Annotated in this window: 108 protein-coding genes and 5 pseudogenes (1 of these 113 only partly in view); 52 read left to right on the top strand and 61 right to left on the bottom strand. The window is 59.4% G+C overall.

Features of this window, described 5'->3' with window-relative positions; all coding sequences use genetic code 11:
* Positions 1-111: 111 nt before the first annotated feature.
* The 3 genes from E9677_RS16550 to E9677_RS16560 are packed head-to-tail and all read right to left on the bottom strand — an operon-like array spanning position 112 to position 3,187.
* A complete protein-coding gene (locus tag E9677_RS16550; RefSeq protein WP_136559187.1) occupies positions 112-483 on the bottom strand; it encodes a c-type cytochrome in 372 nt (123 codons plus the stop codon).
* Positions 483-2,726 carry a xanthine dehydrogenase family protein molybdopterin-binding subunit gene (locus E9677_RS16555; RefSeq protein ID WP_136559188.1) on the bottom strand — a complete coding sequence of 748 codons (2,244 nt, stop codon included), beginning with the start codon at positions 2,724-2,726 and terminating at the stop codon, positions 483-485. Before E9677_RS16555 ends, E9677_RS16550 begins: the two co-directional genes overlap by 1 nt.
* A 14-nt stretch (positions 2,727-2,740) precedes the next feature.
* Positions 2,741-3,187, bottom strand: a complete 447-nt coding sequence (locus E9677_RS16560) for a (2Fe-2S)-binding protein (RefSeq protein WP_136559189.1) — start codon at positions 3,185-3,187, stop codon at positions 2,741-2,743.
* A 159-nt stretch (positions 3,188-3,346) separates the two neighbouring features.
* Between E9677_RS16560 and E9677_RS16565 the strand changes: the two genes are divergently transcribed.
* Entirely contained in the window at positions 3,347-4,237 is an 891-nt protein-coding gene (locus tag E9677_RS16565; protein ID WP_136559190.1) for a LysR family transcriptional regulator, read from the top strand.
* 148 nt (positions 4,238-4,385) lie between these two features.
* Here E9677_RS16565 and E9677_RS25585 read toward each other — a convergent pair whose 3' ends face one another.
* Together E9677_RS25585 and E9677_RS16575 are read right to left on the bottom strand one after the other, a co-directional pair.
* Complete coding sequence (locus E9677_RS25585) at positions 4,386-4,694, bottom strand: hypothetical protein (RefSeq protein WP_235882997.1); 309 nt, start codon at positions 4,692-4,694, stop codon at positions 4,386-4,388.
* 205 nt (positions 4,695-4,899) lie between these two features.
* Positions 4,900-5,457: a hypothetical protein gene (locus E9677_RS16575; RefSeq protein WP_136559191.1), complete on the bottom strand. Its 558-nt coding sequence runs from the start codon at positions 5,455-5,457 to the stop codon at positions 4,900-4,902.
* 502 nt (positions 5,458-5,959) lie between these two features.
* Here E9677_RS16575 and E9677_RS16580 point away from each other — a divergent pair.
* Entirely contained in the window at positions 5,960-6,664 is a 705-nt protein-coding gene (locus E9677_RS16580) for a GAD-like domain-containing protein (protein WP_235882998.1), read from the top strand.
* A 265-nt stretch (positions 6,665-6,929) separates the two neighbouring features.
* Positions 6,930-7,688 (top strand): SDR family oxidoreductase, encoded by a 759-nt coding sequence (locus tag E9677_RS16585; protein WP_136559193.1) that lies wholly within the window; start codon positions 6,930-6,932, stop codon positions 7,686-7,688.
* Between the two features lie 142 nt (positions 7,689-7,830).
* Here the strand turns inward: E9677_RS16585 and E9677_RS16590 are convergent, their stop codons facing one another.
* The 3 genes from E9677_RS16590 to E9677_RS16600 all read right to left on the bottom strand — a co-directional run bounded on the left by E9677_RS16590 (position 7,831) and on the right by E9677_RS16600 (position 11,342).
* Positions 7,831-9,039, bottom strand: a complete 1,209-nt coding sequence (locus E9677_RS16590) for a mandelate racemase/muconate lactonizing enzyme family protein (protein WP_136559194.1) — start codon at positions 9,037-9,039, stop codon at positions 7,831-7,833.
* A 10-nt stretch (positions 9,040-9,049) separates the two neighbouring features.
* A complete protein-coding gene (locus tag E9677_RS16595; protein WP_235882999.1) occupies positions 9,050-9,757 on the bottom strand; it encodes a FadR/GntR family transcriptional regulator in 708 nt (235 codons plus the stop codon).
* A 694-nt stretch (positions 9,758-10,451) separates the two neighbouring features.
* Entirely contained in the window at positions 10,452-11,342 is an 891-nt protein-coding gene (locus tag E9677_RS16600; RefSeq protein ID WP_136559195.1) for a LysR family transcriptional regulator, read from the bottom strand.
* A 94-nt stretch (positions 11,343-11,436) separates the two neighbouring features.
* Between E9677_RS16600 and E9677_RS16605 the strand changes: the two genes are divergently transcribed.
* The 3 genes from E9677_RS16605 to E9677_RS16615 all read left to right on the top strand — a co-directional run bounded on the left by E9677_RS16605 (position 11,437) and on the right by E9677_RS16615 (position 15,067).
* Positions 11,437-11,700, top strand: coding sequence for a helix-turn-helix domain-containing protein (locus E9677_RS16605; protein WP_136559196.1), 264 nt, complete (start codon positions 11,437-11,439; stop codon positions 11,698-11,700).
* Between the two features lie 551 nt (positions 11,701-12,251).
* A complete protein-coding gene (locus E9677_RS16610) occupies positions 12,252-14,312 on the top strand; it encodes an ATP-dependent helicase (protein WP_136559197.1) in 2,061 nt (686 codons plus the stop codon).
* Positions 14,313-14,716: 404 nt separating this feature from the next.
* Positions 14,717-15,067: an antitoxin Xre/MbcA/ParS toxin-binding domain-containing protein gene (locus tag E9677_RS16615; protein ID WP_136559198.1), complete on the top strand. Its 351-nt coding sequence runs from the start codon at positions 14,717-14,719 to the stop codon at positions 15,065-15,067.
* Here E9677_RS16615 and E9677_RS16620 read toward each other — a convergent pair.
* Complete coding sequence (locus E9677_RS16620) at positions 15,064-15,351, bottom strand: type II toxin-antitoxin system RelE/ParE family toxin (RefSeq protein ID WP_235883000.1); 288 nt, start codon at positions 15,349-15,351, stop codon at positions 15,064-15,066. The genes E9677_RS16615 and E9677_RS16620 overlap by 4 nt on opposite strands.
* Positions 15,352-16,081: 730 nt before the next feature.
* Between E9677_RS16620 and E9677_RS16625 the strand changes: the two genes are divergently transcribed.
* A complete protein-coding gene (locus E9677_RS16625; RefSeq protein WP_235883001.1) occupies positions 16,082-16,387 on the top strand; it encodes an RES family NAD+ phosphorylase in 306 nt (101 codons plus the stop codon).
* 346 nt (positions 16,388-16,733) lie between these two features.
* Here E9677_RS16625 and E9677_RS16630 read toward each other — a convergent pair whose 3' ends face one another.
* Complete coding sequence (locus E9677_RS16630; RefSeq protein ID WP_136559200.1) at positions 16,734-18,671, bottom strand: HAMP domain-containing methyl-accepting chemotaxis protein; 1,938 nt, start codon at positions 18,669-18,671, stop codon at positions 16,734-16,736.
* Positions 18,672-19,125: 454 nt separating this feature from the next.
* Between E9677_RS16630 and E9677_RS16635 the strand changes: the two genes are divergently transcribed.
* Positions 19,126-19,596, top strand: a complete 471-nt coding sequence (locus E9677_RS16635; protein WP_136559201.1) for an MgtC/SapB family protein — start codon at positions 19,126-19,128, stop codon at positions 19,594-19,596.
* Positions 19,597-19,857: 261 nt separating this feature from the next.
* On the top strand, positions 19,858-20,076 hold the full coding sequence (locus E9677_RS25235; RefSeq protein ID WP_168801243.1) for a hypothetical protein: 219 nt from the start codon (positions 19,858-19,860) through the stop codon (positions 20,074-20,076).
* A gap of 234 nt (positions 20,077-20,310) precedes the next feature.
* Here E9677_RS25235 and E9677_RS16640 read toward each other — a convergent pair whose 3' ends face one another.
* Positions 20,311-22,437, bottom strand: coding sequence for a putative bifunctional diguanylate cyclase/phosphodiesterase (locus E9677_RS16640; protein WP_136559202.1), 2,127 nt, complete (start codon positions 22,435-22,437; stop codon positions 20,311-20,313).
* 470 nt (positions 22,438-22,907) lie between these two features.
* On the opposite strand from E9677_RS16640, the gene E9677_RS16645 reads away from it, so the two are divergent.
* Positions 22,908-23,147: a hypothetical protein gene (locus E9677_RS16645; protein ID WP_136559203.1), complete on the top strand. Its 240-nt coding sequence runs from the start codon at positions 22,908-22,910 to the stop codon at positions 23,145-23,147.
* Positions 23,148-23,213: 66 nt separating this feature from the next.
* Here the strand turns inward: E9677_RS16645 and E9677_RS25240 are convergent, their stop codons facing one another.
* The gene (locus tag E9677_RS25240) at positions 23,214-23,381 is read right to left on the bottom strand and encodes a hypothetical protein (protein WP_168801244.1); all 168 of its coding nucleotides are present in this window, start codon (positions 23,379-23,381) and stop codon (positions 23,214-23,216) included.
* Positions 23,382-23,711: 330 nt separating this feature from the next.
* On the opposite strand from E9677_RS25240, the gene E9677_RS16650 reads away from it, so the two are divergent.
* The gene (locus tag E9677_RS16650) at positions 23,712-25,250 is read left to right on the top strand and encodes a sensor histidine kinase (RefSeq protein ID WP_168801245.1); all 1,539 of its coding nucleotides are present in this window, start codon (positions 23,712-23,714) and stop codon (positions 25,248-25,250) included.
* Between the two features lie 172 nt (positions 25,251-25,422).
* On the opposite strand, the gene E9677_RS16655 is transcribed toward E9677_RS16650, so the two are convergent.
* The 8 genes from E9677_RS16655 to E9677_RS16690 all read right to left on the bottom strand — a co-directional run bounded on the left by E9677_RS16655 (position 25,423) and on the right by E9677_RS16690 (position 31,908).
* Complete coding sequence (locus tag E9677_RS16655; protein WP_136559205.1) at positions 25,423-25,905, bottom strand: sigma factor-like helix-turn-helix DNA-binding protein; 483 nt, start codon at positions 25,903-25,905, stop codon at positions 25,423-25,425.
* A 189-nt stretch (positions 25,906-26,094) separates the two neighbouring features.
* Positions 26,095-26,445, bottom strand: a complete 351-nt coding sequence (locus E9677_RS16660; RefSeq protein ID WP_136559206.1) for a hypothetical protein — start codon at positions 26,443-26,445, stop codon at positions 26,095-26,097.
* Positions 26,446-26,448: 3 nt separating this feature from the next.
* A complete protein-coding gene (gene xth / locus E9677_RS16665) occupies positions 26,449-27,219 on the bottom strand; it encodes an exodeoxyribonuclease III (RefSeq protein ID WP_136559207.1) in 771 nt (256 codons plus the stop codon).
* 6 nt (positions 27,220-27,225) lie between these two features.
* On the bottom strand, positions 27,226-27,408 hold the full coding sequence (locus tag E9677_RS16670) for a hypothetical protein (protein WP_136559208.1): 183 nt from the start codon (positions 27,406-27,408) through the stop codon (positions 27,226-27,228).
* A gap of 81 nt (positions 27,409-27,489) precedes the next feature.
* Positions 27,490-28,029, bottom strand: a complete 540-nt coding sequence (locus E9677_RS16675) for a GXWXG domain-containing protein (protein WP_235883002.1) — start codon at positions 28,027-28,029, stop codon at positions 27,490-27,492.
* A gap of 4 nt (positions 28,030-28,033) precedes the next feature.
* Positions 28,034-28,843, bottom strand: coding sequence for a hypothetical protein (locus E9677_RS16680; RefSeq protein ID WP_235883033.1), 810 nt, complete (start codon positions 28,841-28,843; stop codon positions 28,034-28,036).
* 83 nt (positions 28,844-28,926) lie between these two features.
* Positions 28,927-31,584, bottom strand: coding sequence for a DNA ligase D (ligD, locus tag E9677_RS16685; protein WP_136559209.1), 2,658 nt, complete (start codon positions 31,582-31,584; stop codon positions 28,927-28,929).
* A 15-nt stretch (positions 31,585-31,599) separates the two neighbouring features.
* Positions 31,600-31,908, bottom strand: a complete 309-nt coding sequence (locus E9677_RS16690; RefSeq protein WP_136559210.1) for a hypothetical protein — start codon at positions 31,906-31,908, stop codon at positions 31,600-31,602.
* Between the two features lie 151 nt (positions 31,909-32,059).
* Between E9677_RS16690 and dinB the strand changes: the two genes are divergently transcribed.
* The 3 genes from dinB (at position 32,060) to E9677_RS16705 (ending at position 35,908) form a co-directional block, all read left to right on the top strand.
* A complete protein-coding gene (gene dinB, locus E9677_RS16695) occupies positions 32,060-33,157 on the top strand; it encodes a DNA polymerase IV (RefSeq protein ID WP_168801246.1) in 1,098 nt (365 codons plus the stop codon).
* Between the two features lie 314 nt (positions 33,158-33,471).
* Positions 33,472-35,142 (top strand): sensor histidine kinase, encoded by a 1,671-nt coding sequence (locus E9677_RS16700; RefSeq protein ID WP_168801247.1) that lies wholly within the window; start codon positions 33,472-33,474, stop codon positions 35,140-35,142.
* A 463-nt stretch (positions 35,143-35,605) separates the two neighbouring features.
* Positions 35,606-35,908 carry a hypothetical protein gene (locus E9677_RS16705; RefSeq protein ID WP_136559212.1) on the top strand — a complete coding sequence of 101 codons (303 nt, stop codon included), beginning with the start codon at positions 35,606-35,608 and terminating at the stop codon, positions 35,906-35,908.
* A gap of 472 nt (positions 35,909-36,380) precedes the next feature.
* Here E9677_RS16705 and E9677_RS16710 read toward each other — a convergent pair whose 3' ends face one another.
* From E9677_RS16710 to E9677_RS16720, 3 genes are all read right to left on the bottom strand, one after another.
* Complete coding sequence (locus tag E9677_RS16710; RefSeq protein WP_136559213.1) at positions 36,381-36,800, bottom strand: type II TA system antitoxin MqsA family protein; 420 nt, start codon at positions 36,798-36,800, stop codon at positions 36,381-36,383.
* Positions 36,801-36,802: 2 nt separating this feature from the next.
* The gene (locus E9677_RS16715) at positions 36,803-37,108 is read right to left on the bottom strand and encodes a type II toxin-antitoxin system MqsR family toxin (RefSeq protein ID WP_136559214.1); all 306 of its coding nucleotides are present in this window, start codon (positions 37,106-37,108) and stop codon (positions 36,803-36,805) included.
* Between the two features lie 120 nt (positions 37,109-37,228).
* Positions 37,229-37,408: an ArdC-like ssDNA-binding domain-containing protein gene (locus E9677_RS16720; protein ID WP_136559608.1), complete on the bottom strand. Its 180-nt coding sequence runs from the start codon at positions 37,406-37,408 to the stop codon at positions 37,229-37,231.
* 489 nt (positions 37,409-37,897) lie between these two features.
* On the opposite strand from E9677_RS16720, the gene E9677_RS16725 reads away from it, so the two are divergent.
* From E9677_RS16725 to E9677_RS16745, 5 genes are read left to right on the top strand one after another with little or no spacing between them, the layout of a single operon-like run.
* On the top strand, positions 37,898-38,734 hold the full coding sequence (locus E9677_RS16725) for a metallophosphoesterase family protein (RefSeq protein WP_136559215.1): 837 nt from the start codon (positions 37,898-37,900) through the stop codon (positions 38,732-38,734).
* Complete coding sequence (locus E9677_RS16730) at positions 38,731-39,900, top strand: ABC transporter ATP-binding protein (RefSeq protein WP_136559216.1); 1,170 nt, start codon at positions 38,731-38,733, stop codon at positions 39,898-39,900. The genes E9677_RS16725 and E9677_RS16730 overlap by 4 nt, the downstream gene beginning before the upstream one ends.
* The gene (locus E9677_RS16735; protein WP_136559217.1) at positions 39,893-40,828 is read left to right on the top strand and encodes a carbohydrate ABC transporter permease; all 936 of its coding nucleotides are present in this window, start codon (positions 39,893-39,895) and stop codon (positions 40,826-40,828) included. Before E9677_RS16730 ends, E9677_RS16735 begins: the two co-directional genes overlap by 8 nt.
* On the top strand, positions 40,825-41,661 hold the full coding sequence (locus E9677_RS16740; RefSeq protein WP_136559218.1) for a carbohydrate ABC transporter permease: 837 nt from the start codon (positions 40,825-40,827) through the stop codon (positions 41,659-41,661). Before E9677_RS16735 ends, E9677_RS16740 begins: the two co-directional genes overlap by 4 nt.
* 25 nt (positions 41,662-41,686) lie before the next feature.
* Positions 41,687-42,952, top strand: coding sequence for an ABC transporter substrate-binding protein (locus E9677_RS16745; RefSeq protein WP_136559219.1), 1,266 nt, complete (start codon positions 41,687-41,689; stop codon positions 42,950-42,952).
* Between the two features lie 79 nt (positions 42,953-43,031).
* Here the strand turns inward: E9677_RS16745 and E9677_RS16750 are convergent, their stop codons facing one another.
* Together E9677_RS16750 and E9677_RS16755 are read right to left on the bottom strand one after the other, a co-directional pair.
* Positions 43,032-44,048, bottom strand: coding sequence for a substrate-binding domain-containing protein (locus tag E9677_RS16750; protein ID WP_136559609.1), 1,017 nt, complete (start codon positions 44,046-44,048; stop codon positions 43,032-43,034).
* Positions 44,049-44,478: 430 nt separating this feature from the next.
* Positions 44,479-44,916, bottom strand: coding sequence for a hypothetical protein (locus E9677_RS16755; protein WP_136559220.1), 438 nt, complete (start codon positions 44,914-44,916; stop codon positions 44,479-44,481).
* Between the two features lie 326 nt (positions 44,917-45,242).
* On the opposite strand from E9677_RS16755, the gene E9677_RS16760 reads away from it, so the two are divergent.
* The 3 genes from E9677_RS16760 to E9677_RS16770 all read left to right on the top strand — a co-directional run bounded on the left by E9677_RS16760 (position 45,243) and on the right by E9677_RS16770 (position 47,078).
* Positions 45,243-46,016 (top strand): AAA family ATPase, encoded by a 774-nt coding sequence (locus E9677_RS16760; protein ID WP_136559221.1) that lies wholly within the window; start codon positions 45,243-45,245, stop codon positions 46,014-46,016.
* 318 nt (positions 46,017-46,334) lie between these two features.
* On the top strand, positions 46,335-46,535 hold the full coding sequence (locus E9677_RS16765; protein ID WP_136559222.1) for a hypothetical protein: 201 nt from the start codon (positions 46,335-46,337) through the stop codon (positions 46,533-46,535).
* 366 nt (positions 46,536-46,901) lie between these two features.
* Positions 46,902-47,078, top strand: coding sequence for a type IV secretory system conjugative DNA transfer family protein (locus tag E9677_RS16770; protein ID WP_136559223.1), 177 nt, complete (start codon positions 46,902-46,904; stop codon positions 47,076-47,078).
* Between the two features lie 209 nt (positions 47,079-47,287).
* Here the strand turns inward: E9677_RS16770 and E9677_RS16775 are convergent, their stop codons facing one another.
* Complete coding sequence (locus tag E9677_RS16775; RefSeq protein ID WP_136559224.1) at positions 47,288-47,932, bottom strand: RES family NAD+ phosphorylase; 645 nt, start codon at positions 47,930-47,932, stop codon at positions 47,288-47,290.
* A complete protein-coding gene (locus E9677_RS16780) occupies positions 47,929-48,747 on the bottom strand; it encodes a hypothetical protein (RefSeq protein WP_136559225.1) in 819 nt (272 codons plus the stop codon). Before E9677_RS16780 ends, E9677_RS16775 begins: the two co-directional genes overlap by 4 nt.
* A gap of 548 nt (positions 48,748-49,295) precedes the next feature.
* Here E9677_RS16780 and E9677_RS16785 point away from each other — a divergent pair.
* The 3 genes from E9677_RS16785 to E9677_RS16795 all read left to right on the top strand — a co-directional run bounded on the left by E9677_RS16785 (position 49,296) and on the right by E9677_RS16795 (position 51,612).
* Positions 49,296-50,234, top strand: a complete 939-nt coding sequence (locus tag E9677_RS16785) for a PAS domain-containing sensor histidine kinase (protein WP_136559226.1) — start codon at positions 49,296-49,298, stop codon at positions 50,232-50,234.
* Between the two features lie 2 nt (positions 50,235-50,236).
* Positions 50,237-50,602, top strand: coding sequence for a response regulator (locus E9677_RS16790; protein WP_136559227.1), 366 nt, complete (start codon positions 50,237-50,239; stop codon positions 50,600-50,602).
* A 164-nt stretch (positions 50,603-50,766) separates the two neighbouring features.
* Positions 50,767-51,612 (top strand): PA3715 family protein, encoded by an 846-nt coding sequence (locus E9677_RS16795; protein ID WP_136559228.1) that lies wholly within the window; start codon positions 50,767-50,769, stop codon positions 51,610-51,612.
* A 418-nt stretch (positions 51,613-52,030) separates the two neighbouring features.
* Here E9677_RS16795 and E9677_RS16805 read toward each other — a convergent pair whose 3' ends face one another.
* The 3 genes from E9677_RS16805 to E9677_RS16815 form a co-directional block, all read right to left on the bottom strand.
* On the bottom strand, positions 52,031-52,651 hold the full coding sequence (locus E9677_RS16805; RefSeq protein WP_136559229.1) for a hypothetical protein: 621 nt from the start codon (positions 52,649-52,651) through the stop codon (positions 52,031-52,033).
* A 41-nt stretch (positions 52,652-52,692) separates the two neighbouring features.
* Complete coding sequence (locus E9677_RS16810) at positions 52,693-52,821, bottom strand: ArdC-like ssDNA-binding domain-containing protein (protein WP_136559230.1); 129 nt, start codon at positions 52,819-52,821, stop codon at positions 52,693-52,695.
* 411 nt (positions 52,822-53,232) lie between these two features.
* On the bottom strand, positions 53,233-53,685 hold the full coding sequence (locus E9677_RS16815) for a type II toxin-antitoxin system RelE/ParE family toxin (RefSeq protein WP_205910154.1): 453 nt from the start codon (positions 53,683-53,685) through the stop codon (positions 53,233-53,235).
* Positions 53,686-54,065: 380 nt separating this feature from the next.
* On the opposite strand from E9677_RS16815, the gene proV reads away from it, so the two are divergent.
* The 4 genes from proV to E9677_RS16835 all read left to right on the top strand — a co-directional run bounded on the left by proV (position 54,066) and on the right by E9677_RS16835 (position 57,536).
* Positions 54,066-55,298, top strand: a complete 1,233-nt coding sequence (proV, locus tag E9677_RS16820; RefSeq protein ID WP_136559231.1) for a glycine betaine/L-proline ABC transporter ATP-binding protein ProV — start codon at positions 54,066-54,068, stop codon at positions 55,296-55,298.
* Between the two features lie 22 nt (positions 55,299-55,320).
* A complete protein-coding gene (locus tag E9677_RS16825; protein ID WP_136559232.1) occupies positions 55,321-56,205 on the top strand; it encodes an ABC transporter permease in 885 nt (294 codons plus the stop codon).
* A 69-nt stretch (positions 56,206-56,274) separates the two neighbouring features.
* Positions 56,275-57,150 (top strand): glycine betaine ABC transporter substrate-binding protein, encoded by an 876-nt coding sequence (locus E9677_RS16830; protein ID WP_136559233.1) that lies wholly within the window; start codon positions 56,275-56,277, stop codon positions 57,148-57,150.
* Between the two features lie 80 nt (positions 57,151-57,230).
* Complete coding sequence (locus E9677_RS16835) at positions 57,231-57,536, top strand: helix-turn-helix domain-containing protein (RefSeq protein ID WP_235883004.1); 306 nt, start codon at positions 57,231-57,233, stop codon at positions 57,534-57,536.
* 1,071 nt (positions 57,537-58,607) lie between these two features.
* Here the strand turns inward: E9677_RS16835 and E9677_RS16850 are convergent.
* Both E9677_RS16850 and E9677_RS16855 read right to left on the bottom strand, forming a co-directional pair.
* Positions 58,608-59,846 carry a glycosyltransferase gene (locus E9677_RS16850; protein WP_136559235.1) on the bottom strand — a complete coding sequence of 413 codons (1,239 nt, stop codon included), beginning with the start codon at positions 59,844-59,846 and terminating at the stop codon, positions 58,608-58,610.
* 421 nt (positions 59,847-60,267) lie between these two features.
* A complete protein-coding gene (locus E9677_RS16855) occupies positions 60,268-61,056 on the bottom strand; it encodes a MauE/DoxX family redox-associated membrane protein (RefSeq protein ID WP_136559236.1) in 789 nt (262 codons plus the stop codon).
* A gap of 73 nt (positions 61,057-61,129) precedes the next feature.
* On the opposite strand from E9677_RS16855, the gene E9677_RS16860 reads away from it, so the two are divergent.
* Positions 61,130-61,513 (top strand): MerR family transcriptional regulator, encoded by a 384-nt coding sequence (locus tag E9677_RS16860; RefSeq protein ID WP_136559237.1) that lies wholly within the window; start codon positions 61,130-61,132, stop codon positions 61,511-61,513.
* A 22-nt stretch (positions 61,514-61,535) separates the two neighbouring features.
* Here E9677_RS16860 and E9677_RS16865 read toward each other — a convergent pair whose 3' ends face one another.
* From E9677_RS16865 to E9677_RS16890, 6 genes are all read right to left on the bottom strand, one after another.
* Positions 61,536-61,982, bottom strand: a complete 447-nt coding sequence (locus E9677_RS16865; protein ID WP_136559238.1) for a DUF411 domain-containing protein — start codon at positions 61,980-61,982, stop codon at positions 61,536-61,538.
* Between the two features lie 156 nt (positions 61,983-62,138).
* On the bottom strand, positions 62,139-62,513 hold the full coding sequence (locus E9677_RS16870; RefSeq protein ID WP_136559239.1) for a hypothetical protein: 375 nt from the start codon (positions 62,511-62,513) through the stop codon (positions 62,139-62,141).
* A gap of 19 nt (positions 62,514-62,532) precedes the next feature.
* Entirely contained in the window at positions 62,533-65,685 is a 3,153-nt protein-coding gene (locus tag E9677_RS16875) for an efflux RND transporter permease subunit (protein WP_136559240.1), read from the bottom strand.
* 7 nt (positions 65,686-65,692) lie between these two features.
* Positions 65,693-67,324 (bottom strand): efflux RND transporter periplasmic adaptor subunit, encoded by a 1,632-nt coding sequence (locus E9677_RS16880; RefSeq protein ID WP_235883005.1) that lies wholly within the window; start codon positions 67,322-67,324, stop codon positions 65,693-65,695.
* Between the two features lie 129 nt (positions 67,325-67,453).
* The gene (locus tag E9677_RS16885; protein ID WP_168801248.1) at positions 67,454-68,824 is read right to left on the bottom strand and encodes an ATP-binding protein; all 1,371 of its coding nucleotides are present in this window, start codon (positions 68,822-68,824) and stop codon (positions 67,454-67,456) included.
* Positions 68,817-69,527 carry a response regulator gene (locus E9677_RS16890; protein WP_136559243.1) on the bottom strand — a complete coding sequence of 237 codons (711 nt, stop codon included), beginning with the start codon at positions 69,525-69,527 and terminating at the stop codon, positions 68,817-68,819. Before E9677_RS16890 ends, E9677_RS16885 begins: the two co-directional genes overlap by 8 nt.
* 610 nt (positions 69,528-70,137) lie before the next feature.
* Here E9677_RS16890 and E9677_RS16895 point away from each other — a divergent pair.
* The 4 genes from E9677_RS16895 (at position 70,138) to E9677_RS16910 (ending at position 72,103) form a co-directional block, all read left to right on the top strand.
* On the top strand, positions 70,138-70,590 hold the full coding sequence (locus tag E9677_RS16895; RefSeq protein ID WP_136559244.1) for a hypothetical protein: 453 nt from the start codon (positions 70,138-70,140) through the stop codon (positions 70,588-70,590).
* 46 nt (positions 70,591-70,636) lie between these two features.
* Positions 70,637-71,035: a hypothetical protein gene (locus tag E9677_RS16900; RefSeq protein WP_136559245.1), complete on the top strand. Its 399-nt coding sequence runs from the start codon at positions 70,637-70,639 to the stop codon at positions 71,033-71,035.
* Between the two features lie 12 nt (positions 71,036-71,047).
* Positions 71,048-71,227 (top strand): hypothetical protein, encoded by a 180-nt coding sequence (locus tag E9677_RS16905; RefSeq protein ID WP_136559246.1) that lies wholly within the window; start codon positions 71,048-71,050, stop codon positions 71,225-71,227.
* A gap of 132 nt (positions 71,228-71,359) precedes the next feature.
* The gene (locus E9677_RS16910) at positions 71,360-72,103 is read left to right on the top strand and encodes a hypothetical protein (RefSeq protein ID WP_136559247.1); all 744 of its coding nucleotides are present in this window, start codon (positions 71,360-71,362) and stop codon (positions 72,101-72,103) included.
* Between the two features lie 9 nt (positions 72,104-72,112).
* Here the strand turns inward: E9677_RS16910 and E9677_RS16915 are convergent, their stop codons facing one another.
* The 3 genes and pseudogenes from E9677_RS16915 to E9677_RS16925 all read right to left on the bottom strand — a co-directional run bounded on the left by E9677_RS16915 (position 72,113) and on the right by E9677_RS16925 (position 74,667).
* A complete protein-coding gene (locus tag E9677_RS16915) occupies positions 72,113-72,880 on the bottom strand; it encodes a hypothetical protein (RefSeq protein ID WP_136559248.1) in 768 nt (255 codons plus the stop codon).
* A gap of 116 nt (positions 72,881-72,996) precedes the next feature.
* Positions 72,997-73,278 (bottom strand): annotated as a pseudogene (locus E9677_RS16920) (recombinase family protein); the annotation flags it as partial.
* Between the two features lie 288 nt (positions 73,279-73,566).
* Positions 73,567-74,667 (bottom strand): HPP family protein, encoded by a 1,101-nt coding sequence (locus E9677_RS16925; protein WP_205910155.1) that lies wholly within the window; start codon positions 74,665-74,667, stop codon positions 73,567-73,569.
* A gap of 194 nt (positions 74,668-74,861) precedes the next feature.
* Between E9677_RS16925 and E9677_RS25245 the strand changes: the two genes are divergently transcribed.
* Both E9677_RS25245 and E9677_RS16930 read left to right on the top strand, forming a co-directional pair.
* The gene (locus tag E9677_RS25245; protein WP_168801249.1) at positions 74,862-75,008 is read left to right on the top strand and encodes a hypothetical protein; all 147 of its coding nucleotides are present in this window, start codon (positions 74,862-74,864) and stop codon (positions 75,006-75,008) included.
* Between the two features lie 310 nt (positions 75,009-75,318).
* Positions 75,319-76,719, top strand: coding sequence for a c-type cytochrome (locus E9677_RS16930; RefSeq protein WP_168801250.1), 1,401 nt, complete (start codon positions 75,319-75,321; stop codon positions 76,717-76,719).
* Here the strand turns inward: E9677_RS16930 and E9677_RS16935 are convergent.
* The 5 genes from E9677_RS16935 to E9677_RS16955 are packed head-to-tail and all read right to left on the bottom strand — an operon-like array spanning position 76,716 to position 81,736.
* Entirely contained in the window at positions 76,716-77,693 is a 978-nt protein-coding gene (locus tag E9677_RS16935) for a nitroreductase family protein (protein ID WP_136559251.1), read from the bottom strand. The genes E9677_RS16930 and E9677_RS16935 overlap by 4 nt on opposite strands.
* The gene (locus E9677_RS16940; RefSeq protein WP_136559252.1) at positions 77,690-78,781 is read right to left on the bottom strand and encodes a GNAT family N-acetyltransferase; all 1,092 of its coding nucleotides are present in this window, start codon (positions 78,779-78,781) and stop codon (positions 77,690-77,692) included. Before E9677_RS16940 ends, E9677_RS16935 begins: the two co-directional genes overlap by 4 nt.
* On the bottom strand, positions 78,778-79,917 hold the full coding sequence (locus tag E9677_RS16945; RefSeq protein ID WP_136559253.1) for a hypothetical protein: 1,140 nt from the start codon (positions 79,915-79,917) through the stop codon (positions 78,778-78,780). Before E9677_RS16945 ends, E9677_RS16940 begins: the two co-directional genes overlap by 4 nt.
* Positions 79,914-80,798, bottom strand: coding sequence for a HesA/MoeB/ThiF family protein (locus E9677_RS16950; protein WP_136559254.1), 885 nt, complete (start codon positions 80,796-80,798; stop codon positions 79,914-79,916). The genes E9677_RS16945 and E9677_RS16950 overlap by 4 nt, the downstream gene beginning before the upstream one ends.
* Positions 80,795-81,736, bottom strand: a complete 942-nt coding sequence (locus E9677_RS16955; RefSeq protein WP_235883007.1) for a hypothetical protein — start codon at positions 81,734-81,736, stop codon at positions 80,795-80,797. Before E9677_RS16955 ends, E9677_RS16950 begins: the two co-directional genes overlap by 4 nt.
* A gap of 238 nt (positions 81,737-81,974) precedes the next feature.
* Between E9677_RS16955 and E9677_RS25250 the strand changes: the two genes are divergently transcribed.
* Positions 81,975-82,124 (top strand): hypothetical protein, encoded by a 150-nt coding sequence (locus tag E9677_RS25250; protein ID WP_168801251.1) that lies wholly within the window; start codon positions 81,975-81,977, stop codon positions 82,122-82,124.
* Positions 82,121-82,639 carry a 2'-5' RNA ligase family protein gene (locus tag E9677_RS16960; RefSeq protein ID WP_136559255.1) on the top strand — a complete coding sequence of 173 codons (519 nt, stop codon included), beginning with the start codon at positions 82,121-82,123 and terminating at the stop codon, positions 82,637-82,639. Before E9677_RS25250 ends, E9677_RS16960 begins: the two co-directional genes overlap by 4 nt.
* 287 nt (positions 82,640-82,926) lie before the next feature.
* Here the strand turns inward: E9677_RS16960 and E9677_RS16965 are convergent, their stop codons facing one another.
* The 4 genes and pseudogenes from E9677_RS16965 to E9677_RS25590 all read right to left on the bottom strand — a co-directional run bounded on the left by E9677_RS16965 (position 82,927) and on the right by E9677_RS25590 (position 85,413).
* Positions 82,927-83,073: a DUF1127 domain-containing protein gene (locus tag E9677_RS16965; protein ID WP_136559256.1), complete on the bottom strand. Its 147-nt coding sequence runs from the start codon at positions 83,071-83,073 to the stop codon at positions 82,927-82,929.
* 155 nt (positions 83,074-83,228) lie between these two features.
* Positions 83,229-84,209 carry a 3'-5' exonuclease gene (locus tag E9677_RS16970; protein WP_136559257.1) on the bottom strand — a complete coding sequence of 327 codons (981 nt, stop codon included), beginning with the start codon at positions 84,207-84,209 and terminating at the stop codon, positions 83,229-83,231.
* Between the two features lie 399 nt (positions 84,210-84,608).
* Positions 84,609-84,887 (bottom strand): annotated as a pseudogene (locus E9677_RS25815) (VapC toxin family PIN domain ribonuclease); the annotation flags it as partial.
* Between the two features lie 283 nt (positions 84,888-85,170).
* Positions 85,171-85,413 carry a helix-turn-helix domain-containing protein gene (locus E9677_RS25590; RefSeq protein ID WP_235883008.1) on the bottom strand — a complete coding sequence of 81 codons (243 nt, stop codon included), beginning with the start codon at positions 85,411-85,413 and terminating at the stop codon, positions 85,171-85,173.
* Between the two features lie 558 nt (positions 85,414-85,971).
* Here E9677_RS25590 and E9677_RS16985 point away from each other — a divergent pair.
* The 3 genes from E9677_RS16985 to E9677_RS16995 all read left to right on the top strand — a co-directional run bounded on the left by E9677_RS16985 (position 85,972) and on the right by E9677_RS16995 (position 89,954).
* Positions 85,972-87,066: an ABC transporter ATP-binding protein gene (locus tag E9677_RS16985; protein WP_136559259.1), complete on the top strand. Its 1,095-nt coding sequence runs from the start codon at positions 85,972-85,974 to the stop codon at positions 87,064-87,066.
* 217 nt (positions 87,067-87,283) lie between these two features.
* The gene (locus tag E9677_RS16990) at positions 87,284-88,261 is read left to right on the top strand and encodes an ABC transporter substrate-binding protein (RefSeq protein WP_136559260.1); all 978 of its coding nucleotides are present in this window, start codon (positions 87,284-87,286) and stop codon (positions 88,259-88,261) included.
* Between the two features lie 7 nt (positions 88,262-88,268).
* Positions 88,269-89,954, top strand: coding sequence for an ABC transporter permease (locus E9677_RS16995; protein WP_136559261.1), 1,686 nt, complete (start codon positions 88,269-88,271; stop codon positions 89,952-89,954).
* Between the two features lie 73 nt (positions 89,955-90,027).
* On the opposite strand, the pseudogene E9677_RS25595 reads toward E9677_RS16995, so the two are convergent.
* Positions 90,028-90,165 (bottom strand): annotated as a pseudogene (locus E9677_RS25595) (type II toxin-antitoxin system RelE/ParE family toxin); the annotation flags it as partial.
* Between the two features lie 136 nt (positions 90,166-90,301).
* Here E9677_RS25595 and E9677_RS17005 point away from each other — a divergent pair.
* Entirely contained in the window at positions 90,302-92,077 is a 1,776-nt protein-coding gene (locus E9677_RS17005; RefSeq protein WP_168801252.1) for a sensor domain-containing diguanylate cyclase, read from the top strand.
* 420 nt (positions 92,078-92,497) lie between these two features.
* Here the strand turns inward: E9677_RS17005 and E9677_RS25440 are convergent, their stop codons facing one another.
* From E9677_RS25440 to E9677_RS17025, 4 genes are all read right to left on the bottom strand, one after another.
* Positions 92,498-92,647, bottom strand: a complete 150-nt coding sequence (locus tag E9677_RS25440; protein ID WP_205910157.1) for a hypothetical protein — start codon at positions 92,645-92,647, stop codon at positions 92,498-92,500.
* A gap of 33 nt (positions 92,648-92,680) precedes the next feature.
* On the bottom strand, positions 92,681-93,439 hold the full coding sequence (locus tag E9677_RS17015; RefSeq protein ID WP_408014750.1) for an ATP-binding cassette domain-containing protein: 759 nt from the start codon (positions 93,437-93,439) through the stop codon (positions 92,681-92,683).
* Between the two features lie 43 nt (positions 93,440-93,482).
* Positions 93,483-94,595: an ABC transporter permease gene (locus tag E9677_RS17020; RefSeq protein ID WP_136559263.1), complete on the bottom strand. Its 1,113-nt coding sequence runs from the start codon at positions 94,593-94,595 to the stop codon at positions 93,483-93,485.
* A 99-nt stretch (positions 94,596-94,694) separates the two neighbouring features.
* Positions 94,695-95,645: a sugar ABC transporter substrate-binding protein gene (locus E9677_RS17025; protein ID WP_112243146.1), complete on the bottom strand. Its 951-nt coding sequence runs from the start codon at positions 95,643-95,645 to the stop codon at positions 94,695-94,697.
* A gap of 168 nt (positions 95,646-95,813) precedes the next feature.
* On the opposite strand from E9677_RS17025, the gene E9677_RS17030 reads away from it, so the two are divergent.
* A complete protein-coding gene (locus tag E9677_RS17030; RefSeq protein ID WP_136559264.1) occupies positions 95,814-96,812 on the top strand; it encodes a LacI family DNA-binding transcriptional regulator in 999 nt (332 codons plus the stop codon).
* 75 nt (positions 96,813-96,887) lie between these two features.
* On the opposite strand, the gene E9677_RS17035 is transcribed toward E9677_RS17030, so the two are convergent.
* From E9677_RS17035 to E9677_RS17045, 3 genes are read right to left on the bottom strand one after another with little or no spacing between them, the layout of a single operon-like run.
* Positions 96,888-98,045, bottom strand: a complete 1,158-nt coding sequence (locus tag E9677_RS17035) for a Gfo/Idh/MocA family protein (RefSeq protein ID WP_136559265.1) — start codon at positions 98,043-98,045, stop codon at positions 96,888-96,890.
* Positions 98,046-98,056: 11 nt separating this feature from the next.
* Positions 98,057-98,950 (bottom strand): TIM barrel protein, encoded by an 894-nt coding sequence (locus E9677_RS17040; protein WP_136559266.1) that lies wholly within the window; start codon positions 98,948-98,950, stop codon positions 98,057-98,059.
* 23 nt (positions 98,951-98,973) lie between these two features.
* Complete coding sequence (locus tag E9677_RS17045) at positions 98,974-100,077, bottom strand: Gfo/Idh/MocA family protein (RefSeq protein ID WP_136559267.1); 1,104 nt, start codon at positions 100,075-100,077, stop codon at positions 98,974-98,976.
* A gap of 127 nt (positions 100,078-100,204) precedes the next feature.
* Between E9677_RS17045 and iolD the strand changes: the two genes are divergently transcribed.
* The 7 genes from iolD to E9677_RS17080 all read left to right on the top strand — a co-directional run bounded on the left by iolD (position 100,205) and on the right by E9677_RS17080 (position 108,711).
* Complete coding sequence (iolD, locus tag E9677_RS17050) at positions 100,205-102,070, top strand: 3D-(3,5/4)-trihydroxycyclohexane-1,2-dione acylhydrolase (decyclizing) (protein WP_136559268.1); 1,866 nt, start codon at positions 100,205-100,207, stop codon at positions 102,068-102,070.
* Position 102,071: 1 nt separating this feature from the next.
* On the top strand, positions 102,072-103,040 hold the full coding sequence (gene iolC / locus E9677_RS17055) for a 5-dehydro-2-deoxygluconokinase (RefSeq protein WP_136559269.1): 969 nt from the start codon (positions 102,072-102,074) through the stop codon (positions 103,038-103,040).
* 12 nt (positions 103,041-103,052) lie between these two features.
* Positions 103,053-103,895, top strand: coding sequence for a 5-deoxy-glucuronate isomerase (locus E9677_RS17060; protein WP_136559270.1), 843 nt, complete (start codon positions 103,053-103,055; stop codon positions 103,893-103,895).
* The gene (locus E9677_RS17065) at positions 103,892-104,731 is read left to right on the top strand and encodes a class II fructose-bisphosphate aldolase (protein ID WP_136559271.1); all 840 of its coding nucleotides are present in this window, start codon (positions 103,892-103,894) and stop codon (positions 104,729-104,731) included. The genes E9677_RS17060 and E9677_RS17065 overlap by 4 nt, the downstream gene beginning before the upstream one ends.
* 213 nt (positions 104,732-104,944) lie before the next feature.
* Positions 104,945-105,121, top strand: a complete 177-nt coding sequence (locus E9677_RS17070) for a hypothetical protein (protein WP_168801253.1) — start codon at positions 104,945-104,947, stop codon at positions 105,119-105,121.
* Between the two features lie 459 nt (positions 105,122-105,580).
* Positions 105,581-106,738, top strand: coding sequence for an HlyD family efflux transporter periplasmic adaptor subunit (locus E9677_RS17075; RefSeq protein ID WP_235883009.1), 1,158 nt, complete (start codon positions 105,581-105,583; stop codon positions 106,736-106,738).
* A 122-nt stretch (positions 106,739-106,860) separates the two neighbouring features.
* On the top strand, positions 106,861-108,711 hold the full coding sequence (locus E9677_RS17080) for a glycosyltransferase (protein ID WP_235883010.1): 1,851 nt from the start codon (positions 106,861-106,863) through the stop codon (positions 108,709-108,711).
* Here the strand turns inward: E9677_RS17080 and E9677_RS17085 are convergent, their stop codons facing one another.
* Together E9677_RS17085 and E9677_RS17090 are read right to left on the bottom strand one after the other, a co-directional pair.
* Complete coding sequence (locus tag E9677_RS17085) at positions 108,712-109,818, bottom strand: cache domain-containing protein (RefSeq protein ID WP_168801254.1); 1,107 nt, start codon at positions 109,816-109,818, stop codon at positions 108,712-108,714.
* A 251-nt stretch (positions 109,819-110,069) separates the two neighbouring features.
* Positions 110,070-111,119, bottom strand: a complete 1,050-nt coding sequence (locus tag E9677_RS17090; protein WP_136559276.1) for an aldo/keto reductase — start codon at positions 111,117-111,119, stop codon at positions 110,070-110,072.
* Between the two features lie 191 nt (positions 111,120-111,310).
* Here E9677_RS17090 and E9677_RS17095 point away from each other — a divergent pair, with 191 nt between their 5' ends.
* Positions 111,311-112,228 (top strand): AraC family transcriptional regulator, encoded by a 918-nt coding sequence (locus E9677_RS17095; protein WP_136559277.1) that lies wholly within the window; start codon positions 111,311-111,313, stop codon positions 112,226-112,228.
* A gap of 128 nt (positions 112,229-112,356) precedes the next feature.
* On the opposite strand, the pseudogene E9677_RS17100 reads toward E9677_RS17095, so the two are convergent.
* A pseudogene (locus E9677_RS17100) lies at positions 112,357-113,247 on the bottom strand (LysR family transcriptional regulator).
* Between the two features lie 103 nt (positions 113,248-113,350).
* On the opposite strand from E9677_RS17100, the pseudogene E9677_RS17105 reads away from it, so the two are divergent.
* Positions 113,351-113,716 (top strand): annotated as a pseudogene (locus tag E9677_RS17105) (SDR family oxidoreductase) (it continues 272 nt past the right edge of the window).

Genomic DNA, 113,716 nt, shown 5'->3' on the forward strand with positions numbered 1-113,716 from the left:
TAATTCCGCATAGATATATCGATGGGGGCCATCAATAAAAATCTCCCGCCTTGCTTGGCAGGGCGGGAGATCGTGTTAGGCCCTTCGGATCACGCCAGCAGCGCGCACCGCTTAGCGCGTCGCGAGGAAGTCGATGATGGCCTTGCGCTCGTCGACCTTTGGAAATCGCTGGGTCATGCGCGTTCCCTTAACCAGAGCGCCTGGATTGGTGAGATAGGTGTCAAGCTGGACGGCATCCCGGGTAATGCCGGAGCCCTGCATCGCGGAGGAGTAGCGAAAGCCATCCACGCTTCCGGCTGCCCGGCCGATCACACCTTGCAGATGTGGCCCAACGCCATTGCGTGTACTGTCGATCTGATGACATGCGCCGCAGCGCTGCTGGAACAGCCTCTGTCCCTCTGCCGCATCCTGGGCATGGGCGTTAAGAGCGAGCAGGACGGTGGCGATCACTGCGGCGGCGATCTGCTTGAAGGTGCCGATCATCAACCCTGTTTCTCCTCGAATGTCGTTTTCGATAGCGGCAAACTGCGCGGTCGTTCGGTGGCAAGGACGGCCACAGCATTGGCAATGGCGGGAGGCACGCCCGGCAGACCCGGTTCGCCAATACCGCCAATCGGCGCGCCGCTTTCGATGATGCGCACATGAACCCTCGGCATGCGGTCCGGTGTCAGGATCTGATAGCCGTCGTAGTTGCGGGCCTGAGGAAGACCATCGACATAGACGACTTCTTCCAGCAACGCCGACGAGACGCCGAGCGCCACGGCCGAGTTGACCTGATGCTCGATCACCCTCGGGTTGACCACGGTGCCCGGGTCGATTGCGACCCAGACGTCGTGCACCACAACCTGACCATCCGACAGCGAGACCTCCGCGATCGTTGCCACTTCGCTTCCAAAGGGAGAGGCCATTGCGACGCCTCGGGCGCGGCGCGTCCCATCCTCGGCTGCAAAGGGACCCCGCCTCCAGCCGCCCGATAGCTCGGCCACCGACTGCAGCAGCGTGTGATGACGCGGGCTGTTCTTGAGAAGCGCCAGACGCAATTCATAGGGATCCTTGGCGCCGGCATCCGCCATCTCGTCGAAGAAGGTCTCCGAGAAAAAGTCGTTCATCGAATGGCCGACCGAGCGCCAGAAGCCGATGATCGCGGGATCATCGACATGGATCTGGGCGATCCGCTTGTTGGGGATCGCATAGACTTTGCCCGCGATGCCCTCCACCGCCGAACTGTCGACCTTGTCGGGCTGGCGACCATACCAGCGTCCCGTGGCACCTTCACCGACGGCCACCGCCGAGAACGCCGTCGGATTGCCGTCCTGGTCGAGCCCCGCGCGGAAGCGGACCGCCGCCATCGGACGCAGGGTGTCGCGCAGGAACTCTTCCTCCCGGCTCCAGACGAGCTTGATCGGACGACCGACTGCCTTTGCAAGCAGGATGGCCTGCGGATAGGGATTAGCGCTCTGGTAGAGGAAGTGGCGACCGAAAAACCCACCCAGCATCGGCGAGTGGATGATGACCTTTTCCGGCGCAATGCCGGCGACCTTGGCGGCATCGCCCTGGAACATTTCCGGTGCCTGGTTGGGAATCCAGAGTTCGAGCGTCCCGTCCTCATTCCAGCGCGCGACGGCAGACGGCGGCTCCAACTGACCATGGGCGAGATGGGGCGCGTCATAGGTCGCTTCAACAACCTTGGCGGCCGCAGAAAGGGCGGCCGCGGCATCCCCCTCTTCCTCGAAGGTCACGCCATCACCGGTCGTCGCCTTCAACTTTTCCATATGGCCCGTGCTGGAGAAGTCAGAGGGCATGGCATGCGCTGTCCCAGAAGCGGCTTCATTCCAGGAAACCTGTAGCGCTTCGACAGCCATGCGCGCGCGCCACCAGCTATCGGCGACCACGGCGACAGCACCCGGAAGCGTATGCACGGAATGCACGCCCGTCCGCGCCTTGATCTCGGCTTCGTTCGTCATCGTGCCGGGTTCCTGACCGAGCCGCGGGCTGTGCTGGACGGCTGCAAAGAGCATGCCGTCGACCTTGGTGTCGATCGCATACTGGGCCTTGCCCGTCGCCTTCGCGCGCACGTCCAGCCGTTCGACCGGCTTTCCGATCCAGCGGAAGTCCTTGGAGTCGCGTAAAGTCACAGTTTCCGGAACCGGGAGACCTGCGGCGGCCTCGGCGATTTCGCCATAAGCGAGGCTGCGACCCGAAGCGGCATGCACCACGCGACCCGGTTCTGTCGAAAGCTCTGCAACCGGGACCGACAGTCGCTCGGCGGCAGCCTGAAGCAGCATGCCCCGCGCAGACGCGCCAAGCTTGCGCATGATGTCGTAGCTCGAGCGGACAGAGAAGCTGCCGCCGGTGAAGCGGAAGCCGCCGATCAGGCCGTAATCCGGGCCGGGCGGTGCTGCCTCGACCACGAAATTGGCGGGGTCGACATCGAGTTCTTCGCCGACGATCTGGGCCATCGCCGTGAAGATGCCCTGACCACCTTCGATGAAGGCGCTGCGGAAGAACACCGTGCTGTCGGGCCGGATCTCGATAAAGGCCGGGACGCGGGTCCCGGGGGTAACGGTTGCAGCGGCCTGAGCCATCACGGGGCGGATTGCGCCGGGTACCGTCACGCCAAGAACGAGGGCACCGGCAACCGTGCCAAGGAAGCCGCGACGCGAGATCTTGAACGGCTTGTCATCGACGGCTGTGTTTGCGGGTGTATCGATATGAATCTGGTTCATCGTAGTCCCTCCACTCAAGCCTGGGCCGCTTCGCGCACGGCAGCAGCGATTGCGTTGTAGGTTCCGCAGCGACAGAGATTGACCATGGCAGCCGCAAAGTCTTCGTCGGTCGGCTGTGGCGTCTCTTTCAGCAGCGCAGTTGCGGCCATGACCTGGCCGGACTGACAATAGCCGCATTGCGGCACCTGATTGGCCACCCAGGCCTCCACCACCTTTTGCCCGACCGGATCTTCGGTGATGGCCTCGATGGTGGTGATCTGCGTACCAACCACCGTGTCGACCGTTGTGACGCAGGAGCGTGTCGGCTGCCCGTCGACCAGCACCGTGCAGGCGCCACATTGGGCGAGACCGCAACCGTATTTGGTGCCGGTCATGCCAAGCGTGTCGCGCAGCACCCAAAGCAGTGGGGTGTCGGCTTCGACATCGACGTCCTGCTGATTTCCGTTGATGTTGAGTTCCATGGTTTGGTCCTTCGATCGGTTCGAGACAGGAGCATAAGGTACAGCGCGGGACTGCCCCATGACAGAAGCTATCAAGTGTTTTTGATATGCATTAGACGGCATGGGTCGCTTAGATTTATCGACTACGACCATAAATAGACAAAAAATGAGGATTGCCTGATGGCCAGGGAAGACTTCAACGACCTGCTCTGGTTTCTGGCGCTGGCTGAGGATCGCAGCTTCACCAAGGCGGCCGCCAAGCTCGGGATCACGCAGTCGACTCTCAGCCACACGATCAAGCGCCTTGAAACCCGCCTGGGTCTGCGCCTTCTCACCCGGACCACGCGCAGCGTTTCGCTGACGGAGGCTGGCGAGCGTCTGTTCAATGCGCTTTTGCCGCGCATCACGGCGATCCGTGGCGAGCTGGAAGCCCTCTCCGACCTGCGTGACAAACCGGCCGGCACCGTTCGCATCACGCTGTCCGATCACGCGCTCGAAACACTAGTCTGGCCGAAACTGCAGCCAATCCTGAAAGACTATCCCGATATCCGGGTCGAACTCAGCCGTGACAATGGCTTGCGCAACATCGTTGAAGACGGGTTCGACGCCGGCGTGCGGCTCGGCGAGAGCATCGAAAAGGACATGATTGCCGTTCGGATCGGTCCGGACTGGCGCATGCTGGTCGTCGCATCGCCGGCTTATCTGGCGGATAAACCTATGCCTCAGCATCCGCAGGATCTGGTCGGCCACAACTGCATCAACATGCGCCAGGCAACCGGCGGAGGGCTTTATGCCTGGGAATTCGAGAAGGGCGGGCAGGAACTGCGCGTCCGTGTGACGGGCCAGCTCACGTTCAACACGTCCTATCCCATGGTTGACGCGGCCGTGAAAGGTCTCGGTGTCGCCTACGTTCCGGACGATCTGGTTGCTGCTGAACTTTCAGCAGGCACGCTCGTGACGCTCCTTGAGGATTGGACGCCGCCCTTTCCGGGCTACTATCTGTATTATCCGAGCCGCCACCAGAATGCGCCCGCCTTCCGGGTTGTGGTCGATGCATTGCGGCAGAAGTAGCAGCGCTTTGCAGCGTCATGCAAATGCGATGACCGGCGCACAAAACACCGAATATGCGAGCGAACCGAGGAGCCCGCCGATCATCAGGAGCCTCTGAAATTGGCCAGCGTGGATCTTCAGGAATTCGGTCATGATACGGCTCCGTCTGTCAGGTGTAGGGAAGCATCTGGCCCGCGAACACCACGCCGGTCCAGGCTGAGATGGAGAGCAAGGCTGCGACACGTGCGAAAAACGGGGGCATCGAAGCCTCGCCCCATTGCGCCATGCCGCGGCCGGTCCCGAGATGGAACGCTGCGGCATTTGCACCTGCCGCACAAAGCAGCCCCAGCTTCCACGGAGCTGCTCCAGAGGCCGCGATCATCGTCGCCTGGGCGCTCAGCAGCGCGAGCCCGGTGATGGCGGCTGTGATGAACCCGACATAGCAAACGGGCAGCAGATGCCGCATTGTTGAAGTCATGGAAACTGTTTGTCTGCCAAGGCCTAGCAGCCGCATGTCGACAGCAAAGATGGACCCTATAAGCAATGCTATGCCGAGAACATGGAGGGTTTCGAGGACAGCGTAGAGGTAGCCGGCAGATCGTACCGTCTGACCGACGATAGATGCCTGAAGCAGTTCGAGAGCTGAGTTCAACACGGGTTTCAGTTCGCTTTGTTGTTGGCGCTTAGTCCGGCAAAGGGGCTCGTTCGGGGAGCGTGTTACCAAGGACCTGGTTTACCGGTGTCGCATCTTCCCCGTACCAGAACACCACCGGACGAAAGAGACCTTCATCGCTGCGGTTGATGTAGCCAACGGCTTGAAAACGCTCGCCGACTTTCAGCGGGCGATCCAGTCCCCAGCGCCCGGACCATGCCGGCGGTGCGATGACGATCTCCAGCTCCCCAAGGCCGCCGTCATAGGCCAGAGCGCGGTCGACCCGCACGTTATCCTCCGGATGCTGCAAATCTTCCGGTATGGGAAGCTCGGGCGTATCGGGTGGCAGGCTCGCATCCAGCTTTACATCGAACTCTGAGTGCGGATTGCCCCAAACGCCCTCGGACGAGACGGTTCCTGCAATGTAGACCAGCCTGCTGGTGTCGAAGGTTGGCCATCCATGGTGTGCCGATACATTCTTCAGCGCAAGCGGAACGCCGGTGAACGCGAAAGCCACGGCAAGTCCCAGAACAACTGACCATTGTTTTGCGCTGCCAAGGCTGGCTGCCGCCATGTTTTTGCGAGGCATGGTGCTCAAACTCCAGATGAGAAATCGACTTTGTCATCAGGCGGGTGCGTGGGATCTGGCCTAGCCGCCCCTCGGTTCACCACCCCTCCGATATCGACAGTCATCCTAGGTGCCGTGCGGATTAAAGATTAGCCTGGTAGAACTCATCAGGCTTATGGGCCTGGGACATAAGTGGGGACGTGCATGTTGCGCTCCCGCGATGAGAGAATCTGGCTATCAACTGCGGTTTCGTGGAGTGCAGGGAGAACCGAGGTTGCGCGGCTCGCTGCGGCTGGAACTTTACCAGTTGTTCGTTTCGAATGTGAGATGTCCGCTTTTGCCCGACGGAAGCTGACCGTCCTCCGGCGACACTTCCTGCTTCCAAACTCGAAGCAGTTCATGTCTCCTATTGGCGCGAAGCGGAAATGATTTCCGCTATCGGCCCAATGCCGCCATGATAATTGCGTTAGCTGAAAGCCCCTGGCAGCTACCAGCAGCCAGGGGCTCATGGAAAGTCGAAGCGTTGGACAAAAACTTCTTAGAGAGAATCGATCGCATCGGTCAGCCGCAAAGGTGTGAGGCGCTGACAAGCGAGCAGGATATGCGCTTGTCCCGCCATTTGCCCGAAGCCTTCATGATGTTTTTGCGCAAGTACGGCTTTGGCGACTATTTTGGGCGCAAGCTTCAATATTGCGACCCAGACCTGCTCTCGCCAATCCTGGAACTGCTCTTCAAGCGAGACCCTGATTTCGGCATAGAGGACTGCTTTGTCGTTGCCTATTCGGCCTTCGGCCGTCTGGTGTGCTGGTCCGAACGGCATGACCATTTCGAGATTGATCTTATCGACCAGCGGCTGACTTCCTCCGAGCTTGCACCGACGCAATTTGTCTTGCCGCCGCACCTTGCAAATCGCCCGCGAAGCACGGACCCCAACATACTCGCTCGTTCGCTTCTTCCTTACGAAAGCAAGGACTACGAGGAGTTCGATTCCAGCGATCAGCCGATGTTCGAGCGGTGCCAGAATCTGCATGGCAAGTTGGAAAGGGGCGAGTGTTACGGATATTTTCCAGCGATTGCTTCGGTCGGTCAGTTGAGCCCGGCACGGAAGATAGAGAACATCAAACGCGTTCAGGCTCTGGAGCATTTTTCGATCTTAGCGCAACTGGGCGCAGTTCGGCTGATGCGGCTGGAGCGAGGCCAGTATTCGCAGGTCCGCCTTATAAGTTGAACGCAGCCCTCTATTAGGGGGCTACCGCTCCTGGGCGGTTAGTCCGACCAGAACGGCCGCTTTTAGGAGCTGACAACGCCTGCGTTAATGATCGAAACGGGGTCGAAACAGTACTTTCATCAACGCGTGGGACTACGTCCGGTTTTGGCGCGAAGCGGAAGACGACGGTCGGCCCGTTGCAGACGTCGGACTGAGACAGGAAACGGGTGGCGAGTAGCCTTAGCACGCAATAGCCATCTCCTGCATCATTAACAGGAGATGGAAAATGGAACTGGCCAACAAGACTTTGATCGTGACCGGAGCCAGCAGTGGTATCGGCGCCGCCGCCGCCAGACTGTTTGCGTCGGAAGGGGCAAACGTCGTTCTGGCGGCGCGACGATCTGATGAACTTCAGTCAATTGCCGAGGACATCACCAGATGTGGCGGCAGCGTTGTGTACCATGCAGGTGATGTACTGGATCAAGATTATGCGGGTGCGCTGACCGAGCTGGCCCTGCAGCGTTTCGGCAGCGTACATGGAGCGTTCAACAATGCGGGCGTGGTAGGTGACATGCTTTCGGTACCTGAGATGTCATTTGAGAACTGGAACAGAGTAATCTCAACGAACCTCACCAGCGCTTTCTGGGCAGCTAAGGCGCAGATTCCGGTCCTGAAGGAACAAGGCGGCGGCTCCATTGTGTTCACGTCCTCTTTCGTCGGCTTCAGCAACGGTGGCCTACCTGGTATGGGAGCCTATGCCGCGTCGAAGGCAGGATTGAACGGGCTTGTCCAATCGCTTGCCGCTGAGCATGCCAGCGAGGGCATCCGGATCAACGCGCTGTTACCGGGAGGGACCGTTACCCCTGCAGGTGGCGAAGGCAATCCAGAAGCTTTGAAGTTCGTGTCTGACCTGCACCCGATGCGAAGGATGGCTTCAGCATTAGAGATTGCTCAAGCCGCACTTTTTCTCCTCTCGGACCGGTCTCAGTTCATGACCGGTAGCCCCATGATTGTCGATGGGGGCATGTCGGTTCGCCTCTTATAGTTCAAAAGACTGGTGTCGCAGTTTCAGGAACATCTGCGGCACCAACCGGGCCCTTTAGCGGTCTCAGACGCCAATGGTTATCCAGTGCCGAAAGAGCGAGGGCATCAAGACCTACCAGGTGAGGTGTTGGGTGCGCTCACGTTCACAGGCTCGCTGCATCCGACAGACGGCGAGACACAGTGAAGACCCGCTCCAGATCCGGATTGAGTTCGAGCCCGAGTCCGGGGCCAGGAGGAACGGTGATCATGCCATTTTTTACTTCAGGCAATGCCGTTACCAGATCGCGATACCAGGTCTTGTAGAATGCCCTGACGCTCTCCTGGACCAAGGCGTTGGGGGCATTGAGCGACAAATGGGTGGATGCACAGAGCACCACCGGACCGGTGCAGTCATGCGGCGCGACGGGAAGATGCCAGGCCTCCGCCATGGCAGCGATCTTCCTTGCCTCCGACAGCCCACCGCACCAGCTGATGTCCAGCATGACAACCCCGGCTGATCCGGTCTCCAGGAGGTCTCGGAATGCGAAGCGCGAGCCCAGTGTCTCGGATGCCGAGATGGGAGCCGGCGAGACCGCGGCATAGCGCGTGAGGCTTGAAAGACTGTCCATCTTGATCGGGTCTTCATGCCAGAAGGTTTGATAGGGTGTGAGAGCCTTGGCAATCTGCATGGCCGGCAAGAGTTGCCACATGGAGTGGAACTCGACCATGATGTCCATCTTGTCGCCGACGGCTGAACGGATCTTCTCAAACGGCTCAAGCGCGCGTTTCAGGTCTGGCATGGAGATGTATTGGCCGCGGCTTTTTTCAGCGGCAAGATCAAAGGGCCAGATTTTCATCCCCGTGATGCCGTCCTCGAGCAGGGAGTGGGCAAGTTCGTCTGCGCGAAGAAGAAAGCCGTTCAGGTCATCATAAGCCCGACTTGCCGATGTCGACAGATCATAGTTTGCCGTTGTCTGCCCAGTCGCCTTCTTGATGTATTCGGTGCCGGCACAGGTGTTGTAGGTCCGGATTTGACGACGGCTGAAACCGCCGAGCAGTTGCGCGATCGGCTGCCCGGTCGCCTTGCCAAAGATATCCCACAAGGCGATGTCGAAAGCGGAATTGCCGCGCACTTCAGCACCAGAAGAGCGGAAGCCGAGATAGCCGACCAGATCTGCCGCCAGGAGATCAATCTGGAGTGGATCGCGGCCGATCACCCGAGGGGCCACATATTCATGGATGTAAGCCTCCACGGTCGCCGCCCCGAAGAATGTCTCTCCAAGTCCGGTGATCCCTTCGTCCGTGTGAACGAGTATCCAGATCAGGTTCTGCCGCTCGGCAATGCGCACAGTTTCCAGTTTTGTGATCTTCATGAACGTCTCCTCAGCCAAGTCCGGCGGCAAGGAGTGCCTTGACGCTTTCATCGAAATGTTTTGCCATCAGATGGCTTGCCGCCTGTGGATCCCCGGCAAGGATGGCCTCGGCTATCGCTACGTGAAGCGCATTCATGGCCCGTCGCTCTTCATCAGAGGAGCGACTGCGCCATCCGATGGGCCAGGTCTGTTGCGAGACACCTTGAAATGCGCCGATAATCATTGAAAAGATCGGGTTCTTCGAAGCCTTCGCAATGGCCAGATGGAAGGCCAGATCGTGCTCCATCACCCTCTCAGGCGAATGAAACTGCGTTTGCATGGCCTGGGCATTTTCCAGAATGCTGCGCGCCTCTGCGTCTGAGCGCCTAAGTGCAGCAAGACTGGCTGTGCGCACTTCGATCGTCCGCCTCACATCGTAGATTTGATGGACGCTGATCTGCTCGGTTTCGACACCGTGTTCGATCATCAGTGCCATTGCACCATGGTCAAGCTGCGCAACGCGCGCGCGCTTTCCCACATGCAGATCAAGCAGTCTCATGGCTGCGAGCGACCGGAAGGCTTCGCGGATCACGGTACGTGACACATGCAGCTCCTTCGACAGGGCCAGCTCGCTTGGGAGGCTGTCACCCGGACCAAGCCCCTTGTCGCGGATATAGGCCGTGACGGCGCCGATCACGCCACCAACCAGTCCAGCATGCCCAGCCTCAACCAACCCCACCGATAAACACCCATCCAAATCGCAAAACCTGTCCTACAGGTTTTGCCAAGCCTTGTTCATTTTGTCAAAATCTGTCTGTCACTGGGCACGGCCTGGACTTCCTTTTGTCCCCTGAACTCCCGGTACAGTTTGATGCAAAAAGTCTCCGATGCACCCTGGAGGATGCAGGTAGAGGTTTTAGGAGTTGCCGACGCAAACAACAGAAACCCGCAATTGTCGAGGCGCGCCAAGCCACAGCTTTGCTGGCTCGTTAATCGCGAGAACAAGCATCCATGTGCTCATGTTGGGCGCGATCGTCCAGACATGGAAAGTATCGACGGCCATCGAGAGCGGTGAAGAACTAGAGACTGCCGGCAAAGAGTTGATTGCGCTCAGCGAGACCTTTGCAGTCTGACACAGGCTCTCTTTCGCACTGGTCGATTCAACCCTTTGCTCACGCGACACCATACTGCATCCCGGATCAAAGCCGCGCCTGCGCGAGATCCGGGTCAGACAATGAAGAATATCGGAGCTTTCAGCATCGCGGCGACCGAAGGGCGCGAAAGCGGGAATTCTCGACACGTCAGGGCCGGGAAAAGCGAAGCCGCAGGAGCCTGAGCATAGCGACCCAACGGGGCAGGCGGGAACGACTTCGCCCGGCCATGGCGTTCCGCATGAAGGGGCAGAATGAGCTCCGTAGCAAACAACGCCACCCTCACCGCCCCGGCCTCCCCAGTGTCCGGGCAATATCGATGATATCATCGCGAGCCGCCGTCGGATCGTCCTTGCTCCAGGCGACGCCCAGCCCGATCTTCAGGTCGATGCCGGTCACTTTCTTGAGCACCACATCCCTGCCCGGCAGGTCTCCTGTCCATTCCGGGGCAAAGCCGACACCAAGGCCTGAGGAGACCAGCGAGATCAGCGAGAAGGTGTCGTCACAGGTATAGGCGACATTGTCGTTCAGCCCATGCTCCGCGAAGGTCTCGGAGAAATAGCGCTCCGTATAGGAGAGGTTCTGCCGCTTGAATGCGATGATCTTCTCATGGCGCAGATCCTCGACCGTCACCTCTTGTCTCGATGCAAGCGGATTTCCCATCGGCACTGCCAGCAGATAACGCTCATGGGCAATCGAGAAGAAGCGCAAGGATCCGATGTTCTCGACAGGACGGATGAAGCCAAGGTTCAGCTTTCCGCATTCCAGCTGCCGGATGATGTCGGCCGTCGAACCATTCGACACATGCAGGCGAATATCGGGAAACTTCCGGCCAATCCGGGCGAGGAATGCCGGCAGTACACCCGTTGTTGCCGGATAGATCGTGCCGATCCTGATCTCCCGCATCGTCCTGCCTCCAGCCGCACGCGCCATCTCGGCGGATAGATCGAGTTCTCCCAGCATCCTCACACAGCGATGGTAGAACACCTCCCCTGCCCGCGTCAGCTCGACCTTGCGTGTCGAGCGCGTCAGCAATTGAACACCCAGCCCCCGCTCAAGCGACTGGACCTGCGTGCTCAGTGCCGGTTGGGCGATGTTCACGCGCATGGCGGCTCGACCGAAGTGCAGCTCCTCCGCGACCGCGACAAAGTAGGAGAGTTGGCGGAGTTCCATCTAATCGTTCCTCATCGATCCATCGGAGACGATTATGCCTTATATGTATAGAATAGCCAGTTATTTTATTGATTGCGATTTCCGATGATGCGGTATGACACCGCGCGAATTGCTGGCCTGGAACATACGGAAACTGAGGGTGGAGCGAGGTCTCTCACAAGAGCGGTTAGCTCTGGAGGCCCAGGTTGAACGCGTCTCCATCTCGCAGATCGAGCGGAAGCAGGTAAACTTGGGTATCGATTCATTGGGGAAGATTGCTCAGGCATTGAACTGCGCTGTATCTGACCTTCTGATGATGCCACCGCCTGGAGACAAGATGCCTCCCGTTCTCCGCCCCGGTCGCAAGAACAGTAACTGATCCCTCTATGGCTAATGGCACAGGAAGGGATCACAGGCAGACCGCCCAGGTGCATGAAACTAGAACGCGCAAGACAGCGGTTTAAAGAACAATCGCCCGCCTTGTCTAACTAGACTCCACACAACGAAAAATTGGCAATCTGTACGGCTGACAACGGCCCGTTCAATGATAGTAGGACGCTTGTCATCCAATCGCTGCAGTCGCCGTCCTGCAGCAGTCTTGGAGTACGCCTTGGCACAGCCCCTGGCGACAATCGCTAGCTTGCAATTGCGAACCCACACCATGGGACGGAGCACGTCGGAGACAGACCTACTCTACGGCTCGCACCCCCGCGCTTGACCGCCGATGCTGCCAATGAGCCGCTGGCCCCAGCCACCCTGAAATAGCGCCTCTGACTGTCTCGAACGCCGGCGGACGCCTTCTCACATCCCTACACGCGCTTGAAGCGATACCCAAACATGATATGTTCTTTTTTTGTTCATGATCCGCTGTTCTGGATCAGTGATCACGGAATCGCACTAACCCATGCTTCAACAATCAGACGAGCACGCATGACCGCCCATCTGGAAAACCTAAACGAACGGCAACGGGAAGCGGTCACCCATGGCGTCGGCTTAGCCGATCAATCCGCGGCAGGTCCGCTTCTCATCATCGCCGGCGCCGGTTCCGGCAAAACGAACACGCTCGCCCATCGCGTCGCCCACCTGATCCTCAACGGTGCCGATCCACGCCGGATCCTGCTGATGACCTTTTCTCGCCGTGCAGCTTCCGAAATGGCACGCCGTGTCGATCGGATCTGCCGGCAGGTGCTGGGCGACAAGGCCGTCGCGGACGGGCTTTTATGGTCGGGCACCTTCCATGGGATCGGGGCAAGACTGCTCAGGCTTTACGCCGAACAGATTGGCCTCGCCGTCGATTTCACGATCCATGACCGCGAAGACAGTGCCGACCTGATGAACCTTGTGCGCCACGAGCTTGGCTTCTCGAAGACCGAGACCCGCTTTCCCACAAAAGGAACCTGCCTTGCGATCTATTCGCGCGTCGTTAACGCCGTGAGCTCGATCGCAGAGGTCCTGAAGTCCGCCTATCCCTGGGCGATCAACTGGGAAGAGGAGCTGAAAACGCTGTTTGCAGCTTATGTCACGGCCAAACAGGCGCAGGGCGTTCTCGATTATGACGACCTCCTTCTCTACTGGGCGCAGATGGTCTCGCATGCGGAGCTGGCCGACGATATCGGCAACCGCTTCGACCATGTCATGGTCGACGAGTACCAGGACACCAACCGGCTGCAGGCGCAGATCCTGATGTCGCTCAAACCCGGCGGCCGTGGCCTGACCGTCGTTGGCGACGATGCCCAGTCGATCTATTCGTTCCGGGCCGCGACCATCCGAAACATCCTCGACTTCCCGAATGAGTTTTCGCCAAGGCCGGCCGACGTCATCACGCTTGACCGCAACTATCGCTCGACGCAGCCGATCCTGGCTGCCGCCAATGGCGTGATTGGCCTCGCGCGCGAGCGCTATACCAAGAACCTGTGGACCGACCGGGCGTCCGAGCAAAAGCCAAGGCTGGTGACGGTCAAGGACGAGAACGACCAGGCCGGCTTCATCGTCGAAGAGGTCCTGGCAAACCGCGAGATCGGCATGGCTCTCAAGCAGCAGGCAGTTCTGTTCAGGACATCGAGCCATAGCGGGGCGCTTGAGGTCGAACTGACGAGACGCAATATCCCCTTCGTCAAGTTCGGTGGCCTGAAGTTTCTCGACAGCGCCCATGTCAAGGATCTCCTAGCCATCATTCGTTTTGCCCAGAACCCGCGTGATCGTGTTGCCGGTTTTCGGGTGCTGCAGATGCTGCCGGGCATCGGGCCGCAAAGGGCGGCAACAATTCTCGACACGATTGCCGCTGATCCTGAACCGTTGTTGTCGCTTGCCGAAATCCCGCCGCCGCCCAAGACCGGCGATGACTGGGCGCCCTTCGTCACCCTCTTGACCGCCCTTGGCAGAAACGACCACGGCTGGCCAGGCGAAATAGAGAAGGCAAGGCTCTGGTACGAGCCGCATCTCGACCGGATCCACGAGGATCCGGAAACCCGCAAGGCAGATCTCCTGCAGCTCGAGCAGATCGCGTCCGGTTATCCAAGCCGCGAACGCTTCTTGACCGAACTGACACTCGATCCTCCAGATGCAACGAGCGATCAGGCCGGCGTTCCCCTGCTTGACGAAGACTACCTCATCCTCTCGACGATCCATTCTGCCAAGGGCCAGGAATGGCGTGCCGTCTTCATGCTGAATGTCGTCGATGGCTGCATGCCATCTGACCTTGGGGCGGGAACGACGGATGAGCTCGAGGAAGAGCGGCGCCTGCTCTATGTCGGCATGACCAGGGCACGGGACAGCCTCAGCCTGATCACGCCACAACGCTTTTACACGTATGGGCAAAATACCCGCGGTGACCGGCACGTCTATGCATCTCGCACGCGTTTCATCCCCGCCATGCTGTTGCAGTTTTTCGAGCAGACAAGCTGGCCGAAGGTGGCAGCGACGGCGTCCGGACGTAGCGCCAGCCAGATTCGCATCGATGTCGCCGCGAACATGCGTGGTATGTGGAAATAGCCGCGATCTTGATAATCCTCGGGTCTTTCCGGCTCAGACCGGTGGCATCCTTCGTTTGCCCAGAGCGGCAATGACCTGGCGCGGATGCCACCTTCCCTTGGCCAACCTGGAGCGCCCGACGGACGCGTGCTCGGTCGCACCTCTGAAGTGATATCAGGGATGCCGAAAGGGCGCAGCACCACCTCCGAAACTATGGAAACCGGAACAGTGGCCTTCAAATCGTCTTTCAGCACGATCAGGCTTTGCTGAGGCGGCTCAGCGGAAGGACTGACGAACCCCTCATCTGCAAATTGCGCTTCTGATCTGGCGCTCAGTCATCCGCGCTGGCTGTTCTTGAAACTCAATCATCCCGACGGTATTTTGCGTCAGAATTATCGGCGATAAGAGAATGGACGCAGGCGACCATGAGCCTTGCCCAATATGCCGAGGACGGGCTGTTTTCCCCACGCAAGATTGCGCAAAGCCTGCGGACGACCAGCGAAGACCTTGCCCGGACAGCGGGCCTTGGCAAGAATGCGATTCAACGCAAGGACCGGATCCGTTCAGACAAGACACAGCGCCGTTTGCGCGAAGTGGCGTTGATCATCAATAGAGTCGAACCCCGCTTCGGCTCGGCGCTTATGGCCTATGCCTGGTATCGTTCCCAACCCCTCCCAGGCTTCTCGGGCATGACAGCGATGCAGCAGGTGCGAGATGGACGCGCTGACGATGTGCTCGATTATATCGACGCCGCCGATGCTGGCATCCACGCCTAGGCTCCAAAATCCTGGGGCTTGATGTCTTGCGCGCCGTGCATGACGCGGAGCACCACCACACGGTCATGATATGAACGGTCATAAATGCAGCGCTGGCGATACGGGAAGCCGCGCAACCCCTCCAAGATGTGGTCACGCGGCGAGCCGGTGAAATCGGTTTCGGCGATCCAGGCAATCTTGGCGGTGAGGTCGGCCAGGAACTCCCGCGCGTAATGAGGACTGCTCTCAGCGATGTAACGCCGAATCCCCCGTAGGTCTTGGACAGCGAGGGGAGCTATGATCAAGCGTTTCGTGCTGATGGTCTTAGCCTTCGTTCATGACGTCTTGTAGGAGATCCGCGCCATTGGCGTACTCCCTACCAAGCCCCGCCTCAATCTCAGCGTCGGCCGCCATGATTTCATGGCGCAACGCCCGCACCCCAGCAAGAACTGCAAGCATCACCCCGCCCGGTGTATCAGGCCTCGCCTACAGCTCCTGTAGCGGCAGCTCTCGCCGTCCATGTCCATTTGCATCTGGACCAGGTGCAAGCCCAACTGCCTCCTCGCCGTCTCCTTCAGGACAACACAGCGCACGACATCTAAGCTCAGTGCTCAGTTACCCTGACCATCGCATCTATGTGACCACCGGCAGCCACCGGATGCTGGAGCATCCGGCCTGTGATGACCTGCCCGAACGTCTGGATGAAAATCCTCTACCGGGCCGCGTACCGCGAGGGCGACCCGTTCTCAGGCGCCCCTCCCCTCAATGACGCTCGGCACGGCGGTGCGGAGACCCTCGACCTACCGCCCCTGGCGGCGGTGGATAATGGGGAGTTCTTCAGTGGCAAACGGTTTGACCTTTCGCCAGTTGATGGCGCGCTCTGGTTACACAAGGCTGGTAAGGCACCGCAAAGGCCTGCCCCGGGCAACCCGTCGTCAATGGGCAGCAAGGCCACTCTGGGGCCTTGCTGTTCCCAAGCCCCCGCTACGCCCGGGAACACGGGTCAAGGCCATAGAGCGCAGCGTGCCTTGAGGCGTGTTCTCGGGCGTAGCTTTCACCATCACCCATAATGTCAGCCGGGATGAGACCGCTCTGGCGGCTTACCGGATGGATACTGCGGCACTCGCAGACATCACCTGGCACGACCAGATAAAATCGAGCGGGGAGGCAAAAACACAGGCCTTTGCTCGGCAGCTGGTCAAAGATGACTATCATGGATTGCTCGTGCGTAGTTTCGTGCATGATTCATCGCCAAGCGATCTCAATCTCGCTCTTTGGCAATGGGGCGGTAAAGCGCCATTGCGCCTGATCGTCATTGATGACGAAAACCCCCTTGCTTGATGGCAGACCAAGGCTCTGTCTGCTCGAAGCTGAGGCCCTCCAGAGCTCGCAATCAACTTAGCATCCGATGATGGCAGCCCACTCAAAGTGTCCTCAACTCACGCCTGATTGGTCAGAGGGGAGTATCGCGCAATCGCGTCAGCCAGGCTTGAAAGGCCGGCAAGATGAAAGACCAAGAGCCGGAGCTGGATCTCGAAGCTGGTCCGCGTCACTTACAACGAACTGCTGTTAGCCCGTTTCGCCAGCCCGCAACCCGAGGATCTTTTATCTTGCGCGTGCGGGATGAGGCGAAAGGCGTGATACGCAATCACGCCTTTCGCCGGTTTTGGCGTGGCAAAAGCCGGTTTCAGAACTCTTCCCAGCTTTCGTTCATCACTGCAGTCGAGCCAAAGGCCTTCGACACCGCACCGACGATGCGACGCGCCGGCGAAGCGACCGGCTGGTGGCGCATGCCGACCGCCACCGGCGACCCCGATGAGCGCGCAGTTCCCTGAAGTGAGTTGCCGCCCAGTTGGAACTGGGTGACCAGCTCACGCAGCCGTGCTGCCTCCTTGGCAAGCGTAGCTCCGGCCGCATTGGCTTCTTCCACCATGGCAGCGTTTTGTTGCGTCACCTGGTCCATCTGGTTGACGGCGGTGTTGACTTCAGACAGCCCGACCGATTGCTCGCGAGCCGATGTCGCAATAGCATCCATGTGCTCGTTGATCGTGATCACATAGTTCTCGATCGTCTTCAGCGCCTCGCCGGTATCACTGACAAGCTTGACCCCCTTGTCGACCTCGATGGTGGAATTGCGGATCAGCTCCTTGATTTCCTTTGCCGCTTGCGCGGAACGCTGGGCAAGCTCTCGAACCTCCTGGGCGACAACCGCAAAGCCCTTCCCCGCCTCACCAGCGCGTGCTGCCTCGACACCGGCATTGAGTGCTAGCAGGTTGGTCTGGAAGGCGATTTCATCGATGACGCCGATGATGTTGGAGATCTGACTGGATGACTGCTCGATCCGTCCCATGGCGTCGACTGCGTTTGCGACCACCGAGCCGGACTGGCGGGCGCTGACATTCGCCTGGGCTGCGATCGTGCGCGCTTCCTCGGCCCTTTTGGACGAACTTGCAACATTGGTCGTGATCTGGTCGAGGGCAGCGGCTGTTTCTTCCAAGGATGCTGCCTGCTGCTCCGTCCGCTTGGAAAGATCCTCGGCACTCTGGCTGACTTCGCGTGATCCACCATCGATTGAGCTCGTCGACTGGGAAACGGCGGTCAAGGTCTGGCGCAACTGGGCGACAGCCCCATTGAAATCCGCCCGCAGGCTTTCGAATTCCTCGGCGAAATTTTGCTGCAACTGGAATGTCAGGTTGCCGGCGGCAAGCTGCTTCAAACCATCGGCAAGCCCGGTCGTTGCTTTAGCCATCGCCTCGGCCCGGATCCGTTCCTGTTCGGCCGTCAGGCGACGGTGCTCTTCAGTCTGGCTGCGTTGTGCTGCCGTTTCTTGCTCAAGCCTGCGGTTTTCAAGGGCATTCTTGCGGAAGATCTCAACGGCTTCCGCCATTTCACCGATTTCGTCAGCGCGACCGGCGAACGGAACCGCAGTGTCGGCATCTCCGGCAGCAAGGCCGTTCATCGAACCGGTAATCCTCTGGATCGGTTGCGCAATGCCTTTGACCGCAAACCAGATGGAACCCGCAATCAGCAGTGCAATTGCACCGATTGCAACGAAGGTGGTCATGATCGTTGCCGCATAGGCGGCATTTGCATTGGCATAAGCATCGGCCGCCACCGCGTCGCTGATCTCAACCAGGCGCGTAACAGCTGCCTTGGCCGTGTCGGCGATGGAGACCATGTCTTCGCGAAGGACGGTGTTTGCCCCATTGAGGTCGCCGGCAGATGAAAGTGCCAGCACGCGCTCGCCGACCTTCATATATTGATCAACGGCGTTGCCGATCACTGCCACGGTATCAACTTCTTCCTTCGAGGGGTCGAGGGAGCTGAATATATCGATATCTGCTTTCAGCTTGGTCGCCGCTTTTTCGATCGATGCGGCAGCAGCAGCCTTGCCTTCAGTATCCGATCTTAGGATGTGGCTGCGATAGGCGGTCCGCATCTCACCGAGCTGAACCTCCATGTCCTTTACCGACACGACAGTGGGCAAGGTGTTGGTGGCGATAAGGGTCATTTCCCCGTTCAGTGCCGCAAGCCGGTTCACTGCAAAAGTGGCAAATAGTGCGAATGCGGCACCCAGAAGAATGAGGATGCCGGCCAGTGCTGTCTTGATCTTAGGCCGTGTCATTGTAATCCCTTTTTGAACAATATGGTCCGTTCCAGGGTCAGACGCATTCGGGGGAGTTTGCGCTGGCTCAGTCGGCTACGTAAAGTTGCATCAAATTTATTAGCATTGCGGAAATTAGTTGCACTTGAAACATACAGATGAGAATTTGTAGTCACTTGTCTTTGATCAAGTCTGCGAAGCCTATCAACGCCCTCGTGCTTGATGGTGAGACTGCAAGCGGTCACGAGCTTTCGTCACGGGCGGCAAGGTGGTGGACGAATGACTGCCGACCGTAAGCGACCGGCAGCAGACGTCCAGACGACCGACGACCGACGACCATGAGTGGCTTGCGGCTGTCATGGAGGAAGCGAAAGCCTCGGTGGCATCGCCACTTCATCGGCTGTAAACATCATACTCTGCAATGGAACATTGAACCGTTCTAGAGCGTCTCGCCTCCGGCAATCGGAGTACTGATATGAATTGGCTGACATCGCTCGCCGACGGTTTTGACATTCTTGCCCACCTTGCCGCCCTGGCGTTTGCCTATGCGCTGGCCTTGCCGATTGCCTGGGACAGGGAAAGGCACGAACGAAGCGCGGGATTACGAACGTTTCCGCTGGTGGCGATCGCTGCCTGCGGGTTCATCCAGGCAACGGAGGGGATTACGCAAGGCAACGCAGAAGCGACAGCGCGCATTGTCGAAGGCTTGATCAATGGAGTTGGCTTCATCGGCGGTGGAGCGATCCTCGTGGGGAAAGCCGGGACCAAGGGTACTGCGACGGCCGCAAGCCTCTGGGCCACAGGCGCGATCGGCACGGCCGTCGGGCTTGGAGCCTATGATACGGCGATCGTTCTTTCGATCGTGACATTTGCCACGCTTCGCATCATGACCAATTTCAAAGTCGAAGAGGCCGTGCGGCAAACAAAGGAAGAAAGCGGAGGTTGATCTCGCTGGGGCGGTGGGCTGCGGCGACCTCGATCGAAAGCCAGCACGTTCGCCGGCCGGAATTGTCGCTGCGAGCGAGGGCGTCATCGTCCGACGCACACTCAGCAGCAGCCGATCAGCACGGAAAAAGTGGATAAGAGACGATTTCGCAATCGAAAGGGCGGGGTATCCCGGTCGCAAGCGTCAGGATGGGGAATGACAACATATGCAGCCTCACTTATAAGGCTGGCGCAAGATAGACCGACAGAATCACGTTGACCTATGATTGAGGAAACCGCCCGTAAACTGGATGCTCCGCTCGGTCCTGTTGACCTCGCCTTGCTTCAACGCGTTCTGGCGGATGTCTGTGCTACTCGCGGCCACGCGCATGCGTCGCCCGAGGCCGAGCAGAGCGCAAAGGTCATCATCAACCTGTTTCAGAGCGGCATTCGCAACAGGCACCAGCTTGTCGCCATGATGACGGGACAAAAGTTCCCTTAAGCCATCAATTGCCTGCGGCTTTAGATCTGCCTATCGCGATATTTCGCAACGGTGCGGGGCTGCTTTGACGTGGTAGGCGAAACGCTACCCGTCGATCCAACTCGGTTTATACCTATGCCACACTCTATGGGCCGGCCATTCGATTGAGACAATCAGGCAAGGGAGCGTCGCGCAATTTCGGGCGCCAACAACAAGTTTGACGGAATGTATCTTCAACATTTGCGCCCTTGACGATCAAGCGACTTCAGGATCTTTCATCACCATCTCCAGCTCGGTGGCAGACATCGGTTTTCCGACGAGGAAGCCCTGAAGCTGCTGACATCCGGCTGAGCGCAGCAGTTGGGCCTGTCTCGACGTTTCCACCCCCTCGGCGGTTACCGGGATCTTGAGCGCGACGGCAAGCGCAATCGTTGCCTCAAGCACACCGCTCCCCTGGCCTTCGTCGTCAGAGGCCCAGACCAGCGATCTGTCGATCTTCATGCGCTCGAAGCCGAACTGTCGGAGCGCGCCGATCGACGCATAGCCACAGCCAAAATCATCCAGCGCGAACTTGACCCCGATCTTGCGCAGTGTCTCCATGGCCCGGCGCGACGTCTCGGGGTTCGACATCAACACACTCTCGGTAATTTCGAGGGTCAGTCGCTTGGGATCGAAATCTTCTCGCTGCAAGAGATCCGTGACCTGTGACGGGAACGAGGGATTACAGAGCTGCATCGGCGAGACATTGACCGACAGGTCCAGCCCCGTCCAGGCCCGAGCCGTCATCACGGCCTGCTCAAGGATGTGCATGCCGAGTGCATCGATCAGCCCCGCTCGCTCCGCCAGAGGAATAAAGACCTCCGGACTGACGAAACCCGCAGGGGTTTGCCACCTTGCAAGTGCTTCAACGCCGCAGATATGTCCGCTGCTGGCGGAGACGACTGGCTGAAAAACCGGTCGGATTGCTTCACTGGAAATGGCGGCGCGGAGTTGACCTTCCAGGGTCGATAGCCGGTCGCGCTCTCCGTCGAGTGCGCGTGAGTATTCGACCGCACGCCCCCGCCCGCTTTCCTTGGCCTGATAAAGCGACATGTCCGCGCGTCGAAGGAGCTCCAGCGGCTCTGCCTCCCGATCGGCAAAGGCAAAACCGATACTGGCACCGATCTCTATCGTGCGACCGCCGATGTCGAATGGTTTTGCCATCTCCGCAATGACATGTTCACTGAACGCCATGGCGTCGTCACGGTCATGGAGGATAGCGAATTCGTCTCCGCCCAGACGGGCGACCGTTGTGCCAGCAGGGCAAGTGGTCATCAGGCGTCTGGAAACCAGAATGATCAGCTCGTCGCCCACCGCATGGCCCCAGGCATCATTGACCTGCTTGAAACCATCAAGGTCGATAAGGTGCAAGGATCGGACGCCGGCTGAAGATCTCGTCCACACCCTTAACACGTCGAGAAGGCCTGCACGGTTGAGCAGGCCGCTCAGGCGATCATGCGTCGCATTCCACTTTTCTCGCGCGGCCATTCGACGAAGCCTGGCAGCCTCGAGGCTTCCTGCGACAAGGATCCCGACCAGGAACAGGACAAACAACACCAGACCTGTCGTCAGATAAGCGCTGACCTTTTGGTAGACCCTGGTGCCGGGCAATTCCCTTGGCCACTGCAGATGGGCGATCGTCACGCCGTTGATGTCCTTGACGGCAAAGACCAGCATCTGCGAGGCGGGCTTGGCAAAGCTGAGCGACAGGCCGCGCAGCTGATACTCGTCAGAAACACGATCGATGACATCTGGAGAGATGACCTTGAAGAAGGTGAGGATGTCGAACGCATCTTGATCAACGGGATCCGAATAGGGCTGAAGAGCCAGCGATCCGACAAGAAGCAATGCGTCACCAACACGTTGAAAGCTGATGACCGGATTGGCACCAATCTGATTGGCCTGAAGGATCTGCTGTTCGAAGTTGGCCCCGAGCACTGCGAAGGGGTCGAATGCCGAACCTTTCCAATGGGCCGAGATGACCGTCCTGTCACCTGCCGTGACGACCGCGCCATCGTAAAGCTCGTAATCTTCGCTGGTCTTGCCCCAGTTTTCATAGGCCCAGGCTTGTGCCTCGGGTGCGTCCATCGCCACATAGGCGTCGTCCCAGACGGCATTGTCTCTGACGGTTGCCGCGAGCTTCTCGCTCATCGACAGCACTGCGACTTCTGCAGCCTTTTGGGCTCGTGCGTCATCCATCGCATCGGCCGAACGGCGCATTTCAAAAATGGAATGGGAGACCAGCGCAGACAGGATCGCCGCAATGATCACAAAGACCGCGGTGACGGAGCCGATCTGCCAGTTAGAATTATAGGCGCTAAAACGACGAAAAAATCGATACATGACATGATCTCATGGCTGATGGTCACACAGGACCGCAGGTGACATCATGTCTCGCAAAAAACGCGCTGCAGGCGCATCTTAGCAACGATTAATGTTAAAACCGCGAAGAGATATGGTTGAGGTTTCGTTAGGATGCCTGCAGATACACATCTCGCTTAACCGAGTGGCCGGAAACTTGGCGATCCGGCCGCATCCAGCGTCACCGACAGTGCGTCTTGTGGTGACGCAGCGCGCCTGATCGCCAGGACGCTGATAAGTTTTACTTAACCATATCGGGCCGTTGCCTCTGAAAAAACCACGGGCATTGCGTTAACTCGTGGGCTTGCACGGAGTAATCAAAGGGACGCAGCATTTCCGCATATCTCAGGCATGCAGCAGACGTTCGAACGGTTCGCCAGATCCACGCAATCACAACAGCGATCTGTGAGGATCCGCATGCCTCGCCGCGTCTCAAAAGGGCGAGTGCAGCCTTGACGCGCAAACTGGATCAGATCATCAGGCTACCGATCGCCAGCGCTCCATTTCTGGCATCGATCTGCCGCGATTTTCTCGCTTTAAAGTCGGGTCTTCAGGAAGAAGATTGCGAAAAGAATGTCGTTCGCTCAAACGTAAAGCGGCATCTGCATCTTCGTCAGTTTTGTGACGAACAGGGCGGACAAACCCGTTTCTATCCAAAGGCTGAAGGGCGAGTGTCGGACGAGAAAAGCTAAAGGCTGCTCTGGTCGTTTATCGGCGTTCTTGCGAAACGGCGAATGCCGTTCGAAGCGTAGGATACGCTAAGCTTTTGCATTCTCTTGCGCATTTTCCGCTTTCGACAGCCGAGCCAGGAGCGTCTCAATTCGATTGTCATGGGCAATGGGCTGAAGATTCCTGTGGCCTTTCAGGGCATCGCGAACCATGTCACCGCATGCAAGGCTTCTAAAAATCACCAGACCAACGCTCATTTTACTCTCCTGGAATGCAAGAAAAACTGTGCCCGAGCGACAGAGTTCCGAAGGAACATCACATTCTTCAAGCGACCGGACATTCATGGTGGCCTCTTCCAGGTCCCGGGCATGTCGAAGCGAGTACATCGACCGCCCGACCTAGTTATCCGGCTTAAGCAGCATCAGGCAGCAGATCGTTTTCTTCGCGCGACCATTGGAGCTGGATGTCAGCACCCAAGATCCGACAAGCTCGTCATCTTCGCCAGCTATGGATTTGCATGGGACTGGCCATAAATAATGGTGTCGCCGTCGCACGCTTCAAGCTGACGGCTTGTGAAGGAGATGAATATGGACGAACCTCGCTCAAAGGTGGCAGATGATCCAAGCGCGGTGACCGACATTGATACGGTGCCGGTTGGGCTTTGTATGCTCAGCGAGGAGCTCCGCTTCCTACGCATCAATGAAACTATGGCCGAGTTTCACGGTTATACAGCAGCGGAACACCTGGGGCGCAGTGTCTCGGAGGTTGTTCCAGACCTCGAACCGGTAGCACGACGTCTCATGAAGCAGGTCATCGACACAGGTATGCCACTGGGCCCTTTCGAAATTGCGGGGGAAACGCCAACAGATACGGGTATCCAGCGGTTCTGGATGGAATGTTGGTCTCCCGTCACGGATGAGCGCGGGGAGATTGTCGGCGCAAGCGTCGCCTCTGTCGAAATCACCGAACGCAAGCGGATCGAACGGGAGAAGGAGGAGGCTCTCAGACTGACCGAGCGTCGTCTGATGCAGCAGACCGCCATTGCCGAACTCGGTCAGCTCGCGCTTCAGGATGTGAGCTTGCAGACCATTCTGGAGAAAGCCGTCGAACTTGCGGCGAAAGCTTTGCATGTCCCGCTGACAAAAGTTCTGGCCTTCGAAGATGCGGCTGACAAATTGAAACTGGTGGCCGGCGTCGGCTGGAACGATGGCCTGGTGGGAATTGCAAGTGTCGGTACGGAAAAGGATTCTCAGGCAGGCTATACGCTGATGGCAAAAGAACTCGTCGTGGTCGACGACCTCAGAACCGAGCAGCGATTTTCCGGGCCGGAGCTGCTGAGGCTTCATGGTGTGATCAGCGGAATGAGCGTGACGATCGCAGGGTCAGACGGAAGGCCCTATGGTGTTATCGGAATCCATGCCGTCGAAACATGCACCTTCGACAAGGGAGACAGAGATTTCCTGCAGTCCTTGGCGGCGATCATTTCCACCGCGGTGCGCCAACAGGCAGCGAAACTGCACAGCAGCTTGTTGATACGCGAGATGTCCCATCGCGCCGGAAACATGTTGCAATTGGTCAGCTCGATTGCCGCGCAAACATTCAGGCATGCCGTCGATCCGCTTGCCGCCAAAAAAGCATTCGATCACAGGCTGTCGTCTCTTGCTCGCGCCAATCACGCGATCGCTCAGCAAGGCTGGGTCAATACTCGGCTACAAAAAGTCGTCGAAGAAACCCTTGCACCATTCACCGGAAAGATCCGTATGAACGGGCGTGATGTCCTGCTGCCGCCAGAGCTATGTTTCGACCTTGGGCTGGTATTGAACGAGCTTTGCACGAACTCCATCAAGTATGGCAGCTTGGGCGCGGCTGACGGGGTGGTGGACCTCAGCTGGCGGATCGACGGCCCCGAAGACGGGTCGCGTCTGACGGTCATCTGGCACGATCCGGTCACGGCACACACGACCATATCATCAACGTCATCATCGACCGGCTTTGGGACAAAACTGATCAGGCAACTTGTCGAAAGCAAATGGCACGGAACGATCAGCGTCGAGCAGCACGCCTATTATCGGATGACGCTGGCGCTGCCTATACCCACCAGCACCACCGCTGCGCCCGATCCATGAGACGTGTCTCGATGCGTGTGCGGACAGCATGGCAAGGGTCACCTTCGTTCCTCTTCGATGCGAGCCTGGCGTCGGCTTCTGGAGCCTTTCCGATGACCGCTTGACGGCTGATCGTCACCAGCGCTCCGCGATAGCCCCGTTGTGAGCCCAGCTCGGTCTTCTTGCAACTGTATCAGGCGCGCTGGGCGGCGGCGGCGTGCGAACTTGTCTGTATCCTGGCTCTCTCAGGACGGCTCGCCTCTGATGCTTTTCCTGCAAACGCTGCCTTGGCACGGTTCAGGCGGCTTTTGATTGTCCCCATCGGGCAATTGCAGATCGCAGCAGCCTCCCAATAACGAAGCCCAAACACCGTGACGGTCATAAGCACGTCTCTGTGATAGGGCGGCAGCTGAGACATAAGGGACATTGGATCACGATCGGTAGGCGATGCTAGAGACGCTTGAACCACCTCTCGTGCGCGAATGAGCCTTGCCAGATCGTTCAGCAAGGCGGGCAAGACACTTTGGGCGGCGCTGATCTCAGATAGATGATCTTGGGCTTGCGACAGGCACAGTGCAACGAGATCGTCAGCGTGCCCCACATCGTTGCACATCACCCTCGCGAAAATTCGCAACTGAGGCAGACAGTCTGTAACCGTCGAGGGGTGCTGCGACATGTTTCAACTCCGATGATACTACCTGTGAATGCAGAGCAACACCTTAGGTTCCGCTGAAGGCGTGGGGGCGTTGAACATCTTGCGCAAACCCGGTGTTCAGACCTGAAAAGACTGCCCCACGACAAGCTGAACGACGTCGATGTTGTGAAGAGACAGGAGGCGGAAGACCTTTACGTCTGGCCACGGCCGTCATCCGATTTGGCGACAATACCAGTCGGCATAGGGGGTGTTCTTCACCAAATGCCGGTTGAAATCCGGTGTCCCATCGTCCCACCAAACGGGCCCGCGCTCGCCCAGTGCGATCTTGGCGGCATCGACGCGTTGACGCGTCTCGACAACGGTCCGCTCAGCGCTCTCAGGTTTCTTAAGCGCGCGACGCGCAGCCATGAGTTCTTTGACCAGCGCCTCACGGCGTGCGGGGATAAGAGAAGGATTGCTCTTGCGCCAGAGCCGGCCTTTGACCACGAAATATCGTCCGTCCGGCGTTTCCGGATAGGCATCGGCCTTGCTGGCGATAGGAGAGGATGACTTGGTTGCCATAGGTCATTCCAACTCGATCCATACGGGCGCGTGGTCGCTTGTTTTCGGCAATGCCCGGACCCAACGGTCAACGCCTACCGCCTTCAACCCGCTTGCGAGCTGAGGGCTCAATAAAAAGTGGTCGATACGCAAGCCCGCATCGCGTTCAAAAGCGTTACGCCAATATTTCCAGAACGTGTAGACGCTCTCATCCGGGTAAAGCTCCCTCACTGCGTCCGTCCAACCCTGGTCCAGCATTGCGGCATAGGCGCTGCGCACTTCCGGGCGAAACAGGGCGTCATCGCGCCAGCGCTCGGGTTTGTAGACATCAAGATCGGTCGGCATGACGTTGAAATCGCCAATCAACGCGACCGGGATCTCAAGGTCGAGTAGTCCTTTGGCATGCGTGTGAAGCCGGTTGAACCAGCGCAGCTTGTAGTCGAATTTAGAACCCGGCGCCGGATTGCCATTGGGCAGATAAAGGCAGCCGATGATCACGCCGTTGACGGCGGCTTCAATGTAGCGGCTCTGATCGTCAGCGACATCACCCGGCAAGGCTCTGCGCGTTTCCACTGGCTCGCGATCGCGGGCCAGGATTGCAACGCCATTCCAGCTCTTTTGACCGCGCCAGACAGCGCCATACCCGGCTTTCTCGAGTGCCTTGCGCGGGAACTTTTCGTGGGGAGCCTTGAGTTCCTGGAGACATACGATATCGGGGGCGGCTTCTTCCAGCCACCGCAGCAGGATGTCGAGCCGCCCATTGATGCCGTTGATGTTATAGGTCGCGATCTTCACCAGGGATCATGACTTGGCGCGATGATCGCCACGATCGCCTTCGCCAGGCTTTGCATCGTTTATTGCCTCTTGACGCTTGTCGGCAGACAGTGAGCGACCGACATCGACACTCTCTTTGAACTTGCCGTCTTCGTCGCGCCGAACATAGCGCTTGTCGGTACCGGTATCGATCAGTTCGCGCTTGGTCATGGGGGATCTCCTTCTCGTAAGTCGCGGAGAAACAACGCATGGATCCGGGAAAAGATGCATCCGATCATCGCGTTAGCCACTTCAGCGCTTCAAGTCCTGGCATCGCTCCGCTTCGGCAGCGTCCTTCACCCGTTCAAGTTCGAAGAGATAGCGACGAGCATCCTTCTCGATGACCATCAGCCCCATGAGCGTGTCCTTGTCTTTTTGACGGAAGTGGTCGGTGATCGGCATCCGGTCATATACCATCGCAGCACTTTGCACGCCGTCATAGGACAACACCTTGAGCCTGGCCGTGGGACCGTGTGCGCGCAAGCCCCGCTGCAGATAGGAGAAGAGGTTGCGGGCAGCCCGTGTCCGGCCGAGATGGTGAAAGCGAAGCGCCAGATTGACGGGTATTGGCGCGGGATCGATGGCTGTCAGACGCCGTTCACCTGACTGGAACAGCAAGGCATCCGCCCGCAGATCTTGCGTGAAGCGCTTGCCGAACCATCCGAGATTTTCAAGGACGCCGTCGAGCGGATGGCCCGTTGGAACTCCGCGGCCCTTCCAAAGACCCACAAGCTCACCGGGATCGACAGGGGCCATTTGCCGGAATATCTCAAACGCTGACGGCTCGTTCATCTGGTCACGCCTCCTTTGAACGGCGTTGGCTTGCTTTCTCCCTCGATCTCGCATCGCGTCGTGCAATGCGTAACTCGTCAAGCGTGGGCAGCCACCAGCCGTGATGACGCTCCTTATTCGAAGGATCTGATCGGGCCGGCCATGTCGTGACCAGTTCCTCAAGCGTACCGGGTCGCCACTCGAACCAGACATAGTCCTCGCCCGCGACAGGTGGAAAGTAGAAGGCTTCGATCGCCTTCAGGTCGGCAAGCTCCCCGGTGAGGCCCAAGAACAAAACCAGCCCGATATGCGTAGACACCACTCGGTCCATCGGTGGCATCGAAGCAACGGCAACTGGATAACGCTTGCGACGTCGCTCTCGGCGTCTGGCTTTTGTGGCCTCCCCTTCTTCAGTTCCGCGGAGCGCTTCGCGCCTTTCTTTTCTCGCCTCGGGTTCGCATTGTGCGGCAATCGTCTCGATCATTGGCCAGCGTTGACGGAGATCCTCGTATGACCGGTAGGGCACGGCCCAGAGCCGGCGATCGGCATCCCAGCGGACACCTTCGATCTCGCGGATCTTTGAAACCAGTGTCTTGGAATAGGGTGTGCGGATCAAAAAGGCGCTCGACCCGACCTCGAGATAGCGACTTTTGATCGGATCAAAGGCGAAGGCATCGCGCCCTCTTTCATCGGCAAAGGAATCTGCCTCAGCGTCCAGCCTGGCCAGAAAGCGACCGATGCGTGTCTTGGCGGTTCGGCCGGGAACGTACCAGGCTCCTTTGTGCTCACTCCAGCGGGCGCGGGGAAAGGCGTGACGAAAACGCGCGATCGTCATCCGGTCATGCGGCAATTCCGCGGTCGCACCGACGTCGGTCTCTGTCTCCTCCGACACGCCCTTGCCCGTCTCAGCTTCGCCGCTCACCCGCCCCTCCGTGTCTTTTTCAGCTTCTTGATCGCCTGCTCCAAGGAGCGCTCCCCATCGCAGTAGTCTTGCCAGGCCGAAGACTTATCCATGAGTGCTGGAACTGTCCTGATCGTGAACCGTGTCGGATCGAGAGTGGACTTCACCTGGGTCCAGTTCAGCGGCATGGACACCGTCGCGCCCGTTCGGGCCCGCGGTGAAAGCGGCGCCACCGCCGTTGCCATGCGATCATTGCGCAAATAGTCGAGGAAGATCCGGCCCTGGCGCAGGCTCTTGGTCATCTTGATGAGATAGCGGTCGGGGAAGTCTTCGGCCATTTGCTGGCAAACCTCGCGGGCGAAAGCCTTTGCATCGTCCCAGGAAAGCGGCGTCTTCCTGTTGACCGACAAGGGTGTCACCACGTGCAGGCCCTTGCCGCCCGTGGTCTTGCAGAAGCTGACGAGGCCGAGCTCATCCAGCCGATCACGTATCTCCCGCGCGGCCTCGACTACGGTCGAAAACGCAACGTCGGGTCCAGGATCGAGGTCGAAAACGATCCGACCGGGAACGTCGGGATGCCCCGGTTCGCAATTCCAGGGGTGCAGTTCAAGGCCACCGATCTGGGCAACGGCGATCAATCCTTCGATGCGGTCGACCTGTAGATATGGCTTCTTGTCACCGGTGACCTTGACCAGTTCCAACAGGTTCGAGGTCCCGGGCATAGCATGGCGTTGGAAGAACTGCTGTCCGGCAATGCCATCGGGCGCCCTGATGATCGAGCACGGCCGACCTTTGACGTGGTCGATAAGCCAGGACCCGACCGCCTCGTGATATCGCGCCAGATCCTCCTTGGTAACAGGCTCGTCATCGCCGGCATCCGGCCAGAGCGGCTTGTCGGGGCTGGACAGGATTACGCCCATGACCTCGGCTTTGGCATTCTTGCGACGCGCCGGCCGGGCGCCTTTTGTCTTTCCCGGATCCGGCAGCGCGACCGTGTCCGGCGAGGCCGGCTCTTCCGCCTCGACTTCGTCGGCCGGCTTGTCCTTTCGCAAGCCCTTGAAGGCTGCCTGGCGAACGAGACCGTCTGCCGTCCATCCGGCAAACTGGATTTCTGCAACAAGCTCCGGTTTCAGCCAGACGATATCGGCTGTCTTCTTCGGTGCGCCGATGCCGGTAAAGGGCGACCGGGATGTTTCGTGCTCTTTCAGTTTGGGCAAGAGCTTTTCAACCGTTGTCGCACTGAAACCCGTGCCGACCCGACCGACATAAACGAAATGCTTGCCCCGGTAGACACCGACAAGGAGCGAGCGGAATTTGCCATTTGTCTTGGCATAGGCGCCAATCACCACCTCATGGCCGGCCCGACATTTCGACTTGACCCATGTCCTGGTCCGTCCGGACTGATAGGGTTGATCCGCCCGTTTGGAAACGATGCCTTCAAGGGACAGCTTGCAGGCCGACCGCAAGACCGCATCGCCGCCAGTTTCGAAGTGTTCGACAAAGCGCAGACGCGGATCGCCACCCCCATCACCCCCCTTGTCCGCATCCGTCTCGATTAGGCGTTGCAGGCGCTGCTTGCGATCGGCAAGGGTGTTCTGGCGCAGGTCCTCCAGACCCTCAAACAGGAGATCGAAGGCGAAATAGACGAGATTGCCAGTTGCCTTTTCTGACAGCGCTGCCTGTAGGGCGGCAAAGTCCGGAGCACCGTTCTCATCCAGCGCACAAATCTCTCCATCGATGATGCAGTCGGGAAGGTGGGCTGCGGCCTTGGCAATTTCGGGGTATTTCGCCGTCCAGTCGAGCCCTTTGCGGGTCTTGAGCGTGACCTCCCCGTCGACCACCCGCATCTGGATGCGATATCCGTCAAACTTGATCTCGTGCAGCCAGTTGCTGTCCTGCGGCGGACGAGCGGCAGTCTCGCAAAGCTGAGGTGCGATGAAGTCTGGCATTACCGGCTTTACCGATTGAGACGCGCCCTTGCTCGGCGCCTTCTTTCGCTTGTCCGCGGCAAGGCCATGACGGCTGTCCCAGCGGGCATCGGCTTCTACGGCGGCCTTGGTCATCATGAAGGGGCGAGGTTTTCGGCCCTTGCCGGCGGCGATCTGATCCATTGTCCGGCCGGATGCAACGGATGTTGTGTTTTCGTCCAGAACTGCGGCGCCCTCGTCATCGACCGAATACTCGTCCCGATGTTTGATCAAGAGCCAATTTGTGCGTTTCCCGCCGTCTCGATCCTTGCGCATGCGCACGAGAACGAAACTGCCCTTGAGACGCTCTCCTTCAAGCGTGAACTTGAAGTCGCCTTTCTTGAGAGCCTCTTCCGGCGACCTTGAGCCCTCAGGCTCCCAATATCCGCGGTCCCAAAGCAAGACGGTGCCGCCTCCATATTGGCCTTTTGGAATCGTTCCCTCGAAGTCACCGTAATCGAGAGGATGATCTTCGACTTCCACGGCGAGCCGCTTGTCTTGCGGATCAAGCGATGGTCCTTTGGTCACGGCCCAAGATTTGAACACGCCCCCCAGTTCCAGCCGCAAGTCGTAGTGCAGACGGGTCGCGTCATGTTTCTGGATCACGAACCGCAACCGGTTTGATCCCTTGACGCCGCCCTCCCCGCTCGGCTCCCTCGTCTTTTCGAAATCCCGCTTGGATCGATAGGTGGAGAGCGTGTCAGCCATCGAGGTTCTCCAGGCTCAGTGTACGGACACCCGGATTGCGCCGAGCTCACCAAAGGCCCGTTGCACTGAAGAGATGAGGCTCGACTGGATATCCGCGGATACCTCAATCTCGCCATTGAGCGCCGCATCGTCACGTGCTCCACCGCCATGAGAGGCGTCCCCGCCAGATGGAGCGGAGCCGGCGGTGTTCTCGCTCGTGGCTGACTGGACGAAGATGTCCGCCCGGGGGACGCCATGTTGCTGGACGAGATGCTCAATGGCGAGGTCGGCCGCCTCTCGGGTCTCAAAGGCGGCATTGATGGTCGTGGTGCTGTCGTCGGCCATGGATACTCTCCGATTGGGAACATTCAAGTGAAACGCCTGGAGATGAAAGGAGTTTCCAACGACAGGTATTGATATTGACCTGACACCCGGACTGGGCCTAAAACAGGGCGATGTTCTTGTTTCGTTTCCTCAAGGTTGAACACCGACGCTCATGGATGCCAGGACCGCATCGACCATCCGCAAGATTATCCACGTGGACATGGACGCCTTCTACGCCTCCGTCGAGCAGCGCGATAATCCGGCACTTCGTGGCAAACCCTTGGCAGTTGGCGGAGCCGCCGCGCGAGGCGTTGTCGCGGCCGCCAGTTATGAGGCTCGCATGTTCGGCGTTCATTCTGCCATGCCATCGGTCACGGCCGCCCGGAAATGCCCCGACCTGATATTCGTGAAGCCCCGCTTTGACGTCTATCGCGCGGTATCGCAGGAGATCCGCGAAGTTTTCGCTGAGTACACAGCGATGATCGAGCCTTTGTCACTCGATGAGGCCTATCTCGACGTCACCGAAAACCTGAAGGACATGCCCGTCGCCACCGAGATCGCCCTGGAAATCCGCGCAAAGATCAAGGCCGCAACCGGTCTCAATGCTTCGGCGGGCATCTCCTACAACAAGTTTCTGGCAAAGATGGCTTCCGATCTCAACAAGCCGAACGGTCAGGCCGTGATCACTCCGAGACATGGCCCGACCTTCGTCGAGCAGCTGGCGGTCAAGAAATTCCATGGCGTCGGTCCAGCCACCGCAGAGAAGATGCATCGATTGGGAATAGAAACCGGCGCCGAGCTGAAGGCGAAGCCCCTCCAGTTTCTGACAGAGCATTTCGGCAAGGCCGGCCCATTCTTCTTTGGAATTGCCCGGGGCATTGATGAACGCCCGGTCAGGCCGGACCGGGAACGCAAATCAATCGGCGCGGAGGATACGTTCGCCGTCGATATCAGTGCATTGGACACTGCATCCAATGAACTGCGATCGCTTGCGCAAAAGGTCTGGTCCTCCTGCAAGGCCAAAGGCCTCAGCGGAAAGACGCTGACCGTGAAGGTCAAATACGCCGATTTTGAACAGGTGACCCGTAGCCGGACGACATCACTGCCCTTTGCTGACCTCGGAGATATTCTGGAAGTGGCCGATGTCCTGCTTGCCGGCCTCTATCCCTTTAAACGGCCGGTCCGTCTGCTCGGCTTGACCTTGTCGTCCCTCTTTGCCGACAAGGAGGCCGATCAAGTCGACGAACCCCAGCTCGGTCTGGGTTTGTGAAGGACGCAATCAGAGCACTTCGCCATCACGCCAAACGGGATCACCTCGTTTCCGTTCGCACAAACTTTGAGCCCAACACTCGCGCAACCTGTGAAGGAGGTCATCTGGACCAAGGTCGGAGAAAAGAATGCACGCGGCCAGAGCTCAGCTGAAGCAGACTTCGGCAATTGGGGCCCGAGACTGCGGATACGTTTTGGTGGCCCCAGGAAGAAGACCGCGCCCATGATTGGGAATTGCCAAATCAGTGGGAACCAAGAAGAGTGCCGGGATAAAAATTGAAGCTTCTCACTGCAGCGGCTCTAAGGGAGAAAGACGTGAGAAAGAGACTGTTTGCGGTCGCGGTCACAGCGCTGCTGCCGGGCATCGGCCTCCTCACCTATAATGAGCTGGCGAGCCGCGAGGAGCGGCGTGTCGAGGTTCATAATCAGGCATCTCAAACCGCCCGAGACGCCGCAGCTGAACTGGACCGGGTGCTGGAAGGCGCAAAGAGCCTGCTCATCGCAGTCTCGGCTTTGCCAACGGTGGTGGATCTCGATCCCGTAAACTGCGGAACGTCGCTGAAGCGGATCTCGAGCAATCTTCAGATGACGGGGGCAATTCTGGTCATTGACGCGGAGCGCAAACTTGTCTGCGATAGCCAGGGAAACCCGGCAGGTGTCGACTTCTCAGAGCGGACTTATGTCAATGACGGTCTGACGGCTGACGCCGATACTTTGGTAGTGGGCAATTACACCGTCAGCAAGCTGACAGGCGCTGCCGTTCTTCCGGTGGCCGTCCCGCTCATCCGCGATGAGGCCATTATCGGCGTCGTTGCCACGGCCATAAGGCTCGACTGGCTGCAAGAGCGCATGGCAGAAAGAGACCCGACCGGTCGGGCGACCGTCATTCTGGCCGATCGGGAAGGCGTGATACTGGCGCACGCTCCGCATTCCGGTGGTCTTGTCGGTACAAAATTGCCCGAAGCCCTTTCGTCCAAGGTCCAAGCCGCGGGTTTCGGCACTTTGGAGACGACTGGGCTAGACAACAACGCCCAGACCATCATCGCTTACAGACCGGCCACCCCTGTCCTGCCAGTATTTGTCAGTACCGGGCTTTCCAGCGCTGAGGCCTTTTCCAGCATCAACCGGACCACCTGGGCGAGCCTTTCAATGGTGCTGCTCAGCGTCGTGGCTGCCTTCCTCGCCGCGACATTTGTCGGAGACCGTTTCATCCTCAGACCAATCTACCGCATCGTCGGCGTTCTCGAGTCCTACAAGGCAGGAAGTCTCGCCAGCCGAACCCACATGGAAAGCACTGGAAGTGAGCTCGGGCTCGTCGGCAGCACGGTTGACAGCCTGCTTGATGAACTCGAGGCAAGACGTGCTGCCTCCGCGCTATCTGAAGAGCGTCGTTCTCTGTTGGTCGGTGAGCTCAGGCACAGGGTCAAGAACACACTGGCCGTGGTGACGGCGATCGCGCGCCAGACCTTTCCCCGCGACGAGCGTCTCAGCTCCTTTTCGCAGCGATTGTCGGCATTGGGTCGCGCCTATGATCTGATCTTTGCAGGGCAGGAAGGCAAGTCCGAAGCGCAGATTGCAGATATCGTGAGGGCCGCGCTAGCGCCCTATGAAGACGACACCGAGCCCCCCTTCCAAATAACGGGCCCCGCCCTTGCCGTCCAACCCGAAGGCGGTCTGGCGCTCTCTCTCATCATTCACGAACTCGCCACCAACGCCACAAAGTATGGGGCGCTCAGTGAAAAGGGCGGGCGCGTCCTGATTTCATGGAGCAGCGCGAATGGGCGCGTCAGCTTCTCCTGGCAGGAGCTGCACGGGCCGCCTGTGGCAAAACCCGAGCGAGTGGGATTTGGTTCTCAGCTGATCGGCCGTGCCTTTCCCGCGAGCTACAAGCCTAAGCTGGATCTCGACTTTGCCCCTGATGGTCTGAAGTGCACGATCGAGTTCGAGGAAGAGATTGTCTTGGGCATGCCGCCGCATTCGAGCTGAGGTTCGGTGGCGCCGACTTCAGAAGGCACATAACGGCATGAAGCGATAAGTTTGCCGCCGAGCGGACTGTGACAAGAACCTACACTCATGCTCGCCAAAGCAGCCGCTCAAATCGTGCCTAATGCGCCCTGCACTGGGAACGACAGACGCGGCGACGGGTTCGCAAAACCGTATGGGAGCGTCGCGATCGATCGTTATTCTTGTGAAGACCGAAAAGCCCCTGCCAGTTATCCACCTGGACTGACTCGCAGTTCTTTTTGATGTCGAAAACAATATCAAATCTCGGTAGCGATGCAGAAATCAACATCAACAATCACGAAACGATCGAGATCGCTGACCGACTGCGCCAAGCCATAAAAGCCAAACCGCTCAACAGTAAACGCACTTAACCCCGCCTGCGGATCCCAACTTCGTGCTACTGGGCTTGCTGCCTCGAAACCTCACATCGAAGCGGAGTTGGCCCATGCGCTCGCCCTCGAGCGTTGCGTATCTCCGTTTCCACACCCTGCAGACGTTATTTTCGGGCGCGCCTCTCGAGGGAGGATTGCAGCAGTTCGATCAGACTAGAACGCTGCACAGGCTGAAGTTTGTCGAGATTGTGCTGCCGCCAGCGAACCGCGGGACGATCGGCGACTTGACCTATCTTGAGCAAGGGCCAGTCCGGTTGGCCACGCTCGAAGCTGATGAGAAATTCACGGTGATGATCCGGCATGTCTCCGATCAGCATCTCGGTCATTTCATGCTGCGTTTTCACGGAATTATGTAGCAATGCCACAAAGTAGGTAACCTGTCCTCGCGCGCAACCTTTGATATATAAAGTGCGAATAATTACGAGCGCGACACGAATAGCCTGACGAATTTCACCCCGCCAACTGGCTGACTGTCAATGTGTGAGAGTGTTGCCGAGGTAGTCAAGGTCTCGATCAAGTTCCCCGTCCTTTCGCCGGACTCCTACGACCCTTTTGAAGACGGATCACGGGTATCTCGCAGAGATTCAAAAGTTGGGCTTAACCCGAGAAGAAGCCTGGAATCTGATTACGGGATTCCAGTGCGGTGGTTGGTTGGGCTTCGACAGGCTCATGGAAACCATGCCGGAGGAAGTCGCGGTGGCGAAACTAGCGTAATGATCTCTGTCCCCAGCGAGGTGGAAGGCGTCGCTGGGGACCGAATTCGTCGCAGGCATTACGGGAAACGCATCGACGGAGGCACCATCAGTGCGTCCGCATATTGCCGAGAACCTACGCCGCCCTGATTTGCTCTTCTTTGACTTCTGAGATCAGTTCCGGATGTCTGTCCAGAAGTGACAGAAGCTTCACCAATGAGACCGGAGGCTTCGCACGTCCACGCTCATACCGTGAAAAGGCGTTATCACCTCCACCAAAAACGCGTCCGGCTTCCTTCTGGTCGAGATCAAGTTTTTTCCTAACCTTGGCAATGAACGCAGGATCGACACCGCTTTCTTCATTCACCTGACGCTTGAACGCCCGGATTTCCGCGCCATAGCGATCTCCGTTCAACCTGTCGAGAATGACTTCGTCGCATGAAGCGCAGAAATCACCCTCGACGCCTTTAATCACAGTCGCCTTAGACTTATAGGTATAAGGGATGTCCCGTATTTCATGAGACAATTCGGCACCACCGCACATTGGGCACTTCATGATCACTTCTCCTTAAAGGACACTATCAAAAGTCCGTTCGTTATAGTCAGCTTGATATAGGCTTGCGTTCCCGAATCAATAAAAGGGCGGTAAACGTCCTGCCATATCGTATCGTCCGCATGTGTTGTCATCGACTTGTGTAGGTCTCCGACTGTCAGCTTCTTGATGATCGCGCACATTTCATCAAGCGTTTCGATTCCGAGATCATCGGCTCCATCGTAAGCAGTGTTGGTGGCGCGGACGTCGTCTTCAGCGATACAAGCGAAGACATCCTCCAACGGATAGTGGGCGACCTTCTTTTCTGTCATGATAAATACACCTATTAGGTCAATTTGGCAATTAGGTTTTTGCATTTTTTGGAATTCTAGCGACACCGCGCCCTTACTAGCGAGAGCGGGTTAACTCCCAGTAGCCAACGGTTGTAGAATTCACACAAACAACCGAGAATCGCTTCCAGGCTGCACAATAATCACCCCGTTATAGGGCCTCAGCGACGCGATATTGACGGGGCGAGCGAAGCTTGCCGCTTTCTTGGCGATCCAGGGAAGCTGGAATTCACCTGCGGTTTCGAGAGCGTCCACGATGCGGTTGGTGATTTCCTGATGCAGATCGAATTTGGGTGAAGATGACTTGGCATGAGCGTCTCCTTTCGCGTGTCAGACCGCGACCATCGCGGCCTGATGGCGTCTGGAGAGACAGGCCCAGACAACCCTTGCACCCCGAAGGGGCGGGCGAAGCGAAAAGACGGTGCATACCGTTGCATAGGGATGGGAGGGGCTGTCAGGAAAGCTTAAGGAAGGCAGCCATGGTCCGGCTCGCCGCGAAGAGGCCCGCCCCTATCGTCAACGCGCTGTAAGCAAGATCGCAGCTTGATCCTGAAGTCCAGAACAGTCGACGACTGACTTTGACCCGTCGGCAGCCGGATTGCGCTGAGCTGGAGACAGTCGAAAGACGGCGGGTGACGGATTGATGACGAAACTGGAAGGAGACTGAAAGCCTTCTTACGTCCCTGACATGATGAGCGCCTAAAGACGGGGACGAACGCAGCCGGTTCGCTCCGGGTCGAGCTGCAACCTCGTCAAGACAAGGTGCACGCGATGAAGATCATCCAGATCAGCGACACGCATTTCAGCCCGACCAAACCGCATTTCAACGACAATTGGGATCCGATCCGGCAGTGGATTGAAGAGGAACAGCCCGACCTCGTCGTTCATACCGGCGACCTGACAGTGGATGGGGCAGATCTTGACGAGGATCTCAGTTTTTCCATGGCACTGCTTGGCGAACTGACGGTGCCAGTCCTTGTCGTGCCTGGAAATCACGATGTCGGACACATGCCAGGTTCCCATCAGCCGGTCGACGATCTGCGTCTCAAGCGCTGGCGCGATTTCGTCGGGCCCGACCGCTTTGCCAAGACCATTGGCGACTGGTTGGTCATCGGCGTGAACAGCCTCCTCATCGGATCCGGACATGCCGAAGAAGAGGCACAGCTTGCCTGGCTCAGCGAGACCCTTGCAAATCGCAACGGCCGGCGCGCTGTCATCTTCGCGCATAAGCCGCTCTTCGTCGACGATCCCGATGAAGGTGACACAGGCTATTGGGGAGCACCGCCCAGACAACGTCGCGAAATCATCGATTTGCTGACAGCCCACCAGGTCGCACTTTTTGCCAGCGGCCATCTCCACTGGGCCTGGCAAGGACGTTTGGGGGTCACGCAGCTTGTCTGGGCGCCTCCGACTTCCTTCATCATAGACAAACTCGAGCGAGAAATGCCGGGCAGCCGCCTTGTTGGGGCTGCAATCCATCGGCTCGGCCAAGCGGTTGAAAGCGAACTTGTCTCGGTGGCTGGCGCGACGGCGCATGTGCTCGATGAGGTGATCGACGAGGTCTATCCGCGCAACATTACCACTGCGCCTGTGGAGGCCGCGCAATGAGTGCCTTCAGTCTTCGCGACGTCACCAAGTCCTATAGTGGCAACAGCATACTCAAGGGTGTCAGCATTGAGGCCGAAGCGGGCGAATTCATCGCCCTTGTCGGACCATCCGGCTGCGGCAAGAGCACACTGCTTCGCATCGTCGCCGGTCTCGATCACGCCGACAGGGGTGAGATTATCATCGGCGGTGAAGACGTATCTTCGCGTGCGGCCGGCGATCGCAACATTGCCATGGTTTTCCAGTCCTACGCCCTCTATCCGCATCTGACCGCGGGTCAGAACATTGCCGTCCCGCTTGCCATGCGCCGCCTGTCCATGGCCGGTCGCCTGCCCCTGATCGGCGGCCTGTTGCCAGAGCAGCGAAAGATCAGGGCCGAGATCCAGCGCCAGGTGAAGACCATGGCGGCATCCTTGAAGATTGACCACCTCCTCGAGCGCAAGCCGGGCCAGATGTCGGGTGGCCAGCGCCAGCGCGTGGCTCTCGCCCGCGCCATGGTCCGCCATCCAAGCGTCTTCCTGATGGACGAGCCTCTGTCCAACCTCGATGCCAATCTGCGCGTTCACGCGCGCGGCGAGATCGTCGACTTGCACCGCAAGGCCGGCGTGCCAACACTCTATGTGACCCACGATCAATCGGAAGCGCTGTCGATGGCCGACCGTGTCGCGGTCATGATCGGTGGCCGGCTGCTGCAGCTCGACAGCCCACGCCGGATCTATGATGAGCCTGTCCATCTCGAAGTCGCCAAATTCTTAGGCCAGCCGCGCATCAATCTCCTGCAAACCGTGGTCGATGATAACGGCCTCGTCCAGGCAGGCGATATCCGCCTATTGACCCATACGCCCCTCAAGCCGACCACGCCCATCACAGTGGCATTCCGTCCAGAATTCGTCCGGCTGGCACGCGCCGGCGACGGAAGTCTGCCAGCCCGCATAGAGAGGCTCGAATTTCTCGGCTCAGAAGTCATCGTCTTCACCCGGCTTGCGGCCATGGAAGGGATTGTCGTCGCCAAGATCGCCCCTGCCGAGGCGATTGGCCTTGCCGCTGGCCAGCCCGTCGATCTGAAACTCGATCCCTCAGCGATTTTGGTCTTCGACGAAAAAGGTGATCGGTTGTCTGCTGAGATCGCCATTGTTTCGGCCAAACGCACGGAGGCTGTGTATGGCTAGCCTTGCGATCGATCCTGGTCGGGTGACGGCCAACATCAGCGCTCAGCAAATAGCCAAGCGTCGTGAAGCGCGCATTGCGCTTCTGCTTTCTGCTCCGGCCCTCCTCCTGCTGCTGGCCTTCGTGATACTGCCGACAGTGGCCGTGATCTTCCTAGGCTTTACCGACTTCGAGCTCGGCTATGGCAGTTTCAATTTCGTCGGCTTCGACAATTATGCCGATCTCTTGAACGACCGCACCTTCAAGAAGTCCCTTTGGAATACGACGGTCTATGCCGCGATCGTCGCACCCGTCTCCATGGCGCTTGGACTTGGCATTGCGCTTCTGATCGAGAGCGAGGGCTGGGGCAAAAGCCTGTTCCGCACCGCTTATTTCCTGCCGGTGGCATCGCTGCTCGTCGCCATGGCAACAGTGTGGCAATACCTGTTCCATCCAACCATCGGCCCGATCAACGCTGTACTGACCATGATCGGGATCGATGGGCCGAACTGGCTGGGCGCCTCGAGCACGGTCATGACGAGCCTGTCGATTATCGGCATCTGGCAGTCAACGGGCTTCAACATGGTTCTCTTCCTGGCTGGCCTGTCTGCCATTCCACGCGAACTCTACCAGGCCGCGGAAGTGGATGGAGCGCGCTCAGCCCTATCCCGCTTCCGCCTTGTCACCTGGCCAATGCTCGGACCAACCACACTCTTTGTCACAACGATCTCGATCATCAACGCCGTCAAGGTCTTCGAAACGGTCAAGACACTTACCGAAGGAGGCCCCAACAAGGCGTCCGAGGTCCTGCTTTTCACCATCTACCAGGAGGGGTTTGTCTATCTGAAGGTCGGTTACGCCTCTGCGATGACAGTGATCTTTCTCGCAATCCTGGTCTCGCTGATGGTCCTTCAATACCGCGTCATGGACCGGAAGGTGCACTACACATGATGACCGATCGCTTCACCCCGGTTCGCGCCCTGCGCCTCACCCTTCTTGTCCTTGGCGCGCTCGTCTTTCTCGCACCCTACATCTTCATGATCTCCACTGCCGGCAAGGCGCAAAGCGAGATCTTCTCGTCGTCGCTCAACCTGATCCCGCAGACCTGGTCCTATGCCGAGAATTTCGCGAAAGCCTTCGGTCGGGTGTCGATGGGGAACTTGCTCTTGAACGGCGTCATCGTTTGCGGCCTGATCCTTGTTGTGCAGATCCTGGTGGCGATCCCTAGCGCCTATGCCATGGCGAAGCTCTCCTTTCGCGCCGCGCGGCTGATGATGGCCTTGGTCATGCTTGGCCTTCTGGTGCCGATCCACGCAACGGCACTTCCGCTTTACGTCGCCTTTGATCGCCTGTCGGTCCTCAACAGCTATTTCGCGCTGGTCGCTCCCTTCTCTATTTCGGTCTTTGCTATCTTCCTCTTCCTCCAGTTTTTCCGCGGCATCCCGGACGACCTGATCCATGCGGCACGCCTCGACGGCATGTCCGAGACGGGCATCGTTGCGCGCGTGATCGTTCCGAATGCCTGGCCGGCCATTACCGCCTTTTCAATCTTTTCGGTGGTCGCCCATTGGAACGATCTGTTCTGGCCGCTGATCGTCGTCACCAACCAGGCCTATGCGACCCCGCCGCTGGGACTGCTTTACTTTCGCGCGGCCGAGGCAGGCGACGACTACGGCGCATTGATGGCTGCGACCCTCATTATCACCCTTCCCCTCGTGCTCGCCTTCCTGCTTGCGCAGAAACGCTTCGTCGAGGGCATCACCATGACCGGTCTCAAAGGCTGACCGGTCGCAACCCAGGAGAACTGCGATGACTGATCTCAAGAAGGCGCTGGCAGCTCTTGCCATGACGCTGGCGGTGAGCGTTCCGGCCCATGCCGAAACGACCCTCAATGTCCACTATCCTATGCCGGGCTTCTTCAAGGACGTGATGGACACGATCTCGAAGAAGTTCATGGAAGAAAACCCTGACATCAAGATCACCTTCGCCAACCCTTCCGCGACGTATGAGGAAGGCATCCAGACCATCATGCGCCAGGCTGGCACGGCAGAAATGCCCGATGTTACCTTTATCGGTCTCAATCGTTTGCGTATGGTCGATGAGCGTGACATTCCCGTCGATCTCGGCCCCTTCATGGAAAAAGACGGCAATATGGCCGAACAGGGCTTCTCGGAAAACATCCTGAAGCTCGCAAAGGTCAAGGGCAAACAGGTGGGACTTGCTTTCGCCACCTCCAACCCGATCATGTACTATAATGCCGATCTCGTACGCCAGGTCGATGGCGACCCGGACCAGCCGCCGAAGACCTGGGACGAGGTCATTGCACTCTCGTCGAAGATCAAGGCCCTTGGCAACGGTACGGAAGGCATCGATTTCCGCTGGCAGGGTGATGACTGGATGTTCTCCGCGCTTCTGTTCGGCGCTGGCGGTCAAATGCTGAGTGACGACGAGGCCACTGTTGCCTTCAACGGTCCTGAAGGCTTGAAGGCCTTCGAACTGGTCGACCGCATGGTCAAGGAAGGCGGTCTTCCTGTCTTCACCAAGCAGGCAGGCGAACAGGCCTTCGTGGCCGGCAAGGTCGGTTTTGCCTTCCAGACCACGGGCGCGCTGCGCAACACCATCAAAAATGTTGGAGACAAGTTCGATCTTCGAACCGCCCCGATCCCGCGCCTCGATCCCGTCAACGGCAAGCTGCCGACCGGCGGCAATGCTGCGGTTATGCTGACCCGTGATGCCGAGAAGCAGGAAGCCGCCTGGAAGTTCATCAAGTTCGCCGCCGGCCCTTACGGCGCCTCGGTCGTCGTTCCCGGCACCGGCTATGTCCCGAACAATGAGCTCGCCGCCACCTCGCCGGACTATCTGGGCAACTTCTACAAGGAAAACCCGCTGTTTCGCGCCGGCCTGGAGCAAATGCCGCTGATGCAGCCCTGGTACGCATTTCCCGGCTCGAACGGCGTGAAGGTCACCCAGACGATCGTGGAAAACCTGTCGCGTGTGGTCGAGCAATCGGCCGAGCCGAAGGAAGCGCTCGACGACGCTGCCGCCGAAGTCGAGGGCCTGCTGCCCAGAAGCTGAAGACCAGGCTTTGCCTGCAAGTCCGAAATTGCGCGCGCCGTCCCGACGTCAGGCGGCGCGCCCTCCCCGGCCACAAGGCTTATGCACGACTGGAGATCGGCTCTGGCGTTTGCGGAGCCTGCCTAACAGTCCCGCCAGGGTTTAGCTTGTAATCCAGCGTCAGATGCCGTGGCACGGCTGAATTTGCAGCCATATCGAGGAGGAGCGATGCAGCCGTTGCGCCCATACTGACGTCGGCCATTTCGATGGTGGTCAAGGGCGGATACACCAGCTGCCCAATGGCAATCCCGTCAAATCCCGCAACAGAGACATCATCTGGCACTTGCAACCCCTCCCGTCTCACCGCGCTGATCACTCCGAGCGCCAGAAGATCGTTGGAGGCAATGATCGCCGTTGGCCGATAGAGCGACAAAATTTCAGAAAGATCGAGATCACCGTAACCGGTCGTGAGGGAGACTTGGAGGGCATCTGCAATCTCGAGACCTGCTCCCTGCATGGCGTCGCAATAGCCCTCATAACGCAAACGGGCCCTGTCGGAACTGGCAAACCAGCCGGACACAAACAGGATCTGGCGATGACCATGATGGATGAGGTGGTTGGCAAGCTCCTGTCCGGCGCGTCTGTTGTCAGTGGTGACTGCCGCCTTGAACCGAGGCGTCGGCTGGTTGTGGAGAAGGACGGTCGGCGGCAGATCGACAGACAAGGTAGACTGGCTGACCAGGGGATTGCAGAGGGTCATGATAAGACCGGTCGGGTTTTCTGCCAGAAGGGCAGCGATCGCATCGGGTTCACGGGCCGGGTCATAGTCAGACTGGGCAATCAGGACCCCGTGCCCTGCAACGCGCATGCGGCTTTGAATGCCGGACAATGACGCGGCGAAGACGGGATTGCTGATGCTGGGGATCAAAACGCCGACAACCGGACGATGGCGCTTTGCTGCAATCGTCCCCTCCAGCTTCTGGTATCCGAGCTCCAATGCCGCTTTGCGAACGCGTCGCAGCATGGCTTCGCTGACCGGACCGCTGCGATTGAGTACGCGGCTGACAGTGGCCATAGAGCATCCGGCACGGGAGGCAATTTCCTCGATCGTCGACATCTTCTCATCGCTCACTTCAAAAGATCGGCGCTCGCCACGATGCAGCACCCGGGATCGTTCGATGCTACCGTGCCGGCGACCGGTCCGGCAGGCGTCGGCTACTCGAAGGCAGATCACGTCAGTTCCCATCAGCCCAGATGGATGTCGTTCCCAGTTTCAATCGGCTTTCGCAAACGTTCTTCACATGGTCTCAGCCATCTCGCTTTACGTCGCCCATCGTGACTGGAGTGTGACATCGCGGAACGGTTCATCACGCAGCCGAAAAAACGGACGAACAGTTGCAGAATTTTTCCCCCGGAATGAACTCAGGTTACATCCGTGAGTATCAGACGATCGCTCGTTGGTGGGGCAGCCTCGTGTCTGAAGAGAACCCATCCTGGCCCTTTGCCTTGAGCGGCATGGCGCCAATCTGCTCATCTCAATGGACCTCTTATGGAGGAAGTTCAGGATGCATTGCTGCATCCGTCAGGCATTTGAACATCTCTCGTGCCGTCAGCAGTCGTTTTTCGACCGCTTCCACCGGCTCACGGACGATGCGGGAAACCAAGGGAGCATCAAATTTCAACCCATCGACCAGCACCAGACACAGCCGCTCGTCGAGGGGAAGGTCGAGCAGGCTCATTCCGTAGGTGGTGGTGGCTTTCGGCCCGTCTGAGCGTTGGTTCTCAAAAATGGGGAGCCGCAGGAGGTTCTCCAGGAGCCAGCTCAAGGGACAAGGGAAGTTCGCAGCATCGTCTTTGCGCTGGTTGGCCAGGCGCAGAACATGTGTGACCGCCTCATCGGCAAGACGTTCATCCCCCGTCATGATCAATGCGATCTGCCTCAGCTGCGGCAACGCCGAAACGACATCAGACCGCCGATCATTCATCAACACTATCCTCCTCAGCGCCGCACGAACACGGCAGCGTAAAAATTGTTCCCGCTGGATCTCACATGTCTGACGCAATCGGGTTGCCGGTTCTGCCTTGAACACCCTCTTCCTGCAGACCTCTGAAATCTCAACGCTGGTGCACACAGCCCCCAAGAAACTTGACCCTACAGGCAGACCGGGGCGACGATCGCATGCAACAAGACCAAAGCGGGTGCTGAATTGCGACCGCTGCAGAGCCGCCACTCTTCAACCATGCAGGCTCACCATATGGACGAGGTCTGCCAGCAGCAGTCCACAACCGCTGAAAGGATCAATGGGCCGCCATGCCAACCTCACGAAAATCCAGAGGGACACGTCTGCCGGCGCCTTTTTTGAAGCGCCTGTCCGTGCGCGAGGACGCAAGGCTGGAGGAGCAGTACCCGTTCAACCTACCCTGGCTCAAAGAGGACTTTCTCTTCGAATTCTCGACACCGGTGACTGTTCTCATCGGCGAGAATGGCGCGGGGAAATCTACACTGATCGAGGCCGTGGCTGCCATTTGCGGCTTTGACGAGGCTGGCGGCGGCAAGGGTTATATGCCCGTCGACCATTCGCGCGCTGTCGATCGCAGCGGTGCGGCGCTCGCGACCATTCTGCGCGCCTCGTGGTTGCCCAAGGTGACTGCTGGATGGTTCTTTCGGGCTGAATCCTTCTTCTCCGTCGCCCGCTATCTTGACGAAGCCGCACGAGACGCCAATGCCGCACCGCCGGATTTTCTATCCTGGAGCCATGGCGAGGGCTTCATTCGGTTCTTCGAAGAGCGTCTGTCGAGACAAGGAATATACCTGCTGGACGAACCGGAAAGTGCGCTGTCTCCCAAGCGCCAGATCGAACTCCTTCGTCTTCTCCACTCGATCCAGGTTTCGGCCGGTGCCCAGATCATCATGGCGACCCATTCGCCGATCCTCATGGCCGTCCCCGGCGCCCGACTGGTGGACGTAACCCGTGGTGGCCTGGTAGACAGGGAACTGCAGCAGACACAGCATTTCAAGCTCTACAGGGACTTTACCGAGGATCCGGCTGGGTTCGTTCGCCACGCAATGCTCGATGACATCTAAGCGATGCGACACGATGATTGCACTCAATGTGAATTCAGCGCTCAGCCATAAGCTGGCAGTGCGCTACAAACCGACCCTGCACATGCCAGAGCCTACCCAAGCATCACCTCAGGCCGGAGGTCACCGAGCAGACCCCTTACGCTCGGCCGGTGTCCATATGCGCAAATTGAAGCAATAAACGAGACCGGCAACCTTCCGAATGCGAGGGGACCAGGCGAATGTCGGACCAAGCGAAGCAGGAGAAAATTACCGGTTAGAAACGGGGTTGGACACCGTGACTTTTTTTGGGCTTACTGGAACCTCAACGGAGGTGGGAACATGCCAATGCTGCTTCAGGGGGAAGACTTCATCGTCCAGAGCGCATTACGACAGCTCGATGACACCTCGAACGATGTTCGCAGGGTCGTCATTGATCTGGTCAGGAGCGGATTCGAGGACCTTGAAGAACTGGTGCATCTGGCCGGGATCGCAAAGGAGACCCTTCTGTCGACACACCAGGACGAGCAGACTTCCATTTGATTGCTCTTGTCATTGGCAACAATGGTTCTTGGTCGATCGCGTCTGTCAGCTCGGGCAGGGACATCTCGACGCAAAGGCCCTCCCGGCTGCCACCCAAAGCCTGACCGACATGGCGCGCGATCCAGCGACACCCGCCAAACCCGTGCTCTATCTGCTCGACGAGTTTGCCGACCTTGCCCATCCGCGCCAATCGAACAGGCCATGGCTGGCGGGATATGGCGTGCAGCTCTGGCCGATCCTGCAGGCATGTAGCAGCTGCGCGCCACATACGGGAAGCGTTTCGCGTATGCCAAGTCTTCGGGGTCAACGACATCGAGACCACCAGCCTGATTGCCAACACCCTGATCGCCAACACTATGGAAGCCGATGGGCCATACATCCAGCGAACATGTCGTCGCCCGCGATCTGATCACCCCTGACGAGATCATGCGGCTGCTGAGCGAGGCGATGATCCTCAACGGCACCGGACATAGGCCGGCGCTGGCGCAGAAGATCCGCTACCATGCGGACCCGGAGTTCCAAACCCTGTTTGATCCGTCTTGAGCAGCCATCCCCGCACGTACCGCAAACAGTCGCCCAAGATTTAGCCCGGATCAAAGCCGCGCATGCGCGAGATCCCCTCATCTGAACCGTGCAGGACCCACGTCAGCGGCATAAGGCAGGAGGTGGCAACCTGTGTCCGTCAACGACTGAGGGCGGGAGGCGATCGCCGTGGTCAGCCGTTAAGGTGGGCGGCGTATGATGCTTGAGGCCTACGAGATGATCGTGATGCCGGCCCGCCGGCCGTAGTCGCGCAGTTCGAGAAGAAGAGCCGCATTCGACGCGACGCCCAAGCAATCTCTGATCTCTAAGTCGACCTCGGCAATCCGATCCTCAAAGAGTATGAGGCATTGCTCGGGATCGCATTGGCGCGACGTCCAGATCAGACCATCTACGTCGGCCGAAGAAGCATGAATGGCTTGTGCCCACAAAACAGTTTCAGCATAGGTCGACTTGGGCGTCTCGATTAGGTCGGTGCGGCTGAGCCGCCAAGCCTTCAGATCGGGCGCAAACAGGCTTGCCAGCATCAGATCGCGTTTGGGGGCAATGATGCTGACGCTGCGTCTTTCGACGGTGGAGAGCCGAACGGACTTGAATAGCGCGGCCGGATCGACGTCATGAAAAATCGACTCGAACGCAGCCGCCTCTCTGCTGGTCGCCGCATAGAGTGTCGGCACGCAGTTGCCGCTGCGATCGTTGAACGGCGCAAAGCGTGTTGCCTGACCCAGGCAGGGATTGAATTGCGTTGCGCCAAAGGAGGAAAGATGGTTGCGGTGGAGCTCCGTTCCCGACTTCAGTGTTTTTTTGTTGATCTTCGGAAAGGGCGAAGGCGGGTTTGGCACGACGGAGGGTGTCAACCGACCACCTCTTGGCCGTCACGCACCGCCGCAGCCGCGATCTCTTCCGGACGATCCAACATGTCGATGGGCGCCTTGTTGTCCAGCCAGCCATTGGTCGACACAAACCAGAACGCCCGCTGCCAGGCCGAAAGCGATTGCGGCAGCGCCCCGAGCGCAGCCTTGATTACAGGGCGCGGGCGGCCGTCCAGGAACTGGAATGCTGGAAAATACTCCGTACCGCGATGCTGAACCGAGAAGATGTCGCCTGCCTTTTTCCAACGCGCTGCTGTCGCATATGGGTTCTTGGCGGCAGATCCAGCCTGGTTGCCGACCTCGGCGCTCGTGAATTGCTGGATTTCGCGAATGAAGCGGTCCCGAAGCTCGAGATTGTCTTTGGCAAGCGCACCCCGCGCCTCCTTAAGTTCGTCGGGCAGGATGACATCGGCTAGCTTGTTGATCGCTTCCTCAAGCCGGCTTTCTTCCAGCGAACCGCTGACCCGAACCAGTGTCTGCAAGAACGTCTCGACGGTTTTCCGATAACTCTGGGGCAAGTCGGGCTTCAGTCTCAGGACGACTGAATCGCCGGTGGCCATGTCGGCCATGGCACTGGCAAGCCTTGCAAGCTCAGTATTCTCCTTTCCGGCCGGCGCGACCTTCAGCTTGACGAGCGTCTGCAGAAACGCATTGGCGAGGACGTCATGCAGCGCCGGCTTCTCGCCTGGTTGTGGCAGGTTAGCGCCTTTCGGTTGACGGCCACGAGAGGGCGCGCTTGGCGCCGCTTCGGGCTTTGGCCGATCGATCATGACGACGTCGGAGAACAGGGCTTCATGCATGGCGGCCTCGTGATACGCGTGAGTGAAGCTCCTATATCACTTATGTCACGCGAAGTCTATTTCAAGCCGAGAGCCATGGTTCGGAACGGTGACGGCGCCTGCTTATGCGCCGCGCAGATCGAAGTCAGAGTGTGGATGGCACCACCGGCCGCGATTTCGTAAGGCGCAAGCAGCAGGTGTTAGAAAACCCGGTCGAGTTCCGGCACAAAACGTTGCACATTTTCTTCGTCGATGTGGGAGCACCTGCACTCCCAAATGCTGGGACTGAACACCGGACTGAATACAGAACCCGATACGCTATGTCGCCTAAGTTTGCAGTGTCATTGCTTTCGTCGGCAGAACCTGGGACAAAGTTTGTATCCCAGGCCGAAATCCGCGACCTCTTGCGCGTACTCGCGATTTCCCCGACAATTTTCCGCGTTGACAGTCCAGGAATTTGACGTGGTACAGCGGCATTCTCCCCTTCCAGAACAAAATTTCACAATTGCCACGGTTCCCTCAGGCGGTCTGAACGGACCATACACCTAGGTCCAAGCATATCGGACAATATGGAAGAATATGGGGGCAGCAAAGAATTCGCGAATGACGAGTATCACACGCTCATCGGCGGGGATCGCAAGATCGTCGGCAGGTCGGTTGCGGAAGGCTTGTCGGAGGTGGTGCGCCAAGGGTTCGTGGACGTCCTCGACGGCGTGTACCATTCCGGTGAGCCATTTGTGGCTCGAGGCGTTTCTGTTGAACTGAACCGGGGACCATCTGGAGAAAAGCAGGAGCGGGTCATCGACTTCACCTATCAGCCACTTCGTGACCTGACCGGAGCCGTATCAGGGATCCTTGTGCAGGCCGCCGACGTCACGGAACGCGTTGCTGAGGAAAAACATGCAAACCTGATTTCGCACGAGCTCGGGCATCGACTGAAGAACCAGCTGGCCATGGTACAGGCTATCGCTTCGCAGACGCTGCGCACCGCGACGGATGTTCACACGGCAAGGCGCCTGCTTTCAGATCGAATTAGCGTTTTGAGCGCGGCGCACGATACCGTCATTCAAGGCGGATTCGGCACATCGAAGGTCCACAAACTCGTCGCACAGCTGCTTGCAGTGCATGAAGATCCGGAAAATCCTCGCTTTGATGTGTCCGGGCCCAACCTTCGGGTCGGCTCGAGGCCCTCGCTGTCGCTTTCGCTGATCCTGCATGAACTTGCAACAAACGCCATGAAACATGGAGCTCTTTCAACCTCTGCCACCAAGGGCCGGGTGACAATAGACTGGGACGTTATCGGGGAAAACAACGATCGCTTCCAGATGAGGTGGGTCGAGGCGGGAGGCCCGACGGTTGCCTATCCGATTGTTGAGGGATCGGGGTCGAGATTGATCAGGGCAGGTCTTGCCGGGGCGGCTGACAGCAAGGTCGAGATCGATTACGACCCTGCCGGACTGCGCTGCGTGGTCTCAGCAGATCTTTCCAGCTTTCAGAAAGAACATTGAACATGGGTTCTTCCAAACCGAGGCTCCTTGTCGTTGAAGATGATGGGCTGATCCGCATGGATCTGGTCGACATGCTGTCAGACCGGGGATATTCAGTGGAGGAGGCTACGACAGCGGATGAGGCGCTTGTCGTTTTGGAAGCGGACCTGGGATTTACCGCCGTCTTGACCGACATTGACATGCCAGGTTCGATAAATGGGCTTGGCCTTGGCAACATTGCTCATGAGCGTTGGCCGACAATGAAGATCGTGGTGATTTCGGGGAGATATTCCCCCTCCGCAGGCGTCTTGCCGCCAGGCGCAAAATTTTTGTCCAAGCCGATCTCGGAACGCGTCATCGAACAAACACTCGGCGAACTCGGACTTTAGCGGCCCCGGGAAAGCTTGCTGCCAGACACTTTGATGGGCTTAAAACCCAAGACCCGCTATCCACGATGATGCTGTCATCTAAACCTCTCCCTGCCTGCTTGCGGCGGAAGTTGTTTCTGTCCAACAACCCGCTAGGCTCGTGTCACCTTTCAGCGGAGCAGGAGATGGCAATGATCACAGGATGGTCTGTCGTTGGCACCGTATTCGCGTGCTTTGTCCTCCTCACCTTTGGATTGAATAGCGCTCAAGCGAAAGACGCATGTGGCGCGCAACTCGCTGAAGTGATCGCCAATGCCTATCCGCATGCCGGAAAGGTAAGCGACACACAGCTTACTGTCGACGGGATGACATTATTCCTCCCCGGCCAGCACGTTCACGGCGAGACCGAGCGCTATACTGCCATCTGCCGCATTTGGCCCGCTCACCCTGAGCGTCTGCTTGTCGCCGTCCCCCTGATCGCCGACATATCAGCTTCAGTCGTGGCGGGGCATCTGGAAATCCTTGTCATGCATACGTCGACGCTCCAAGTGGAACAGCGTCTTCTGCTGAGGAACGCGATCGAAGATGATGCATTCAAGATCACCTCGATTGGATTCGATACAGCAAGGTACAGGGTGAAGCCGACTTTGCTCGCCTTCGGCCTGCGGGTAGCAAAGGCTGGCAGCTCTCAGGTTAACCCCTTCAGCGAAACCGCCCTGTCACTTTTCGTCATCGAGGGCGATCTGGTGAGGCGGATATCAGACACTGTCGTGGTTGAGAAAAAGCAGGGTGAGTGGAACGGTACCTGCGACGGCTCCTTCGAAACGACCACAAGGTTCCTTGCTATGGGAGATAATGCCTCACAAGGCCTTGCCGATATTCGGATCACAGAAGCGGTGTCTGTGACCCAGTACACCGCCAGCGGGCGGGCGGAGTGTTCTGAGCAGACCCAGGACAAGCCGACAAGAAGCTTCAATCTGACATACGACGGCACGCGCTATGTCGTCCCAGACGAGCTCAGACCGCTTTAACCCTCCTGACATGGATGGATCTCGTCCTATCGGGTCGCAACCCGACACACTGTTTCAGGGGGGTGAACATCCGATCAACGCGATTTCGATCCTTAGGAAGCTCTAAAGCGCCAGGCGGCAAGTCTTCCGATTGGCCTTTCGCGATATGACGCGCCCAATTCCATGGATCCGGAATTGCTCGCTGCGGAAACTTTCGTCGCAGCGTAAGCCTCTGGTGGAGGATATGAGCGACGATCTTGCGGCCCACTCTAATCATTGCAGCCGGGCAGTGCGGAGAAGCTCCCGACGAGCCCCGGCAGACACGAAGCTCTTGAAGGTTGCGTCGGCACCATGGTTCGGCGCAATGACCGATGGCGTTGATAGAATGGGCGCTCTGACACGGCAGGTCTGCGCGACCGCCATAGACGGGCGCCGCTGTTCAGTGAAGCAGATCGACCGCCAGCCCCATAAAGAGCCCAGCGGCAAAGAGACCTGCACCGATCACAATGCCTTTTGCTGAGAGCCGCCGCTCTGTCAGATCGGGGTTTGGCAAAGGATCGACGGCAGCAGTACCGTGCCGTGCAGTTTCTACCACGTCCTCCAGATTTGGCCGAGGAGCGGTCGGGGGTGGGCTTTCAGCTGGCGAGGCGGAATAGGCAATTGTCACCGGCCTGGCGCTTGCCTCATCGAACTTAACAAGGAACTCTACCGACCTGGCTGACCGCAACTCCGCCAGGACTTTCTGAGCTGCGCTGACCTCATCCTCGCCTTCAATGAGTGACGTATGGGTGACGAGGTAATAGGGCATGCGGAATATCTCTCTGGTTGCAGCCAAAGCTTGATCGACTGGAAGGAAGTGCGCCGTCAAGAATATTGTGTCGGCAAATGCGGTGTAAATATCGGGGCGAACCCTGGCAAAGCAATCCCCTTGTCTTGAGCTGCCTTGCGCCGGCCGCTCCGTTTTCAGCTTCTTCAGGGCCCTCAGCCCATGAAGGAAATCTGCCGAGCGCGGCACATGGGCCTGGACATTAAAAATGGCCCTTTTGTGCTCTTCCAGCACCTTGAGCTACCTCTGGATACAAGCCGCATGATAAGTGCAAGTCACGGCCTCAAGACCCGACCTGGCCCGGCCGTGTTCCCGGCACTCCACGGCTTCAACCAGGTCAGATCCCCCTTTTCCAGATCGGCAATGATCTTGTCCGTCACTTCAGCGTAAACATTGCTTTTCATGTCCCTTTTTCTTTGATCGGGTTGCGCATGCAACCGATCTGCCCCTCTGGCGAAGAGCGGGGGGAACCCGTCCAGACCCAAAAGCGTCCGGGGTGGTGCGGGCGCAGGGGCTAAAAGCCCCGAGCCACGGCCCGGACGCTTTTGCCCGAAGGGTTCAAGGTCTTGACGGGTGATGGGGCGTCAGCCCCTTCTCAAAAATGCGTGGAGCCAGACCTGAGCACTCTCATTCACTTTGCGGCAACAGAATTACTTATGCTGGAGTGTCCTCGGCACCATTTCGCTCATCTGCTCTGGTATCTTCAGGAGCATAGGTCAAGGTCGAAAACTGCCGTGGCCCGACATGGGTGAACCGCAACTGACCCAGGGGTGTCAGGCTTTCGCCAAGTGCCACATTGGCCACGAAGTCCGCCATCAGAACGAGACCCCTTCGGGGTCCACGATGTCTTGGTCACCCTGTGACGTCTCCGATTGAGCCTTCTGTTTCCGGAGTGCCGCCGCAAACGATCGCCCCCGACGTGGACCCTGTTCCGTCGACAGCGCCAGCCCAAGATCATCCTTGCGGACATCAATGAGGTCGGCAAGGCGTTCCAGAAGGCCAAGGACAAGCAGCACATCGGCAAGCGTCCCGATGGCGACGCGGGGGATAATGCGCAACCCCGGCAGCACGCGGTCCCTGACAGTCCCGCGTGCTGGATATGTCTCGAGGGACATACATGCCGCCTCTATACGGGCCAGGTAACCCCCTGCCCTCTCGTGTCCGGCTTCATCGGCAATGGAGAGATAAAGGTTTTTGAGATCAGCTGCAGCGGCCGGCCGGAAGACAATCCTACGCCTCACGCTTGATGGCTTTTCCACGGCCATCATGGAAAGCTCTCAGGTCTGCGAAGACCTGGTCGGCCGGAATGCTTGGCCGTGGATCCTCGATGGCTTCCTTGACCTTGGCGCAAGGCGTCGTGAGGCGCCGTGCGAGATCCTGGGGCGCCATGGTCGTAGACGTGGCTCAGGGCGCAGGATGCCTGAAGAGCGCCAAATTGTTTCAATAACTTGGACATTTTCTCAGCATTGTAGCATTTCCTTCCCAAAGTCTGGACAATATCGCTTTAATGTACTAGGCCGTATTCTCATTGCGACAGAGGCTCATTTGCGACATCCGTTTGCAAGGGATCTCGCCTCATTGATCGCTAGAACCGGCATGCATGCTAAAAAGGAGAGTGCCCCGCTTCCGGAGCCGGGCCCGACACAATATGAATTCTATAACTGAGCACGACCTTCCGGACCACGAACGTCCGGTCAAGATCAGCATCAGGAACATCTACAAGGTTTTTGGGGAGCGGCCGGAAAAGGCTCTCAACCTCCTCGATGCGGGCAAGACCAAGAAGGAAATCCACGCCGCAACCGGATGCACGATCGGCGTCAACGATGCCAGTTTCGATATCCGCGCCGGTGAAATCTTCGTCATCATGGGCCTGTCAGGGTCAGGTAAATCCACCATGCTGCGCCTCATCAACCGTTTGATCGAACCGACCTCGGGAACAATCGAGATCGACGGCCGCGACGTGACGCGGCTTTCGCGCAGTGAACTGATAGAGCTCCGGCGCCATCAAATCAGCATGGTCTTCCAATCCTTCGCCTTGCTGCCCAATCGCTCCGTTCTCGACAACGCCGCTTTCGGTCTGGAAGTCGCAGGTGTAAACGAGGCCGACCGAAACCAGCGCGCCCGTGCAGCCCTGAGGGCCGTCGGCCTCGAAGGCCATGACGAAAGTCGGACGGACCAGCTTTCCGGCGGCATGAAACAGCGCGTCGGCCTTGCCCGCGCGCTTGCCGCCGAGCCGGACATTTTGTTGATGGACGAGGCCTTTTCGGCGCTCGACCCGCTCATCCGCACCGAGATGCAGGACGAACTGGTACGTCTCCAGGCAGAGCACAGCCGCACCATCGTCTTCGTCAGCCATGATCTGGACGAAGCCATGCGCATTGGCGACCGCATCTGCATCATGCAGAACGGCGAAGTCGTCCAAGTGGGCACGCCCGACGAGATCGTACTCAAGCCGGCAAATGACTATGTCCGGTCCTTCTTTCGCAATGTCGATGTTTCGCAGGTTTTTCGGGCCGGTGACGTCGCGCGCAAGACACAGGTGACGATCATTGAGCGTCAGGGCATGTCCGCTGCAGCCGCGCTTGAACGCATGGAGCATTTCGACCGTGAGGTCGCGATCATCCTCGGTCGCGACAAGACCTATCACGGCATGGTCAGCCGCGCGTCGCTGATCGATAGCGCAGGCAAGGGCGCAAGTGACCCGTACAAGCGGGCGTTCCTGCCGGACATCGAACCAATCCCGGCCGCCGAAAGCCTGTCCAACGTGCTAGGCAAGGTCGCCTCCAGCACCTGGCCGGTCCCGGTCGTCGACGACGGCAACCGCTATCTCGGCTCAATCAGCAAATCTGTGCTTCTCGAAACACTCGACCGCACCGCCTGATCGCAAGACCGGAGACTTTACCATGACTTTCGATATCGGAGACGGCGTCGACGGCGTCGTCAACTACATCCTCGACAATTTCAGCCCGCTGCTGGACACCATTGCCCTGACAATCGGCTTTGTCACGGACACCATTCAGAACCTGCTTCTCGCGACGCCACTGTCCGTCGGAATTGCAATATTCGCGTTATTGTCGCTCTGGCGCGTCAGTTTCGGTTTTGCGGTGTTCACGGGCCTTTCGCTCTGGCTGGTCGGCCAAATGGGCCTTTGGGAGGCGATGATGGAGTCGCTCTCGCTGGTGATCGCCTCGACGCTGATTGCCATGGCGATCGGCCTGCCGCTCGGCATTGCCATGGCGCGCAGCGACCGGACCGCGGCGGTGGTTCGCCCCGTGCTCGATCTCATGCAGACCATGCCGGCCTTCGTCTACCTGATCCCGGCCGCCATGTTCTTCGGGCTCGGCGCTGTGCCGGGAACCATAGCAACCGTCATCTTCTCCATGCCGCCCGTGGTGCGCCTCACCAATCTGGGCATCCGCCAGGTGCATGTCGAATTCGTAGAAGCCGGCAATGCCTTCGGCTGCACATCATCGCAGCTTTTGTTCAAGGTACAGCTGCCGAACGCAATGCCCTCCATCATGGCCGGCATCAACCAGACGATCATGCTGTCGCTGTCCATGGTGGTCATCGCCTCCATGATCGGCGCTGGCGGTCTCGGCAATACGGTGCTCACAGGCATACAGCGCCTGGATGTCGGCACCGGGTTCGAAGGCGGCATCGCCGTCGTGATCCTCGCCGTGATCCTAGACCGGATCACGCAGAGCCTCGGAAAGGAGCGCGCCGGGATCTGGCGCGTCCTTTTCCGTCGAGCAGCGCAACCGCAGGCAACCTCACCGGCCACGGCCTGAGGACGGCCGGATTGCGTTGAAAAATGGCTGCGTTCGCGCAGCCGAATGAGAACCTTCCAAGGAGCAGATATGTTCAAGACACTCGTTACATTCAGCCTGGCCGCTGGCCTGACCACAGCCGCCTTCGGCTCGGCGTTCGCTGAAGAAAAGGCGCCGGTGAAGATCGGCTGGGCTGCCTGGTCCGATGCCGAATTTGTCACCAAGCTTGCCGCAAAGCTGATCAACGACGAACTCGGCCACGAGGTCGAGCTGGTACAGACTGACGTGGCACCTCTCTACCAGGGTGTGAGCCGCGGCGATCTCGATGCCATGCTGATGGCCTGGCTGCCCGCAACCCATGCCGACTACTTCGCCAAGGTGAAGGACAACGTGACGACGCTCGGCACAGTCTATGACGGCGCGAAGCTCGGCTGGGTCGTCCCCAGCTACGTGCCCGAGGATGCGATCGCCTCGATTGAAGACCTCAAGAAAGATGACGTGAAGGCAAAGCTCAACGGTCGGGTTGAGGGCATCGATCCGGGTGCCGGTCTGACGCGCCTTTCGGAAAAGGCCGTCACGGACTACGGACTTGAGGGCTACAAGCTTCAGATTTCCAGCGAGGCCGGCATGCTGACGACGGTCGACCGGGCAATCCGCAGGCAAGAATGGTTCGTTGCGACCTCCTGGAGCCCCCACTGGATGTTCGGCAAATACGAATTGCGCTACATCGCCGACCCGAAGGGCGCGCTTGGCGATGCTGAGCATGTCGACGTGCTCGCCCGTAAGGGGTTCGAGGAAGACAATCCGGAGGTTGCCGGCTTCCTGTCGCGCATGAAGCTACCGATCGGCGATCTTGAGGCCGCCATGTTCAACGCCCAGGAGACCTCTTACGAAAAGGCCGTCGAGAAATACATCGCGGACCATCCCGAACAGATCAAGACTTGGCTGGGCAAGGACGAAGGCTGACGCCAGCGCTTTGATACCGAATCCAGCACCGTGGGGCGCCAGCCCCGCGGTGCACTCATTCTGAACAGGACGGACCTTCCATGCATGACCATTCTGAAGACACTCTAATGCCCGCTGCACCCGCCGGGCTGGGAGACGACACGATCGGCGGACGAATTTCGCTGGCACGCGACGCGACAGGCATGACGGTTGAGCAGATTTCCAGCCTAATCGGCGTGACGACCGAAACGTGGACCAATTGGGAAAATGACCGCTCCGAACCCCGCGCCAACCGTCTCGACATGCTGGCACGCATCCTCCAGGTCAGCATTGCTTGGCTTATCGACGGTTGGGGCAAAGGTCCGATGGAAGCGAAGCAAGACCCGACATTCAGCGAAGAATCCTGAGACCGTAAGACTCGTGAAGATAAGGGGGTTGTCTGTCAGAGCCTGACAGGCCCTCGACAATCCGAAATGCAGGGTTGTCTCCCAAGAAATGCGAAAATGTCAGCGCAGACATCCGTACAGCAGATGAGCGCGGAAACTCCAAAATTCCCGCCACCGACGCAATCAGCTTGCCACAATCACCTATCGGCGGACTTTTGACACGGTCTGCGGGAATTTTGCGACAGATCGACAGCCAAGTGGCCGGTAGAGCCGACGCAGAGGAAGGCGCCATCGGCAAAGCCCTGTGCGACCCAATTGTTATGCGCTACCATGAACTCCGGTGCGGTGGCGCGGTTTTCCGAAAATTTCAGGAGTGTGACGAACATCGGTGCTCCTTGGTCAGTTGGATGGGGGAAGGTTCGGCAAGGTCGCCAGCCAGTGCTCCATTTCGGCCACCTCGCTGCGGATGATAGTTTCGGCGCGAAACGCCGTGGCCATTACCGCCACGCCTTGCAACCGAGCAAGAAGATGCAGCGCTTTCAAAGGCCATCTGCAACTATAGCGATGACCAATTGAAGGTCCAGAATTGCCCGTTTGAAAAACAAGATGTGACTGATTGATACGAGACCGGAAAGAGGCCGCATGTCAGATGGCTGCATGAGCTATGTGAAACATCACGCAAGCGCTGTTGACGCGCGCGTTCATTGATCGTGTTAACTGATTCAGCTGATCAAGATTGAAGCGAAAGGGGTTGCGTAGGTTGATCACCACTCAGATCTTTACGAATGAACGGATTGCAACCGGCGAGACTGGAATGGAACCGCTGCCCCTGTGATTTCGAGATTAACTGGCGATTTTTTGGTGTTGCGGCTGAGCGCGATTAAGCGTTGATTAAGAGCGCGGGCGGGGTTTTGCCTCCGACCTCGAAACGGACCACCGACGCCCCCAGCCGAAAGTGGCCGCCCGCACCTCATGCTCTAACGAGGTCTTCAGGGCATTTCGCTTTACGCTCATCGAGACTCCGAGCCAACGTCGTCCCAGGCTGACCAACTCAAGATTCCTCTTGTTGCGAGTTGAATCAGAACGGCGGAATCACTGGGCGAATGCCACCCGTGTCTCAAGGAAGTCGACCGCTGCCTCAACTCCCGGGTCCAACCTGATCGCGTCTGACAAGGCTCGCGCCCGTGCCCGCATCACAGGATCGTCCAATGCAGCCAGCGCCTTCGCCAAGGTCTTAGCGCTTAGCTTAGCGCGCTCCAATGGAGGCGGTCCTGCGCCGAGCTCTGCCACCTTCCTCCCCCAGAAGAGCTGATCGCCAAAGAAAGGAATGATCTGGGTCGGAAGCCCTGCACGAAGCCCCGCCGCTGTGGTGCCGGCACCACCGTGGTGAACGATAGCGTGCATGTAAGGAAACAGGCGATCGTGCGGCGCGGCGGCGAGGAAAAGCGCTCGCTCCTCGGTTTGGCCCGTGCCGATTGCCCCACCGCCGCTTGCGAGCACGCCTCGCTTTCCGGACATCATGAGTGCCTGGAGGATCATGTTGGTGACAGCCTCAGGGTGCAGCCCCGGCATGCTTCCGAAGCCAAAATAAACAGGAGGAGGCCCATCATCCAGAAACCGCGCAAGTACGGGGTCGGGGGCCCAATCAGGCTCATCTAGAAACCAGTAACCGCTGACAAGAACATCACTACTCCAGTCGTCCGGCTTGGGAAGCACCGCCGGACTGTAGGCATAGATCGTCCCAGCCGGCGCTAACGCCCTATCGGCAGGGGTACCGAAGACGCGCGCTCGCCAAGTCTTCAGGTCCCGACCAAATATCAGGCCGACCACTTTCAGCGCCAATACATGGCTCAGTCGATTGAAGGGGCCCAGTGACGAAAACGGAAGGAGCGGGCTTGGAAAGGCGTTCGTCGGCGTCAATCCCGGTACTGGAGACGCAAGAACATGCGGGATCCCAAGCGCTCTGGCCATATCCGGAGAAACAAGTGACTTCGGATGGTAGACAATGATATCTGGCCTGAAGCTCCATATCGCTTGCCATTCCTGATCAAACAGCTGCATCATCAAAGGGCGAATGTGCTTCAACAGTTTCAGCCCACCGCTGAAGTCCTTGCCGCCAGCAATCGCAGCCTTTCCCTCTGGCGTATCGAGCAGTGCAAGAAACTCACCGGGCAGAGCGACATAGGGAATGCGGTGTCGTTCAACGAGACCCTGGAATTGCACGGGTGCGGCGAGCTGTACGTCGTGCCCGCGGGCCAAAAGTGCCAAGGCAAGCGCAAGATAAGGCTGGACATCACCACGAGATCCGAGCGTCTCGATTGCAACACGCATGTGTCCTCCATGCAGAACGTTAGAGGCATAACTTAATCATACAAGAATTCACGGCTAGCGATCTGCCCAACATCAAGGCTCTCATTGATGCGACCGAACTCTTCCCGTCTTCGAGCTGGATGAAATGGTGCAACAATTCCTTGGCGGCAACGAGGCTGGGAATTATGGCTTTTGCTCGCGAACCCTCAGTCGGTTGGACGAGCCTTTGTTGCGCCCGAAAAGCTCACCGATGGCACCTAGAATTTGTACCTGCCGCAATGCTTCCAGATCAACCGGGGAGCGGTTTCGGCGCTCAACTTGTTGCAGATGCCGAGAAGCGCGTCAGAAAGATCGGCGCACGAATTCGCTGGTCAAGACATCAGGTTTTGGAAGCCGGCAGCGTTTTCACCGGCTTCCAACGTCAACATCGTCTTGGTGCAACTCACATCTGGTGGCCAAGCGTCATCCCTGACGATGCCAAAGCCATCCACACCGCCATCGCAATCATCATCAGGTTCTCGGTCAGGGAAATGAACCCCAGCGGCACGTTGCTCGAGCCACCGACGCAGGCGCATTTCAATTCGCGCTTGTCGATATAGACCGCCTTGAAAACCGAGATCGCACCGACGCCACCGATGAACAGCGCAACCGGGATCGAGAGCCAGTTCGCGATACCGGCCACCATCAGAACGCCTGCCAGCCCTTCGGCATATGGATAAATGTAGCTGTAGGGCACCCAGCGCTTGGCGAGCAGGTCATAGTTCAAGAACATGGTGGCAAAGGATTCGACGTTCTGCAGCTTGAGCATGGCCAGAACGACCATGGAGAAAGCGATGAACCACTCCAGGGTCCGGACGGTGAACGGCGTGCCCAAGGCGGCGTAGCTGACCCCCATTGCCATCAACGCAGTCAGCACAAACAACACGATGACGGGGCGGTAAGTGGTTGCCTTCGGATCGGACACTGGCTTTCCAAAGTAGCGCCGCAGATCATCGTAGCCGCCGACGCGGGCACCGTCGATGAACACCTGCGGTGTCGTCTTGACGCCGTGCTCTTCCTTGAACGCATCCGTTTGCGCGCGTGTTTTCAGGTGGCGATCATCCACCTCGTATCCCGACCGTTTGAGCAAATCCTTGGCCTTCAGGCCATAGGGGCAGGTATGCTCCGCGGTCACCATTCGGTAGAGGATGGCTTTCTTCACTGCGGTCGATGGGTTGGTTCTGTCCAACATTTCACGTCTCCTTTGGCTTGTGAAACAGTTGGCAAGACCATACGTTCCGTACCATGGTACGGAGTCAAGCCCCATGGATATGACAATTGGAAAATTTGCAGCGGCTGGTGGTGTCGGTGTGGAGACGGTCAGATTCTACCAGCGCAAAGGCCTTCTGGCGACACCCAAACGCCTGGACGGTGGCAGGCGTTACGGCAGTGAGGATTTCAGGCGACTTCAGTTCATCCGCCAGGCCCAGACCGCAGGCTTCACGCTGGAGGAGATAGGAGAACTCCTCGAACTCGATGCCGGTGACGACAGGGAGCGGGCACGCGAGGCCGCAAACGCGCGGCTGATCGCGCTGGAAACGCGGATCGCAGAACTCAACCGCACCCGCGACGCGCTCCAGCGCCTGGTTGCAGAGTGCTCATCCGGCAAAAGCGGCCCCTGCCCTATCCTCCAGTCGTTTGGACTGTAGCCGGTAAAAGCAGCAGCTCCTGTCAGTCCGGTTTGAATGACTGATAGACATACATCTCACCGCCATCGCGCGGAATTGCGATGACGTCGTAGGGTTCCGGCGACCCGCCCATGCCGAGCGAACCCAATGGCATCCCTGCGACTGCAAGCCCGGTGAGGGGCGGTCGTTCATCGAGCAGCCTTCTCACCGCATCGATCGGCACATGTCCCTCCAGGAAATAGCCGTCAACCTCTGCAGTGTGGCAGGCTCGCACGGAGGGCGGCACCTTGAGGCGTTCCTTGACCTGATCCATGTCCGGTTCTGTGACAGTGCGAACTGAGAAGCCGACCTTGCTGAAAGCATCGCCCCATGACGCGCAGCAGCCACAATTGGGATCCTTGTGTAGGATAACTGACGGCACTGAGGGGAAGCCGGTGGCGGGTGCCAGAGCCACCGTGACAGCCCCAGCCAAAAGTTCTCTGCGTCTCATTCTCTCTCCTGCGACGTTCGGTGAGCCCCCCAAAAATGAAGGGAGATGCCCCGGCAGGGCTCCAGACAGTTGATGACCTGATCTTGGCAACGCGATGGTGTGACATCTTTGCCGCAAGTCAATGATCCTGCCACTCTCCGTCGCGCGCTTCCAAGATTAGAACTTCCCCTGCGCGGTGGTCCCGTCCGGGGTGATCACTTGGATCGCGCCCCTGACACCCGGATTGACCGGAACAGGCGAAGTCCCCGTGAGGCGGTTGTCATCAGCAGCAGAGAGCGCAAAACGCCTGATAGCGCCATCGATCAACAGGATTGCATTGCCTGTGTGGCCGGCCGCAGAGACGGGCTGGTCGGCAGCGTCAAACAAATAGACCGTCACTTCCGTCGTTCCTCTCGCCACGAGTTCGACATGGTGGTTTGCGCCTGCGTCAACCTTCAGCCCGCCGTTCGGCCCAGGGCGTGGTGCGTGGGCATAGGTGGGTAGAGCTGTCATGACAAAGACGAGGGGAAGGGCGAGCAGACTGCGGCGCATGGAGTTCTCCTGGTAGGACTTAAAAGGCTTCAATGGTTTGTGTGGGCGTTCCGGCGGCTTGCCCCACGTCCCTCACCCGACTGCGAGCCTGCTCGACGAGGCGCTCCAATGGCTTGCGGCCGTATTTCAGGAACAGCGTCGGTGTGAGAAGCGTGTCGAGTACGGTCGCTGTGACCAACCCCCCGAAGATCGTGATCGCGACCGGGTGGAGGATTTCCTTGCCAGGTGCGGTCGCATCGATCATCAGCGGGATCAGGGCGACACCCGCAGACAGGGCCGTCATCAAGACCGGGGTCAGACGTTCCAGTGAGCCCCGCACGACGAGTTCCTTGCCGAACGGCAGATCTTCCTGGATCGCCAGGTTTATGTAATGGCTGATCTTCAGGATGCCGTTTCGGGTCGAAATGCCCGTCAGCGTGATGAAGCCGATCATCGAGGCGACGGAAAGCGGCTGGCCCGCAATCCAGAGAGCTGTGACCGATCCGATCAGCGCAAGCGGCACGCTCGCCATGATGATCGAGACGAAGAGCACAGAGCGATAGCGCGAATAGAGGATCGCAAACACCATCGCCAGCGAGATGATCGAGAGAAGACCGATGGTCCTCATCGATTCCTCCTGCGCCTGGAAGGTCCCTTCAAGGCTGACGAAGAAGCCGGGTGGCAGGGTCGAGGTCGCGATCACCTTTCGGATCTCGGCAATGACCGTGGCCATGTCGGCTTCGCCGTCGGTATTGGAAAGGACCACGACGCGACGCTTGCCGTTTTCACGAAGGATCTGGTTGGGCCCATCCGTCTCGCGGACTTCGGCGATCTGGCTGACGGGGATCCAGCCTGCAGGCGTTTCAATGAGGAGATCCGATAACCCCTTGGTGCTGCGGGTCTCGTCCTCGAGACGCAGCACGACATCGAACCGCTTGTTGCCGTCGACGATGCGGGACACGATCGTCCCGTTCGACAGGCGCTCAAGCTGCTCGGTGACGGCCGCCGGCTGGATGCCATAAAGCGCCGCGCGGCGGTAATCGACAATGACCTCGAGATGCGGGATACGCACCTGCTTTTCGACCTGAAGATCGACAATCCCCGGGATCTCCGCCAGCTTGCCACGAAACTCTTCTGCAAAGCCGCGGATGCTGTCGAGATCTTCGCCGAAGATCTTGAGGGCGATCTGGGCACGTACACCCGACAGCATATGATCGAGGCGATGCGAGATCGGCTGGCCGACATTGGTGGCGACGGGCAGGACCGAGAGCCGCGAGCGGATATCGGCAATGATCTCATCCTTGGACCGACCGTCTGCAGCGAGCGCCACTTCGATTTCGGAGGAGTGGACGCCCTCTGCATGTTCGTCGAGCTCGGCGCGTCCCGTGCGACGACCGACTTGCTCGACCTCGGGCACTTCCATGATCAACCGCTCTGCGATCAGGCCGACCCGATGGCTCTCGGCAAGCGAGATACCCGGGTTAAACAACATGCTAATCGTCAGTGTCCCCTCATTGAAGGGCGGCAGAAACGATCGCGGCAATTGGGTGGCAAACAGAACCGCTGCCACGACGCCTGCGACCACGGTCGTCATCAGGATCTTCGGATGGCGGAAAGACCAGTCGAGCAGCCGACGGTTGGCGCGTTTGAGAACCCGCACGACCACGCCCTCATGCTCATCGAGACGTTTCAGGCCCGGCAGCATGTAATAGGCCATGACGGGGGTCAGCGTGATCGAGACCACGAGCGAAGCGAGGATGGAAATAATGTAGGCTTGGCCGAGCGGCGCGAAGAGCCGTCCCTCGATACCCGAGAGCGCAAACAGAGGCACGAACACGAGCACGATAATCATCGTTGCATAAACAATGCCGGAGCGCACTTCCTGGCTCGCGGAGACGACGACGTCGAACACCGATCGCGGATTGCCCTTTTCCCGGTTCTCCCGAAGTCGCCGGAAAATGTTCTCGACGTCGACGACGGCATCATCGACCAATTCGCCGATGGCGATCGCCAACCCGCCAAGCGTCATCGTATTGATCGACAACCCGAGCAGGTGAAAGACGATAGCGGTCACCAGAATGGAAACCGGAATGGCCGTCAGCGAGATCGCCGTCGTTCGGGTATTCAGGAGGAAGACGAACAGGATGATCGCAACGACGACAATTGCCTCGCCTAACACCTTCTGCACGTTGCCGATCGAGGTTTCGATGAAATTGGCCTGGCGGAACAGGACCTGATCGGCTTTTACGCCCGCAGGCAAGGTTGCGCTGATTTCGCTGAGGGCGGCCTCGACCTCACGGGTCAATTTTACGGTGTCGATATCAGGTTGCTTTTCCACCGACACGATGACGGCAGACTGCCCCTGATAACCGGCATCCCCGCGCTTCAGCCGCGGTGCAAATCCGACTTCGGCGACCTGCCGCAGGAGAACCGGCTGGCCATCGACACTGGCCACGACCACACTTGCGAGATCCTCGATCTTCTGTGTGCGGCCGACATTGCGGATCAGGAACTCCCGGCTGTACTGGTCCGTGAACCCGCCCCCGGTGTTGGAGCCGAATTGCGAGAGAGCCTGCTCGATCTGTTCGAAGGACACGCCAAAGGTCCGCATGGCGGCGGAGTTCGGCGATACGCGATACTGGCGAACCTCGCCCCCGATCGGGATGACCTGTGCAACACCGGGAATGCTCAGGATGCGTGGACGGACAGTGAAATCGGCCAGTTCCCGCAACTCCATGGCCGAAATTGTTTCAGGCCCGGTCACCGCAATCAGCATGACTTGGCCCATGATCGAATTGATCGGCCCCATCTGCGGCACCACATTGGCGGGCAATTGGGGCTGCACGAGTGACAGGCGCTCGGCGATCTGCTGGCGGTTGCGATAGATATCCGTGTCCCAGTCGAACTCGACATAGATAATCGAGAGACCGACGCCCGATGTCGAGCGGACGCGGCTCACACCGGGTAGGCCGTTCATCTGGGATTCGAGCGGATAGGTGACGAGCTGCTCGACTTCTTCAGGTGCAAATCCCTCGGCTTCCGTCATGATCGTGACGGTCGGCCGGTTGAGATCGGGGAAGACGTCGACGGGCAGCCGTATGACCGTAAACGCTCCGTAGATCATCAGGACGGCGGCAATCGCTAATACGAAGAGGCGGTTCTTGAGTGACTGGGTGACGAGAAAATTGAACATCGGAGCCTCAGCGGATCTGGTTCAGGAGTTCGGCACCCTGTGTGACGATGCGCTTTCCGGCTTCGATCCCGGACACGATGAGAAGACGGTCGCCGTCCAGCGGCTCGGTGCGGACCTCCCTCGGCACGAAACGTTCCGCATTCGTGTGTTCATAGACAAGCGACTGGCCGTTCGAAGCACGGAGCACGCTGGTGCGTGGCACCGCGATCCCGTTGCGCTCGTCGGTGGTCGATGACAGAACGGTCAGCAACTGCCCGGCACGGATACCTTCTGCCTGGCCCTCGACGCTGAAATGGATCGGGATCGCCTGATTGCGATCCGCAAGCCCGCTGCCGCGATAGGAGAGAGAGGCGGTTGTGCCATCCATGAACTTGCCGCGCGCGGCTCCGGTGACGGAATGCGCGTCGAAGCTCAGTGCTTCTACCCAGTAACGGCTTGGATCGATGATCTGGAAGATCACGGTATTGGGCTCGGCAATCTGTCCGGCAACGGCCTGGGCCGCAGCGATAACGCCTGATACGGGTGCGGTCAGTTTTTCAGCCGCCGTCGGCGCCTGCTCCAGATTGGCGCGCCGCGCCTTGAGGCCCTGGAGCTCAAGCGTTGCATCCTCGATTTCGGCGCGCGCCACCACCGATTGAAGCCGCTCGAAGCGCTGCAGCTTGCGTTCGACCAGCATGATTTCCTGATCGAGTTCGCGGGCCTGCTGCTGCTGGCTCGTCAAGTCAGCGGCACTGAGCGAGGGCTGGACCAGCGCCAGCACATCGCCAGCGGCGACACGCGTGCCGAGTTGGGGGAAGCCGCCGGGCGGCGGTAGAAGCCTTCCCGACACGGATGCCTGGACATAGCCGGATGTCGTCGGATCGGGAATGATGCGTGCCGGCAACTCGACGGTACCAGCATGGGCGGCCTGTTCCGTGAAGAGTGTCCGGATAGCGAGGATGCGCTGGGTTGTCTTCGGGACAAAGATAGAGCCATCGGCAAAACGCTGGGCGACATCCCGTTCGGCTGCTCGCGCCGTGGGTGCTGCTGGACTGGCGGCCTCCGACTGCGGTGCCCCGGCAAGCAGGAGGGCTGCCGCGATCGCAACCACAGATCCGGCAGGTTTACGGCGACGGAAGAGTGCAGCAAGGAGAAGCCCAACCACGATACCGCCACCACCGACGGCCCACAGTGTCATGTCCTGTCGCTGCAGCCGCGCACCCACGTCCTGCGCAAAAGCCGAACTGATCAGGAATCCATCAGCAGCAGCCACTGGCACAGCGGTAGTGGCCATCTCGGGGATCACCATTGTGACTGTCAGGACATCGAAGATGTCTTTGGACATCACGGTAATGGCAAGATCATACGAGCCGGAATTTGTCAGCCATGGCGCATTCGCCACATAGGTCCCCTCGCCCGCAGCTTCTGCCGTCAGAGTTCCCGAAGGGCCATCGATTTCAAGTATCGCACCGTCGACCGGTTCGTTGCCCTTGAACCTGTCGAGGAAGATTTCCAGCCGCTCTCCGCGTGCCACGGCAACCAACTCGAGATCGGCCGTCGATGCGTCGGCCCGCGGTGCGATCGTGGTGGAGACAGGCGGAGGCGGAGCGCCGTGATCATGGCCCTCATGGGACGCAGCGGAGGATGCTGCAAGTCCCATGACAGAAAGGCAGATTCCAGCAAGAACAGAGGCGAATCGGTCGACCATCGTAACCCTGAGCAAAAGTTGATTTGCTTCGGTGTAGCCGCGCCTCTTTGTCCGTCGATGTCCCGATTGTTACAGAATGTTTCAGGATGGTTTTGCCCCGTCTTTTGGAAGGCCGACACTGACGACCAGCCCTCCTGCTTGACGGTTCTCCAGGCGAAGCGTACCGGAATGCCCGTCAATGATCGCCTTGGCAATCGGGAGTCCGAGCCCGAAACCGCCTGTCTCGAGATTTCTCGATGGCTCAAGCCGGACGAAGGGCGAAAGGGCTCGTTCAATATCCTCGGAAGCGATGCCGGGGCCTTCATCACTGATTGTGACTACAACGTCAGACTGCCGATCGATGACCTCGACCCGCGCCCTCTCGCCATATTTGAGTGCGTTCTCGATGAGATTGGAGAAGGCTCGCTTCAGCGCTAGCCGACGCCCCATCACGATCGCGTGAGCGGCTCCTGAGAGTTCTACGGATGCTCCACGGTCGACCGCATCGTCGACAAGAGTTTCAAGAATGGTAACAACGTCAATCGGCTTCACTTCCTCGTCGCTGCGGTCTCCGCGCAGGAAAGATAGCGTCTGATCGAGCATTCGCTCCATCTCCGCGAGGTCCCCCGCCATAGCATCGCGCGCGACACCATCGGCCAGGTCCTCGGCTCTGAACCGCAGTCGTGTGATCGGCGTCTTAAGATCATGCGAAACGGCTGCAAGCGCCTGGGTCCTATCTTCGATCAGTCGCTCGATGCGCCGCTGCATGTCGTTGAAGGCGACAGCCAGTTCAACCACCTCCCTAGGACCGGTTTCCGGAACGGGAACGACAGTCTTGCCACGATAGAAATCCTTGGCCGCAGAAGCGACAGCAGTCAGGGGGCGTGTGAACCAGCGCACCAGAAGCATGGACACAAAAATTGCTCCCACAGCCATCAAGGTCGTCGAAACGAGCATCCCTCCTGGCGGCGGCACTTTGCGATCCCAGGACACGAGGTTGACGTTGATCCATGAAGCGTCTGGCAGCTTGATCGACACGACTGCCAAATGCGGATCGTCGCTCGCCTGGTTGTCCGGTCCGATGATGAGACCATCCTCGGCAATTTCTGGAGCAATCGCTCGAAGGTTACGTCGAAGCGGCTCCCAGATCTCCGCACCGTTTCCGCCTGCAACCGCATAGGGTGTGGAGCCCCAGTGGGCGTCGATCGACCCGCCGGAGAAGTCGTGCGCTACATTCTCGCGCTCATTAGGGGGCGCACGCATGACGGATCGCTTGATGGTGAGAAGCTGGTCAGCGAGCCGCACTTCATTCGCCAGGTCCAATTCCTGTTCCAGGCTCTGATGATAGGTGAACAGACTGCCGAAATGGACGAGAGAGATGCCGAACAGGACAACAAGCGCCGTCCGCAGTCTCAGGCTGTCGATCGACCGCCACCAACGTTGAAGACGTGTTTCGTGACGAACATCAGGCACGGACGACATCCGTCGCAAAGAGATAGCCCGCGCCTCGTACCGTCTTGATGAGGTCTTCGCGTCCGTCGAGCTTGCGACGCAGGCGGCTCACCTGGACGTCGATAGACCGATCATAGCCTTCGATCGCACGATTGCGGGCTGCGTCCAGCAGGAACTCCCGACTAAGAACGCGTTGTGGCGCTTCGAGAAACGCGAGCAGCAGGTCATATTCGCCCGTTGAAAGATCCACGACCACGCCGCTCGGTGCGGTCAGCTCGCGCTTCAGGCTATCGAGAACCCATCCCGCGAACGCAAAGCTTCGGCCGCCGCGTTCCGCCGTAGGATGCCCAGTGGTCCGCGTGCGCCTGAGAACCGCCCCAATCCGCGCAAGCAGTTCGCGCGGATTGAAGGGTTTCGGAAGATAGTCGTCCGCTCCGACTTCAAGGCCGATGATGCGATCCGTCTCGTCGCCTTTTGCCGTGAGCATGATGATCGGCACAGAGGAAGTGCGGCGGAGTTCACGGCACAGCTCCAAACCGTTCTTGCCCGGCAGCATGAGATCGAGCACGATGAGATCAACCGACATGCGTTTCAGGGTCTCGGCCATCTCGACACCGTTTCGCGCCGTGTGAACGCGAAAGCCGTTTGACCTCAGGAACTTGGCGACCAGGATCAGGATTTGACCGTCGTCGTCCACAATCAAAATTTCGGCTGAGGCATCCAATGCTGTTCTCTCCCCAGCTTCGCCTGCTGTGCAGTCTCAGGAACTAGCAGAGCGACGTGCAGCACTATGTGTCGCGAAGGTAACAGATTGTTTCAAGAGCAGAAGCTCCAAAATCAGCACGATCGCAGTGACTGGCGCGCGCGCCGACACTTTCAGAGGCAAACTTGCACCATGGATTGGACAGTGAAACATTCAATCCCGCGCTGCCGGAGCTGATCGAGCAAGGTCAGCAGATGAAGCGTTGAGCGCCCGACACGCCATGGTCACCGTAAATCAGCGTGCAGCCGGCTTGTTTGAGCGCGTCAACTCCCAGCACTTCGGTCTGATCGCAATCCGACCCCCCGCAGTAAATCCCCAGTTATATCGATTGCCAGAATTACAATGACGTTCTGCGCGACGTCAGAAGAAATAAGCGCCATCCGCGCCCGCTCGTCCGCTTGGCTAAGCGCGGCTTCGCTACCGCGTTGAAATGCAATGGCAATCAATACCGGCTCTTCGCCCCCTTCGGACTTTTCGGGATTTTCGGCCTGACAGCCCAAAGAAAGACACTAAGCATCTGCGCACGACAAAACGCCGGTCGCATCGGCACCACCGATTCAGGAATTGCATCATGGCATTTATCAAGCTGGAAGGCACAGCCTCGAAAATACGCACCGACACATCGGTGAGCGGTTCGATCAGCCGTGGCAAGGGCAGCGTGTCCAGCACAACCACTATGAACTTCTTGCTCGATGGCAAGGCGGTTTACGCCCAGTTTGGCGAGTCGATGTCCATCAATGAAGGCGATCGCGTCATTGTCGCCGGTGCTCAAAAATCAAACGGCCTGAATGCCCTTGCCTACAATAACCTGACCAACGGCACTTATGGCGAAGGCGGCAGGCTCGCACGGCTTGTTGGATACGTCCTCATCGGCCTGGGCATCGTGCTTGGGCTTCTGGTCCTGCCTCTGTTGCTGATTCCCATCGGCATATGGGTCTGGTGGACAGGACAGCGTGCCAAGAACGCGCTGGCCATTTGCAGGCAGGTCACGACCGCCGAGGCCGCCGTTCCAAGCACTCTCTGACCAATTCGCTCGTTTTCTATTACCCTCATAATCAGGAGATAACTCTATGAGAATCATCAAGACTTTGTCCCGTTTTGCGGTTGCCCTGCTGGCAACGGCTGCTCTTAGCGCTTGCTCAACATCCGGGAGCAACACATCATCGGAAGGCAATGGTTCGGTCACTGCTACAAAGAGTGCGGCGCAACGCGAACGCTTGTCTGCTGCCGAAGTTGTCAGCCTCTATACCGGCAAGACCGCTCGCGGTTCTGGGCATTCCACCACATACAAAGCGGATGGGACTTGGTTCAACAATAGCGGCGCCACAGGGCGCTGGAGGGTCAGCGGGGATGGAGCGCTCGTCATGACGGGTGGATTGAGCATGAGCCTCCAGGTCTTCCGCGATGGCAATCGCTATTACCACCGCAATGCAAGCTCCGGCGCAGGCGGCTATTACACGCTCGGATAAACGACGATTGCAATGTCCATGAACATCTGCCGGGCAGCGCTGCTGTCCGGTTTCACACTTATTGGCTATCAAGCTTTTGCAGATCAGGAGGATTTCGCCTCTTCCTTTGCTGGGCTTGATTTCGACATCAACGCCATCCATCTCGCTCTACCCGTCGAGCAGAGCCTCAAGGCGTACGACCCCGGTTTCTAATTCAAAAAGGGGAATTGGAACGACAGCCAAGGCGAATTCGTGCGGGTAGATATGGGCAGCCAAGCATTCGGTTGCAGCACCTGAGCTTTAACGCATTGTGCCGTGCTCCTCGCAAGCCTCCTGGAAATGACGATGAAACAAACCGCATTCAACCTCTCACTCCTGGTCGCCAGCGCGGCAGCACTTTTGATCATGAGCATGTTACCCGCCTGGGCAAACTGGCAGGCGCGCAACGACACAAAAGGTTCGATCAGCGCTCAGGCCTGCCTTTCCGGTTCGCCCCGCCTGTGCGTAAAGCTGCAATGCTTTGCGTGGAAAGATGGCGGTGTCTATTGGAATATAGATGCGCCCGAACCGGATTATTCCGCCGAATCCACATCCGTGAGTTGGACAATCGATGGGCGGACGCTGATGCACTTGGAAATGCGTAAAGGCTGGGCAGGTGACGGTATCCAAACCTATGAGGCCGATTTCGACGAGACTGCGCATCAAGGATTAGTCGGCAGCCTTAAAAACGGAAAGCGGTTGACGGTGAGCAGCGATCAATTCGTTCCTTTCACCGTATCACTGCGGGGATCGGGCACGGCATTGAGCCAGGCAATGGCGGATTGCCCGCTGACCAATGCGGCAAGCAACTTGCCCCTCCCAACGGCCCCCACTGAATCATTTGATCAGCCTTTCGATGCCGTCAAAGCTCTCATGGTTGCTCAGGGCTGCAAGGCCACCGAGACAGAGATCTTCGACGCCATCACCAATGGTGGCTTCGGCATATGGGATGCCAACCAGTTCATTGTAACCGCCTCCGAAAACGGCACATTGGTCCTTCTCGACAAAACGGACGGCATACACAAATACCGGTTGGGCGCATGCCCATGACGTTTTCGTCTATTCGACGTTGATGGTGACGGAATCCCCATAAAGGAGGAACTGCTCCAGGCCGGACTGTGTCGCGGTGAGCACGACACCCCGTGCGGGTGTTGGCCCACCACACGCGCGGCTGTACCTCTTGCCTTCTCCGCCATCCGACCATGTGCCGATCGGCAATGACGGCAATTTCGATTGCGTGACCTCCCAATTAGGAGCCCGTTCACCGCAATCGCTTCGTGCGCCATGAATGACACTCGATTCACCCACCCGCAATGACACGGCTTTGCGGTATTCGACATCAATGGCGCGAATCCCCTCCGCCGAGATGTAATAGCCGGAATTGAGAAGATAGGCGCCAGCACCCACAACGGCCAGGACCATCACCATCGTCACGCCGCTCACCCATCGGGTGCTGTAGATCGCAGTGCGTATGGCACGGTCGCCATCTTTCTCAACCGACAGGACGGAGGGCTCAGCGGTCTCATCACCTGTCCGTTTACGGGCTTCGCCATAGAGCTTGTTCCACCGATCGAGCAAGCCGTCACGTCCTTGCAGCTCAATCGCTTTAGATAAGGCCAGAAAATTCTTCCGGCTGGGGATGTGAACACCGCGCCGCCAGTTGGCAAGGTTCTTCAAGGCGGCATCATAGTTCGCCTGCCCGTTATTGTTGGTCACTGTGCAAAAAATGCTGGCCAGGCGTGCATTATCGAAATGCCCTTGTTCGGCACAAAGCGCGTCAAACAGTTCGTGCCATTTATCGAATTTTTCCCATTGCTGCCTTGGCATTCGGCAAGCCCCCTTGCGTTCTCACCCTCAGATAGAAACGGGCATATGTCTATCCGCCTGAATCTCAAAGGCAATCAACGCCAAAAACTTCCACCTTTTCCGAAATTTCGGAATTTTCAGCCCATATTGGTCTCTAAAGTCCCCGGAATATCCTCTTCTTCATCGCGCAGGGCTTTGCGCAAGGTGAGCAAAAAGACTTCGAACCCTTTGGCGATATCTTGTCGCTTCGCAACGTCGCCGAGCATTGTGTGCGCAGTGGCGATATCTGCGTTCGAGAGGTCAAGCGGCTTACCAAACTTGACACCGCGCCGTTTGGCGGCTCCCATACCGGCCTTCGTCCGCTCGCGGATTGTCTCGCGCTCGAACTCGGCCAGAGCCGCGAAGGATATGCAGATAAGACCGCCCGCCTGAGCTGGTTGTGTTGATTTGCTCGTTCACAGAATGCGGCCATGGTGGAAGAAATGAGCGCTGCCGGCGCGGCTTTGGCCAGCGAAAGTGCAACCCTTCAGGGCTTGCTTTATGGCGCCTGTCTGACCTCACTGCCGATGGCAATATTGTGCCAGTAAGAAAGATGGCGTGAGTTGACCGGCCACCCGATATCTTCAAGCGGGCCGGACTGCACAGCCGTCTGCGGCGCGTTTGACGAAATGGTGGCCTCGAACCTAGGCCCACAATTGCAAATGGAGTCAAACTTCTGCTCGGGCGATCCCTCGGGCCATCGCAGCGATCAGGTCAGTTCTGGTGACGATACCGATGAGCTTGCCATATTCCAGAATGGGTACGGCATCCACATCTGTATCGCCCATCAACGGCAACAATGCTCCCAGCGGCGTGGTCGCAATAGCGCGGGGGACCGTGACACTCATGATGTCGATTGCGAGGACTGGTTTATCCCTTTCGGGATCGATCAGCCTGCGCAGAGCGGGGATGAGACCTCGATCGAGACGAAGTGCGTCTTCTCTTGCGCGGCTGATGAGATGCATCTGGAAGATAATGCCGAGAAACCGCTGCTTCTCATCAACGACGGGTAGCGATGTGAAACGATGACGCCGGAAGAGATCCGCGACCGTGCCCAAATCTGTGTTTGCCTTCACAGTGATCAGGTTCGAGGACATGATGGCGCCCGCAGTTGGAGTGCCGGGCCGGTGAGCTGCTGCCTGGAGCTCTGCGGCACCGATCAGGCGCGCCAAATCTTCAACACCGAGATTGAATGACTGTCGATAGCGCTGAAGGATATCGCTCAGCTCAACCTCGGTAAGCCCCAGCCGTTCGACGGCGATCCTGTCGGCAGTGCCATGCCTGTTCGGCTGGTCGAATTGACGAAATGGATAGCGACGCCCTGTCAGACTGGAATAGGCCATCGCAATCAGGACAAGGCTCGCCGTGCCCGTCGCAATTGGCGCAAGCGCAAACCAGAAACCGAGACGCTCCACGGCCTCTGGGCTCATTGCAGCCGTCATGGCGACAGCCCCTGCCGGCGGATGCACAGCTCGCAGCATGAATGTCACGGCAATCGCCAGAGCGACGGCAACGGCGATCCGCAACGTCGGTTCGTGAATGAACAGCGAGATTGCCACGCCAACGAGAGCAGCGGCCGTATTGCCGATGACTGCAGACCATGGCTGAGCAAGCGGACTGTTGGGAACCGCGAACAGGAGAACGGCACTCGCGCCCAGCGGTGCGACGAGGTAGAGGCCGCTTTCAAGATCAATGCCCGGAGACAGCAAGAAATAGCCGGTCAGCCAAAGCCCGATGAAAGCTCCAAGGCCTGCGCGCATGGCTTCCATTGGAGCCGTGCCAGTGACTGCTGGTCCGAGAGAACGTAAGAACTGCAATTGACTGATCCCGATCGATTGAAAGCGCAAACTTTCAGCAAATGATCAAAATTTCAACATGTAACTGGGGACATTGAGGGCAGAGGTCGGGGTCGACGGCAATGGAAGCGTTTGCCGAGGACACAGAGGACCTGTGATCGAGACCCATGGCCTATAACCCGCCCGTCGCGGTCTACGATGCCTGCGTGCCCTATCCCTTCCACCTGTCCAACGTCATTTCCAGTGCATCTTCGACGGTCTCGTCGAGGCTTTCCTGGACCAATGATATACAGGATGAGTGGATGCGCCCGTGAGTTACGCTTGCGATAGGTTGTAGACGCTTGCGGCAAGCTCTTGCGAGCGATCGCAATGCAGGGCCTACTGTGTTTTATGCGATCAACAATTCGCGGCACAGGCCGTAGGACGTTCAGAATCTTGTCGCTTGTAGCCTTAGCTTTTGCCCTAGGCTTTGCAGGATACCTCTTTTTGGCGGCTGCGCCGGAGGGCAGGTCTCTCGCTGCGCCGCGGACGGGGACCGCAGCAAAGCTTGCCGCGAAGGGGGCGGCAGTCTTTGCTGGCGGGGGGTTCGGCGGCATTTCTCAAACGTCGCTAGAAACCAACGCCGTGCCGTTCAAGCTCATCGCGGCAGCGCTGATGATGGACGAACAGGCGCGCGATCCCACGGCGTCAACTGATCTTGCAACGCTGAGGCGGGTGATGCGGCGCTTCGGCTTCCTATATCCGGAGATCGTCGATGGCGCCCCCCCTGGAATGCGCCTGCCGCTCGCGGAGAAGCCGCTGGGCATGACCCACGGATTCATCGCGCCAGTCGGCGGAGCGAGGGTCGAGGTGGCCAATCTGGGCTGTGCGGCGTGCCATGCCGGGGTTGCCTATTCGGCGGACGGGGCCCCGCAGCCAGGCCGCGCTGTGCTTGGGATGCCCAACACGTCGCTGGATCTCGAAAGCTACACCCAATCGATCTTCACCGCGCTGCGCCGCCATGCAAGCGACCCCGCCTTATTGGCAATGGCCGACACGCTGTTTCCGCAAATGAGCTGGCAGGAGCGCGCCTCGCTCCGCTGGATCGTTCTGCCGCTTGCGCGCGGCCGTCTGGCGACACTGGCAGACGCAGCGCGCGCGCTTGCGTTCCCAAACGGTCTGCCGGGGGCGACCAATGGCGTCGCCGCGCTCAAGTTCCAGATGGGAACGCCGCTTCTGGGGGACGGGGCGGGAGATCGTGGGTTCGTCTCGATACCAGACCTCGGCTTGCGCCATCATCGCAGCCGCCTGCTCGTCGATGGGGCCTATGCCACCCCGTCGGGAAAGGCCGATCCGCACGAACTCGCCGTGATCACCAGTTTCTTCACCGTGCCGAGCATGGGGGTGACGCCAGAAATGGCCCGGCGGCATATTCCCGAGGCCGAGGCAATCTTCGCCTGGCTCACTGACTATCGCCCGCAAGCCTATCCCGGTTCGATCGACCGGGCGGCGGCTGAACAAGGAGCGGCGCTCTATGCCCGGGGCTGCGCATCGTGCCACGGCAGTTTCGATTGGAACGCGGGCGTGCCTCGGCTCGCCAGCTATCCCGACTGGATCGGCGACGTGGGGACCGATCCGCTGCGCGCGCAGGCTGTCGACTCCGGACTTGCCGAGGCGATCCGCAAATCTGCCTACGGCACGGCAATATCGCTGACGAACGGGCAAGGCTACGCGGCCCCACCACTTGCCGGGGTTTGGGCCTCGGCGCCCTATCTCCACAACGGCTCGGTCCCAAGCCTCGCCGCGCTGCTCGAACCGCGTCTGCGCCCGGCGCGGTTCATGGTCGGCGGGCATGCGCTCGATTGGCAAAGCATGGGCCTGCGGCTGACCCCGGAGGGCCGCTATCCACCGGACTATACGCCTTTCTCGGAACCACAATGGATCGATACCACAGAGCCCGGGCTGGGCAATGGCGGTCATGTCTATGGCAGTGAGCTCACTCAGGAGGAGCGGCAGGCGCTGATCGCGTTCCTCAAACTGCTTTAGTCTAGCAACACTTCGGCAAGCGGCAGGCGGGCGCGGGGGAAGGGACGACCGTCGCGTCTGCCGATCCGCAAAGCGGTTACCAGCCGGCGGTCGACGCCAATCCCGTGGGCGGCGCAGATGGCTGCAGCCGCCGCCGGGTCATCGGCGAGGGCGGCCAGGACATTGCCCCCCAAGCCGGTTGCATCGACCTCCAGCCACAGCCGGTGAAAGGCGCGTCCGCTGTCGAACGGGTTCTCGTCCGCAGCGCGGTGAAACAGCACGACGGCGGCCGCGTTGCCAAAGCCCTTGGCCTCGGCCAGCAAGGCAGGCGCGACGCCAAGCGCTGCGAGTGGGCGAAACAGCGGCCCCAGCACCGCACCCGCGCCCAAAGCCTCGATCGCCGAAAGCTGCATCGCCGCCGCATTCAGCCCGTCGCGCGCCCAATCAGGATGACGCGGGCTCAGACGCATCCAGTGCCGCAACTCGGCACGGAAGCCGTCGCCGAGGATGATCGCATAGCTCGCGCGGTCATATAGCGCGGCAGCGGCGGCGATGGCCACGGGATCGCAAACGACCACCCGGTCTTCGCCAAGAAGCGCTTGTGCCGCGGCAAGGTCCTGCGGCGATGGCGGGAGGAAGGGCCCGCGCCACGATGCCCGTGCCTTCAGCACCGCCAGCAGCGGATCGGGCTCGGCGCTCGGCACGAAGGTCAGCCGCGCCACCGGCCTCAAGCCACCCGCCGCCTCACCGTCGAGCCGCTCGACCCGCGTTGCAAGCCCTGCGGCCGAGGCAGCGATCGCCGCACCCTCTGCTGCCGCACCAAGGCTGATCGCGGCATCATTGCCTCGGGGATCACCGACTGTCAGGCGCCGTGCTGTGTCTTCCAGCAAAATCAGCGCTTCGCCATCGATCCGCCAGCGCGCGGGCTGGACGTTATGGACGCTTGGCGCAGCCATTGCCGCAGCGACCAGGGAGCGGAGTCCATCGGCGTTCATGCGATATCCTTGCGGAACAGGTGCAGCTTGTGGAGCCATCGGCCGTTCATCTTTTCGACTTGCCTGCGGCTCGCCGGGTTTTCGTCGGCGATCCAGGTCCCGCCGATCGTCTCGTAACCTGCAGCGCGCACCCGTCCGAGGGTCTCGGCCAGCATCGCGCTCATGATCCCCTGACCGTGTGCCGCTCGGGCGACCGAATAGAAGATGATAACTGCGCGCTTGCGGTTCATCCGGTATCGCAGGAAGTGCCACGGCGTCGTCAGTCCGACCCGTGAACGGGTCGCCTTGAGGAAGCCGTTCAGGTCCGGGATGGCGATGATCACCCCCACCGGCACCCCATCCCGCTTCAGCACCGAGGACAGGCGTGGATCGAGGATCGTGCTGAGCTCTCCCGCCTGGAACTGGAATTCCTCCGGTGTCAGGGGCACGAACATGGGATTGTGATGGAAGCCGTCGTTGAGCAGCAGTCGTGCTTCCTCCATACGTTCGAGGAAGGTCCCCTTGCGGATCGGGGCAAAGGTATAGCGCGCGCGATCGAGTGCTGCAGGCGGGGGGTTAGGGCGAGCAAGGTCGATCTCGAAGGTGGTCATGGGGAAGAAGGCGGAAAAGCCGTTCGCCTCGAGCAGTCCTGGCAGCCAAGGCGGGCCGACGATCATATCGGTATAGGCGGTCTCCTCGAACCCCCCGGTCATCACCCCGCATTGCTGCATGGCTGTCAGGTTGAAGTTGCCAACCAGCTCTGTCATCCCCTGGTCGCGTGCGAAGCCTTCGGCGGCATCCAGCAGCATCCGGGCTGCTTGCGGGTCATCGGCACAGTCGAAGAAGCCGAATTGTGCTCGGCTCCCGCCCCAGCGCTCGTTCGACTGGCGGTGCAGGTGGGCGATGATCCGTCCCACCGGCATTCCGGCGCGGTGCACCGTCCAGAAGCGGAAGGGACTACCTGCCTGCCATAACGGGTTCTTCGCCGGGTCTAGCATCCGCATCAAGTCCCCCCGCATCGGCGAGACATAGCCGATTTGTGGCGGATAGGCGTTGAACGGGGCGTCGAAGAAGGCTTCGCGGTCGCCTTCGCGCAAGGTGAGGTTCATGGGATACGCTCCAGCAGCCGAGCAACGATGGTAAGTTCCCGCGTCAGCCGCGCTTCGTCCAGCGCGCCGCCCGAGATCGCGAGAAACCGTAGCGAAGGCGCCGGAGAAAGGCGAAGCAGATGGCTGGCACCATAGCGGGCCAGCAGTTCGCGCGCGGCGCCGGTCAGGGTCTCGTTCGCCGGATCGCGCGTCGCGGTCACCACGGGCCGAGCAGCGAGCGCGATCACAAGGTCTTCGGGCAGATCGGAGAGTGCCTCTGCGGTCACCATCACAGCATTGGCAAGCAAAGGGTGCGCCGCTAGTATTGCGGCTTCATCGGGCGCAGCGCGGGCGATGGGGCCGAGGAGCCCCTCGCCGCGTGAAGGGGTGTCGGCGAAACGTTCAGCCAGCAATACCAGCGCCGCTGCGGCACTCGCCGTCGCAGCAAGCGCGGAAGCGAGCGGGGCGGAGCCGCCCGTAAGATCCACGGCCAGCGCGACCAATGCGCCCGCTCCGGCCAGCATCAGCACATCGGTAAGCAGTCTGAGCGGGCGGCTAGCCACACCGGCAAGGAGAGAGCAGGCGAGCACAAAGACGAGCGCCGCGAAGGGACCTCCCCGGAACGGCAGATCGGGGAAGGCCCAAGCAAAATCAGTCGCGAGTAATGGCAGAGCCAGCGCGAAGGCGAGCGCAAGCATATCCACCGCGTGCCGCTCTGCCAGCGATACCGAACCACGCTGCGCCCACAGGTGCAGGAGCGTCGCCACGACAACCGTTGCCTGAAACAGCGCGAGCGCGATCAGAGCGGGGCCGGCCCAGACCAACTGGAAGATGATCGCCAGCAGCGAGAATGCACCTGCCCCCGTGAGCGCAACCAACTTAACGATGCGAGGCGCATGTCGGCGGACCATTTCCTCGGCAAGGCGCAAGGTAACAAGCGGCAGCCACGCCGCCACCACCATGGTCGCCGCAACCACAACCGCTGAAGGCTGCGCCAGCCCAATGAGTCGCAGAGCGAGCAGGAGCGCGATCATGGTCAGCAGGCGCGCAAGATGTCCTGCCACCCCGCCCCCGCGCGCGGCCGCTGCCACCCCGACGCGCGCCACCAGCGCGGCGACTAGTCCAATGGCCGTCAACAGGGCGCCCATCGCCGTCATGCCAGGAGCTTTGCCATGAAACGCCTGACCAACATCCGCTTTGCAAAGGCAAGCGGCGGCGGCAGCGGCCGCTCAACCCGCGGGGCATGGGGGTTGAAGAAATAGCCCCGGCAATCAGTACCGCCGGGCCTCCCGAGGATCTGCCGGATTGCCTCTTCCGCCATCAGAGTGCCGGCCATCGTTACCATGGTCGCAAAGCTGAAGCGCGAACGTTTGCCAGCCGCGACCTGGCCCGCGACCTCGAGATCGACATATTTGTGGCTTGAAGAATGCACCAGCACATACTCGATCTCCTTCATCAGACATTCCACACCCATGTCGCGGGTAATTGCCTGCCACGGCACGCCGACGGTTGGATAGCCAAGCCGCTCTTCCAGCCGTGGATCTTGCGGGCGCACTACCGTGACCGAGGGCAGAGGCGATGCATAGGCATCGATCAACGTGCGTCCGTGCGCGCGGCACTGCCGGTAGAATTCCGCGCCCGCCGCAGCATCATCGGTGCCATTGATCGCAACATCAGCGCGGGGGAGTATATCCGGCAGCCGATCGGCCCATTCACGCCCCAGCACTTCGATCTGCAGCTCGGGATTGATCTCGCGCGCCAGCTTTGCCGCCGCCTCAGCCTTCAGCACGCCAATGGTGTCGGCGCGGGCAAAAAGCTGGCGGTTCAGGTTCGACACCTCGAAGACGTCGAGATCAGCGATAACAAAGCGCCCGATGCCCGCGCGCACCAGCGCCATGAAGGCTGCGCCCCCCATTCCGCCAACGCCGGGGATGAAGACGCAGGCTTCGCGCAGGCGCAGCTGCTCGGCCTCGTTCACGAAACCGCGGTTGCGGGTGGTCATCTCGGCATAGGTGAAGGCGGTCAAGACATCGGTCATTTAAGGGGCCTGAGGCGGTTATAGGGACGGGTCGGGTCGAGCCACTGGATCATTGGGACCAGCACCGCGCCAGCCAGCACCATTGCCGCCTGCACGGCCAATTGCGGCAAGGCGCTTCGTGGCACGCTGCGGGCCAGGAAGCGCTGACCTGCGGCAAGATCGATCTTGCCGATCTGCAGCACATCATCGCCGCGTCCATAGTCGAGCTCTTGCTCGCAGAAGTCGTTGTATTCCTTGCGCCGGTGCTTGGCAGCCACTGCAAAGGTCTTTTTCAGGTTGTCCGATCCACCGGTATACGCATCCATGATCACCTGCCGGTCGGCATCATAGCCTGCGTCCGCGCCCACCCCGAAAGCCTGGCGGTGGCGGTGTATTATCTGATGGGCGAGATGACGATGGTAGAAGGATTGCGGTGTGGCGTCCTGCGCCGGGAAAACCTCGCTGAAGGTTTCCGCCACCATGCCGACCACCGCCGGCACCTGCGTGACACTGCTGACCCACAGCGGGCGCAAGCCCTGCCGCAGAAACAGTGCAAAGCATGTGAGACCGTAGAGAACCCACGAAAGTCCGCTGCTGCGCTCTTCGGGGTCGACCATGACCAGCCCGAGATGCAGCACAGTCTCGCGTGCGCCGCCGCGGATCACGTCGAGCTGCGGCATGGCGTTGAAGGCGATGGGCCGATCATCGGCAATGCGCGTGATGAGAGTCACGACGCTGCGATCCCAGGCCACCCCATCCTCAGCGAACAGCCCGTAATCAGGGACTTGCCCGGCCAGACAGGCGCGTGCCACCGTTTCGCAGTCCTGCTTGAGCTTGTCGAGCTCAGCGGGGGGTAGACCAGTACCGGGCCGCTCGCTGATCCACACATTGTACTCGCGCGATGGCTGAAACGAGAGCGACAGAGTTTCACCGGCAAGCGCACCAAAAAGCCGCAGCAAAATCCCCTCCACTCGGGTCGAGCCGACCCAATCTCACCTACGCTATCAGGACTACCGGCCTTTCCTTAACCAGACCTTGATGACCGTCGATTTCAGGTTCCTGCAGAAGAGCTTGTGAATAGCTCCTAGATCTGAGCCAGGAGGCCTACATGAGCAAAGGCAATTGCTTACAAGAACTCAAGCGCGACGCGGTGCGCCAGATCACCGAGCGGGGCTACCCGGCAGCGGAGGTTCCGCCGTGACAAAAGTCATAGCTCCGCCGATCATGTATGACGGATTTCTCTTGGGAGTTTGGGGGCAGGTCAGAGACAGCCTCTCGCAATCGGTACTCTTTGCTGCAACGCTGCTGCCGATGTCTGAAACACGCAAGGACGGTTTGTTATCTTGAAAACCCTTCAGCCTCTCATCCTGACGGCACGCATGTCCGACCGCGACCTCAAGCCATTTGATCGTCTTCGTCAGGAGCACTTTCCGCCGGACCGAAATTTCCTGGCGGCTCACCTGACGATGTTTCACCGTCTGCCAGGCGAGTACAGGGAAAAAGTTGTCGAGCATCTGATCGAAGTTGCGACAGGGTACGCGCCAATCACAGCTGACGTCAGTGGCCTTCGTCATCTCGGTGCGGGTGTCGCATTCACAATTGCCAGCCCTGACCTTCAGGACATTCACGCCGGGCTCAGGCGAGCCTTCATGCCATGGCTCGGCGGCCAAGACATGCAGAAGTGGCAGCCCCATATTACTGTCCAGAACAAAGTCTCAAAATTGGCGGCGGCTACCTTGCACGCTGAACTTATGGAGGGATTCCGACCGCATACGATCGAGATTATCGGCCTCGATCTGTGGCGGTATCTGGGTGGTCCATGGCAGCACGAAAGCTTCGCCATGTTTGGTCAAGCTCGCTGATAGAGATCGCCATAGCACGGTCCGGAACTGTTTGGCAGTTCCGCGTTCAAACGAGTATTGATGGGCTTGGACGTAGGCGTCTGCGCTCCCAACCGAAAATGAAAAAGCCTGCCGCAGGAGGAGGTGCATCGCCTCGATGAATATGAAGATAGCCAAATCAGCGCACAGAATGCAGGCACTGCTGCCATGCGGGATTTGCCCGTCAAACTTGGCGACCGCTCAGATATCGAAACGCCCGCATCATCAGCGGGCGTCGTATCATGCGAAATGGGCTCGACGGTAGCTGTCTAGCGAGCGACCGACTGGCGAGCTAAGCTGTGGATATCGGCACGGTTGATGCCGAGGTCCTGCAGTTCGCGCGAGGACATGCGGGCAAGTTCTGTGACGGTCTGACGGTACCGGCGCCAGTTGTTGAAAGAGCGTGCTACGTTCATGATGATCCCCTTTCGTGAGGTCCCTGTGACGCCAGCAACCTGCTTTGGTTCCAACGTCGTTTCGATGACTGGAATATAAGCTCTTCGCCGCCGCGCGATAAGACATAACGCTTCAGGTCGGCCATGCGTTAAACGCATGGATCAGGACCAAATGGTCAGGCCCGGAACCGATCAAAGGCGGTCAGGCGTTTGACCGGTGGATCAGCGTCAAAATAGCGGTAGATTTCGGTGCGAAGATAATGGAGTTCGTCGTCGAGTGCCTCTTCCCCGACTTCGATCCACCATGATTTGGGGCGACCGTCGCTGCCATCCGACCAGCGATAGCCGCGTGCCTTTAGATGGTCCTTCATGTCGAAGGGGCTGTTTTCGGCGAAAATCCGCACCCGCGACTTTTGGCTGGCCTGGTAGAGTTCGGCAAAGGCAGTGGACGCCGTCCCTTCAACTTTACGATCAAGGACCTCCAGAAGGGCAAAGCAGTCATCGACCGCGCGATGACCCTCATGAAAATACCCCGCCTGGCCGATCAAATAACCAAGCTTGGTGCCTTCATATTCCCGTGCCGACCAGTCGATTTCTGAATTCGAACATGCCCAAGCCCTGCCGTCGAACAAAGGCGAAAACGCTTCGCAAAAAGGCCGGTCGAAGCTTGCATTGTGGGCAATCACCAGATCGGCGGGCTCGATCAACGCCTGCAATGCTGGCAGGTCGATCGACTGTCCGGCCACCATCTCATTGGTGATCCCGGTTAGCTTGGTGATCTCAGGAGGAATGGGAACGCTCGGCTGCCGAAGCCCACTATAGATGCCGGTGACATCCCCGACCCAGCCGTTACTGTCGAAGGTGAAGGCGATCACCCCGAGTTCGATGATCTCGTCCGTGCGGGCGTTGAGGCCGGTCGTCTCGGTATCGAGGATGATACCCCTGAGCGGGTATTCAGGCCGGATAACGGTCGCGATCGCACGTGGCTCGAGTTTCTTCAGAATGCGGTAGCGGCCTGTCTGCGCCAACTGCCGGACCATCTCGTCCTCGCTGATGGTGACAAATTGCTGTTCAAGAGCGGCAGGTTTTGCGCGGTCACGGGAGATTGGACGGGTTCCACCGGCCCCTTCAGAAAACATGTCGAACTGCTCTGCCATTCGGTTGCTGGTATCTCCGCTATTCATGACAATCTCAAATCACGTCATTCCGTGCAAAACAAGCCTGCCCCCTTGCTGCGCAAACCGAACACTGACTTGGGGCCTCCGGTCGCCTCTTCGCGACTGTGAGCCATAATGGTCTACCAGGACGCGCGAGCGTTCAGAACAGGAAAGGGCACATCAGCTGAAGCCGAAAACGCCAAAGCCGTTCACCTCCCGCAATACCGGTTAAAAAGGGTTGCCGCAGGAGGGTCAACAAACAGCGGGCGGCGCCGGAAACCGGGATCGGTAGCCCCCGGCGCGCGGGTCCGCTTAAACGGATCTCTGCCACATCAATATTCGCAGATACTCTATGTTGCCTTGAAGAGACCCGAACTCACGACACCCAAATGCGGACTGTTATGTGGACCAAGGACCGATCACTTTCAGCGCGGCAGCCTCGAAAGGGCTTGTATCGCGAGTTGCGATCGCCAGGCCGTTTGGTGCGGCCGTAGCTGCAATGTAGCTGTCGACCGTGCCAATCGCTCTGACAGCTGCTCGAATGCGTGCCACCAATTCGGAATAGATCTGAGACGTAGCCAGATCGAAGGAAAGGAAACGCTCGGAAAAGTGGGGCAGCGCTTCCTCAAGGCGGTCGCGCAGGATGGCTTGTTGGTTCCCTGGAGGCATAGCAGCGATCCGACGCGAAGTTCAGCAGGTGTCCTGTTGCGACTTTCCTGCAGGGCTTCGACGTCGCTGTCCGAGATCTCGACACCACCGGCCTTCTTGATCAATCGCCTAGGCCCCTGAAGACAGAGGTAGCGTAAGATTGAATCATGGAACTATCTCGATCCTGCACTTCCAAATTCAGGAGTCGGCATACGGGCGTTAATGTCCTGGTGCTCCTGTGCAGTCTCAGATTGAGCCTTCGTTTCCGGAGCTTCGCCGCAAACGATCGCCCCCGACGTGGACCCTGTGCCGTCTATAGCGCCAGCCCAAGATCATCCTTGCGGACATCGATGAGGTCGGCGAGGCGTTCCAGAAGGCCAAGGACAAGCAGCAGATCGTCAAGTGTCCCAATGGCGACGCCGGGATCGCCCCGTTTGAGGCGCGCAATGGAGCTCGGCGACGTTCCGGCACGCATGGCGAGATCGGCGATGGTGATGCGCCGCCGCAACCTGGCGTTTCGGACATTTTGTCCGAGCCTTTCAAAGGCTGGCTTCACCTTGGAAGATCCCAATACAATCTTCCCTATCTGAAATAATCCGGCCTACTTTTTATCATATATGACTGACTGTGCCCGCCATGAAGAACTCGGCCCTCTGCACAGCCTGATCACACGATCCGTGTTGCCGATTTGTCCCGGGGGTATTTCAAAGCGTAGCACTCGCGAAATGAAGCATTGGATGGCTGGTGTCACTGCTGCAGGACGCATCAGACGTGAAAGGCGGCATCTATGCGGTGTGGCCGGCCAGTCGATACCTTCTACCGGGCGTTAGACATATCATCGAAGTGCTCATCGCGGAGGGAAAGACAGGCAGCCTTGGCAATTGAGGCAGGCAGATGGGAAAGGCCGGTCATGGCTGATACCACAGTAAGACACCCAGCCCATGCACCCCGTGCCATCCACGTCTACCCCACCCATTGTCCTCCGTCAGCAATTCTGCCGGCATTCCAAAGCCAGAAATTCTCATCCTGCAGGGGAGATTTTCCAAGGCTGATGGCGTCATCTCTACGTCATCTATCTATGGCACGGGACCATTATGGTTTGGAGAACAGAACTTTGCCCCGACTGAACCTCAGAGCCGTTTCCAAACGCTTCCACGACTTCCAGGCACTCGACACAGTCTCGCTGGACATCCCCGACGGCGCATTTCTCGCTCTACTCGGGCCATCCGGTTGCGGAAAGACGACGCTCCTGCGGCTGATCGCAGGGCTTGAAGTTCCGGATCAGGGCGAGATCTGCTTGGATGAACAGGTGGTCGCTGGCAAAATGGCCTTCGTGCCACCAGAAAAGCGCCGGGTCGGCATGGTGTTCCAGTCCTATGCGCTGTGGCCGACCATGAGCGTGCGCGGCAATATCGAGTTCGGCCTGAAGATCTCGAGGCTTACCGCGAAGGAGCGCGCGGCGCGGATCGACGAAGTCCTCGAGGTCGTCGGCCTGCGCGGCCTCGGCGACAGGCGTCCGCACGAGCTTTCCGGCGGGCAACGACAGAGGGTGGCGCTCGCCCGGTCGCTCGCCACACGGCCGAAGCTCATCCTGCTCGACGAGCCGCTCGCCAATCTGGACGCCCATCTGCGCGAGGCCATGCTTGCAGAATTCCGCCGCATCCACAGCCTGACCGGCGCGACCTTCGTCTTTGTCACCCACGATCAGGACGAGGCCATGGCGGTCGCAACACATGTCGCCGTGATGGACAGGGGCCGGCTGCAGCAGGTCGGCACGCCGGAGGCGCTCTATCGCCAGCCGGCCTCGCCCTTTGTCGCCCGGTTCATCGGGCGGGGGAGGACATTGCCAGTCCGTGTGTTGAAATCTGAAAGCGGCCGGACCCGGGTCATGCTCGGCCAGCAGCTTCTCGATATGCCGGGCCACGCCGAAGTCGGCCATGGCTGGCTTTGCTTCCATGCCTCAGATCTGCAGCGTGTGGCCGAGGGCGGGGAGCTGAAGACCGAGCTCGTCGGGCAAGTGTTTCAGAATGGCGCCTTTCTCAGCCATTGCATACCGACGGAGATCGACGGCGATGTCGTCAGCCTACCGCTCGCCGAGCGACTTTTACCCGGCACGCCGATTGAGCTTGTCTTGCGGAGCGGCTGGGTGATCGGAGACGGGCACTCGTCCGCCGACGCCCAGGTGACCCGCCGGGCCCAGACGGCCTGAGCCCATCCAAGCCACCTTGCCACGCGCCTTTCCACATGTGGCTGCAGCGGCACGGCGGATGTGGCGTTGCGCTGTCACGGGAAGATCATCGAACCGTTATGCTGCCGTCATCTGCCTGCGCTAGGCGAAACTCCTCGCCCGTCGGCTTGCGCGGGTGTTCCCCCATCGTCCGGGTCGGGCCGCCTTCGCTCAGCCCTGCCCTTTCAACGAGGTTCCCATGTTCATCCGTACACTCCTCGCCACCACCATCCTTGCCGGTTTCGCCTTCACCGCCCAAGCCGAGGACACGATCACCGTCTATACCTCGCAGCCGCAGGATCAGATGACCCAGGTGATCGAGGCCTTCAACGCCGACCATCCGGAGATCAAGGTCGAGCTGTTCCGCTCCGGCACGACCGAAGTCATGGCAAAGCTTCAGGCGGAATATACTGCCGGCAACAGCCCGGCCGACGTGATCCTAATCGCCGACACAGTCGCGATGACCCAGCTGAAGAACGACGACCGCCTGCTCGCCTTTACCGAGGCCCCGGTCGAAGGCATTGATGCGGCATTCATCGACGCCGACAAGACCTTCTTCGGCACCAAGGTCATCACCACCGGCATCGTCTACAACACCGACCTCGTGAAGACCGTGCCGACCAGCTGGAACGACCTGCTTTCAACCGACGCGGCGAAAAGCCTGATCATGCCAAGCCCGCTCTATTCTGGCGCCGCCGTCATCCATGTCGGCACGATGATCCAGCAGCCCGATTTTGGCTGGGCCTATTACGAAAAGCTGGCCGAAGCCGGTGCGGTCGCCGGCCAGGGCAATGGCACGGTCATCGAGGCCGTCGCGCGTGGTGAGAAGGCCTATGGCATCATCATCGAATACATGGCGCTCAACGCCAAGAAGAAGGGCGCGCCCGTCGACTTCGTGTTTCCGAAAGAAGGCGTAAGCTCGATTACCCAGCCGGTCGCGGTGCTCAAGGGCTCGGATTCCGTCGAGGCTGCCAAAACCTTCGTTGCCTGGCAGCTCTCCAAGGCGTCCCAGGAACAGGCAACCGCGCAGGGCTATTTCCCGATCCTGCCCGGCGTCACCCAACCGGAAGGCTATCCGGCGCTGACCACGCTGAAGATCCTGCCCGCCGACAGTGACGCGATGCTGAAGGCCGATACGGAGAACAAGGAGACGTTCGCCGAACTGTTCGGCGGCTGATTTCATCATGCGCCCGCCGCGTGCTTCGGGAGCCGAGCATCTGCTCGTCTCCCTTCTCATTCTCTATGTCGCAGTCACCACGCTCTGGCCGCTTGCCCGGCTGTTTACAAGCGCCTTCCAGCCCGGTGAAGACGGTGCACCACTCGGGTTGATGCTATCCACGCTTTCCAGCCGTTCAACGCTTCGGGCGCTCTCCGGCACGCTGCAGACCGCGCTGCTCTCAGTGGTCATCTCGACGCTTCTCGGCGTGGCACTCGCCTTCGCCGTCAGCCTGCTCAAGCTGAAGACCCGAGCGGCGCTGACCTTCCTGATCCTGCTGCCACTGATCGTGCCGTCGCAGACCATGGCGCTTGCCTGGATCGAGTTTTTCGGCGCGCAGTCACCGATCCTCAAACCACTCGGGTTGGCACCGGCGCCGGGTTCGACCAATCCACTCTATTCGATCGGTGGGATCGCGCTTGTCATGGGCATCGAGCACATGCCGCTGGTCTTCATCTCCGTGCGTGCCGCTTTGCGGGCGCTGCCCGCCGATCTCGTAGAGGCCGCCCGTATCCTTGGCATTTCGCCGGGGCGGATCGGTCGCGGCATCGTGCTGCCGATCGTGATGCCTTCGGTGCTGGCAAGCAGCCTGATCGCCTTTACAGCGGCAATCGGCAATTTCGGCGTACCAGCCCTGCTTGGCATTCCGGGTCGCATTTCGGTCCTGACGACGCTTATCTATCAGCGGCTCAACGGCTTCGGTCCGGCCGCCGCCGGCCAGGTTGCCACGCTGGCTCTTTTGTTGGCGCTGATGGCGGCGATCGCCATCCTCGCACGCAATCTGGTGACGACCCGTGTTGCCGTGCCCCTTCCGGCGGGGGCACCCTTCGTGCCGGGCAAGCACGCACCCTTTACAGAGATCCTGCTCTGGCTCGTCGTTCTCATCCTGACCCTGGTGCCGCTCGCCGCACTCACCATGACCGCACTCCTGCCCGCCATCGGGGTCACCTTCGGACCCGATACGATGAGCCTCGACCAGTTCCGCGCCGTGCTCAACAACCAAACCATACGGCGGGCCTTCGCCAATTCGCTGCTACTCTCGAGCGTCACCGCGGGGATCTGCGTGCTGGTGGCGGTCCCGCTCGCCTTTTTGTCCGTGCGTAGACGAAATCCGGTGCTGCGACTGCTCGACATCGTCATCGAGGCGCCTTGGGTCGTTCCCGGCACGGTCATGGCGCTCGGTATGATCCTTGCCTTCCTGAAGCCCCTGCCGTTCCTCGGGGTATCAATCTACGGCACCATGGCGATCCTCGTCATCGCCTATCTCGCGCGGTTCCTGCCCCTGGTGCTGCGCCCCGTGGCCGCCGCGGCGCAATCGGCCGACCCCTCGCTGGACGAGGCAGCGCGCGTTGCCGGCGCCGGGCTCATCCGCCGCATACTGTCGATATTCCTGCCCGGTATGCTGCCGGCCGGGGCAGCCGGGGCGATCCTCGTGGTGATGACAGCGCTCAACGAACTCACGCTGTCGGCACTTCTCTGGGCGTCCGGCAACGAGACGATCGGCGTCATGATCTTTGCCCTGCAATACGAGGGCAACTCAACCGCCGCCGCCGCGGTGGCCGTGCTGTCCACACTCCTGGTCCTGATCCTCGCAGCCATCGCCACCGTGGCCGCAAGGAGGCTGCCCAAGGACATGCTGCCCTGGATTGACTGATTGCCCCATACACAGAGCGCGTAATCGGTCGGACCTGCCCTCGCGCTCAGGCAATCTCCCCTTCGTCAAGACATCATTCGTTCAGACGATCAGCCAAACGCGTCATGGGATCCATCCGTTTATGAAGAATCGCCACGATGAGGGCGGGCGCTTCTTCTTGAGGCAGACAGAAGACGTAGTGATGTTGGCATCGCGCCATCCGTAACGCTGAAGAGCGCGCTATCATATACCACTTCGCCCTCCAGACGGCGACTTTGGCACGTTAACGTTTTTTTACGGCTGTTGTTTAGCCCAACACTAACCCTTCACTGGCAATGATGGGCAGTTCTAAAGGCAGGAGACATCACATGGCGATCAGCAGCTGGTCATTTCAGAACGTCCGAAACAAGATGACGATTCGCCTGCAGGTGGCTCTTGTAACGGCCGTGACATGTATTGCAGCAGTCGGTATCGCGGCGGTTGGCGCGGCCATGGTTGCAAAAAGCGGGGCGCAAGCCAATGCAAACCAGCAGCTGCAGACACTTGCACGCAACATGGCGGATCGGCTCGACCAGCACATGTTCGAGCGCTATCGCGAAATCCAGAACATTGCCAGTCTTGGTCCGCTTCAGGCGGTCTGGAGCAAGGATGCGGCTGCGACCCGCGGCATTCTCGAGCAGCTCCAGATGAGCCTACCTGAATATGCGTGGCTCGGCTTTGCTACACCAGATGGCATCGTTCACGCGGCCACCAAAGGCATGTTGGAAGAAGTGTCGGTTGCACAGCGTCCGTGGTTCGTGGATGGGCTGAAGCAGCCGACGGTTAAAGATGTTCACGATGCTAAGCTGCTCGACAAACTGCTCCGCACATCGCCCGATGAAGCCCCGTTCCGTTTTGTCGATGTCGCCATGCCGGTCTTCGACAGCAACCAGGAGCTTGCCGGCGTCCTCGGCGCCCACATGAGCTGGACCTGGGCTGACGATGTACGACAGACCGTGTTGACCAGCCAGAATGAAGAAAGTGCCGCAGACCTTTGGATCGCGGCCAAGGACGGCAGCCTGTTGATCGGACCTGCAGATCGCAAAGTCGATCCTTCGCTCCTGGCTCAGGCTGCCAAATCCAATGATGTCCTGTTCATGGACACATCGGGAGCCGCACCCATGCTGGCTGCCGCCGTTGCGACACGGGGGCAGGGAGATTATCCAGGGCTTGGATGGAACGTCATTGCCCGCATGCCCGTCTCGGTTATCTATGCGCCCGCAAACCAACTCGTGCTGCAGATATTGCTGCTCGGCGGAGTGGTCGCCGCTGTTGCCTCCGCTGTTGCATGGACCCTGGCCGGTTCGGTGACCAATCCCTTGAGGGCGCTCGCCGACAGCCTGGATCTGGTTGGGCGGCAGACCGATGTTACGAGTGTGGAGCGCCAGCACGGCTCGCTGGATATCCTCAAACTGTCGGCAGCGGTTCGTTCGCTGTTGCGGCGGGTAGGAACCGCGGAAAGCGTTCAAATGACCAATGCCGCAACCATCGACACGCTTCAGCGCGAGGTCGCGGACCAGAAGAAGGAAGTCGAACAGAAGATAATGCGCTACGGCGCCGACCTCCATGCCCTACAATTGCTCGCCGACACGGATGGTTTAACAGGACTGTTGAACCGCCGGGCTTTTCTCCCCTTCGCTGAGGACGCCTGGAGCTACTATAATCGCTACGATCGACCGTTCAGTATCTTGATGTTCGATATCGACCACTTCAAGCGCATCAACGATACGTATGGCCATGCCGCCGGCGACGACGTCATCCGCAAAATGGGGGAGATTATCAGCGCGGGCATCCGCACGACCGACAAGGTCGCCCGGTTTGGTGGTGAAGAGTTTGTCGTGCTGCTTCGAGAAACCGATGAAACCTCTGCTTCGATGATGGCCAATCGACTACGAGAGCAGATCGCTCGCACAGTGGTGATTGTCGCAGAGCACCGGATCAGCTTCACAACCAGCGTCGGCTGCGCTTTGGGATCGTCCGCTGCGCGAGACCTGGAAGATGTCATCCACCTCGCTGATACCGCGCTCTACGCGGCTAAGTCAGGCGGAAGAAACCGAGTTGTCATGGACGGCGTGCCGACCGAAGGGCGCAGAGCGGCGGCATGATTCACTGTGTCACTCGATAGGCGGATTGTGTGAAACATGGCATCGCACAATCCATGATGGTATCGGGCCGGATGAAAGATGCGCCCCTTCCTCGACACAGGTTCCTCTTGGTAACTACACGGAGCGGGCTCCTCTAAAGACGTCACCGTTTTTTTGTAAACCAGAAGGCGTTCATCTTGACGGAGGGCGACGACGGCGTGCCGGTGGCCGAGACGCAATGCATCGACGACAACCCGGAAGGCGGGTGCATTTTGGTGGCGGCTCATCGGACACCTTTTCCATCCAGGTGACCGCGCTGCCGTCAAGGGACTCGGCCACCGCGAAATGGGTCATCGCTTCGGTGCGCGAGGCGCCGTGCCAGTGCCGTACCGTCACTTCCGGGCCAATGAAATGATCGAACCGCTTAAGAATTGGCCAAAGTCATTCACCAAACCTGAGTTTATTCACCTCATCGCGATCCCATTTCTCCACCAGCGGCAATTCGCCATTAGCGGCATTGCGCGTCCCAACAGGTGGGAAAGAATAGCCTATGCGCCGCAATGCCGATTCTGCTTGTTTGGCGTTTGGCATCAGGAGGCCATTGATCCAGGATTCGGCGAGGCGCTACACCGTGCCGCCAAGCGATCCCTCCAGCGTCGCAAGCTCCTGCCCGCCTGCCATAAGATCCTGGAGCTGTTCTGCGGTGATATGGCCGCGCAAGGCCGTACCAAGTGTCTGGCCGCGATTGAGCACGGTGAAGCGATCACCCACAGCCATGGCATGGCGCACATTGTGGGTGATGAACACGATCGCGATGCCCTGCTTGCGCACCTTGTCGATCGTTGCCAGTACGTTGGCGGTCTGGCGCACGCCGAGTGCCGAGGTCGGTTCGTCGAGGATCAGCACCTTCGCCCCGAAATGCACGGCGCGGGCAATGGCCACCGTCTGGCGCTCGCCACCCGACAGCGTGCCCACCGCCTGGTCGGGGCCGCGCAGGCTGATGCCCATTGCGCCCATTTCCTGCATGGTAATGCGGTTGGCATATTCATGGTCGAACAGTTTCAGCGGTCCGAACTTCCGGATCGGCTCGTTGCCCATGAAGAAGTTGCGGCTGACTGACATCAAAGGGATCATCGCCAGATCCTGGTAGACCGTGGCGATACCGGCCTCGATCGCATCGCGCGGATCGTCGAACTGCATCGGCTTGCCTTCGAACAGGATTTCACCGCTCGTCGGTTTGTGCACGCCCGACATGGTCTTGATGAAGGTCGACTTGCCGGCGCCGTTATCGCCGAGAAGGCAGTGGCATTCGCCAGGAAAAATGTCGACCGAGACGCCGGCCAGCGCAATCACCGCGCCGAAATGCTTCTCGATATCGCGCATTTGGATGAGCGGTGTGCGGGTCATGGTGGGGCTAGGGCTCATCTCAGCGCTCCCCTGTAATAATGCGGCGGATATAGGTGTTGAGAATGACGGCAAACAGCAAGATGACGCCGAGGAACACCCGAAACAGGCTGCTTTCGACCCCTGCAAAGAACAGCCCCTGCTGGACGACGCCGAAGATCAGCGCGCCGAGGGCCGCCCCGATGACCGAGCCGTAACCGCCCGTCAGCAGCGCACCGCCGATAACGACGGCGATGATGGCCTCAAATTCCTTGAGCAGGCCACGATCGGCCCCGGCGGAGCCGAACTCGAAAACCTGGCAGGCGGCAAAGACCGTAGCACAGAAGGCCGTGAACATGAACATCAGGATCTTCACCCGGTTGACCGGTACACCGACATAACGTGCGGCCTGGGCGTCACCACCGGCGGCGAAGATCCAGTTGCCGAAGCGGGTGCGGGTTAGGACGAAGTGACCGACGGCGACGAGGGCCAGTGCCCAGACGATCAGCATCGGCAGGCCGTCGACAACAGGCTGGCCCTTGAGGTTGCCGCGCTCGAAGACGGTCAGCATACCAATCTCGCCGAGCCAGGTGAAAAGCGGCTGGCCGATCTTGCCGCCGAAGGCAGGGGCGAGCCAGTCGCCCTCGGCCGCCTCGCGAATGCCACCGATAATGGTCTTGCGCTCGAGTGTCTGGGGCAGGAAGATGGTGAAACCGCGCAGGATGAAGAGGGTGGCAAGCGTCACGATGAAGCTCGGCAGGCCGGTGCGCACGACGATGTAGCCGTTGAGCGCACCCAGCGCCACGCAGATGACGAACGTCAGCAGGATGGCGAACCAGACCGGCCAGCCGAGCGTGACGCTAAAAATGGCGATCAGCATGCCGGCAAAACCAATCATCGAGCCGACGGAGAGATCGAATTCGCCGGCGATCATTAGCAGGCAGGCGCCGACGGCGATGATCATGAACTGTGCCGAGACGATGGACCAGTTCAGAACGCCTTGGGCATTGAACATGCCGCTGTCATGGGCAAACAGGGCGAAGAAGGCAAACACCGCCACTGTCCCGACCATACTTCCCAGTTCTGGTCGGATCAGGCTGCGCCTGAAGGCCGACATCGTTTTGACGCGCTCGTCGGTGTGCGCATTGTTACTCATGAGCCAGTCCCATCATGTGCTGATGCAGGCAGGCCTCCGCGTGGAGCATGCTGCATGATAGAGCGGCGAAGGCCATGCCTTCGCCGCCTTGACGTTTGATCAGCGGTATTCGCCCGCAAACTCTTCGACCTTGGACAGGGCTTCCTTGGTGACGAAGCCCGGGCCAGAGTTGATGTTGTTGCCCGGCAGCACGCCGTAGCGATCATAGTTTGTCAGGATCACAACTGGCAGATAGGCCTGCAGGAAGGGCTGCTGGTCGATGCCCCACTTTATGGTGCCGTCCTTGATGGCCTTGACGATTTCGGTGCCCAGATCGAAGGTGCCGAAATAGAGCGAGCCGGCCGTACCCATTTCCTGCAGCGCCTGGATGGTCGGGTCTGCCGAAGTCGGCCCCAGGGTCAGAACGGCCTGGGTATCAGGATTTGCCGTCAGGTAGGCTTTCACGCGGTTCTTGATTTCGGCCGGGTCCTGGCCGGCATCGATCATGCTGTCGCCCAACTCAATGCCGAGACCATCGGCAAAACCGCGGCAGCGATCGGCCACGACCGTGTTCGAGATGACATGGTTGACGCAGACGAAAGACTTGATCCCGTCGCCCTTGGCGCGCATGCCGGCAGCCAGGCCGGCATCATATTCCGGCTGGCCGACGAACATCAGCGCGCCCACTTCCCGGGTCTGCTCCGGCGTGCCGGAATTCATGATGATGACGTCGATGCCCTGGTCGACAGCGGCCCGGATCGGGCCCGAGAGAACGTCGAAATCGGCGAGCGTGGTGATGATGCCGTCGGGATTAGATGCAGCTGCCTGCTCGATGATGCGGGCCATGTCGGCCAAGTCTCCGGTCGGCGGATTGCGATACTCTACAGTCACGCCCATCTGCTTGCCGGCTAGCGCGATGCCGTTCTTGATGGTGTTCCACCAGCTGTCGCTATCGGGCGCATGGCTGACGAGGATGTAGCGTTCGCCCTCCGCGGAAGCGGCTCCTGCGATCACGAAGGGTGCCGCAACCAGGGTGACGGCCAGTGCGAATGTTTTTGCCAGTTTAGTCATTGTTTCCTCCCAGAGAATGACGGATGCAGCGCGAGGGCGTTGCCGCGCCTGACGATCAGACTACACCAAAGCGGGCCTTTTGCAACCGGTTGCAACATTAGCCTTGTCAATACATGCTGCGCCTCGAGTGTTCCTGCGCTAGAAAGACAGTTCTGAGAGGATTAAATTATGCCGCCGACACTGAAGGATGTTGCAGAAAAAGCCGGCGTGTCGCGTTCCGCCGTGTCGCGTACCTTCACGGAAGGCGCCTCGGTTTCGCCCAGGACCCGCAAGAAAGTGGAGAAGGCGGCGGCCGAGCTCGGTTACAGCCCCAACGCGCTCGCCTCGAGCCTCACCACCGGTCGGACCAAGCTGATTGGACTGGTGTCGAACAACTTCCACAATCCCATTTTTCTCGAAGTGTTCGACCTTTTCACCCTCGGCCTACAAGAACGCGGCCTCCGGCCCCTGCTTGTCAATCTCTCGCAAGAGATCGATCCGGCCAGTTCGGTCCGCATGCTGCGGCAATATTCCGTCGATGGAGTGCTGGTTGCCTCATCGACGCTGCCCCCGGGCTTTTCACTCGCCTTCCGCGATGCCGGCATGCCGGTGGTGCACAGTTTCGGCCGGCATTCCTCCTCGACACAGGTGCATGTGGTCGGGATCGATAATGTGGAAGCGGGGCGCATGGCGGCCCGGGAATTGCTAGCGCGCGGCTATCGCCGCATTGGCTTTCTCGGCGGACCGGAGGCGGCCACCTCGACGCAGGACCGATTAAAGGGCTTCAGCGAGGAATTGGCAAGCCACGCGCTGGTGAACCTTAAGACATCGTTTGCCGATGCCTACAGTTTCGAGGCAGGACGCCGCGAGATGCAGCGCCTACTGCAGTCCAAGCCTGCCGAAGCCTATTTCTGCGGTGACGACGTGTTGTCGATCGGAGCCCTCAGCGCAGTTCGCGAATCCGGGCTGAGGGTGCCGGAGGATCTCGGGATCATGGGGCTCAACGACATGGAGATCGCCGGCTGGGCGAATATCAACCTGACGACCATCCGTCAGCCGGTGCGCCAGATCATCGGCTCGTCAATTGAACTGATTGTCGCAATGCTGGACGAGCCCGAACGCTATCCAGAGGCCAGGCTGTTTCCCTGCACCTTCGTCGAACGAGGTACGCTCAGGCCACGCGCATAGCGACTGCTACGAACCGCATGATCACCCTGCGAGAACTGACCGGCCGGGCAGCGATAGCGGCCCGGCCGGATCGAATCAGCGGAACATTGGCGGGCGCGCATCCATCCATGCACCCATCTGCTTGCCGCTTTCGGCAACCGCAAAGACCGCGGCCATTGAGCGCAATCCGTCCTCGGCGCGCGGATAGAGATTTGCGGCCGGATCCATCGCCCGCCCGTCTTTGCCGGCGCGGATCGCCTCGGCGAGGTCGGAATATATGTTGGCGAAGGCAAGCGGCATGCCTTCGGCATGACCGACTGTCACGCGGCTGCTGCGATCGGCTTCGGGCGACAGATTGCCTTCGCCGCGCTCGATAACCTGCAGGCGCTGGCCGAGTGGCATCCAGTAGAGCTGGTTCGGTTGCTCTTGCGCCCAGCGCAGCCCTCCCTTTTCACCAAAGACCTGCAGCGTCAGCCCATGCTGGCGGCCAATCGCAATGGACGAGGTCCAGAGCCGCCCAACCGTGCCGCCGCTCATGCGGAAATTGACCATGGCATCGTCTTCCAGAACACGGCTCTCGATACAGGATACCGTGTCGGCCGACAGTCTCTCGACCTCCTGCCCGGCGACGAAGCTTGCCAAGTGCATGGCATGAATGCCGCAATCGGCAAATTGTGCCGATACGCCTGCCTGTGACGGATCATACCGCCAGCGCACCCGGGGGTTTTCAGCATCGGCAGCATCGGCATGATGACCATGGGCGAATTCGGCCTTGACGAGGCGGATGCGTCCGAGATCGCCGCGGGCCACCATGGCACGCATGTGGCGGACCAGCGAATAACCGGTATAGCCGTAATTAACCGCGCAGATCCGTCCGCTCGCCCGGGCGAGCTTCACGATCTCCTCGCCTTCCTCGACGGTCATGGTCATGGGCTTTTCGCACAGCACATGAAAACCATGCTCCAGAAAGGCCTTGGTGATCTCAAAATGCGTGGCGTTCGGCGTGGCGACGGTGACGAGATCAACTCGATCGGCGCGATCCTTCTCGCCGGCCAGCATTTCCTTCCAGTCACCATAAGCTCGCTCCGGTGCAATGCCGAGGCTTTCGGCAAAAGCGCGCCCCTCGTCAGCGCGGTGGTCCAGCGCGCCGGCAACAAAGTCGAATTGCCCGTCCAGTCCCGCGCCCAGTCGATGCGCCGGTCCGATCTGGCTGCCCTTGCCGCCGCCGATCATTCCCCAATTCAGTTTCGCCATTATGCCCGTTCCTAGTTGAAGCCGATCGATTCAAGATATTCACGATTGAGTCGGGCGTCATCGACGGGGCGCACATCGAGCGTCGGATCGCAATCCTGCTCGACAGTGCACCAGCCGTTGAAGCCGGCATCGAGCAGTACCTGGCGCACGGCCGGAAAATCGACGTCGCCCTGCCCGAGGTTGCAGAAGATGCCCTGGCCGCAGGCCTCGTAGAAGCCGGTGCGATTTTCGATAGCGCGAGCCTTCACCTGCGGATCAATATCTTTGAAATGCATATAGGAAATCCGGTCGATATGCCGTTTCATAAAGGCCACGGGATCAAAGCCCGCATAGGAATGATGGCCGGTATCGAAGCAGATCTTCAGCACGCTTTCGTCGACCTCGTCGAGAAGCCGTTCCAGTTCGGGTTCGAAATCAATGAAGCCTGCCGCATGCGCATGGATACCCACGGTGAGGCCGTATTCCTCGGCCCCGATGCGTGCCGATGTGGCGATGCGATCGCGAAAGGAAGCCCATTCGGCTGCATCCATCTGCTCGGCCTCGCGGGCACGGCCGGCGGTGGGCGCCCGGCGCGGGCTGATGCTGTCGATCAGCACCAGATGCCGTGCGCCGTGGGCGACAAGCGCCTTGCAGGTGCGGTGCGTGGCATTGAGGACATCGTCCCACGCCTCCGGATCATGATAGGCGCGGAACACCACGCCGCCGATCAGCTGCAGATCGAGTTCCGTCAGCGCAGGCCCGAGGATGGCCGGATCTTCCGGCATGAAGCCGACCGGGCCGAGTTCGATGCCCTTGTAGCCTGCGGCCGCGCAGTCGGCGAGCACGGATTGCCAGGTCGGGTTGCGAGGATCGGAGGCGAATTCCACACCCCAGGAGCAGGGCGCGTTGCCGATACGAATGGACATATCCGGTGAGACCTTTCTTTGAATCAAGCCTTGCCGACTGCCTGCCAGCGTTTCGCGTCCGAGGAGGCCCAGGCCGCCTCGACTACCTCCAGCACGGCAAGGCCGTCGCGGAAGCTCGGCCAGATGGACTGGCCGGTGTCGATGGCCTGCAGGAAATCACGGGCCTCGATGATGATCTGGTCCTGGTAGCCGGTGCCATGGCCGGGGCCGAGACAGAAGGATTTGTAGTCGGGATGGGCGGGGCCGGTCAGGATTTTGACATAGCCGCGCGTCGCTTCCGGCCCGTCGGCCCGGTAGAGCCAGAGCGCGTTTTGATCTTCCTGGTCGAAGCGGATCGCACCCTTCGTGCCGGTGATTTCATAGGCATAGCCCATCTTGCGACCGGTCGCGATGCGGCTGAAATGCAATTGCCCCATGGCGCCATTGTCGAAACGGCACATCATCTGGGCCTGGTCATCGTTGCTCACGGTGCCACCCGGACGCGTGCCATGTACGGTCTCGATCTCGGCAACCACGCTCGTGATCGGACCAACCAAGGCGAGTGCCGCGTTGATCATGTGCGGCGCGAGATCACCCATTGTGCCATTGGCACGGCCGGTCGTGCGCCAGGTCGCGGGGGCCTGCGGGTCGGCGTAGAAATCTTCCGTATGCTCGCCCCGGAACCAGGTGATAGTGCCGATTTCACCAGCGGCGATCATCTGCCTTGCAAACTGACTGGCGGGGGTCCGAATGTAATTATAGCCGACCATGTTGACGGCGCCTGAACTTGCCGCGGCCGCGACCATGGATCTCGCATCGGCAAGGTTTGCGCCCATCGGTTTTTCGCAGAAAACGGGCTTGCAGCGCGTAAAGGCTGCCTCGGCGATCTCGCGATGGTGCGACTGGGGGGTGGCAATGACGATGGCCTCGACCTTCGGATCGCTCACGAGTTCGCGCCAGTCAGCTGTGGCGCGGGCAAAGCCGAAGGCCTGGCGATAGCTCTCCGCCGAAACGGGCGTGCTGGCGCAAATCATCTCCAATCGCGGTCGTAGGCGCGTGTCAAACACCGCTCCGACAGCGGCCATGGCGACCGAGTGCGCCTTGCCCATATAGCCGCCACCGACGATGCCGATCCCAATCTCTGTCATTTTGCGCCGCCTCGTTTAAAATCTGTTTGCAACCGGTTGCAAATTTTGTATCGTCAGATCAGGTTTTGCACAAGATGGTTTTGTGCGGAGCCTGAAAATTATGCGTCATGCAAGGAACAGGCTCGCCATGACTGAAGGTACGATCAGGCTCACCACGGCTCAGGCGATCATCCGCTACCTGGCGGCACAGTTCATCGAGATCGACGGACAGGAGCGTCACCTGTGCGGCGGCGGCTTCGGCATTTTCGGGCATGGTAATGTGACCTGCCTCGGCGAGGCGCTCTATCCGCTTCAGGCCGAACTGCCGCTTTATCGCGGCCAGAACGAGCAGAGCATGGGCTTTGCCGCCGCCGCCTATGCCAAGCAATGGCTGCGGCAGCGCTTCATGTTCTGTACGGCGAGCGCCGGACCGGGCACCGCCAACCTGCTGACCAGCGCAGCACTCGCGCATGCCAATCGCTTGCCGGTGCTGCTTCTGTGCGGTGATACCTTCCTCACCCGCCTGCCCGACCCAGTGCTGCAGCAGATGGAGCACTACGGCGATCCGAGCCTCGGTCTCAACGATGCGTTCAAATCCGTCAGCCGCTATTGGGACCGCATCACCCATCCGGCGCAGGTGTTGCAGAGCCTGCCGGCTGCGATTGCCACGCTGATCGATCCGGCCGATTGCGGGCCGGCCTTTCTCGGCCTGCCGCAGGATGTCCAGGGCTGGGTCTATGACTATCCGGAGGCCTTTTTCGAAAAGCGCATCAACCGGATCCGCCGGCAGATGCCGGATGCGGAAGAACTGTCCGAAGCCGCCCGGCTGCTGCGGTCAGCGCAACGGCCCGTCATCATCGCGGGCGGCGGGGTGCAATATTCGCGAGCGGTCGCCGAGTTGACGCGCTTTGCCGAAGCACACGCCATTCCCGTGATCGAAACCATTGCCGGGCGGGCCAATCTGCTGTCGACGCATCCGCTCAATATCGGCCCGGTCGGCGTAACCGGATCGACCAGCGCCAACCAGGTGGCGGAAGCAGCCGATGTGATCTTGTCCGTAGGCTGCCGGCTGCAGGATTTCACCACGGGCTCTTGGACAGCCTTTTCCAAGACGGCCCGGCTGATCTCAATGAATGTTGCCCGGCATGATGCCGGCAAGCATCGTGCCCTGCCGGTCGTGGGAGATGCGAAGCTGGGGCTTGAGGCACTTTCCTCGACGCTGGACGGATATAGATCCCCAGACGGATGGACCGCTGCAGCCAAGGAGGCCCGGGGGCGATGGGACGTTTACGTCGCGGGCAATGTGGCCGCCGGCAACCGGCCCAATTCTTATGCTCAGGCGATCGGCGTAGTAAATGCGCTTTGCGATCCGCGTGACCGCATCGTCGCTGCGGCCGGCGGCTTGCCGGCGGAGGTGACCGCGAATTGGCGCACGCTCGAGATCGGAACTGTCGATGTCGAATTCGGTTTCAGCTGCATGGGCTACGAGATCGCGGGCGGCTGGGGTGCACGCATCGCCCAGTGCGAGCGCGAGCCGGACAACGACACGATCGTCTTCACCGGAGACGGCTCCTATCTACTGATGAACTCCGACATCTATTCCTCGGTGCTCACGGGCAAGAAGCTGATCATCCTGGTGCTGGACAATGGCGGCTTTGCCGTCATCAACAAATTGCAAAACAATACGGGCCAGCCGAGCTTCAATAACCTGTTCATCGACTGCCCAACGGTTGCCGAGCCCTTTCGGGTGGATTTCGAGGCTCATGCACGGGCCATGGGTGCGATTGCCGAAACGGTTGCCAATCCGGCAGAACTTGCCGAGGCCTTCAAGCGCGCCAAGGCGGCCGAGCGTACCAGCGTAATCTGCATGACGGTCGACGCCTATGAGGGCTGGACGACCGAGGGCCATACCTGGTGGGAAGTCGGCACGCCGGCGGTCTCGCGGGACCCGCGGGTGGCGCTGGCCCACGAGGACTGGGAATCCTCCCGCCACAAGCAGCGGCAGGGCATCTGACATGAACCTTTCCGGCAACCGATTCCTGGTCATCGGCCGGGCCGGCATGGACCTCTATGCCGATCCGCCCAATACGCGCAGCGAGGATGCAACGCAATTTTCGGCGAGCCTTGGCGGTTCTTCAGCCAACATCGCCGTGGCGCTTGCCCGGCATGGCGGTTCCTGCAGCCTTGTCACCTGCGTTTCCGACGATGCAGTGGGGCGCTTCTGCCTGAACCAGCTCGACCATTACGGCATCGATCGCCGCCATGTGCGGGCCGTTGGCGGCGAGGCACGCAATTCACTGGCGGTGGTGGAAACGCGGATAGAGGATCACCAATCGGTCATCTACCGCAACGGCGCTGCCGACTTCGAGATGTCGGAGGCGGATGTCCTGGGCATTGACTATGCCGCTTATTCCGCACTGATCACCACCGGCACGGTGCTCGCCGCCGAACCGTCCCGCGGCGCGGCCTTCCGCAGCTTCGAAATGGCGCGCGCTGCCGGCCTGCCGCTGATCTTCGATGTCGACTACCGTCCCTACAGTTGGCCATCGCCTGAGGTCGCCGCGCAGACCTATTCGCGCGCCGCTGCACAATGCGACGTGATCGTCGGCAATGACGTCGAATTCGGCTTTATGGCCGGCGACTATTCAAAGGGTCTCGACAAAGCCCGCAGCCTTGTGCGCAACGGTGCAGGCATTGTGATATACAAGATGGGCGAAGGCGGAGCGATTACCATCACGCCAAGGGAAGAGATCCGCAGTGGCGTTTTCCCTGTCAGGGCCATCAAGCCGACAGGAGCCGGAGACAGCTTTCTGGGCGGCCTCGTTGCCGCACTTGCCGCGGGCTTCAGCTTACGCGATGCCGTGCTCCGAGGCTCGGCCTGTGCCGCCATCGTGGTCAGCCGCGTCGGCTGCGCCCCTGCCATGCCCACCACCGCCGAGCTTGAACAGTTCCTCGCCACCCATCCAAGCCCGAACGAGGCCTGAAAGGACGCGCGCATGCACATCGCCCCCTTCGACAACCAGAACATGCCGATCGTCGATATCGACGATCCGACCGTTCCGCTCAACTATTTCAACATCGTCAAGATGAAGAAGGGCGAGAGCTTCCATTACCAAGTACCGGGCTTCGAAACGGGCATCGTTCCGGCAACGGGGTCAGTCGACATTTCGGTCGAAGGGGTATCGTTCGCCGCGATCGGCAAGCGCGGCGTCGACGTATGGGACGGCGAGCCGGAAGGAGTCTACATCCCCTCGGGGGCCAGCGTGACGATCACCTGTGTCTCCGACACGACCGAAACCTTCATTGCCGGCGCACGCTATGACAAAGTCCTCGATCCGTTCGAGGTACGCGCCGCCGATATCGACATGGTGCAGTATGGGTCTGACGACACCAAGACCCATCGCAAAATCAAGCATATACTGGGCACGAAATACAATGGCCGCGTGGGACGCCTGCTGGTCAGTGAGCTATTCACGGTCGGTCAGGGCGGCTGGTCTGGCTTTCCGAGCCACAAACATGACACGGATCGTCTCCCGCTGGAGACCCGCCACGACGAGACCTACAATTTCCGCTTCCGTCCGGATTATGGCTCGGGCCTGCAGATGTTGCAGCGCGAGGATGGAAAGCCCGGCGATGCCTATCACATCGTCAACGGGTCCACGATCTGCCTTGACCATGGCTACCATCCTTGCTGCGTGCTGCCGGGCTACGAGATGTATTATTTCACCATCCTCGCCGGTCTCAGCCAGCGCAGTCTGGTGCAGTATTTCCAGCCGAGCCATGCGGCCCAGCTGGAAACCATTCCCGGCATCAAAGACATGATCGCAAAGTTCAAATGAGCCTCGTGACTCTGGCCGACGTCCTACAGCCCGCCCTCAGACAGGGATATGCCGTGGCCGGCCTGGTGACACTCGGCTGGGAAGACATGTGCGCCTTCGTGGCGGCAGCCGAAGCCGAGCAGTGCCCAGTGATACTGCAGGCCGGGCCCGGCTGCCGCGCCCATACGCCGCTGCCCGTTCTTGGCGCGATGTTCCGGCATCTGGCAGAATCGGCCGGAGTACCGGTGGTCGCCCATCTCGATCACGGGTACTCGCTTGCAGAATGCCGGCAGGCTGTAGATTGCGGCTTCACCTCGTTGATGTTCGATGGATCGCGCATGCCGCTCAACCAGAACATCGACGAGACCGCCGCGATTGCCGAACTAGCTCATGCGGCGGGATTGTCCTGCGAAGGCGAGATCGGATTTGTTGGCTATGCTGGCGGTGAGGGATCGGCGGGCACCGACCCGCAGGAGGCGTCGCGCTTTGCCTCCGAGACCGGTGTCGATGCCATGGCGATATCGGTTGGCAATGTGCACCTCCAGCAAACAAGGATGAGCGGTGGTCTCGACGTGACACGCATCCGCGCCATCGAGGCGGTGACACAGGTGCCGTTGGTCATCCACGGCGGATCAGGCGTACCGATTGACCAGCGCATCGACCTGTCTCGCCATTCCAACATCTGCAAGTTCAACATCGGAACCGAGTTGAGGATGGTCTTTGGGAAAGCGCTACGTGAGGCCGTCAATCGTGACGCGGACCGCTTCGATCGTATCGCGATCCTGCGGGAGACCCACGGGCCGCTGGTTGAAGCCACCCGCAGCATCCTGCGCGCATTCAAAGCGAGGCGCTCTTGAAGGGCATTGGTGCATCGATTGAACCGCCCCAGATTTGGCGAAGATTTCAATTCTTAAGACGTAGGATCTCCAACAATCAAGACGACGAGCGAATTCCCCCGTGAGGTCTGCTCTGCTCCCCGAAAACTGGAGGGAAAGTGGGTCAAAAGTCACCCCGGGCGACGAGCCGGCAAGCCTCAAGGCCATGGTGACGTCGCCAATTTTATGGCCTTGATGGATGTGATCGACGTGCTGCAGCACCAGTTTGTCGCCGCAGCCCAGAACGATCTCATGGCGCGCATTGCGTCCGGTGAGCTCGCCATCGAGCAGAAACGCAAAAAGCTCCTCGTGGCTTATGCGAAGAGCTTTTGGGTGAGTATCCCGAGAGGGAAAATTTGCAAGTTTTGCTAGTTGCGGGGGCATGATTGCACCGAGACCTGAATAAAGCTCGCTTCGAGAGCGTCCCAAAACAGTCGTTTTGGGAGCCGCGCAGAATTATGGAACCAGGGAACAGTGCCGATGCCGTGGAATCCGTTGATGTTGGTGAGCCGAAGGCAGATGACAACTTGTGTATCGATTGCACCGAAGAAGGAATGGGCATCGTTTTGATCCAAGGCGAGGCAGAACTCTGCATTCTATCCGCCGATGCCCTCAACCGCAGCCCGATGACTGTACCCACCGCACGGGGAGCCCGCATGGCAGGCGGCACACCATCAACGCTAGGATTAACAGATCGTCAACCATGGATATTAGGAGTTAGATTTCGGCCTGAACCTCTCCGCCCCTGCTGCTAGTTAACCCATTGGGGGACCATAATACGAGCGAGGGTTGAGTATGAGGTCGGTCAAGATTGTTGCAGGGTTGGTCATCTTGTTCCTTGCACTGTTTGTCATCGTGAGAGAGCAGACCGCCGGTGTCAGCGCTGACGCATTCATCAACGCGCGACTTACGACCACGCGGGCACCGATCTCGGGGACGTTCGATGCGATATCGCGACCGCTCGGCGCAAGGGTCAATGTGGGCGATAGTCTGGGAACGATCGCCGATCCACTCGTCGACAATGTGAGGCTCTCCGACCTCCAGCAACAGCGGATGGCAACCAAGGCCGAGCTGGATCGGCTGACGAAGACCGCAGAGGGTCTGGCCGTATCGATCGAGGAACTCGGCAGCCGTGCGCAAAGCTATCGGCGTGAGCGTATCCAGCAGTTGCAGGCGCAGATCGACGGGGCGGAAGCCTCTGCAAACGCAGCGGAGGCCAGACTGCGATATGCGCGCCTCAGCCTCGAACGGTCCGATCGTCTGAGCGACCAGGGTGTTCGAACCGGCGAGGCGCTTGAACAATCACGCTCGCTCGCGGAAGTCGCCGAACTGGATCTGGTGAGTGCGCAGGAGACGGTCCGCGTCGCGCGGATCAATCTGGCGGCTGCCGAACGCGGCATTTTTCTCGGTGACGGTTACAATGATGCGCCTTATTCCGAACAGCGCGTGTCCGAACTGGAGGTGGCCAGGGATCAGCTGCAAGCCAGTGCGGCAGCTCAGGCAACTGTCCTGGAGGCCCTGGATTTGCGGATCCGGGCCGAGCAGGTGCGCGTCAACCGGCTGAACTCCGCTTCTCTTCAAGCCAATGTCTCCGGCCTGATCTGGGACTATCTCGCCATTTCCGGCGAGACGGTACAACGCGGGCAGGATCTCCTCAGCCTTGTCGATTGCCAGTCGACCATCGTCACTTTATCCGTCACCGAGCGTGTCTACAATCAGATCACGCTGGGCAGCACGGCTCAATTCAGGATGAACGGCAGCGACCGGCTTCTGCCGGGCCTCGTCACCCGCGTTGCGGGTTCCGGTGCATCGACCGTCTATGAGAACCTCGCAATCGCCCCGAGCGAGCGCCATCTGGAACGCTTCGACGTCACCCTTGATGTCCCCGCACTCCGTCAGGAACCAGAGCTGCGCTGCCTGATCGGACGCACCGGCAGGGTCTTCTTCGAGGAGAGGCCGCTCGACTGGCTGCGGCGGATGTGGACCTGAAGATGGGTGGCCTCCTATACGGTGGCGAGCTTTGGTCTGCGGCCATGTTATGCATGGTTGTCTTCGGCCTGGCTTTGGTCAGTTCGGCCCTCCTGGATCGCACAAGCACCTGGCACAGGAGCATGCTGTTTCTCGTGAGCGGAGCCCTGACCCTGCGCTATCTGTTCTGGCGGTCGACCGAGACTTTGGCACCGGCGGCCTGGTCTTGGGAATGTCTTTTCAGCTGGGCATTCTTTGGCCTGGAAGCGGCAGCCGGTCTTTCGTCTTTAAGCGCCTTCCTCATCTTGAGCCGGACCCGCTCCCGCAGTCTCGAGGTCGATCATAACCGCGACTGGTGGGGAGAGGCCCCACCCAAGGTGGCGGTTCTGATCGCAACCTACAATGAAGACCGCACCGTTCTCGAACGGACCATCATCGGCGCCAAATCGAGCAGCCACCCCCATTGCGACGTCATTGTGCTCGACGACGGGAGGAGGCCGTGGCTGGAGCAGTTCTGCTTGCTGCAAAACGTCAGATACGTGCAGCGACCAGACAACAAGGGCTCAAAAGCCGGCAACATCAACCACGCTCTTTCACTACTTGCGACCGAGGGGGATCATCCCGACTTCGTTGCGGTCCTAGATGCTGATTTCGTTCCGCATACGAACTTCGTCCCACGGGCGCTTGCCCTGTTCCACCACCCGGACATCGGGCTGGTTCAGACACCCCAGCACTTTTTCAATCCCGATCCGATCCAGCACAATCTCGGCCTCAGCCGCTCCTATCCCGACGAACAACGGTTCTTCTTCGACCATCTCCAGCCCAGCCGCGATGCCTGGGGCATCGCCTTTTGCTGCGGCACGTCTTCCGTCGTCCGGTGGCAGGCGCTGCAGAAGGTGGGCGGCTTTCCGACGGAGAGCGTCACCGAAGACTTCATGCTGACGCTTGTCCTGCAGGAGGCCGGCTACAGAACCGTCTATCTGAACGAAGCCTTGACCGAAGGCCTCGCCCCGGAAGGACTGAAGGAATATGTGACACAGCGCGCCCGCTGGTGCCTCGGCCTCATGCAGATTGCCCGTAGCCGCCTTGGCCCCTTGGGACAAAACGGTCTGCGACTGCGCGATCGATGGAGCGTGGCCGATTCCGTGATCTTCTGGCTCAGCACGTTTTCGTTTCGTCTGGCAGCAGTCACATTTCCCCTGCTCTACTGGTTCTTCAACATCACCGTCGTCGACGCGAACGTTCCTGACATCATCGCCTATTTCACGCCCTACTACATCTGGGTGCTATTCTCGCTCAACTTCGTCTCTGGTGGCCTTATCGTCCCCGTCGTCAATGACGTCAGTCAGTTGCTGGGCGCGATCCCGATCACGAGGGCAGCGATTGTCGGGCTGGTCAAGCCGAAGGGCCATCCATTCAGCGTCACGGCAAAGGGCGGGGATCGAACCAAGGTCGTGATCCAGTGGCGCTTGATGATGCCCTTTCTCGCCTTGTTCGCGGCAACGGTCCTTGGACTCGTTATCGGGATTTTCAGCGATCGCTTCGCCTTCAGCGACGCAGGTGAAGGCAAGGCCGTGATACTTTTCTGGACCATCTACAATCTGTTCATCCTGATGGTCACACTGGCCGTTTGTGTCGAACTTCCGCGTGTCGAACAGCATCTGGCGGACAATCCGGAGCGCTGCATCATCCTGTACGAAGGACGCCTCAAGCGCGTATGGTTGACCGACCTGACCCAGGGCACGGCTCGCATTCGGGGCCTGGCGCTGAAACCCGGCGCGCCGCTCGAGATCAAGTTTCGAGACCTCGGAGACATGCCCGCGCACGTACTCGAAGCCCGGGGCGACGGATCCTTGCTTTCCCTCGAACTTTCCGATGTGCAGTATGAACTGCTGCTGAAGCGGCTCTATGTCGAAGGTGTCGTCCCCAGCATCACCTCTACCAAGCTGAGCGCAATCGTCAGTGCCGTCTTCAAGCGCGCCAGTCGCCTATGATCAAGGATCTCGATCATGCCTGTGGCTATCCGCCTGCAATCTCGCCAATGCTGCACTGAGCATGCTCATTTCACGGGTACGCTTGCTTTCCATCGGATAGGTATCTTTGCCGTCGGCAATCTCGATTGCGTTGGCGGCCAGGCGTGAGAATGGCCTGACAAAGGCAACGACGTAAAAGGCTGTGAGCAGCAGCAAGATGGTCGCCATGCCCAAGAGCCGGACAATGAGATAATCCGACATCTGCCGGGCCGGCACGGTCGCCTCACGACCGTCAATACGCGCGACGATGTTCCATCCGAATTTCGGCAGATCGTTATAGGAGAGCTCCGGGACCGTCAGCGTGAAATACCACTCTCCGTCCGGCCAGCGCTCGAGACTGGTCCCGAGTACACCGGCACGCGCGCGCTGCAGACTGCCCAATCCGGAAAGATCAGGAAGATCTGAAACCGACGAGGCAGAGGTTTCGCCATTGGCACCGACAAGGACTATGTCCACGTTCAAGGCTTGTGAAAGCTCGTCGATCAGCCGCTTCATCCAGGAGACGTCGAGGTGCAAACCGAGCACGCCGCGAACGGCACCGGTCTGATCGACAAACGGAACGGCGAAGTCGATGAAGCGAATGGGTTCATCCTGGCGACGCAACAGCGATGCGAGGAGCACGGCCTCGTGCACGTCACCTGCGTATTCGCCCTTCAATCCCTGGCGGAACCACGGTCTCTCCCCGACATCCTGCCCAACGAGGAGCCCATTTGAGGCTGCAATCACTGTTCCATCGGGCTCGGCCAGTCCCGCCCAGGATACGACGCTGCCATCGCCAGCGATCGCATTCAGCCGGTCTTGGAGAACCGGAACTGAGAGCCGGGCAGCTTGGTCACTAACAGCGCTGAGCGCATTCCATTCCCGATAGAGTGCCTGCGCAATCGCGGTCTGTATCCCGCGGGTGCGTGTTTCCAGCGCCTTTTGAAGGCTGGCTTCTTCAAAGGATCTGGCACGCTCACTGATGAGGACATAGGCAATGCCGAGACCGACCACCGCGCTGATCAGGACGAACGCAACGGTGATCGTCGCCAGACTGGGTAGGCGCTTATGCGTGTGGTTCTCGCTCATGGTCAGTTCTCCTATGCCATGCATGTGCATACAGAGACCTAGCGTGCTCTTCGACTGTGGGTTTTTCCCCGCAAGATCATCTGCTTGCCGTCACCGAGCGGCCAACGCGGCAAGCGAGGGTTACGCACCCGCTTCACGAATTGCGATACCCTGTTACCGTCGTCTGGTGGCTCGCGAAACGCGTTTATAGGCCTCGAAAGACCTGGTCTCATCTTTGTCGCCGAAGAGTTCCAAGGCAACGCCTTGCTTAGTCACCGACGGTTGCGCTGACCTAATGCGGCGATTTGCTCACTCCGTCCGCCATCGAAAACCTCTTGCATCCATTGCGGATAGATCAAAGCGAGTTTGCTCACCGCGTCCAGTCGGTCAAGATCAGACCGCTCCAGCTCAATCTTCGTCGCGCCGAGATTTTCTTGCATTTGCTCAACCCGCTTCGCGCCAATAAGTACGGTTGAAACGGTCTTGCGGTGGAGCAACCAAGCCAACGCAATTTGGGCCAGGGATGCGCCATAGGCATCCGCGATGCTGCGCAGTTCGTCGATCAGGTCGTAGGTACGGTCGATATCAAGCGGCGGGAAGGGCACTGTGGTTCGTCGACCCTGCTGATCGCCCTCGGAGTTCCGATCGAACTTGCCACTCAGCATGCCCCCTGCCAATGGGCTCCAACAGACGAGCCCCAATCCGACGGCTGAAACGAGGGGAGCAATTTCATGCTCGATTTCTCTCCCAGCAAGAGAATAGTAGGCCTGCACGCTTGAAAGTGGAGTGAGCCCAAGGCGCTCGGTCACTCCCATGGCCTGTGCGATCTGCCACGCAGCCCAATTCGAAACGCCAATATAGCGCACGGCGCCCTGGCGGACGAGATAGTCGAGTGCGCTCAAGCTTTGTTCCATTGGGGTCAGTGGATCAAAGCCATGGAGCTGGTACAGGTCGACATAATCGAGCTTCATGCGCTTGAGACTGGCGTGAAGGCTATCCAAAATATGCGCTCGTGAGGATCCGCGGTCATTTTGCCCGCCACTCGCTTGTCCAAATGTCTTGGTCGAAACCAAGACGTCGTGCCTTCGTACTCCCAGGTTCCGAAGGGCTGCGCCGGTGATTTCTTCAGACTGGCCACTTGAGTATATGTCCGCTGTGTCGAGCAGGTTCACTCCGGCATCCAACCCGCACCGAATAATCTGCTCGGCGCCAGTCTGATGCACCCCGCCAATCGCACCCCATTGGCTGTTCCCGAATGTCATCGTGCCGAGGCTCAACTCAGACACAAGCAAGCCCGTACGTCCCAACATATTGTAGCGCATCTGATCTCTCTTTCGGGGCAGCAGCAGTTTGCGTGCCATTGAAGAAACTATCTGACTAGGACGAGGGAGCAGTAGCACGTTTCACTCGCATGATTGCACAATCCTCTCCCATCAATGAGTTTCTGATTGTCCTACGTGAGCGGGTGGCCTAGCCAAGGATCCTCTAACCGAAAGAGCCCGGTACAACAGACATGGAACCATTTAAGACGACGATCGAGCATTTGCAGCAGTCTCTGGTAGACGATTTCAAGCGCTGGGCACCAAACGAGGGCGCGACCGTCTCGCAGGTTCCCGGGCTTAGTTTCCACCGTCATCTGTCACCGACAGCCCCTCATGTCGGAATAATGGAAGCTAGTCTGTCGCTGGTCATCACAGGCAGAAAGCGTGTTGTCCTTGGCAACAACACCTATGACTATGGCAGCACGCACTTCCTCATCACGTCAATCGACCTTCCAGTGACAGCCTGGGTCACGCATGCTAGTCCGATTGAGCCTTATCTTGGAACCTTGCTCCGGATAGATCTCAGCGTTGTTCGCACCTTAACCTCGGAGATCAAGTCCAAGAAGCTTGGTGAGGCGACGCCTCTCGGCATAGCTAGCGCAACTGTGACCCCTGATATACTCGAAGCATTGTTCCGTCTGTGCCGGTTGACAGAGCGGCCGAACGAAATTGAGCTCTTTGCTGAGCCCATAAAACGAGAGATCATCTATCGTTTGATCACTAGCTCCGTCGGTTCACGTCTTGTTGCCCTGGCGTCGAAGGACGGAGCCTCCAGCGGGGTTGTCCGGGTGCTGAACTGGCTCAGGCAAAACTTTCGTGAGCGCCGATCAACAGATGATCTGGCCGACATTGCTCGCATGGGCGTGTCGACCTTTCATCGGCACTTCAAAGCCATAACCGACATGAGCCCCGTTCAGTATCGCAAGCATTTGCAACTTAACGAAGCGCGCCGCCTCATGATTGTAACCGGCCTTGACGCGGCATCTGCAGCGTATGATGTCGGGTACGAAAGTCCTGCTCAATTCAGTCGCGAGTACCGTCGCGAATTCGGCCAGCCTCCTATCTCCAGCGTTGTCAGCCTCAGACGGTCGGTCCAGTCTGGAGATTGACCCATTTCTTGTTTAAAGACTGTACTTAGCGGGGCGTCGGGAGCTGTAGCGAGCTAAGGCAGCTGCCGCCTCAAAGCGTTTCCCTCGGCCCGAAAATGGGTATCTGACAATTTATTTAAACACATCACTCAGCGGGAAATACGAAGGTGCTCCACCAGAGCCCTGAGCTTCGGCGCCATGTTGCGTCGGCTAGGGTAATACAGATAGAACCCAGGGAAATGCGGGCAGAAATCTTCTAGAACCGGCACGAGTTCACCGCGGATGATCGCCGGTCGGAAGCTGTCCTCCATGCCAAAACTGATGCCAGCACCAGCGACCGCGAGCTTGATCATCAGCGCCATGTCGGTCGTCGTAAACGTATCGGCCACCGCTACCGAAAACTCCCGCCCGTTTTTCGAGAATTCCCAGCGATAGGGCGCGACATTTGCCGAGAGACGCCAGCCGATACAACGACGGTTCGCAAGTTCAGTTGGGTGTTGCGGCATTCCATGACGCTCAAGATATGCGGGCGAAGCGACAGCCAGTTGGCGCTGCTCACCTGAGACCGGCACTGCGATCATATCTTGGGCGATCACCTCCCCCAGCCTCACACCGGCATCATACCCCTGCGCAACGATGTCGAACTCGTCATCCGTGACGGTGATGTGCAATTTCACATCCGGGTTCTGATCCAGGAAGGTAGCGAGGCGCGGGCCGGAAAGAAAACTTTCGGCGATCGATGACACGGCAAGATTAAGCCGTCCACGCGGGGTTGCACTAAGATTTGCCGCACTGTCCAGCGCGCCCTGCACCTCAAGCAATGCCGGCGCGGCCTCGGCATACAGTCTCTCGCCCGCTTCTGTCAGCGCGACGCTACGGGTTGTGCGATTAACAAGCGCAATACCGAGTGTCTCTTACAGATTACGGATCGTCTGGCTGACGGCTGAACGCGCCACGCCCATGCGATCTGCAGCGGCGCGAAAACTGCGCTCTTCTGCGACAAAGACAAAGACGGCAAGGGCGTTCAAGTCCGGCGGCATTGGTTAGTTTTTCTTCCCTCTGAGTTAAACAGAAAGCGCCTTATCGCAACAATGTCCCAAGTCTATTCTTATTTTCAACATTTAACAGCAAGTGAGAAAATTCATGGACAAGGTTGTTCTCATCACTGGGGCATCGAGTGGTATCGGCGTCGGGATTGCGCGCGAACTTGCCAAGGCAGGTGCAACCGTCGTGCTTGGTGCCCGGCGCACCGACCACCTTGAGAACGTCGCCAAAGAAATTCGGTGGGCCGGTGGCAAGGTCAAGACCTGCAAGGTCGATGTGACCAATCGTGCGGAAGTCGCAGCTTTCGCAGAAGGAGCGGGAGGGGAATACGGTCGCATCGATGTCCTGGTCAACAACGCCGGCGTCATGCCTCTGTGCTGCAGGAGATGAACGCACGCGGTTTCGGACATATCATCAACATTGCTTCTATTGGCGCGCTGTCAGTATCGCCGACCGCAGCCGTTT

Source organism: Peteryoungia rhizophila, from assembly GCF_004912145.1.
Taxonomy (GTDB): domain Bacteria; phylum Pseudomonadota; class Alphaproteobacteria; order Rhizobiales; family Rhizobiaceae; genus Allorhizobium; species Allorhizobium rhizophilum.

What these genes read in the sequence shown, in the direction of transcription:
- E9677_RS16550 (WP_136559187.1), bottom strand. Translation starts at nt 483, where the DNA reads ATGATCGGCACCTTCAAGCAGATCGCCGCCGCAGTGATCGCCACCGTC.
- E9677_RS16555 (WP_136559188.1), bottom strand. Translation starts at nt 2,726, where the DNA reads ATGAACCAGATTCATATCGATACACCCGCAAACACAGCCGTCGATGAC.
- E9677_RS16560 (WP_136559189.1), bottom strand. Translation starts at nt 3,187, where the DNA reads ATGGAACTCAACATCAACGGAAATCAGCAGGACGTCGATGTCGAAGCC.
- E9677_RS16565 (WP_136559190.1), top strand. Translation starts at nt 3,347, where the DNA reads ATGGCCAGGGAAGACTTCAACGACCTGCTCTGGTTTCTGGCGCTGGCT.
- E9677_RS25585 (WP_235882997.1), bottom strand. Translation starts at nt 4,694, where the DNA reads ATGACTTCAACAATGCGGCATCTGCTGCCCGTTTGCTATGTCGGGTTC.
- E9677_RS16575 (WP_136559191.1), bottom strand. Translation starts at nt 5,457, where the DNA reads ATGCCTCGCAAAAACATGGCGGCAGCCAGCCTTGGCAGCGCAAAACAA.
- E9677_RS16585 (WP_136559193.1), top strand. Translation starts at nt 6,930, where the DNA reads ATGGAACTGGCCAACAAGACTTTGATCGTGACCGGAGCCAGCAGTGGT.
- E9677_RS16590 (WP_136559194.1), bottom strand. Translation starts at nt 9,039, where the DNA reads ATGAAGATCACAAAACTGGAAACTGTGCGCATTGCCGAGCGGCAGAAC.
- E9677_RS16600 (WP_136559195.1), bottom strand. Translation starts at nt 11,342, where the DNA reads ATGGAACTCCGCCAACTCTCCTACTTTGTCGCGGTCGCGGAGGAGCTG.
- E9677_RS16605 (WP_136559196.1), top strand. Translation starts at nt 11,437, where the DNA reads ATGACACCGCGCGAATTGCTGGCCTGGAACATACGGAAACTGAGGGTG.
- E9677_RS16610 (WP_136559197.1), top strand. Translation starts at nt 12,252, where the DNA reads ATGACCGCCCATCTGGAAAACCTAAACGAACGGCAACGGGAAGCGGTC.
- E9677_RS16615 (WP_136559198.1), top strand. Translation starts at nt 14,717, where the DNA reads ATGAGCCTTGCCCAATATGCCGAGGACGGGCTGTTTTCCCCACGCAAG.
- E9677_RS16630 (WP_136559200.1), bottom strand. Translation starts at nt 18,671, where the DNA reads ATGACACGGCCTAAGATCAAGACAGCACTGGCCGGCATCCTCATTCTT.
- E9677_RS16635 (WP_136559201.1), top strand. Translation starts at nt 19,126, where the DNA reads ATGAATTGGCTGACATCGCTCGCCGACGGTTTTGACATTCTTGCCCAC.
- E9677_RS25235 (WP_168801243.1), top strand. Translation starts at nt 19,858, where the DNA reads ATGATTGAGGAAACCGCCCGTAAACTGGATGCTCCGCTCGGTCCTGTT.
- E9677_RS16640 (WP_136559202.1), bottom strand. Translation starts at nt 22,437, where the DNA reads ATGTATCGATTTTTTCGTCGTTTTAGCGCCTATAATTCTAACTGGCAG.
- E9677_RS25240 (WP_168801244.1), bottom strand. Translation starts at nt 23,381, where the DNA reads ATGAGCGTTGGTCTGGTGATTTTTAGAAGCCTTGCATGCGGTGACATG.
- E9677_RS16650 (WP_168801245.1), top strand. Translation starts at nt 23,712, where the DNA reads ATGGACGAACCTCGCTCAAAGGTGGCAGATGATCCAAGCGCGGTGACC.
- E9677_RS16655 (WP_136559205.1), bottom strand. Translation starts at nt 25,905, where the DNA reads ATGTCGCAGCACCCCTCGACGGTTACAGACTGTCTGCCTCAGTTGCGA.
- E9677_RS16660 (WP_136559206.1), bottom strand. Translation starts at nt 26,445, where the DNA reads ATGGCAACCAAGTCATCCTCTCCTATCGCCAGCAAGGCCGATGCCTAT.
- E9677_RS16670 (WP_136559208.1), bottom strand. Translation starts at nt 27,408, where the DNA reads ATGACCAAGCGCGAACTGATCGATACCGGTACCGACAAGCGCTATGTT.
- E9677_RS16675 (WP_235883002.1), bottom strand. Translation starts at nt 28,029, where the DNA reads ATGAACGAGCCGTCAGCGTTTGAGATATTCCGGCAAATGGCCCCTGTC.
- E9677_RS16680 (WP_235883033.1), bottom strand. Translation starts at nt 28,843, where the DNA reads ATGACGATCGCGCGTTTTCGTCACGCCTTTCCCCGCGCCCGCTGGAGT.
- ligD (WP_136559209.1), bottom strand. Translation starts at nt 31,584, where the DNA reads ATGGCTGACACGCTCTCCACCTATCGATCCAAGCGGGATTTCGAAAAG.
- E9677_RS16690 (WP_136559210.1), bottom strand. Translation starts at nt 31,908, where the DNA reads ATGGCCGACGACAGCACCACGACCATCAATGCCGCCTTTGAGACCCGA.
- dinB (WP_168801246.1), top strand. Translation starts at nt 32,060, where the DNA reads ATGGATGCCAGGACCGCATCGACCATCCGCAAGATTATCCACGTGGAC.
- E9677_RS16705 (WP_136559212.1), top strand. Translation starts at nt 35,606, where the DNA reads ATGCGCTCGCCCTCGAGCGTTGCGTATCTCCGTTTCCACACCCTGCAG.
- E9677_RS16710 (WP_136559213.1), bottom strand. Translation starts at nt 36,800, where the DNA reads ATGAAGTGCCCAATGTGCGGTGGTGCCGAATTGTCTCATGAAATACGG.
- E9677_RS16715 (WP_136559214.1), bottom strand. Translation starts at nt 37,108, where the DNA reads ATGACAGAAAAGAAGGTCGCCCACTATCCGTTGGAGGATGTCTTCGCT.
- E9677_RS16725 (WP_136559215.1), top strand. Translation starts at nt 37,898, where the DNA reads ATGAAGATCATCCAGATCAGCGACACGCATTTCAGCCCGACCAAACCG.
- E9677_RS16730 (WP_136559216.1), top strand. Translation starts at nt 38,731, where the DNA reads ATGAGTGCCTTCAGTCTTCGCGACGTCACCAAGTCCTATAGTGGCAAC.
- E9677_RS16735 (WP_136559217.1), top strand. Translation starts at nt 39,893, where the DNA reads ATGGCTAGCCTTGCGATCGATCCTGGTCGGGTGACGGCCAACATCAGC.
- E9677_RS16740 (WP_136559218.1), top strand. Translation starts at nt 40,825, where the DNA reads ATGATGACCGATCGCTTCACCCCGGTTCGCGCCCTGCGCCTCACCCTT.
- E9677_RS16745 (WP_136559219.1), top strand. Translation starts at nt 41,687, where the DNA reads ATGACTGATCTCAAGAAGGCGCTGGCAGCTCTTGCCATGACGCTGGCG.
- E9677_RS16750 (WP_136559609.1), bottom strand. Translation starts at nt 44,048, where the DNA reads ATGTCGACGATCGAGGAAATTGCCTCCCGTGCCGGATGCTCTATGGCC.
- E9677_RS16755 (WP_136559220.1), bottom strand. Translation starts at nt 44,916, where the DNA reads ATGAATGATCGGCGGTCTGATGTCGTTTCGGCGTTGCCGCAGCTGAGG.
- E9677_RS16760 (WP_136559221.1), top strand. Translation starts at nt 45,243, where the DNA reads ATGCCAACCTCACGAAAATCCAGAGGGACACGTCTGCCGGCGCCTTTT.
- E9677_RS16765 (WP_136559222.1), top strand. Translation starts at nt 46,335, where the DNA reads ATGCCAATGCTGCTTCAGGGGGAAGACTTCATCGTCCAGAGCGCATTA.
- E9677_RS16770 (WP_136559223.1), top strand. Translation starts at nt 46,902, where the DNA reads ATGGGCCATACATCCAGCGAACATGTCGTCGCCCGCGATCTGATCACC.
- E9677_RS16780 (WP_136559225.1), bottom strand. Translation starts at nt 48,747, where the DNA reads ATGCATGAAGCCCTGTTCTCCGACGTCGTCATGATCGATCGGCCAAAG.
- E9677_RS16785 (WP_136559226.1), top strand. Translation starts at nt 49,296, where the DNA reads ATGGAAGAATATGGGGGCAGCAAAGAATTCGCGAATGACGAGTATCAC.
- E9677_RS16790 (WP_136559227.1), top strand. Translation starts at nt 50,237, where the DNA reads ATGGGTTCTTCCAAACCGAGGCTCCTTGTCGTTGAAGATGATGGGCTG.
- E9677_RS16795 (WP_136559228.1), top strand. Translation starts at nt 50,767, where the DNA reads ATGGCAATGATCACAGGATGGTCTGTCGTTGGCACCGTATTCGCGTGC.
- E9677_RS16810 (WP_136559230.1), bottom strand. Translation starts at nt 52,821, where the DNA reads ATGAAAAGCAATGTTTACGCTGAAGTGACGGACAAGATCATTGCCGAT.
- E9677_RS16815 (WP_205910154.1), bottom strand. Translation starts at nt 53,685, where the DNA reads ATGATGGCCGTGGAAAAGCCATCAAGCGTGAGGCGTAGGATTGTCTTC.
- proV (WP_136559231.1), top strand. Translation starts at nt 54,066, where the DNA reads ATGAATTCTATAACTGAGCACGACCTTCCGGACCACGAACGTCCGGTC.
- E9677_RS16825 (WP_136559232.1), top strand. Translation starts at nt 55,321, where the DNA reads ATGACTTTCGATATCGGAGACGGCGTCGACGGCGTCGTCAACTACATC.
- E9677_RS16830 (WP_136559233.1), top strand. Translation starts at nt 56,275, where the DNA reads ATGTTCAAGACACTCGTTACATTCAGCCTGGCCGCTGGCCTGACCACA.
- E9677_RS16835 (WP_235883004.1), top strand. Translation starts at nt 57,231, where the DNA reads ATGCATGACCATTCTGAAGACACTCTAATGCCCGCTGCACCCGCCGGG.
- E9677_RS16850 (WP_136559235.1), bottom strand. Translation starts at nt 59,846, where the DNA reads ATGCGTGTTGCAATCGAGACGCTCGGATCTCGTGGTGATGTCCAGCCT.
- E9677_RS16855 (WP_136559236.1), bottom strand. Translation starts at nt 61,056, where the DNA reads ATGTTGGACAGAACCAACCCATCGACCGCAGTGAAGAAAGCCATCCTC.
- E9677_RS16860 (WP_136559237.1), top strand. Translation starts at nt 61,130, where the DNA reads ATGGATATGACAATTGGAAAATTTGCAGCGGCTGGTGGTGTCGGTGTG.
- E9677_RS16865 (WP_136559238.1), bottom strand. Translation starts at nt 61,982, where the DNA reads ATGAGACGCAGAGAACTTTTGGCTGGGGCTGTCACGGTGGCTCTGGCA.
- E9677_RS16870 (WP_136559239.1), bottom strand. Translation starts at nt 62,513, where the DNA reads ATGCGCCGCAGTCTGCTCGCCCTTCCCCTCGTCTTTGTCATGACAGCT.
- E9677_RS16875 (WP_136559240.1), bottom strand. Translation starts at nt 65,685, where the DNA reads ATGTTCAATTTTCTCGTCACCCAGTCACTCAAGAACCGCCTCTTCGTA.
- E9677_RS16880 (WP_235883005.1), bottom strand. Translation starts at nt 67,324, where the DNA reads ATGGGACTTGCAGCATCCTCCGCTGCGTCCCATGAGGGCCATGATCAC.
- E9677_RS16895 (WP_136559244.1), top strand. Translation starts at nt 70,138, where the DNA reads ATGGCATTTATCAAGCTGGAAGGCACAGCCTCGAAAATACGCACCGAC.
- E9677_RS16900 (WP_136559245.1), top strand. Translation starts at nt 70,637, where the DNA reads ATGAGAATCATCAAGACTTTGTCCCGTTTTGCGGTTGCCCTGCTGGCA.
- E9677_RS16905 (WP_136559246.1), top strand. Translation starts at nt 71,048, where the DNA reads ATGTCCATGAACATCTGCCGGGCAGCGCTGCTGTCCGGTTTCACACTT.
- E9677_RS16910 (WP_136559247.1), top strand. Translation starts at nt 71,360, where the DNA reads ATGAAACAAACCGCATTCAACCTCTCACTCCTGGTCGCCAGCGCGGCA.
- E9677_RS16915 (WP_136559248.1), bottom strand. Translation starts at nt 72,880, where the DNA reads ATGCCAAGGCAGCAATGGGAAAAATTCGATAAATGGCACGAACTGTTT.
- E9677_RS16925 (WP_205910155.1), bottom strand. Translation starts at nt 74,667, where the DNA reads ATGGAAGCCATGCGCGCAGGCCTTGGAGCTTTCATCGGGCTTTGGCTG.
- E9677_RS25245 (WP_168801249.1), top strand. Translation starts at nt 74,862, where the DNA reads ATGGCCTATAACCCGCCCGTCGCGGTCTACGATGCCTGCGTGCCCTAT.
- E9677_RS16935 (WP_136559251.1), bottom strand. Translation starts at nt 77,693, where the DNA reads ATGAACGCCGATGGACTCCGCTCCCTGGTCGCTGCGGCAATGGCTGCG.
- E9677_RS16940 (WP_136559252.1), bottom strand. Translation starts at nt 78,781, where the DNA reads ATGAACCTCACCTTGCGCGAAGGCGACCGCGAAGCCTTCTTCGACGCC.
- E9677_RS16945 (WP_136559253.1), bottom strand. Translation starts at nt 79,917, where the DNA reads ATGACGGCGATGGGCGCCCTGTTGACGGCCATTGGACTAGTCGCCGCG.
- E9677_RS16950 (WP_136559254.1), bottom strand. Translation starts at nt 80,798, where the DNA reads ATGACCGATGTCTTGACCGCCTTCACCTATGCCGAGATGACCACCCGC.
- E9677_RS16965 (WP_136559256.1), bottom strand. Translation starts at nt 83,073, where the DNA reads ATGAACGTAGCACGCTCTTTCAACAACTGGCGCCGGTACCGTCAGACC.
- E9677_RS16970 (WP_136559257.1), bottom strand. Translation starts at nt 84,209, where the DNA reads ATGGCAGAGCAGTTCGACATGTTTTCTGAAGGGGCCGGTGGAACCCGT.
- E9677_RS16990 (WP_136559260.1), top strand. Translation starts at nt 87,284, where the DNA reads ATGTTCATCCGTACACTCCTCGCCACCACCATCCTTGCCGGTTTCGCC.
- E9677_RS16995 (WP_136559261.1), top strand. Translation starts at nt 88,269, where the DNA reads ATGCGCCCGCCGCGTGCTTCGGGAGCCGAGCATCTGCTCGTCTCCCTT.
- E9677_RS17005 (WP_168801252.1), top strand. Translation starts at nt 90,302, where the DNA reads ATGGCGATCAGCAGCTGGTCATTTCAGAACGTCCGAAACAAGATGACG.
- E9677_RS25440 (WP_205910157.1), bottom strand. Translation starts at nt 92,647, where the DNA reads ATGCCAAACGCCAAACAAGCAGAATCGGCATTGCGGCGCATAGGCTAT.
- E9677_RS17015 (WP_408014750.1), bottom strand. Translation starts at nt 93,439, where the DNA reads ATGCGCGATATCGAGAAGCATTTCGGCGCGGTGATTGCGCTGGCCGGC.
- E9677_RS17020 (WP_136559263.1), bottom strand. Translation starts at nt 94,595, where the DNA reads ATGAGTAACAATGCGCACACCGACGAGCGCGTCAAAACGATGTCGGCC.
- E9677_RS17025 (WP_112243146.1), bottom strand. Translation starts at nt 95,645, where the DNA reads ATGACTAAACTGGCAAAAACATTCGCACTGGCCGTCACCCTGGTTGCG.
- E9677_RS17030 (WP_136559264.1), top strand. Translation starts at nt 95,814, where the DNA reads ATGCCGCCGACACTGAAGGATGTTGCAGAAAAAGCCGGCGTGTCGCGT.
- E9677_RS17035 (WP_136559265.1), bottom strand. Translation starts at nt 98,045, where the DNA reads ATGGCGAAACTGAATTGGGGAATGATCGGCGGCGGCAAGGGCAGCCAG.
- E9677_RS17040 (WP_136559266.1), bottom strand. Translation starts at nt 98,950, where the DNA reads ATGTCCATTCGTATCGGCAACGCGCCCTGCTCCTGGGGTGTGGAATTC.
- E9677_RS17045 (WP_136559267.1), bottom strand. Translation starts at nt 100,077, where the DNA reads ATGACAGAGATTGGGATCGGCATCGTCGGTGGCGGCTATATGGGCAAG.
- iolD (WP_136559268.1), top strand. Translation starts at nt 100,205, where the DNA reads ATGACTGAAGGTACGATCAGGCTCACCACGGCTCAGGCGATCATCCGC.
- iolC (WP_136559269.1), top strand. Translation starts at nt 102,072, where the DNA reads ATGAACCTTTCCGGCAACCGATTCCTGGTCATCGGCCGGGCCGGCATG.
- E9677_RS17060 (WP_136559270.1), top strand. Translation starts at nt 103,053, where the DNA reads ATGCACATCGCCCCCTTCGACAACCAGAACATGCCGATCGTCGATATC.
- E9677_RS17065 (WP_136559271.1), top strand. Translation starts at nt 103,892, where the DNA reads ATGAGCCTCGTGACTCTGGCCGACGTCCTACAGCCCGCCCTCAGACAG.
- E9677_RS17070 (WP_168801253.1), top strand. Translation starts at nt 104,945, where the DNA reads ATGGATGTGATCGACGTGCTGCAGCACCAGTTTGTCGCCGCAGCCCAG.
- E9677_RS17080 (WP_235883010.1), top strand. Translation starts at nt 106,861, where the DNA reads ATGCTGTTTCTCGTGAGCGGAGCCCTGACCCTGCGCTATCTGTTCTGG.
- E9677_RS17085 (WP_168801254.1), bottom strand. Translation starts at nt 109,818, where the DNA reads ATGAGCGAGAACCACACGCATAAGCGCCTACCCAGTCTGGCGACGATC.
- E9677_RS17090 (WP_136559276.1), bottom strand. Translation starts at nt 111,119, where the DNA reads ATGCGCTACAATATGTTGGGACGTACGGGCTTGCTTGTGTCTGAGTTG.
- E9677_RS17095 (WP_136559277.1), top strand. Translation starts at nt 111,311, where the DNA reads ATGGAACCATTTAAGACGACGATCGAGCATTTGCAGCAGTCTCTGGTA.